Here is a 114,050-nt window from a genome sequence, read left to right as displayed (position 1 = left end):
TAATCAGCCCGAGAAGATCACCATTCTTTCTATTGCGATTGTGGTCGACGCCAAGTCAAGGGTCACCTCAATTCGTTCACGGAAACACGAATGCTCCCGGTATTCGGATCGTGCATGCGGCCGACAGCCCATGTTCGCTGGTGGGGCCTTGAACAGCGCGGTATCTGGCTGGTAGCCAACGATGCCGTCTGTTTGTAGCCATCATTGCCATGAGGCGATGGCGGGCTTTGTTTGGAACATGGTGTGGGTGGTTTGCCCACGCCTTTTGGGCTGATTAAACCTGTGATATGTGAGCAGCTCTTAACTCATCAATCCTTCTTTTCCTCAAAAGCGCCTTCCTCTTCGAGGACTTGATTGGCGACTTTGAATGCGTCCAGCCCAGCTGGTATGCCGCAGTACACACTGGCCTGAATCAGAATCTCTTTGATTTCCTCTACAGTCACCCCGTTGTTAAGTGCGCCTTTGACGTGCAGCTTGATCTCGGCAGGCCGATTCAGTGCCGTCAACATCGCCAGGTTAAGCATGCTGCGCGTTTTGCGCTCGAGGCCAGGCCTGTTCCACGCATAACCCCAGCACCACTCGGTCGTTATGTGCTGGAAACTCATCATGAAGTCGTTCGCCTTTGCCAGCGAGCCATCGACGTATTCTGTGCCGAGCACTTCGCGCCGGGTCTTCAAGCCTTGTTGAAACAGCGCGTCAAGGGGGTTGTCTTCTGGTTTGCTCATGGTGCTGCCTTTTTAAGGGGAAGGAATTTCCGATTGTATGGGGTGTTTCAACTCTGGCGGTAACGGGTGCAGCGTAACCGGTGCGGCAAGCGGGGTGTAAGCTGTCAGTAATGGCGCGGCTGAACCTATGGCATAGCAGGTACACACTATGGTTGAGGCCATCAGTGCATAGCCATCGTAAGATTGAGTTGTTTAAAAGGCGTCCCTATTAATGGTGCCTAGTAATAATATAGTGATGTAAGCAGCGGCTGCGTATCGCAGTTATATAGAGCCTTGCTAGGTCGGCGGGGTGGTGAAGCAAGCGCTTTCTGACGCCTTGGAGTCGGTGAAAGTGCACAGCAATAAGGAATACAGTCATGGCTGCTGAACTAAAAATTGATTTCGTCTCTGATGTTTCATGCCCATGGTGTGCCATCGGTTTGGCTTCGCTGGAACAGGCTATCGAGCGATTAGGTGATGAGGTGAGCGTTCAGATTCATTTTCAGCCTTTTGAATTGAACCCGCAGATGCCGGCAGAAGGGCGCGATACCGTGCAGTATCTGGTTGAGAAGTACGGGCGCACACCCGAGCAGGTACGGCACAGCAGCGAGGCAATACGCGCTCGTGGCAAAGAGGTTGGGTTTGTGTTTGGTGCCAGAGAGCGTGTCTACAACACCTTCGATGCGCATCGGCTGCTTCACTGGGCGGGCCTGGAAGGGCGGCAAAGAGCACTCAAGCACGCATTGCTTGCTGCGTATTTTACCGATGGCAAAGACGTGAGCGCGCACGATGTGCTGGTGGAATTGGCTTCACAGGTGGGGTTGGATGCGCAGCAGGCACGCGAGGTTTTGTCCTCCGGCACTTATACCGCTGAGGTGCGTGAACGAGAACAGTTCTATCAAAAGTTGGGTATTGACTCTGTGCCCGCCATTATCATTAATGAGGCGCATCTTCTTCAGGGCGGCCAGCCCGTTGAGGTTTTTGAGCAGGCGCTGCGCCAGATTGCGGGCACTGGAGAGTAATTTTCTCTTGGATTGTGCGACATAAAAAAAAGGAGTGGAGAGACTATATGAAACGTTATCAGCTACATATTGACGGCCAATATCGCGCACCGAAGTCTGGCGCGTGGTTCGAAACGCAAAACCCGTTTACGGGCGAAACCTGGGCAGAGATCCCGCGCGGCGATGAGCAAGACGTAGACCTGGCGGTACAGGCGGCGCATCGTGCCTTGACGACCGGCCCCTGGGCCGAGATGACGGCAACACAGCGCGGTGCGCTAATGCGCAAACTTGGTGATTTGATTGCTCAAGAAGCAACCAGCCTGGCTGAGACTGAAGTGCGCGATAACGGCAAGCTGTTTGCCGAAATGCATGGACAGTTGAATTATCTTCCTCAATGGTTTTATTACTATGGCGGCCTGGCCGATAAAATAGAAGGAAGCACGCTGCCACTGGACAAGAAGGGGTATTTTGCCTTCACGCGCCACGAGCCTGTGGGTGTTGTGGTTGCCATCACGCCCTGGAACTCGCCCTTGCTTCTTTTGGCCTGGAAGCTGGCACCTGCTCTGGCGGCAGGGTGCACGGTGGTTGTTAAACCGTCAGAGTTTACGTCTGCATCAACGCTTGAGTTTGCAGCGCTGTTTGAAAAGGCGGGTTTTCCTCCGGGCGTATTTAATGTGGTGACGGGCTTTGGTGCAGAAGTAGGCACTGCGCTGGTTGAGCACCCGCTTGTTGCGAAGATCAGCTTTACAGGCTCGGACGCCACCGGTCGCATCATCAATGAAAAAGCCGCGCGCCTGCTCAAGCACACGTCTATGGAGCTGGGTGGCAAGTCCCCCAATGTGGTGTTTGAGGATGCTGATCTTGAACAGGCTGTGTTTGGTGCCATATCTGGCATTTTCGCTGCTACGGGTCAAACATGTATAGCAGGGTCGCGGCTGCTGGTGCAACGCAGCATCCATGATGAATTCGTCAAACGATTGCTGGAAGTGGCCCGCTCCGCCCGTATGGGTGACCCTATGAGTGCCGATACGCAAGTGGGGCCTGTTACCACGCCGCCGCAGTTCAAGAAGGTGTTGGACTACATCGACGTGGCAAAGAAGGAAGGCGCTACAGTCGTGCTGGGCGGTAAAAAGGGTACTGCGCCCGAGTGTGGCAATGGGTGGTTTGTCGAACCCACTATTTTTACCGGCGTACGCAACGATATGCGGATCGCACAGGAAGAGGTGTTTGGGCCGGTGCTTTCCATTATTTCTTTCGAAGACGAAGCCGATGCGTTGCGCATCGCCAATGATGTTCGCTTTGGGCTTGCCGCTGCGGTCTGGACAACAGACATAGGCCGTGCGATTCGTATGTCTGAAAAGCTTCAGGCTGGCACTGTGTGGGTGAACACCTATCGTGCGGTGAGTTTTATGGCGCCGTTCGGTGGCTACAAAGATTCAGGCCTGGGGCGTGAAAACGGCATTGAGGCGGTAAAGGCGTTTTTGCAGACCAAGTCGGTGTGGATCAATACGGGTGCGGTGGCTAGTAACCCGTTTGTGATGCGATAGAAACGGGCCGGCTGTTTGATACGGCTGTTGCGCAAAGCGAAGCGGAGCCAGTTTAATTTAAGGGCATAATCTCTATGCTGGCTTCGCCGTCGTCGGTTGATACCCAGACGGTGGCGTCCTGCATATTGAAATGCAGGGTCATGCTGCGCTTGGCCAGCGCAGCCAGCATTAAGGTTGCTTCGGTGGGCAGGGCGTATACCTTCAAATTGCGTGCTCGTGCAACTTTGTTTTTAATGCCGTTCCACCAAATGTCTACATTCCGCCCGTAGGCATACACGATAACTTCGTCGGCACGGCCGCAGGCTTTGAGCAGGCGGCGATCATCTGGCAAACCGATTTCTATCCATTGCTGGATGGCACCCGTCAGGTCCAGACGCCACAAGTCGGCTTCGTCCACATCGCTTAACCCGCGTGTAAAGGCCAGGGTGTCATCGCCATCAGTATGTCGCGCAAAGGCCAGCAGGCGCACCATCAAACGTTCATCGGTTTCTGATGGGTGTCTGGCGACAGTGACAGCATGACTACCATAGTAGTTACGATCGCCGTCGGCAATATTGATTTCTGCTTTGTAAATGGTTGCGCGTAAAGCCATTGAAGGTTGTTCCGTTAGTGCAGCAAGTGTTTCAGCTCGGCTTGATCGTTGCCGCTGAACTGGATAAGACGGGGTGTATTGCCGGCCTCGAGTTTACCAAGCTATGTAAGCGCATGCGGTGCATGGCGTTTGATCGAAATGCGCGGCAAACTTGGTCCAAGTGATTTGATTGCGAAGCAACCTCTGAGCGAAGCTACCGAATTGATCAGGCCCAGTTTTCAACGATTAAACCCGGTACACGAACGGACTCACGTGTGTTGTTTGTGACGACTATGCAGTTGGTCGCCAAAGCATGCCCAGCGATAGCGGCATCGTTATGGCCAATTGGGATGCCTCGGGCAGATAGGTGGACGCGCAATCGTGCTGTTTCATCAACGGCTGCAGTGTCCCACGGTAAGATGGCATCGAGACGTTGAATAAAGTCGTTTAGCATGACGCTTATCTTGGGGGAGGCTTTCGGGCTGCTGGCGCCAAAGCGCATCTCTGAGTAGGTAATGGCGGATATGACGATTCGGTGCTGATTGACCACAGCCTTTTCGAGACGTATCAGCACTGATTCAGGCTGTTTACGCATGATGTACGAGCAGATATTTGTGTCGAGCATGTAGCTAGTTCGAATCACTTAAGGTCATCCAGCAAGCGGTTTTCGTCGATGACGTCTTCACGTTCGAGCAGGAAGTCGGCATCCGCTGGTGGAGTGTTGCGTAACGATCCCCAAGACGGACGGGCGGGACGCAAAATTAATGTGTCGCCTTCGCGGATGATTTCGAGTTCGGATACGCCTTGAAATTCCATATCTCGAGGAATGCGGATTGCTTGATTGCTATTGTTTTTGAATATTGACACGGTGCGCATGGCGAGTCTCCTGTCAGTTATGGCACTTGACGTTCTCTACTAAACACACTGTGACTCGTTAATTGGACGTGCAAGCGGAACGGCAGTATGTGTTTCTATTAAGTGATTGTATATTAGCATATGCTTGGCATATGTTAATGCGCAAAACCCTGAACTGCACGCAGCTCGTGCTGCGGCGTTCGGTTCGCTGATGCGCAACATTCAGTCAGAAGACTCAGCCAATACGCGTAGTGTCAAAGCAATGGGATGCTGGTCATTGGTGCATGGCGACAGAAACCTTAACAGTAGTGTTGCAGCCTGCACAATCGACCAAAGACGATGAAGATCTGACACGCATATTTAGCATTTACACAATACGTTCGACTGTATGGCTGGTATTTGCCACGGCGGTTGGTGTATTGGTTGCGCTGAAGCTTGTCTTTCCTGAAATGTTGGGCACTTCGTCGGCGCTAAGCTTCGGGCGATTGCGGCCCATCCATACCAACGATACCTTTTACGCGTGGGCCAGCCCGGCGTTAATTGGGCTGGCCCTTTATATTTCGGCCAAAAGTTCCGGCACACGCCTCTACAGTATAAAACTGGCATGGGTAACCTTGGCGTTGCTTAATCTGGCGGCCATTCTGGGCACTGTTGCGCTGGATCTTGGCTTTAACGACGGTGCGCAAGAATACCGTGAGTGGCTCTGGTGGATTCGCGTTATTTTGGCTGCAGGGCTGGTTTCGGCCGCGTGGAACATGATTGCGACGGTGGCGCGACGCGAAGGCAAAGACATTTACCTGTCCAACTGGTACACCATTGGGGGCACGCTCTGGACCATTATTATCGTTGTGGTGGCCCTGATACCTTGGTACCAGAAGGGTCTTGGCCAAGTTGGCGTGCAAGGCTACTACATGCACAACGCCGTAGGCATGTGGTTTACGCCGCTTTCGCTGGGCGTGTTCTATTACGCCTTACCCAAAGTCATGAACAGGCCGATTTATTCCTATTCGCTGGGTATTTTTGCGTTCTGGACCAACCTGCTTTCATTTTGGTAGGTGTGCTCAGCTATCTTCTGGGGTCTACACAAGGCACGGTTGAGGCGTTTCGCTCGCTGCAGGAAGTTTGGCACTTTACCAACTATACCGTTGGTCATTCCCATCTGACGATGTACGGTTTTATTACCTTTGCCATCTGGGGCGGTGTCTACGCCTTGTTGCCGCGCGCAACAGGAAAACAACCTAACAATCTGCTGCTGGGTATTCATTTCTGGCTGGCAACCGTCGGTGTGGTGCTCTACATCTTGGCGCTGTCCGTGGGGGGGCACGATACAGGGGCTTAGCTGGATACACGGTGAGCCCTTTATTCAATCTGTGGTCGATATGGCACCGTACTGGCTATGGCGCTCGATCGGCGGCTCACTCATGTTTCTGAGCCATCTGGTATTCGCGTGGGTTGGCCGGTAACCCCGTAGTAAATGCTGCAGACCCGACGGAACACATTACCGTCGTGCTTAATGGCATTCATGGGAAAGCGATTGATGGCACGACGTATGCTGCAGAAATGCCTACCTTTGCAGCACATTTGTCCGACGCTGAGATTGCCGACATTATTGGCCACGAGCGCACGTCATGGGGAAACCACGCCCCAACCATAACGGCCAAGGATGTAGCTGTACGGGCAAAAAAATAGGAGATTAAAACCATGCTGATGCATCACATGACCGGGCCGTTGCTCGGCAACATCATAATCATCGCGCTCTTCGGCTTGAGTACGGTTGCTTGCTTTGTTGTTTCGATCGCATTGCTCTTGTATCCCGGTGAAAAAGACACGGACCATCCGAAGTACCGCGTATTGCGTGATGATCGGTAAGGAGTTGACTTTATGACAGTAGGATCCCGCATCCGTATTTACCTCGATGATGGCGCTGAGCCAATTGCGGATTATGAACCGCCAGTGGCGGTTCGCCTTAATACTCACGGATTGACAGACGGAAAACATCTTTTTCGGATCGAGGCGCACGACCGTTCGGGCCACATCGGCATGCGCGAGCTGCCTTTTCAAGTGCGTAATGGCCCTGGCATTACCGTATCGGGTATTCGGGCCGACGCCATTGTTCATGATGATCTGAACTTTACGGTTAATGCTTTTGGTGCGGAAGAACCGTTTGAACCACGCCGAGCTGAATCGCCTTCACCCATACCGGTATGGGTTTGGGTACTTTCGCTGGCGATTGTTGCGTGGTCGGCCTGGTATGCGGCTGTATTATGGAAGCCTCCGCCCGCGTTTGCTAATACGCCAACCTATGTGCAGGGCACCATGTGGCAACACTGATTTTGAAGGAAAAAGCAATGACTGAAGCTATTACTCGCATCGCACTTGTTACTGGGGGTGGGCGAGGGTTGGGCCGCAGCGCCGCGTTAAAGCTTGCAGAAAAAGGCGTGGATATCATCCTTACTTACAAGGAAGGCAAAGACCATGCAAAGGCTGTCGTGCATGATATTGAGGCGCTGGGCTGCCGCGCCGTGGCACTTCAGCTTGATGTGGCAGACAGCAAAAGCTTTGCCGCGTTCGCTGAGCAGGTAAAGAATACATTGGCAAAAGTTTGGCAGCGTGAGCAGTTTGATTATCTGGTTAACAACGCGGGCATCGGTATTTTGGCCCCATTTGCTGAAACAACCGAAGATCAGTTTGACACGATGGTGAACATTCATCTTAAGGGCACCTTCTTTCTGACACAAAAGCTGCTGCCGCTGATTAAAGACGGCGGGCGCATCGTCAATACCTCGTCGGGTCTGGCGCGCTTTACGCTTCCAGGCCACGCGGCGTATGCCTCGATGAAAGGCGGCATCGAAGTGCTTACCCGTTATATGGCTAAAGAACTGGGGCCGCGAGGCATTGCTGTTAACACGATTGCGCCCGGCGCCATTGAAACGGATTTTGGCGGGGGAGTGGTGCGCGACAACCCGCAGGTTAATTCACAGATCGCCAGCGGTACGGCGCTTGGTCGCGTGGGGTTGCCGGACGATGTTGGCGGCGCAGTCGCTGCGCTGCTGTCTGATGGTAATAATTGGATTACCGGCCAGCGTATTGAGGTGTCTGGTGGGGTGATGCTCTGAGGCACGGGTGATGCATATTTAATACCAGATTCAGACCCCCATTTTGGCAGCCCTACGTGAAGCTTAACGATCGTGGTTACAAGGGCTGCTACTGGGAGTTTGGCACGAACGTCTGAACACCCGCCTTCACACCCGCCTTCACACACGCTTGTAACAGACGCTTGTCGCGAGTCCATAGGCTCGTGCCTTGGGTCAGGCGCGTTGATGAGAGCAAATGCAGATCTATATAGCCAATCCCCATGCCATATAACTGTGCCTGATGGAGAAGGTGTAGAGCCTCGTCCATAGCTACGAGTTTTGCCGATGGCAAGACCATAAGGCTTTCCAGGACCATTTCACGTTTTGAAAGGTTGCTCATTGCCAACTCGCCAATGATAAATGGATGGGTGAGGACTTGGCCCTCTTTCAGTAGCGCCTGGAGCGTCGTTTCGCCGGACCGGCCGAGATGATCCACCCATATAGATGTATCAACTAAGATCATGCCCGGGTTCCGATTGCCTGCGAGGAATTGGTTTAAGGTCGGGCGACGAGCCTCCCAATCGGGCCAGACGTTGGGCTGCCTCTCTCTCGACCATTAATCGTAATGCCAGTTGAAGCAGTGCGGACGTTTCTTGTATGCCGGTAAAGCATCGTGCCCTGGCAAGCAATTTATCGTTCAACGTTACTGTCGTACGCATGATTTCCTCCATTTCGACATATGAATCTGTTTTAGTATCAAACGATGTCGTAATTGATGCGGCGCTTGTGGAGTATGTTGTCGCGTGATGGTTCGTGATGACGAGCGCTTGGGTGCCATGCGATGGCAACTACCTTTCATCTCTTGGATGTTTTATTCTTACTAAGCTACCACTGACATGATTAAAGTAAGCATGAGCACAACCGCTACACTTTCCAGCAAATTCAAGATATGCATCCCGAAGGCGATACGCGAAGATCAGCACTGGCAGGCTGGTCAGAAATTCGTATTTATTCCGAAAGGGACAGGTGTGCTTGTTATACCTGTACCCAAGTTCGATGAGTTGGCAGGTATAGCCAAAGGCGCGAACAAGCAAAACTATCGTGATCGTAAGGATCGCTATTGATGGCTGGTTTGCTGTGCGTAGTCGATACCTCTGCATGAATAGAATGGCTTACGGGCAGTGCGGTTGGTGAAGCGCAGGGCAGACATCGTCGCGCAAACCTATTAACTCGTGGTGCGTATGTCAAGGGGCTGCCTGGCGTTTCGTTATTGCCAAAGTGCATCTGAAGTCTTACCACTCTTTTACCCACATAAGCAGCCATTCGTTGACATCCCCCCCTCCCTTAAGTGAGGGGATTCCTACCGTGTTCAGTCCGCAGGGACTGACTCACCTCGGCGGGTTCCTGCTGCTGGCGACCTTACTGCATCGCTCACTTCACAGGCAAACCGGGCGTGTCCCGCCCTTAGAATATTGATCGCGCCGACCAGATCAGCATTTTCCTCGAAACCGCATTCCCCACACGCAAACTGCGCTTGTGTTTGCCGGTTATCCTTGGACACATGCCCACAAGCCGGACAGGTGCGGCTGGTGTTCTGTGGCGGTACGGTAATGAGATAACCGCCGTTCCATGCCAGCTTGTAGTCCAGTTGGCGGCGAAACTCAAACCAGCCCTGATCCAGAATGGCCTTGTTCAGGCCGGATTTGGCCCGCACGTTTGTTCCCGGTTTTTCGGTACTGCCTGCCGCCGACTTGGACATGTTCCGTACCTGCAAGTCCTCGATACACACCATCGCGTGGTTTTGGCTGATCGTGCTCGTGGCTTTATGCAGGTAGTCGCGACGGGTGTTGCCGATGCGGGAATGGATGCGCTGGACGCGGGCTTTAGCCTTCTTCCAGTTGTTGCTGAACTTGGTCTTGCGGCTCATGGCCTGCTGCGCTTTACGCAGCGCCGTTTCGTGTCGCTTGAAACTGTTGAGGGGTTCGAGATGGGAGCCATCTGAGAGCGTGGCGAAGCGGGCAATGCCCATGTCGATACCCACTGCCGTGGTGGACTGCGGCAAAGGCTGCTCAACCTCACGCTCAGTCTGGATCGACACGAACCACTTGCCGCCCGACAAGCTGACTGTGACATTTTTCACCGTACCAAGCGCTTCCCGGCTGTTGCGGTAACGCAGCCAGCCCAACTTGGGCAGGAAGATTCGGGCATTGCCCTGATCGAGCTTGATCTGTTTGGGGTCGGGGTAGCGCAAGCTTTCGCACTGGCCTTTCTTTTTGAAGCGCGGGAAGTCTGCTCGCTTGGCGAAGAAGTTGGCATAGGCGCGCTCAAGGTCTTTGAGCGTCTGCTGTAGCGGATGCACTGGCGCATCCTTGAGCCACGGCGTTTCAGACCCATTGCGCCACGCAGTGAGTTCCTTGCACAACCCGGCATAGCCCAACTTCTTCTCGCCTTGCTCGTAACGCGTCTTTTGCAACGCCAGCGCTTTGTTGAATACGAACCGGCAGGAGCCAGCGAAGCGGCGCATCTGGCGCTGCTGCTGGCCGTCGGGCCGAAGTTCGTATTTAAAGGCTTGGAGGCGTTGCATGGCTGGAACTATATTCTTGGCCTATGAGTAACGAAAATGATATTCGACACGGTAGACACTGTGTATTTATGATCCACGTCCACTTGGTCTTTTTGACCAAGGGTGTGTCCAGCCGGATGATTCGTAAGAAGAGCTACCCGAGCATCCGCAAGAAACTGTGGGGTGGTGCCCTGTGGTCACCGTCCTACTTTGCGGGTAGCTGTGGGGGTGCCCCCATCGAGATCATCCGCCAGTACATCGAACAGCAGCAGACGCCACACTGACCGCCCAAAGGACGCCTGCGGCGTTCGCGCTATCCTTCCCCAGCCTAAAAGGCCGAGGCTTGCCGCGCACCGGGTCAAATTGTGGCTCAAATGGTAAAATGTTGCTCCTTCTCTGTAGTTCTCCTCGGCTTTCCCCATGATCATCCTCAAAAACGTGACCTTGCGTCGCGGCAGCAAAGTATTGCTGGACCAAGCATCTGTCACACTCAACCCCGGTGAAAAAGTCGGCCTAGTCGGGCGCAACGGCGCCGGTAAATCTTCTCTGTTTGCCGTGCTCAATGGCACGCTGCATGAAGACGGCGGCGAGTTTTCAATTCCGGCGCAATGGCGCATGTCGCAAGTTGCCCAAGACATGCCTGAAACCGAACAGAGTGCGACAGACTTCGTGGTTGAGGGCGACATCACGCTCAAGGCGGCCCAAGCCGAAGTTACTGCCGCCGAGAACAGCGATGATGGTATGCGCATGGCGCACGCCTACATGGCATTGCATGATGCCGGCGCGCACGATGCCCCGGCACGCGCTGAGGCGCTTATTCTTGGCCTGGGTTTTAGTGTTGCCGAGCTGGATCGTCCGGTAAACAGCTTTTCGGGTGGTTGGCGCATGCGGTTGCAGCTGGCACGCGCCCTTATGTGCCCGTCTGACTTGCTATTGCTTGACGAGCCTACCAACCACCTGGATCTGGACGCCCTCGTGTGGCTTGAAGCCTGGCTCAAGCAATATGCAGGCACTATTCTGGTCATTAGTCATGATCGCGAATTTCTGGACGCGATCACCAACGTTACCCTGCATATTGATCAGGCCAAGTTGGTGCGCTACGGCGGCAACTACAGCAAGTTTGAAGACATGCGCGCCGAGCAAATGCTGCTGCAACAAGCGGCACATGCCAAACAGCAAGAAAAAGTTGCGCATCTGCAAAAATTTATTGATCGCTTCAAAGCTAAAGCGAGCAAGGCCAAGCAGGCACAAAGCCGGGTCAAGGCTCTGGAGCGCATGGAGAAGATCGCGCCGATACTGGCCGATGCTGATTTCCAGTTTCAGTTTAAAGAGCCGCTCAGTCTGCCCAACCCCATGTTGACCATATCAGACGCCAGCTTTGGTTACCCGCCCGCGCAAGACGCGCCTGCTGGCACGCCGCCTACGGTGATTGTGCAAAACGTCAATCGTTCGGTATTGGCCGGGCAGCGTATTGGTATTTTGGGTGCTAACGGGCAGGGCAAGTCGACCTTGGTTAAAACCGTAGCTGGTGCGCTGCAGGCTACGTCAGGTGAGCTTATTACGGGCAAGGGGCTGAACATTGGTTACTTCTCGCAGCAAGAACTCGACGTGTTGCGGCCCGCTGACAACCCGCTGGAGCACATGATACGGCTGGTGCGCGATACCCCTGCCGCTGTGCGGCCCAGCGGCATGGACTGCCGTGAACAGGGCCTGCGCAATTTCTTGGGCACGTTCAATTTCAGTGGTGATATGGTCAAGCAAAGCGTGGGCAGCATGAGCGGGGGCGAAAAGGCCCGCCTGGTGCTGTGCATGATTGTGTGGCTGCGTCCTAACTTGCTGTTGCTTGATGAGCCCACCAACCACCTTGATCTCGCAACCCGCGAAGCACTCAGCGTTGCTCTTAATGAGTTTGAGGGGTCTGTGATGCTGGTTAGCCATGACCGGGCCTTGCTGCGCTCGGTGTGCGATGAGTTCTGGCTGGTGTCGCGTGGCGGCCTTAAAGACTTTGACGGCGATCTGGACGACTACCAGGTCTATCTGCTGGAAGAGGCAAAGCGCCAGCGCGATGTTGCGTCGTCGGCGCGCAAGGCGGCGTGACCAGTACGTAAACAAGAGCCCCTCGCGTTGATGAGTCACGCGAGGGGCTTGTTGTATCTGCAGCACCTGCCTTTAGCCAGACGTCATGCCGTATTCATTATCTACGCATACTGGTGCGTCAGGCTCGGCCCACCTTCATGTTCAGCAAAAACAATGCGCCGCATTGCTCTGGTGCTTCTGAGGATGATGGGCCTTGTCTTCATCGTGGCAGTGCAGGTAGCAGCTACCTCATTTGCTCAGCGACAGCCCCGTCTTTTTAACGAATTCGTCCCAGCGTTTGTATTGCTCTACCGCATAGCGATCAACGGTTGGGCCGTCGGTGGCCATCACTTCAAAGCCCAGGCCGGTCAGCCTTTCTTTGACTTTGGGATCATTCAGGGCTTTCTGGAAGGCATCGGTCAGATGGTCGGCGACATCTTGAGGTGTTTTGGCGGGCGCGAAGATGCCGATCCAGGAGTAGACCTCAAAATCGGGGTAGCCTGACTCTTGCACCGTGGCAACATTGGGTAGGTCTGGCAGGCGTTTGGCGCCGGTAACTGCCAAGGCCTTGATGTTGCCAGAGGCAATGTGTGAACTTAATGCGGCATAACTCAGGAAGGTGATATTGGCCACATCGCTCAATAAAGCCTGGATAGCCGGGCCGCCACCGCCGAAAGGAACATGCAGAAGCTCAATGCCCGCCTTGCGTTTCAAGTCTTCAGCGGCCAGATGGTTTAGCGACCCGGCACCTGTCGAGGCATAGCTGTACTTGTCCGGGGCTTTTTTCGCGGCGGCGATAAACTCTTTTAGGTTGTTGCCCGGCGTTTCTTTCGACGCGCCAATCACCAGTGGAAACCGTAGCGCAAAAGTAATGCCCTTGAAGTCTTTGAATGTATCGTAGGGCAGTGGCCGTATGATGGGGTTGATCGAATGGCTGTCAAAGCTGACCAGCAATGTATTGCCGTCGGGCTTGCTCGCGGCCACATATTGGCTGGCAATTTGCGTTGCGGCGCCAGGTTTGTTTTCGACGATTACATTGCGACCCAGTATTTCTGCCAGCTTGGGCTGGATAAGGCGGGAAGCGATATCTGTGCTGCCACCTGGCGGAAAGGGCACGACCAATTTGACGGGCGGTTGATCGGCGTGGGCTGTTGACAGCGCCGATAGCGCCAGCAAGCAGGTGCCCGCCACCTTGAGCACCCTGGCGCCTGAAAAACGTCGTTTACGCGTGTATTGCATTGTCTCTCTCCTGGCTTTTATTTTGATGTTTTGAAGTGAATCAGCCCATCCATTGGCTGACAGGTACAGCCGTATCCTGCAGTTGCTGTGAAATGATGTCAATTAGAACAGGCCCGTCGAACGCGATGGCTGCTTTAATGGTTTGGTCTAGTTGTGCTGGGTCTTCGACACGAAAGGCCTTGATGCCGAAGGCTTCAGCCACCCGCGCATGATTGGTCTGGTCAAAGTCGACGGAAAAATAACGTTCACCATACCCTGTTTTCTGGCTTGCCTTGATCCAGCCGAATACTGAATTAGAGAACACAATCATTTTCAGAGGGATGTTGTGTCGTCCAATGGTTTCCAGTTCGCCGCAGGTAAAGCCAAAGCTGCCGTCACCCATTACCGACACGATCATGGCGTTTGGCCGGCCAAATGAAGCTCCCATTCCGGCCGCCATTGCAAAGCCCAGGGCGCCGTGAGCGCGGTTGGTGATAAAGTGGCGACCCGCCTGAGGTGCGTTGAAATACGCCGAAAAATAAGGGCAAGGCGTGCCTGGGTCGGCCACCACAATGGCTTCGGCAGGCAGAAAACGGTTAAGCGCGTCGACCACGCGTTCAGGCTTGATAGGCGTATCGTTCGATTTGGCCAGTTCTGCAAAAAACCGGTTCTTTTCTGCGTGCGCTTTCTGAACAATGGCGTAGCCGTCCACAGCGCCGTCTACCCGCTGGTTCAGGCGAGGGGCGATGGCTTCGTTTAGCGCCGTCAGCGTGAGCAGAGCGTCCCCGACCAAACCGATTTCGGTGCGGTAATTGGCGCCGACAACCATAGGGTCTGCATCGATATGGATAACAAACGCCTTGCTGTCGGGGAATTTCCAGTGTTCAGTCGTGGTGGACCCAGCGCGGCAGCCAATAAATAATACGAGATCGGCTTGCTGGACCACTTCACGCGTGGCAAGCACCCCGCCGTTTGTGCCGACAACGCCAGCATTAAGAGGATGCTCATCGGCAAGGCTGCCCTTGCCGCTGACTGTGGTGCAGACTGGTGCTTTCAGCGATACGGCCAAGGCTTCGAGTTGTTGGCAAGCTGAAGATAACACCACGCCACCGCCGCAAATGATGACGGGCGCGCGCGATGCCACCAGCTTTTCAACGGCCTGCTCAATATCGGGTTGGGCGGCGCACGAACGCATAGACGGGAACGTTGCGTGTTGTGGCTGAGCCCAGATGTCTTGCGCGTCGACCTCGTGCTTTTGAATATCGTAAGGCAGGCAGATATGTGCCGAGCCAGGCTTGCCGGTTGTCATCGCCCGGAAAGCGCCACGGATGGCACCGGGAATCTGGCTGGCTAAGTCTATGGTGGTATTCCATTTTGTGAGCGGGCGATAGAGCGACTGCTGATCCAGTTCGGTCAACGGGTACTTGCCGCGTGATACGACAGAAACATCTGACGTAATGCCCAGTACTGCGACCGATGACTCATTGGCTTCAACCAGGGCGGGTAGTAAATATGTAGCGCCACCGCCGCTGGGGCCTTCGCAGACGCCGACTTTACCCGTGACGCGCGCATAGCCGTCTGCCATATAACCCGCACTGCGTTCGTCACGAGTAAGGATATGGTCTATGCCATGGTCCAGGCGCGCCAGCGCATCGTAGAAGGGCAGACTGGTGTCTCCGCAGAGACCAAAAATATGCTTTACGCCATTGAGTTGCAACATTTTGACGACTGCTTCGGCACCGTTCAGTTTGGACATGCGTCATTCCTCGTGTAATTTAAGTATGCAAAACAGTATACTTAATTGGATGCAAAATAAAAGTGCCCCGTAGAAAATGAGATAATCCGGGTGCCTTTCAACCAGATCATTCTTTCTATGCAAGCTCGAACTATTTCCTCCGAACGCGGAAAACGCGGTGAAGACGTGCTGGATCGTCTTCGCAACATGGCGATCTTTTATGAGTTCAAGCCAGGTGAAAAGCTGAACGAAGCGGAGCTGGCCGAGTCGCTGGGTGTCAGCAGAACACCGGTACGCGAAGCATTGATGGCGCTGTCTTACGAAGGCTTTCTGGAAGCGTCAGGTCGTGGCTATGTGCGACGCAGGCTTGATGTTAAAGAAATGAAAGACCTGTACGAGCTGCGCCTGGCTATCGAGAAAGAATGTTGCCGCTACGCGGCGCAGCGCGCCACAGACGAGCAAATTGCAGAGTTGGGCGAATACCTTACGCGTAGTCGATCGGTTGCACCGTCTACCTCTGTTAACGAGTTGGTTGAGCTGGACGAAGGCTTTCACGCCAGGCTCGCCAAAATGACGGGTAACGCCGAGCTCGAAAGAATGATGGTCATGATCAGCCGTCGTATCCGATTCATGCGATGGATATCCATGGATAACACCATGCGCGCCTCGACGCAGGATCAGCATAAGGCCTTGCTGGAGGCCTTGCGGGAGCGCGATGCAGAGAAAATGCAGTCACTGATGACAGCGCATATCTCATTGCGCCAGGATCAAATTGTTGAGGCTGTTACGAAAGGGTTGGCGAAGATATTTTTGTAGAGGTTATCGTTTGCGATACTCGTTCGCTCGTGTGTTTGTGTGTTCATGTGTTCATGCGGGCGCTCGCCTCGCGAGCTTCACAATAAACTAAACAGCCAGCCCGCTACAGCGCAACCCATAACCACCATCCAGGGTGGAAGCTTCCAGAATACGAGGGCGACGAGTGCAATAAGTGCCAGACCGAAGTCGTGCGCCTCAAGAATGGCACTGCTCCATACAGGCTGATAGAGTGCAGCCACTAATAATCCAACGACCGCCGCATTGACCCCAGCCAGCGCGCTTTGTGCGCCCGTATTTCGGCGTAGGCTTTCCCAAAATGGCAGCGCACCGAAAACCAGGAAGAATGAGGGTGCGAAGATGGCCAGCAGACATATCAGTCCAGTAGCCCAGCCGGGCATCGCCGTGTTTATGGAGGCGCCCAGGAAGGCTGCAAAGGTGAACAGCGGGCCTGGCACAGCCTGTGCCGCGCCGTATCCATCGAGAAACAATGCATTGCTAACCCAACCGGGCGGTACGACTTCGGTTTGCAGCAAAGGCAGTACTACGTGACCTCCTCCAAACACCAGAGAACCCACACGGTAGAACGCGTCTACGATGGCGAGGGTTTGATTCAGGAAAACGTGGGTAAGTAGCGGCAACCCAATCAACAAGAAGAAAAACAGCGCCAGCCAGGCCAGGCCAGTTTTGCGACTGATTCTGACGGAGAGGTGATCTTGATCTACGCGCTGTGGCCCCTTAAACATCAATCTGCCCGCAATGCCTGCGGCGGCGATGACCCCTATTTGAGTCCACGCAGAGGGTACCCATAAAACCAGGCAGGCCGCGATCACCATAAGCGTGACCCGACGACCGTCCGTACACAGTTTGACTGCCATACCCCATACCGCCTGAGCGACCACGGCAACGGCAACGATCTTCAGCCCGTGTAAGACCCCTGATGGGACGACATCGGGATGGGTGGCAATGCCCATGGCAAACAGGATCAGGGCGACGGCTGAAGGCAGCGTAAAGCCCGCCCACGCCGCCAGCGCACCACCGTAGCCAGCGCGCGACAGCCCCATAGCAATGCCTACCTGACTACTTGCAGGGCCAGGCAGAAATTGGCACAAGGCGACCAGATCTGCGTAGCTGTTTTCGGACAGCCAGCGTCGTCGCGTGACGAACTCGTGGTGAAAATAACCCAGATGTGCAATGGGCCCGCCAAAGGAGGTTAATCCAAGGCGAAGGAAAACAAGAAAGACAGACAATACGCTGCGGTCATCGCGTGCATCAGACATGGGTAGGGCACTGTCTTTGAAAAAAGGGCAAGTATATTCGCTACTCTTGTCGGCTGCTCGCAGCGCTGACATGCGGGTTGAATTCGCGTAGTTCATCATCGGCGTGGCGCAGAAAGGCCTGCGAGATTTTTGCGGCTGTTACCCCTACGGCTGGCCTGACAACAAGCTGCATGTTGCGTAAGGCGATGACGTAAGTGCCGTCATCCTGAGCCTTGGCTTCGGCATTGGCGACCTTGCCAAGCTGCGCTGCAACCGCCTGGGCGTCGGACGCCTCAATAACAATGTGATCCAGAGACTTTGCCCCATTGTCATGGCGTATAGCGTCTTCATTCCAGACAAATTCTGGGGTTAGGTGCTGACAAAAATACATGCGCAAACCAGCAACAGGCTGCGCCGAAAAACGCACCGTATCAAACTGCGCCAAATGTTGTTTGCCCTGGAAGATCAAAGGTCGCTCCAGGCGCAACACGGGGTTGACCTCGAAGCCTTCTTCGCGCAAGCGCTCAAATGTCGCCTGTGCGTTCTCGGTTTTGAACACCAGTGCATCCAGGCCCAGGGGCTGCTCGGCAATTTCTTTGCGCGCTGGGGGTTTTCCTGCGGGCCATCCAAGCAATTCTATATAGGTGGTGTCCAGCGGAATCAGGCGATTAATCGACCCAAGGTTATGGACGGAAAGCTCTGTCAGACGATACCCATCTTGCTCGAAATGTGGTGCGCGCTCCATGAGTTGGTCGCGCATCATCAGGACGAGGTGATCGAAGGGAGCGGGGGCGCTTTTGGGGTGCAATGTTTTCACTATATCAACCTATGGACGAGTTCAATCGGGTTAATGCCGAGCGGTATGCTGCCAGGTTTTCTCGCTTGTCGATCGCAAGTACCAGCACTATCAGTGTGCCATCTTCTACGTTGTAGACCAATCGATAGCCTTGTTTACGCAACTTGATTTTGTAGCAATTGCACAACTGGCCTCGTAGCTCAGCGCCCGGAACATGCGGTTGCTTTAGTCGTTTTTTGAGTAGCTTGCGAAATGTTTCTTTGATGCTTCCGTCGAGCGCCTTCCACTCGTCGAGTGCAGCAGGAATAAACTTGAGGCGATACATACTAGGTACTGTGCAAGCTCAGATTGATTCGACGTCTACCTCAATAGCGGTGTCTTTTAATGCCAGACGTTGTCTTGCGAGCTTTTCGAGGCCACGATCGGCGAGCTCGTCTACCAGTGCCTCAAAGAGGGCAGGCGTCACCATGTAGAACGCAGGTCGATTGTGATTTAACACGGCCACAGGTTTTTCGCCAGCAGTACGTAAAACTTGGGCAGGGTTTTTCTTGAATTCTGACATGCTTACTGAAAAATCTGCATATATCGTATCCATATACGACTCCTTTTTAGGCGCTAATTATAGAGCTTAATAAGATTCTTTATAAATAGCTGCATATGGCGCTTTTTACGTTTTTCATCGTGTTTCATTTCCGTTTAAAAGCCAGGCCAGAACATGCTCATTGCCCACCCCAATCAGGCGATTGCTGTCGAGCGAAAACGTGAGATCGGACAGCGTGACGTGGGGTACAAGCAGGTGCAGTGGGTTGGTGCCGGCACGTACATCCCAGAGCACCAGATTGCGGCCGTAGCTGTGAACCGCGAGCCAGCGGCCGTCAGGAGAGGCAGCCACCAACCGAACCTGATCGGCGTCTGGCAATACGGCAGAATAAAGCAATGTGGCCTTGTCAGTATCGAGTACATGCACGCCTGCGCCTTGACCCGAACTCTGGTCGTCCAACCTGAATGCCGTCGCCAGCCACTTGCCTTTGGCTGACGCTACGCCTGGTGCATATGTTCTGGCAGCACGTGGGTCCAGATACGGAAAGTGAGGTAACCCTGGAGGTGCCTGCACGCGTGGTGGCACTGCAATCGAGCGCAGAACCCGTCCGGTTTGTGGGTTTAGTTCAGCCACGCCCTGGTCGTCATCGACCCAGGGGTGTGTGCCGCCCGGAAGTAAACGCAAATCATTGAAAAACCACTGCACACGTGGAACCGGTTGTGGTGAAGATAAAGTTAAATTGCCCAGTCGCTGCAATGTGCCCACCGAGTATGAAGCCATGATGGGCCCTTGCTCATCTATCCACCATTGGGCAGTGTCCAGTCGCGGACGCTTTCCAGGTGGAAAGTTAATCCTTACCAACCCGTCTTCCTGTGTGTAGTGAAACAGGCTGTCGTGCTGGCCATCAAGCTCCTGGCCGGTAAACCACAGCTGTTTGCCGTTCAGGCTGGCTATCAGTTTGTCGGCGCCCGACATGCCTTGCCACAGCACTTGCGGCTCGGTTGCGTCTGGCACCAGTCGCCACAGCTCGGCAATCGATAGTGCCACCGTATCATTTGAAACCAGTCTCTCCACGCCTATGATTAAGCTGCCGTCAGCCTGGGGGCGTACCGCTCGCAATTCGATGCCGTCAGTGGTTCGAAACGTGCGAATAGTGGGTTTGATTTGTTGCCCATCTTTGGCAGGAATACGCCATTGCGGGGCTGGCAAGGTGTTGGGCATAGACACGGTCGGTATCCATACCTCTGGCGATTCGGCCAGACGAATTGCTGCATTGGGCAACGCCGGTGTGATCGCATTTAGGGCGGCCTGGAACTCAGCGGCTGGCACCAAGAGCTGGGTCTGAAATTGGGGCGTGTCGGCGAGCGCCCAGCTTGGCGGATTGCGAAGACTGTGTCGTCGTTGAATGGTGATGGCCGTGGCGGGGCGACCCAGCACAGGCTCGACGTTCAAAATGTCATAGTCATCAGTACGATGGTGTTTGCCGAATTGCTGTTCCCGCTGGTAGCGCATGCGCTGCGTTTTTTTTGAAATTCACTGGTTTTGCGCAAAATATCTGATGACGCCTGCGTACTGGCGTCCAGAAGCTGCAGGCGCCTCACGCGCTCGTTGTCAGTGAGTGCACCGTCCTTCACGGCTTGTGCAAGTTCGGGGCGGTAAACATTTGTGATGAGGGCTGCACGCAAGTTGGGTTGTGCGGCAAGCATCATTTGTCGCCATACCTCGGGTAAATCAGCCAGTGCCAAGGCGGCATCTTCTACCTGATGGCCTTGCTGCTTCCACGCTTGCGCAACAAGCGGGCTTACCGCGTTGTAAGGGGCATCCACCAAAATCACCACGGCGTCTGAAGCAACCTTGCGGTTCTGGCCCATGACTAAAACGGGCGTTCGCATACCGCGTGGCGTTCTCGATGCCAACGCGCTTGGGCTGTCTTCCAGGCGCCAGTCGCTTTCAGTTTGAGTAGGGAAGGGCATCTGCGCGTGGCTTATGCCACAGGCCAGCACGTACAGCAGTAGCCACGAGACAAGCGTTTTTATGCTGTGTGTTGGATGCGTTGCTTGTTTCATTGTTTGCTCTCACTGATAGGCTGGTTCTTGCGGAACTGCCTGCGGTGAATTAGCGCCTCTTGCGCGGCTTAGGCTCGACACCGATGCGCGGATCGTGCGCTAATACGAGGGTAGTGATTTTGTCTGCTGTCACTTCAAATGCTTCGTTGTTTTGGGAGACATACAACCACTTTCCCAACACAGCATGTGGCTGCAGGATTGGCATCTCTTCAATGAGCGCAGCGTGGGACACGTGTGAAGTGCAGACGAGCAAGCCATTCCATGGTTCGTTGCGATCGCCTATAACCAGGCATAGCCTGCCATCGACATAGGCCGCTTCGCAGCCGAACATTTTGGTGTGGATATAGCTTGGTTCGTGCTCTAGTTTCTCAAACACCCAGGCGAGTGAGTTGCTGTGGGGAGCCTTGTTGGCAATATCCAAAATAGCTTTTGTTCTGGTCATGGTTTCGTCTGCCGCCTCCCCCACCTCTGGCTGTTCTCGGGCCCCGTCTTCAGCGCATACGGGCGCGCAGTTGTTCAGGCATCGTCACAGCGCATGACTACATTACCAATGACTTTGCCGTTTTCGACAGCCTGGTGGGCGGCGATGATGTCCTGCAATGGGAACACCTCACCGATAAGATGTTTAAGCGAATCTTCTCTCAGAAAGTCTTGCAGCCCATTAAGTGCGCGGCTCCGTTGAGCAGGCGTAAGTTCGTACACCAGAAAAATGCTAAGTGTGATTGAGCGCATTAGCCAGGAGCCAAACGTTAATGGCCCTACCTCGCGGGCGTTCGAGCCATAACAAACAAATTGGCCATGCGTGGCCAATACGCCTTCATCTACCAGTTTGCTGCTTGTTGAGAAGTCCATATCGATAATCGCGTTGACGCCTGCGCCTGACGTGATGTCTTTGACGCGATCGGCGACGGATTCAGTTTTGTAGAAAACAATGTCGTCAAAGCCGGCATCCTGAAGCACTTTGGCTTTTTCTTGTGAACCCACAGTGCTGATTACGCGTGCACCGTGCAGTCTGGCCATTTGGGCGGCATAAAAGGCCACCCCAGAAGTGCCGCCAATGACCAGCACGGTTTGGCCTGGCTCCAGATGTGCGAGCTCAACAGCGCGATAGGCTGTCAGCGCAGGAATGCCCAGGCAGGCACCTGCTTCAAAAGAGATTGCGTCGGGCAATTGAACAGCTTGCTGCGAAGGCAGGGCGATGAACTCGGCGGCGGTACCCAGGGGGCGGTTGTACTGGCCGTTCCAGATCCACACACGCTCGCCTATACGAGAGGTTTCCACGCCTTTGCCTACGGCCGTAATCATGCCGGCACCATCGCTGTGTGGGATGACGATGCCCTCCCGAACCGGGCGGGTGCCCCCACGCGACTTGACGTCAGAGGGGTTAACGCCCGAGCACACAAGCTGGACCAGAACCTCGCCTTCAGCAGGCTGAGACTGAGGCTGTTCGCCGTATTGCAGAACATCTTGGGCGGAACCATTTTTTGCGTACCAGGCAGCAAGCATTCGTCTTCTCCAGAGTTAAAAAAAGCGATGCTTCAGTGTACCTATATAAGTCGCGACATCGCGCGATTGCATTGGTGACAAGCTTGCACTCAGCCGTTTCGTCGAACGATTTTCCCGGCGAGCACGGTAGCCCATTGGCATAGCGGCAATCGAAATGTATGCCATAAGGCTGACAGCCGCTTTAATTGTCCCTAAATTCCGGCGACCAATGCAGCAGACGCCGCTCAACCAAGGTAATGCCATAAACCAGCACGATCCCCACGATAGAAAGCAGCACGACGGCGGCAAACATGTCAGTGGCGTTTAGCGTCGCCAGCGCGGTAATCATCAAGTAACCCATGCCGGTGGTTGAGCCTACAAACTCGGCGAGAACCACGCCAATGAGTGCAAAGCTGATGGCGTTGGGCAAGGAAGCAAACGTCCAGGCGGCAGCAGTGGGAATGCGCACACGCCACAGAATCTGCCGTGGCGAACCGCCCAGTGTTTCGCAAAACTGCAGCAGTTCACGCTCAACGCTGCGTCCACCCTTGTAGGTATTGAAGAACACCAGAAAGAAGACCACAAACCACGAGGTCACCACTTTGGACGCAATGCCAAGACCAAAAAACATGGTGATGAGCGGCACAAAGGCGATGCGCGGCATAGAGTTGAAAGCCACGATGAAGGGGTTGAATACGTCTGCCAGGAAACGATTGCGACTGAGCGCTACGCCTACGATAAAGCCGCTGCCCACGCCCACGAACAGCCCAAGAAACGTCGCCCGAAGTGTTAGCCACAAATGCGGCCATACGGAATCGGGTCCAGGCTGCATCCACTCCCAGAGCCGGACGGCGATTCTGGAGGGCTGGCTAATGAAAAAAGGGTCAAAGACCGTGTTGTCGACAAACCAAGGTATGCGGGTAAGGATCTCCCATGCGCCCAGCACAACGGCGAGAATGCCTGCTTGCCACAATGTGATTTTGAATCGGCGGTAGGTCGCGGCTTTCCTTGCCTGGGCCAGATGGTCGGCCTGGCCTTGCGGTGTTCCCGAAAATGCTGTGTTCATGTTTCTACCTCGGCTCGCCCTGCCCGCAGGGCGAATGCATCGTGTGATTCAGGCCGCTGCGCGGAACTGTTGTCCCAGCACACTCCAGATACTCTGGAAATGGGCCACAAACTGTGGGCTCTCCCTGACGGTGAAGACATCTCGCGGGTGTGCAAGATCAATGCGCTCATCCAGCAGCACCTCGCTCGGCGGTGAAGACAACACCACAACGCGATCCGAAAGGGTTATGGCTTCGTCAAGATCGTGCGTCACCATGACGATGGTCTGGCCGAGCTTGCGCCAGATCTCCATCAGTTCGTGATGCAGGTGGGTTTTGGTGTGCGTGTCGAGTGCGCCGAACGGTTCGTCCAGCATTAACAGGCGCGGTTCAACGGCAAGGCTCATGAGTAGGGCCACACGCCGGCGCATGCCGCCGGAAAGCTGGTGTGGGAACGCGTGTTCAAACCCCGTAAGGTGACCTAGTTCAAGCAGCTGAGCAACTTTCTGTTTGACCTGCTTTTCAGGCACACCGTGAAAACGCAGGCCCAATGCCACATTCTTGTAGACGTTGTACCAGGGCAGTAATGTGTCTTTCTGAAAGATATAGCCCAGTGTTGGGTGCAGCTTGCCTTTGACGGGCACGCCGTCGATTTCTATTGTGCCTGCGGTTGGCTCCAGAAAGCCGGCAATCATATTCAGCAGGGTGCTTTTGCCGCAGCCCGAAGGCCCGACAATGGAAACGAATTCACCCTGTTCGATCTTGAGCGATACGTTACCCACTGCCCAGGTATAGCCACTGTCGGTCTGGAACGCCTTGGAGACGCCGCGCAGTTCAATCACGATGCCATGCCTCTGGCTTTGCGGACAAATGACATGTTCACGCATTTTTCATAGGGCACGGTTTTCATCTGCTCATTGGAAAACTGCCGCCCGTCGCCCATGATGGCAGCCATACGGTTGTACGCTTCTTCGGTAATGATGTTGTCCTTGAGCCAGACATTAGCCTTGTAGTCTGTCACGGCCTTGAGCACAGAAGGGCGGCTGAGTGCTTTCAGATAGTCTTTGTAGACGACGTCGGTAATTTCTTCGGGTGTGTGGTCGTTGATGTAATCCTGAGCCTTGACCATGCCATCAACGAAATGCTGGATGTCTTCCGGGCGCTTTTCAATGTCGTCCACCAACGCGTACGCGGCGATGCCAGGTACATCGCCCTTCATGTATTCATTCCAGACTTTACTATCGATGCCGTTAAAGATGGGCGTGCCCCAGCCTTCGGCAACCGCTTGTTCCATCATCGATGCTGTCGCCATTGTGGCTGCTACTGAACCCGTCTTCAGGGCAGCAAGCATGGTGGCCAGATCACCAAGAGGGCGAATATCCACCTTGTTGCCTATGCCCGCCTGTTGCATCAGATAAATGGCCATGAGTGCCGTCACCGAGCCCGGTTGCGTTGCACCGATTTTCTGGCCGTCCAGATCTTTGAGTGTGCGGAATTTGCCGCTGTCGTAGTCGGCTTTACGCACCAGCACATTGGCGTAGGTCATGCGGCGATCAAAGCCAAAAATCAGTGCTGCTGGTTTGCCTGCAATAGTGAGGGCCGGTGCCGCCGTGGCAGCGGTTGCACCCACCATAATCTGGCGCGCAGCCAATAGCTGGTTGGTGCGCGGGCCACTTTGCGTGTTCAGGTATTTAACATCCAGACCGGCATCGGCGAAATAGCCCTGCGCCAGCGCAACATAGCCTGCGGTGAAGATTGGGTCTATGCTGCCTTGCCCGTAGGAGATCTCTTTTAGATCGGCGGCTCGGGCAGCGCCGGCCCCGAACATGCCAATACACGACATTGCGCCGGATGCCAGCAGCAATTGCCGGCGCTTTAACTGCATAATTTTGGTTTGGTTGGCCATAATGGTTTATGACGCTGCCACGCTGCGTGCGACCTGCTGTTTGGTGCCGCCTCACCCGGCGCTGCGTCTTGTCTCCCGAGTTTGTTTGTTATGTCGATGCTGTATGCGCAATGGCGTGGACACCATCGGGTTGGGCTGCACGTTTGACCCGTGCTGCGTCAATTGAAAGTATAAACAGACGAAGGTGTAATGTCTTTAGAAGAGCATGGTCTATTATCTTCGAGCGGCTTCAGCTGCCATCCCATCGGTCGTCGTCCTGCTCATAATTCTCTTTGTGTCTTCTCTGGTGCTTTGGCTGCCTGATACGATGATGGGCACATAGCCCGCTGTTGCGGTATCCGGCGCTGTGGCTGAACCTATTTGGTCATGGCACAATAACAATGGCGCCGGTGGTTGCCCGGTTCTGGGCGGTGGTGTGTGCCTGTGCCACTTCGGCCAGCGGGAAGCGGGCTCCAATGTGCGCGCGCACGATACCTTGTCGATAGGCGTCGAACACCATGGCGGCATTGGCACGAAATGTTGCCAGATCGGCGTTGTGCGGGAAAACAGAGGGGCGTGTCAGATAAAGACAGCCTTTTTTGTTCAGCAGCTCGACATCAAACGGTGCAATAGGCCCCGAGGCGGCACCGAATACCACCACGTGTCCGAAAGGCCTCGCGCAATCGAGCGAGCCTGGAAAAGTATGCTGGCCAACCGAGTCGTACACCACTGACGCCTTTTTGTCGTCGGTTGCGGCGACCACTTGGGAGACCCAATCAGGTTGAGAATAATCGATGGCAACGTCGCATCCGGCATCGCGGGCAATGGCACATTTTTCCAGTGACCCGGCTGTGCCAATTACGGTGGCACCCAAGGCTTTGGCCCATCCGCTCAAAATCTGGCCTACGCCACCGGCGGCGGCATGCACTAATACGATATCGTCTGGTCCCACGACATAGGTTTTGGTAAGCAGGTACTGGGCCGTCATGGCCTTGAAAAATATTGCCACGGCCGTTTCATCGTCTATGCCGGCCGGCAATTTGACGACACGTTCGGCCACTACGTTCCGATGTGTGGCATAGGCACCTATACCTGCATTCATATAGATGACGCGATCGCCTACCTGCAAATCGGCAACGCCATCGCCCAGTGCTGTGATGACGCCCGCTGCTTCATGGCCCAATCCTGTTGGCGTGGGCAGCGGATACTTTCCGCTACGCTGGTACACATCAATGTAGTTGAAGCCTATTGCGGTTTGCTTGAGCTGCACGTGGCCTGCAGCGGGTCCAGGCAGGTCTGCGGATACCAGGTGCATTACATTTGGCTCACCAAATTCTGTTAGCTGTACAGCATGTGTCTTGGTCATGAATATTGATCTCCTCTCTATCTTTATTTGTGGACAATAGTAAAGCAATGCGGAAGCGCTACGTTTGTTATCGGCGCTTCGGCACGGGTTGGTGTTGATGCGCGCGGCTGGCTTCGAGGAACACTTGTGCGCGACCCCACGCAAATACGTCTGCTACCGGAGTGGAAGCCTTGGCGGGCGACCGTTTGGCGACGTATGAAGCAATCGGTTTTGCGGAACACCCCGACGAATCATCTCGTACACTAGAACAACTAAAACTAATTGAAAGAGAGACACATGATGAAAACTCCGATTCTGTCGGCCGTTTGTCTGAGCCTGCTCGCCTATTCTGTGGCAGGCGCCGCAGACACGCCAAAACGAGACGAGTTCTTTTGGCTGGGTGAGATGAACAAGGCAAGCCTGGTCATCAATTCCGACGAGGGCCTGATCGACAAAGCGGAGGCGCCGGGCTTTGCTGCGGGTATTCAAACTGTAATTGATGCTGGTAATGAAAAAGGTGGCAAGCGTCAATCGACCGTAATTACGTTTGAGCCGCTGATGATAGCCGCAGCCGGGCAAGAAATTACCCTGCTGCACGCGGGGCGCTCCAGCCAGGACATGCACGCTACCTTTCGCTCTGCCATATTGCGCGACGATCTTCTTTCGCTGGCACAGCGTCTGCAAAAGACATCCACGACGCTGGTAAATCTGGCAGAAAAGAATGCAGGCACCGTGGTGCCCAACTATACGAACGGCGTTGCAGCACAGCCCAACAGTTATGGTCACTATTTGCTTGGTCATGCGGCGGGTCTGCAGCGCGATGCGCAGCGTATTCGCGAAGCGTATGTGCGTGTGGACCGATCATCGATGGGTACAACCGTGCTCAATGGCACAAGCTGGCCATTGAACCGTGAACGCATGGCACAGTATTTGGGCTTTGCCCGCACGGTGGACAACGCCTATGACGCTGCCCAGATTTCGTCCATGGATGAGCCTGTCGAGGTTGCATCCATTGTGACAACCGTCGCGCTGCATACCGGCAATTTCATCGAAGATCTGATGACTCAGTATGCACAGCCGCGTCCGTGGATTTTGCTGCAAGAAGGCGGCGACAACACCTATGTGTCTAGTGCCATGCCGCAAAAGCGCAATCCTGGTTTGCTCAACCGTACACGCAGTAGCGCTTCTACCGCTTTGACGCTGGCATTCGGCCCCATCATACAGACGCACAACATCACACCGGGGATGGCCGATCCGAAAAGCGCCAAAACCAATAGCGAAATGGTTGCCAGTGCCATGAAGGCCCTGAAAAATTGGGACGACGTGATGAAGGCGCTGGTGGTAGACCCTGAACGCGCCCTGGAAGAGCTGAACAGCGACTGGACAGCGTCACAGGAGCTGGCAGACTCGTTAATGCGCAATCACAAACTGCCTTTCCGTATCGGACACCATTTTGCATCGGAAGTGGTGAGCTACGCGAAGAAAAACAATATCAAGCCGCTGGATTTTCCTTATGCGCAAGCGCAACGTATTTACGCAGAGGTCGTGCGTGATACGTCATACGCCAAGGAGCTTCCTATGAGCGAGGCTGATTTCAAGGCCACTCTGGACCCTGTTGCCATCGTAAACAATCGCGCGACGGCGGGTGGACCACAGCCTGCAGAAATGAAACGCATGATCGCGGCAGCTAAAAAAGATCTTGCCGATCAGCAGGCTTGGGTCGATGCGAAGCACAAGGCCATCGATACTTCGCTTAAACAGTTGGACGGTGACTTCAGCAAGCTTTTGGAAAAAACTGGCGATACCGAGCAAGCTAAAAAAGCGAGCTAAGGCTGACCACAGGGCCTGGCGGAACGTGTTGGCCGGACCCAGCCAGGCTGTCTGAATATGAAGCGGGACAGACGGCATATGATGGCCGGACCCGGCCAGACTGACTGAATATAGGGCGAGACAGGCGGCACATGTTGGCCGGGCCCAGTCAGATTTTCTGAATATAGGGCGGCACTGGCGGCGAATGTTTGCCGGGCCTGAGCCGACCACGGGGCTTGTAATACGGTTCTGGATTAGGGGACAGGGTTAGGCGTCAGGGTTAGGCGTCAGGGCTAGGCGTCAGGGCTAGGAGAGGCGCGAATCACCGGTTTATAAGGGTCGTTCAGCGGATCGTAAGACTAATGATTCGTATTTGCCATAAAATTATGACTCTGAACATCAGGAGTTACGATATGGCCGATATCACTCGACGCACCTTGCTGCGCCATGGGATCGTTATGGGGGCGGGCGCGCTAGTCAGCGCCCCAGCATTGCGCTTTGCCCAGGCGGCACAAGCCCAAACACTAACGCTCTATAACGGTCAACATGCCCGCACCACGGCGGCGCTGGTTGACGCGTTTACCAAAGCAACTGGCATCAAGGTAGCAATCCGCAAAGGCAGCAGCTCGCAGTTGGCCAATCAGATCATCGAAGAAGGCCAGCGTTCGCCGGCTGATGTGTTCTATGCGGAAGAAAGCCCGCCTGTAGCAACCCTGGGCGAGAAAGGCCTGCTGGTCAAGCTGGATGACAGCACGCTCAGTCAGGTGCTGCCAGGCTACACAGCCAAAGACGGCGTCTGGACAAGCGTTAGCGCTCGATGTCGTGTCATTGCCTATAACCGCGATATGGTCAAACCTGCCGAACTGCCTGCCTCGGTGCTAGATATGGCAACCGAAGCCTGGAAAGACAAAGTCGGCTTCGTGCCCACCAGTGGCGCGTTCCAGGAACAACTCATCGCCATCAAATTTCTCAAGGGCCGTCCGGCGGCACTGAACTGGCTCAAAGGGCTCAAGCAATACGGCCGTATTTATAACGGCAATATGGCCGCCATGAAGGCGGTCGAGGCTGGCGAGATTGCCACTGCATTGGTAAATAATTACTACTGGTTCGCCGTTGCCAAGGAAGTTGGTGAAGACAAAATGAAGTCCGCACTGCATTACTCCGCCAACAAGGACGACCCGGGCGGCCTTATCACGGTATCTGCGGCAGGCATACTCAAGACATCCACCAATCAGGCTGCGGCGCAGCAGTTTTTGGCCTTCATGGTAAGTCAAGCGGGGCAGCAGGCCATTGTGGACTCGGTCGCTGAGTATCCATTACGTCCGGGCGTTGTGTCGCCATTTAACCTTAAACCTTTCGACGAGCTTGATCCCCCGAAGGTCAGCCCCGCTGATCTAGGCGACGCGGCTGATGCCCTGGACTTGCGCCGCGAAGCCGGGCTGGCGTGAACTGGATCAAGGCGTCTGCGCGCCATGCGCGCGCGACGCCTTCGCCCTGGATTATCGCTGCGACGCTGGTGCCGGTCGCGCTGGTGATGATGCCGCTGATTTATGTGACATTGCGCGCAGCGCAAGCCGGCTTGGGGGGGATCGGGGAAGAGCTTTTCCGCGGCCGCACGTACACGCTGCTGGCCAACACGCTAATACTTGCTACCGGCGTAACAGTTGCGGCAAGCCTGATCGGCGTCGCTGTGGCGTGGTGCGTGGAACGCTCCGATCTTTCTGGACGGCACCTATGGCGCGTTGCCGCGAGCTTGCCGTTGGCCGTGCCGGCTTTTGTGTCCAGCTATGCCTGGTCGTCCATCGACATCAGCTTCCAGAGCATGCCTGGTGCGATACTGATTTTGTCGCTATCCAGTTACCCGCTGGTGTATCTGCCTGTCGCAGCGGCACTGCGCAGCACCGACCCGGGTTTTGAGGACGTATCCCGTTCACTGGGCAATGGGCCATGGCGTACTTTTTTTCGCGCCTTGTTGCCGCAATTACTGCCGGCGCTGGGCAGCGGCGCGCTGTTAGTGCTCACCCATATGTTTGCCGAGTTTGGCGCGCTTGCCCTGCTGCGCGTACAGACGTTTACCACCGCGATTTTCCAATCGTATGAGTTGCAGTTCGACAGTGCATCGGCAGCGCTGCAATCTCTGGTACTTATGGCGCTATGCCTACCGGCCGCTTACGCTGAAATGCGCATGCGCGGCGTCAAGCGGGTTACGCGCGTGGGGCGGGGTAGTGCACGGCGGGTAACCACGGTACCCCTGAGGCGTGCAGCACCAGTTGTTCTAGTCTTTTTTATCTTGCTAGGCGTGCTGGGCCTGGGCGTTCCGCTGGGCACGCTGGCTTATTGGCTGCTGCATGGTAGCTCTGGGGGCCTCGGTTATTCAGAGATTCTGCCAGCCCTGATGGATACGGTCGTGTATGGTCTGTCAGGTGCCGTGCTCACCAGCATTCTTGCCATTCCCCTGGTTTTGCTTGCTGTGCGCCATCGTGGCCGTTTGTCCGCGTTTGCAGAGCGATTACCTTATATTGTTCATGGGCTGCCTGGCGTTGTCGTGGCACTTGCGCTGGTGTTTTTGTCTATACGGTTGGTGCCTGCCATCTATCAAAGCAGTTTGCTGCTGCTTTGCGCATACGCCATTTTGTTCCTGCCGCTTGCGCAGTCCTCATTGCGTGCGTCGGTTGAACTGGTATCACCGCAAATCGAGCCTATTGCCCGCAGTCTCGGCCGCCGGCCACTACAGGCGTTTATTTCTGTCGTTTTGCCCAATATTGCACCCGGCATCGGTGCCGCACTGGCACTGATGATGCTCGAAATTATGCGCGAGCTTACGGCCACGCTCATGCTGGCGCCGACCGGCGTCTCGACGCTGGCCACCCAGGTATGGTCGTATACCTATGATGCCGAATACGCGGCGGCGGCACCCTTTGCGGCGCTGCTGGTTCTGATTTCAATTATTCCAGTATGGTTCTTCACCCGACGCATGCTGCACTATGGAGAAACGCTATGAGTACTATCTCGATCGAGGGCGTTTGCAAACAGTATGGCAATGTCGACGTTCTTAGTCATGCCAGCCTGAGTGTTCAGCACGGCACCGTGAGCACGTTGTTGGGGCCTTCGGGCTGCGGTAAAACGACGCTGTTGCGTCTGATCGCGGGGTTCGATCGTCTGGATCAGGGCCGTATAGCATTCGATGAACGAATCGTCGCTTCGCCGTCTGTATTCGTACCCCCCGAACGTCGCGGCATTGGCTATGTGCCGCAAGAAGGCTCATTGTTTCCGCATCTAACCGTCGAGGGCAATGTGCGCTATGGCTTGCACAAACATCGGGGCAGCCATCAACGCGTCAAGGAAGCGCTGGCGCTAACCGGTCTCTCAGGCTTGGGCAAACGTTTCCCGCACGAGTTGTCTGGTGGTCAGCAGCAGCGTGTTGCCCTGGCGCGTGCGCTGGCTCCCGATCCCGCCCTGATCCTGCTGGATGAACCCTTCAATGCGCTGGACTTGGATTTGCGCCGGCGCATGTGTGAAGACGTAATCGGCGTGCTGAGGCAAACCGGGACCACCACGATTCTGGTCACGCACGATCCGGGCGAGGCCTTTGCCGTGTCGGATCGCATGGCGGTAATGCAGGCTGGTCAAATCATGCAATGCGCCAGTCCTGAAACCGTTTACTGGCGCCCAGCCAACCCTGCTGTTGCGCGATTGACGGGCGGCACGATTTTTCTCACTGCGCAGGTCACCGCGCAAGGCGTAGAGTCGCCTCTGGGCCGGCTTGCCATGCATGGCCCAGTTTCAGCCACGTTTGGTGCTGTTTCGATCATGCTTCGGCCCGAACAGGTTAGGCTTGCGCCGCAAGGTTCGGGCGTTTCAGCCCGCGTCATGCATCGCTCGTTTCGGGGCGACCATACCATGCTGGATTTAATGGTGGGTAGTACTCGGATCAGTCTGCGCACGCCTTCGCTGTCCGCGCCCGATCTTGGCGCTGTGGTGTTTTTGAGCGTTCAGGGCCCATGCATGGTTTACAGTGAGCCGTCCAGCCTGCAGGCAGAGCAGGCCCTCATGGCACACACAGTTGCCAAAATGGATTGGTAGTTAATTGCGCTGATCACGGTAGTACACACATACACCTGCCGCAGATGCATCGCAGCGCAAGCCATGCTGCCCCTTGCCGTGCCCAAAGTTGGCGTCATCTGACGCGGTTGTCGATAACGACACCGACTACAATCCGGCCATCGCGCCACGCGCGCTTTTGCTGATAATGCTGATTGCCATGTCTCCGTCTCTTATTGCCTCTAAAGCCGTTTCCATGGCACTGCTTTTTCCGGGCAACTTGCTGCTTTTGATGGCATTGAGTTGTGTTTTTCTATGGCGCGGCTATCGCCGCACAGGAATCGGCATCATTCTTGTCAGCATGTTGTGCATTATTGTGTTGTCTATGCCGGTGGTGTCCCACAAGTTGTTGAGCGAGCTCGAGGATGTACCGGTGCTTACGCCGGCAGCGCTGGATCAGGGTGCAGCGCGTGATGCGCAAGCCATCGTGGTGCTGGCCGGCGGAGTGCTATACCGGCAACCCGAGTTTGGTGGCATCAACACGACGGCAGAGTCAAGCTTGCTTAGAATCCGTTACGGTTCCTATCTACACAAGCGCACGGGCCTGCCCATTTTGGTGTCGGGCGGGGTGCCGGTCGATGGCGAGCCGTCAGGTCAGACTATGGCCAACGATTTGCACACATTTTTTGCCACACCGGTGCAATGGGTGGAGGGCAGGTCGGAGAACACCGCCGAAAATGCGCAGTATTCCTGGGACATGCTCACACCGCAGGGCATACAGACGATATTGCTGGTTACAAGCGCTTCGCACATGCGCCGCGCTATCGCCAGCTACCAGCGTGTTGGCTTTACCGTCATTCCGGCACCCACGGCCTTCCAGCCTGCGCCGCTGGATAACCTGCTGCAATACTTGCCCAAGCTCGACGGCCTGAATCAATCGAACACCGTCCTGCATGAATGGATAGGCGCGCTTTGGTACCGCATTGCTGAGTGACCGTGTGGAAGGCGGGCGGCCCTAGTAAAATTTCAGCCATTTCCGGGAGTAATATGGCGATTCTTCCATAACTGCTTTTGCCCCCACCGCGAGAAAAAATATCATGAGCGCAGCAGGCCAGGTTTCCGCCGAGATCAATCTGCCAGGTATTTTGCTTTATGACACATCACAACAAGGGCTGGAGCAATCCCGGCAGCGTTTCATGGCAAGGTTGCAGGCGCTGCAACTTGACGAAGATGTGGACACGTATGCCTTCCGGCACGCCGAGGCCAGTTGGGTTCAGTTTCGGCTAAATGCTGGCAAAGCGAAGCAGTGGGCACCCGATTGCGATACCACGCAGCTATGCAAGACTCTGGCGCTGGACACCCACGCCACCGCACGCGATCTTGAGCGTGAAATATTGCTGGCCATGTTGCGTGGGCCGGTTTCCTTTGCCTACCCCAGCTACGAAGAGCTAAGCTCGGCGGTTCGTATACGACAGAACATCGTGCAGGCGGCGCGGCTTACGGCGCTGGCCTTTGATACCGAACATGCCGAACGGCCTGAAGAATTCTGGGCCTACGCCCAGGATCGCGGCTTTACCTTGTTGCCGGGCAAACCCTTGATTGAAGCCTTGCAAAAGACGACGCAGCCGGATCGCTCGGGTAAGTTGTATTCGTTCTCCTGTTATCGCGCCACAGAGTATGTCATCTTGCTTGCCATTGCTCAGGAGCTGGCGGCTAGCAACCCCGCGCTTTTTGCTCAGCTGGAGCAGCAGTGGCAAACCCGCGCCATTATGTCGGGCCAGTTTCACGATGTGTTTCTGCGTGAATACGGCTCCATGGAGCATCCGTTGCCGCCCAAGTTCTACATTCCGGGTGATCGGCTGTGGTTTCGAAACCCTGACGAGCATTCTTCAAATATTGAAGGTTATGAAGGTTCCTGGGTTTTTTATCTGGGTTCAGGTTTGTTTACCAACTTCTGGAAACGCGATCAGCCTTTTACCCTCACGTCTAAGTGCGTAGAACTTTTTCATTGGCGTCATGCCACGTACCGTGATCAGGCCGGCAAGCTTCAGATGGATGAGGATGTGGTCGATGAGTGCGTAGCCAAGTCGCTGCACGATCCCACCGAAGTGGGGCGCATCATGGAACGCATGTTGCGCTGGCGTGATCCTCGCGGCATCTATGGTGAGGGCGGTTGCATAGACACAAGCCGAGAGTGTGCGTGTTTTGTGCGCCCTGAATCTTTGCAACTGCAGCTTCCGGGTTAAACGCAAGCCCGTTTTGCTGGGCTATAGAAAATGATCAAGCAGGCGACGACTGCCCTTGTCCAGAGCACTTACATTGCGAATTAAAAACTGTACGCCGTAGCCGTCAGCGATCAGCAACGTTGTTGATGACAGCCTGCGTATATCTTCTTCTGCCTTCAGCAGCAGGGTTGTTTCACCCTTATCGGTGTCGACCTGCCAGCGGCTGGGTGTGGCAAAGCTGGAAACCTGCCTTATACGGCGGATCTCTGGTGTGAACTCCCGGCTCGCCAGCTCTTCTTGCACCAACGTGCGCTGGTCCAGCGGCAAGTCATCGAGTCGGTCTAGCCAGACCTGCTCGGTGCCGTCGTCATCAACCAGTGCGATCCCTTCACTAGGGGCTGATATTGGAAAGCTGCGCACGGGTGTCAAAGGGCCGATTATTTTTCCGCTCATGATCAGCTGCAAACGTCCGAAGGCGTCATGGCCAAGCGCAAAGGCGTGATTGTCGCGAGGGTCATAGTGTTTCAAGACGTTCCCCTTCCCGTTCCTGATCCCAGTCATATTCTTTTGATCCAGTCGGAGAGCCTTCCTCCTGCGCCTGATGAAGCCTAAAGTAAGCGCCGTTGCGGGCCATTAACTCATCATGTGGCCCCACTTCAACGATTTTCCCGTGATCCAGAACCACCAGCCTGTCGGCTTGTCGCAAGGTGCTTAGCCTGTGCGCAATGGAGATCGTGGTGCGCCCACGCACTAGATTGTCCAGCGCTTTCTGGATTTCTTTTTCGGTGCTGGTGTCCACCGATGACGTGGCTTCATCCAGAATGAGGATAGGTGGATCAATTAGCAACGCGCGTGCGATCGAGATTCGCTGACGTTCGCCGCCCGACAAGGCTTGCCCACGCTCGCCGGCCAGCGAGTCATAGCCGTGGGGCAGACGCAAAATAAACTCGTGGGCGTGTGCTGCACGCGCAGCGGCGATGATTTCCTGACGAGTAGCCTGTGGCTTGCCGTAGGCAATGTTTTCGGCGATTGTGCCAAAGAACAGAAACGGCTCTTGCAGAACCAAGCCTATGTTGCGCCGGTAATCTGAAATAGACAGCGAGCGGATGTCCACGCCATCGACGCGTATTTGGCCGCTTGTGACATCATAAAAGCGGCAAATGAGATTGACCAGTGTGCTCTTGCCCGAGCCACTGTGGCCCACCAGGCCTATCATTTCGCCCGGCATAATGCTCAGGTTGATGCCGCGCATCACCGAGCGGTTGCCGTAACGAAAGCCCACATTGCGTAATTCGATGTGGCCTTTCAGTTGTTCGATGCGTACCGGGTTGGACGGTTCGGGCACGTTGGAAACATGGTCCAGAATATCAAAGATGCGCTTGGCTCCCGCAGCTGCCTTTTGCGTGAACGACACAATGCGACTCATTGAATCAAGACGCAAGTAAAAGCGGCCGATATAGGCCAAAAATGCTGTCAGCACGCCTACAGTAATCTGTTCATGACCGACCAGCCAGATACCGAAGGCCCATACCACCAGCAAACCCATTTCAGTCAGCAGGGTCACGGTGGGGGCAAAAACAGACCACAAGGTGTTGACCCGGTCATTGACAGCCAGATTGCGATTATTGGCTTCTCTGAACCGCAGAACTTCACGCCTTTCTTGAGCAAAGGCCTTGACCACGCGTATGCCCGGTATGGTGTCGGCCAGCACATTGGTAATTTCCGACCAGATGCGATCCACTCTTTCAAAGCCGTGGCGCAGGCGGTCGCGCACCAGGTGGATGAGCCAGGCAATGAAGGGCAGCGGCAGCAGCGTAACGGCTGCCAGCGAGGGGTTGATGGAAAACAGGATGGCCGCCGTCATGATGATCATGAGGACGTCAGTGGCGAAGTCGAGCAGATGCAGCGAGAGAAAGACGCAGATTCGGTCTGATTCAGACCCTATGCGTGAGATCAGATCGCCCGTGCGTTTTCCGCCAAAGTATTGCAGTGGCAGGGTTTGCAAATGCTTATAGGTCGCAGTGCGTAGATCGGCGCCGATACGCTCGCTCACCAAGGCCAGTATGTATGTTCGTCCCCAGTCTAGAACCCATGCCAGCATCGCTGAACCCAGCAACCCACCCAGGTACAGTTGCACCAGGCCGTAGTCGATGGGGGTGCCATTTTGAAACGGAATCAACACCTTATCCATTAAGGGCATGGTCAGGTAGGGTGCTACCAGAGAGGCGGCCGTAGACGCCAAGGTCAGCATGAACCCCAACAGCAAACGTCCTCGGTAGGGTTTGGCAAAGCGCCATAAACGCAACAAAGCCCAGGTGGAAGGAGGTGATGGCGGCGGGGGCGTATCTAACAGGGATTCAGGCAGTGATGCGGCCGCGGTGACTGCACCTGATTTCAACCCGCGCAGGCGCTCGAAGTGCTCCATCAACAACAGGGCACCCGGATTATTGCTTAGGGTATATCGCCAAATAGCGAGCCTTGACTTTGTGTCGTGCAATTCGAGCGTGCCGACGCCGGCATAGTCTCGATGATGAAGGTGAAGCTCGGGTCGTATTGCCCAGCTTTGCCATTCTGCATCGTGCGGCCCCTTGGTCAGCAGCCGTTTGTCCGTTAGCCCGACCACACCTTGTATGAAGTGCAGCTGGGTGTCCAGGTCAGTCTGAAACCAGGTCAGCAGCACTTCTTCTTCGGTTAACTGAGATTGCAGCATTGCGCCCGAGGCATCAGGCAGCACACTGGCGGCCAGACCTTCAGGGTTAGTTTTTTTAATCATCAATGTCGAGTGAACCATCTGCCGCAAATGTGTTCTTAGGGGGTTGGTGCGCTGTTGTAACGTGAAATACACCGACCTTGTAAGAAAACTGAACAGAAGCTGTGGTTTTTTTACATCTCACTACTGATTTTGTTCTCTTTACTGAAAATTGGCAAACAGATTTAGGCGTATTTGCAGTTAAATATATTTAAGTGGCTCCGCCTGGTTCCGCTTATTTTCGATGGCCTCAGATGCAATTTAAAACGATTGAATTCACCAATATGGTGATGTTGCGTGGACCGAATATCTGGGCGTATAGGCCAGTAATCGAAGCATGGGTGGATATCGGCACATTGGAAGATTTTCCTTCCAACACGATTCCGGGGTTGTACGAACGGCTGGTAGCCTGGCTGCCCACGCTCGTTGAGCATCGCTGCAGCGTTGGCGAGCGCGGAGGCTTTCTTAAACGTTTGCACGACGGCACCTGGGCTGGCCACATTCTTGAGCACGTTACGCTCGAGCTGCAAAGCCTGGCGGGCATGCCTGGTGGGCTAGGAAGGGCGCGCGAGACCTCAACCCGAGGGGTTTACAAGGTTATCGTGCGAGCCTGGCACGAACCCTTAACCCGCGCCGCGCTGTTTGCGGCGCGCGATCTGGTTATGGCAGCCATCGAAGACCGACCTTTTGATGTCGACGCGGCTGTCGATGCACTGCGTGATCTGGTTGAAGAACTGCGGCTTGGGCCTAGCACAACCTGCATTGTCGAGGCGGCAGATGACCGGGATATCCCCACCATTCGGCTAAGTGATGCCAATTTGGTGCAACTCGGTTACGGAGCAAGCCAGCGACGTATCTGGACCGCCGAAACCGACAAGACAAGCGCCATTGCTGAAAGCGTGTCACGCGACAAAGACTTAACCAAAAGCCTTTTGCAGGCCTGCGGCGTTCCGGTGCCCGAAGGTGTTTTGGTGGAAAACGTGGACGAGGCCTGGGGTGCTGCGCTCGAAATAGGCTTGCCTGTAGTCATAAAACCTCGCGACGGCAATCACGGACGTGGCGTGTTTACCAACCTGATGTCGCGACAAGAAATTGAAACCGCTTATGCGGTTGCTGTCGATGAGGGAAGCGGGGTGGTCGTAGAGCGTTTTGTACGCGGTGACGAACACCGCATTCTCGTCGTCGGAGGGCGCATGATTGCTGCGGCGCGAGGTGATGCGGCGACCGTAGTGGGCGACGGCGTAAACACGGTGCACCAGCTCATCCAATTACAGCTCAATTCTGACCCGCGTCGCGGCAGTGATGAAGACCATCCCTTGAATTTTATAAGGCTAGACTCCGCTGCCACGCTAGAGCTGGCGCGTCAGGGGCTAGATGCCGATTCAATCCCGCCTGCAGAAATGCCTGTGCTAATACAGCGCAACGGCAATGTTTCCATTGATGTGACCGACAAGGTGCACCCCAGCGTGGCCGCTGCCGTAGAACTCGCAGCGCGCGTGGTCGGTCTGGATATCGCCGGTGTTGATCTGGTGGCTGAAGATATATCGGTGCCGCTTGAAGCACAGCGCGGTGCGATCGTTGAAGTGAATGCAGGGCCCGGTCTTCTCATGCACCTGAAGCCGGCGGCAGGGCAACCACGCCCGGTGGGGCAGGCCATTGTGAATCACTTGTTTCCAGCAGGCGAAAAAGGGTATATCCCTATCGTCGGTGTCACAGGCAGCAAGGGGAAAACAACCGTCGCCCGCATTGTGGCCAGTTTATTGCAATTAAGCGGCAAATACACCGGGCTGGCATGCAGCGACGGGCTGTTCTTCGGTCGCCGCCATGTTCAGAAAACAGATGCGGCTAACTGGTCGGCTGGCCGTCGCGTGCTCATGAACCGTGCCGTTCAGGCTGGCGTGATCGAAAACGGCTGCCGCAGCATTCTGAGCGAAGGCCTGGCCTACGAACGCTGTCAAATCGGCATTGTGACCAATATTGACGAGGCAGACCTGCATCCCGATCTTTATGTTGATGAACCCGATCAGTTGATCAAGGTGTTTCGCACTCAGGTCGACACGATTCTTCCCGATGGCGTTGCAGTCTTGAATGCCGACGATGCCACTGTGGTGGACCTGGCCGCATTGTGTGATGGCGAGGTTGTTTTCTTCGGCTTGAACTCCGACAGTTCAGTTTTGATGGAACACAGGGCAGCCGGTGGTCGCACCGTATTTTTGCGCGACGCACAAATCATTTTGTCTCAGGGTTCGAATGAGAGCTTGCTCACTGAATTGACTGCCGTCCCGCTCATTGCAGACGCCACGGCCCAGTATCAAATTTGCAATGTATTGGCGGCTGTAGCCTCTGCCTGGGCTTTGAATATATCTCTGGATCTAATACGTGCAGGCATTGAGGCATTCGACGCGGAGCCGGTAGTGGCCTCTGCAGACAATGTGTCACCTGCGTTGCAGGCATATATCTGAACCGGTTTCGTGCACTCATGTTGAAACCATGATTGCGCACTTTGTGTTGCTACATGGCAACAAGGAAGATCATCTGATGGAAGTTTCCAGAGTGCGGGCGCTGCGCGGCCCCAATTTGTGGGGGCGGCAAACCGTTTTCGAAGCCATTGTGTCGTGCACGGAAGTCGAGTGCGGCATCGATAATGTAGAAGCCTTTGAAACCCGGCTGCGCGCGCGTTTTCCAGATATTGATATTTTGCAGACTTTTTCCAGGCGGAACGCCGTAAGTTCGCTGGCCTATGCCCTAGCCTATGCCACCCTGAGACTGCAGACGCTCGCGGGTTGCCCCGTGGCATTTAGCCGGGTGACAGCCACGACGGAGCCGGGCGTATACCAGGTGGTGGTGGAATACACTGAAGAGGCTGTAGGTCGCATGGCATTTGAGTTGGCACAACAGCTTTGTGCTGCTGCCCTGCAGAACCTTCCCATTGATTTAACAGACCGCCTGACGCGCCTGCGCGAGTTAAATGACGATGTGCGGTTGGGCCCCAGTACCGGGGCCATTGTTGCCGCTGCCGTCAAACGCAATATTCCCTTTCGCCGTCTGACACAAGGCAGCCTGGTTCAGTTTGGCTGGGGTCGCAAACAGCGGCGGATTCAGGCTGCCGAAACAGACACCAGCAGCGCCATCGCAGAAGCGATTGCCCAGGACAAGGAGCTGACTAAAAGCCTGTTGTCTGCCGCCGGCGTCACCGTGCCAGATGGTGGTTGCGTAAGCAGCGCAGACCAAGCTTGGGAGGTGGCGCAGCATATTGCCGCGCCCGTGGTGCTGAAGCCCGTCGATGGCAGCCAGGGCAGGGGGGTAACGGTCAATATAGAAGGGCGTGCACAAATCAACGCCGCTTATGCGATCGCTTCTGAATTCGGGCCGGAAGTCATTGTGGAGCGTTATTTTCCGGGCCATGATTTTCGTCTGCTGGTGGTGGGCGACAAACTTGTCGCCGCAGCTCGCCGAGATCCCCCACAGGTGATCGGTGATGGTAAACAGACGATTGCTCAGTTGATAGATGTCGTCAATGCTGATCCGCTGCGCGGCGATGGTCACGCAAGCTCGCTGACGAAGATTCACCTTGATGAAATCGCCCTTGCCACCATGGCGACGCAAGGGTATACCGCTGAGTCTGTTCCCAAGAAGGGGGTACAAGTCACCCTGCGCAACAACGCAAATCTGAGCACAGGAGGCACGGCCACAGATGTTACCGATCACGTTCATCCTGAGCTGGCAGCGACCGCAGTCGCCGCAGCACAAATGGTGGGGCTGGATGTCTGCGGTATCGATCTGGTCAGCGAAAATGTCTTTGACTCGCTCGACAAGCAGCGGGGCTGCATCGTCGAAGTAAATGCAGCGCCTGGGCTGCGCATGCACATTTACCCCTCGTTTGGTAAAGGCCGCGCCGTGGGCGAAGCCATTATCGACTCCATGTTTGCCGAGGGTGATAACGGTCGTATTCCTTTGGTAGCTGTAACCGGCACCAATGGCAAGACGACGACCGTGCGCATGATCGCCCACCTGATTGCGTCATCGGGGCTGACTGTTGGCATGACCAATTCTGATGGTGTTTACATCGGTCAGCATCGTATCGACACAGGTGACTGTAGCGGCCCTCGCAGTGCTCGCAACGTGCTGCTTCATCCTGATGTGGACGCCGCCGTGCTTGAAACTGCCCGTGGCGGTGTGCTACGTGAAGGGCTTGGTTTTGACCGCTGTGACGTGGCTGTTGTGACCAACGTGGGCGCGGGTGATCATCTGGGCATGGGGTTTGTCAGCACCGTTGAGCAACTGGCGTTTGTGAAGCGCGTGGTCGTTGATAACGTCTCGCCCGAGGGTATGGCAGTTTTGAATGCGACCGATCCCATGGTCGCGGCCATGGCCGATAACTGTCAGGGTTCCGTCATATTTTTTGCCAGTGATCGCAATCATCCCTTACTGGCTACACATAGAGCCAAGGGGCATCGGTCTGTCTTTGTGGACGACGGGGCTATTGTTCTGGCTCAGGAAGGTGTTGAACAACGCATTGCGCTGAGTAAAATTCCGCTGACGTGCAATGGCGCTTTCGGGTTTCAGGTTGAAAACGCCATGGCGGCGTTGGCAGCAGGCTGGGCGCTGGGCCTGAGCTGGGAAACCCTGCGCGAAGGCGCGGCAAGCTTCATCAACGACACGCACGGTGCGCCTGGCCGCTTCAATATGTTTTCATATCATGGCGCCACGCTCATCGCCGATTATGGTCACAACCCCGATGCCATCATGGCACTGGTGCAAGCCGTAATCGCGTTGCCTGCCAACCGGCGCAGCGTGGTCATTAGTGGCGCGGGCGATCGGCGCGACATCGATATCAGTCGTCAAACCGAAATTCTTGGTCATGTTTTTGATGATGTCATTCTTTACGAAGACATGTGCCAGCGGGGACGCGACGATGGTGAGGTGCTGGCCCTTTTGCGGCAGGGGCTGCAAAACGCCAGCCGAACGAGCTATGTGCAAGAGGTTCACGGCGAGTTTCTGGCAATTGATACCGCGCTGGATCGCCTGCGTGAGGGGGATTTGTGCCTGGTGCTAATCGACCAGGTTGAGGAGGCGCTGGCGCATATTGAGCAGAGAATTTCTCAGAGCGTAGTGACGACCTAAATTGGCCCCTGGTGAGCCATATCAATGTGTTGCCTGTGCCATCTGCCAGGCAGCAGCAGCCTATGGACGCTACAGGCATTGGCTGTAAAACCCTGTTCCGCTTAGCTAACCACACCCCCCAAACCGGGGGCAATTCAAAGTCCGGAACGTAACGTATGGCAGCTCACAAAGATAAGGCTTCCTCCGACTGGTTGGAACAAAACTGGCCTCGAGTTCACCGGCATCTGCGCTTTAGCGTTTGTGCTTCGATTTTTATCGTGCTTGCCGTCGTGATGTCCGTGCTCGGGTTACCTGCTGAGCTTAGCCTGCTCCTGGCCTTTAATATAGCCGTGGTCATATTTCTCGGGGCCACTGTCATCATGTTCTCGCGTTCAAACACGCAATCTATCCTGCGACGTGCACGCAAGGAAGACGAAGGCTATTGGGGGTTTATTCTGAGCAGTGCTGGCGTAGCAATCGTGGTGCTGGTTGCGCTGGCTGCAGAATTGCATACCAGCAAGCACACAGGCAGTCTTCAGATAGCGCTGGCGGTGTGCAGTCTTATTTTGGCGTGGCTGTTCATGAACACCATCTTCGCACTGCATTACGCGCATGAGTTTTATGGTGACAGTGGCAGCAAAAATGCCGGACTGGATTTCCCCGGTAAAATCGACCCAGACTATTGGGACTTCGTGTATTTCGCGTTTGTCATCGGAATGACTTTTCAGGTCTCTGATGTGGAAATTAACTCACGTGCAATCAGGCGCGTAGTGCTTGCACACTCCATGATCGCGTTTTTCTTTAATGTGATCGTGATTGCGCTCAGCGTTAATATTCTTGCAGGCAGTACGTAAAGCCTGCAAGAATATTTTTTAGAACTTCGATGAGGTCGCAGACCGTAAACGATATTAGAACGGGTACTGCCTTGGTGTGCGCTGCACACTCACCCATTGCACAGTAGAGAACTCTTCAATCGCCCATTCGCCGCTGAACCGGCCCAACCCCGAGTTTTTCTCACCACCAAATGGTACATGCGCTTCATCATTGGTTGGCATGTCATTAACGTGAGTCATACCGGCTCTGACGTTGCGGGCAAACGTCAGGCCTCTGTTCAAGTCACCGCAATACACGGCACTGGAAAGACCAAATTCTGTGCCATTGGCCAGCTCCAGAGCGTGTTGTTCATCGCGCGCCTTCTGGATACCCGCCAGAGGACCAAAGATTTCATCACTGCTGATTTCCATATCGGGCGTTACGTCGCCGAATACGTGCGGCGGCATAAGTTGCCCTTGTACTTCACCCTCAAGCAATACGGTTGCCCCTTGCTCTTTGGCCCGGGCAATCTTGCGCTGCAAACCCTCCAGCTGTGACTTGTTGATGATGGGACCAATAACAGTCCCCATGGCCGAGGGGTCGCCAACCTTAAGTTTGCGTGCGTGTGCGACGAAGTCTTCAACAAAACGATCGTACAGGTGCTCATCAACAATGATTCGGTTGATCGCCATGCAAATTTGTCCCTGATGCAAAAACTTGCCGAATACGGCTGCCTTCACGGCTTGCTCGACATCTGCATCGTCAAGCACGACGAACGGGCTGTTGCCGCCCAGCTCCAGCGCCACTTTTTTGAGATATCGGCCACCTGTGGCGATCTTGCCAATGTTCTTGCCAACCGGCGTTGAGCCGGTAAATGAGATAAGCGCAGGAACTGGGTGCGCAACAAAATCATCGCCAATGGCTGACCCAGGCCCAATCACCACACTTAGCACGCCAGCTGGCAGGCCTGCCTCTGCAAAGATGCGACCAAGCAACAAGCCGCCAGTGATGGGTGTGTCGCTTGCTGGTTTGATGACCACGGCATTTCCTAACGCCAGGGCTGGCGCTACCGAACGCTGTGACAAGTGCAGCGGGAAGTTCCAGGGGCTGATCACGCCCACCACCCCTAGAGGACGGCGGTAAACCAAGTTTTCTTTACCCGGAATATCGCTGCTCAGCGTAGCCCCTCGAGATCTGCTGGGCATGCTCGCTGCTTCCAGCGTGATTGCGCGGGCACTACCCCACTCAATCGTGGCTTTCAGTTGTGTACTGCCAGCCTCGCGGATCAGCCAGTCAATGATTTCATCTTTACGTTGGTCGAAAATAGCCACTACACGGTGCATTAATGCTGCGCGTTCGCTGGGGGGCGTGTTCGCCCATTCAACTTGCGCCTCGGCGGCCTTGCAGTAAGCGGCATCCAGATCAGCGGAGGTGGCAGAGCGAATAGTGGCCAGTGTTTCACCGGAGTACGGGTTTGTGACAGAGCGGGATGCTTCGCCGCTGCCTTCACGCCATTCTCCTGCCAGTAGTTGCAGGTGAAAATCTTGGTAACGGTCGACCATGGGCTCTTCCTCGTTTAGAAATTACCCTGCGAATGCAACGTCAGCGCAGATACCGGTTACGCGGACGGCGCAGAGGTAATGGGACATGAAATCGTCGCCCGATTGGCGACGGATGTGGAACCTTTTATGACGTTAAAGATGTTCGCTTGGATACTTGAAGATACCATATGATGCGTGACAGTTCTTAGGTCTTGGTGCCCTGACCACGGTAGAAACCATCGCCCTACCGTGCAAGTGGAAGCCTAAAGCTGAGAGTACGCGCGACGTCAATGAAATGATGAATGGCCGTGCTTCTGTCACAGGTCAGCGCCAGACACTGTCTACGCGGTCGAACGCTCCCACGCGAAGGTCGGCCACCCCGTCGATCAGAGCTCGTTTGACGATTTTTCGGGTTGGCGTGCGAGGAAAATCTTCGGTCATGTAGGCTATATAGCGTGGCACCTTGAATGCCGCTAGGTGTGTCGCACAGTGGGCCAGCACATCCTCTGGTGGCACCTCCGTCTGGGTGAGGCCCTCGCGCAGCTTCAGATATGCCTTGACCTCCTCGCGTCTCAATGGGTCGGCAACGGCCACGACGGCGGCCTCCTCGATTTCGGGCATAGCGCGCAGTGCTGCTTCTACTTCGATCGCAGCGATGTTCTCGCCTGCTCGTTTTATCATGTCCTTGATGCGGCCGACGATATAGTGGTAACCGTTGGCGTCGCGGCGGAACAGGTCTCCGGTGCGAAACCATCGACCGCGAAAAGAGTCCGCATTGGCTTCAGGACGCTTGTAATAACCCCAGAAAATCGCCCGGCCAGCAATCCAGAGTTCGCCTTCTTCTCCTTCCTCGACATCGTTGCCAGCCGAATCGACAATGCGTAGTTCGCGAAATGGCATCGCCAACCCGCAGCTTCCCGTATGAGCCATATGCGTGGCGTCAGGCGGCACGTGGCTCGCGCCGCCGACCTCTGTCATTCCGTATCCTTCCCGCGCGACCACGTTGTAGCGGCGCTCCACCTCGCGCCTCGCCTCGGCGCCCCAGCCATAGATCGAGAGATATTTCAGGTGTAGTTGGGAATCAGTTTCCGGCGTTGCTGACTGCTTCAGAGCGACCTCGGGATAAATGCACATGTGGATGCGGTATTCACGCAGCCAGTCATGGAAGCGAGTAAGACTCATACGGCGTGCGACGAATGCAGTACCTGATAGCCATACTGTCATCAGGAACTGCCATTGTGCGTCCATGTAAAAAAACGGTGCCCAGACTAGAACATTGCGGACCTCGCCGTTCGAACCACGCGTCATCGCCGCCAACCGACTAATCAGCATCCAGTAGTCGTGTGAGAGCAGGCACCCTTTGGGAAAACCCGTCGTGCCTGATGTGTACTGCAAGTTCAGCAGATCAGAGGCTGTGACCGGTGAGGGTGCACAGAACGGCGCTTCGCCTTTGGTGACGAGTTTTTGCCAGTCTAGGTGAGCTGTTCCGGTATCGGCACCATGTACGATGATGCCATTGTCGGATAACAGTGACGGAAGTGGCGTCACGCTGTGCAGTACAGGTAGGAGCTCAGCATCAATCACCAGGAATTGTGCGTCGGAATCTTCGAGCACAAAACGCAGTTCATGGCTAGTGTAAGCCGTGTTGACCGGAACCATGACCGCACCGATGCGTCCGAGAGCGACCCATGTGATGGGAAAAGCGGCCACGTTCGGAAGCATGACCGCCACGTGTGTGCCTTTGCGGACACCATGAGCTAACAGGCTGCTCGCAAGACGGTCTGCGGCGACGTCAAATTCCCGATACGTGTATTGCACGCCGTCGTCGAACCAATGACCAGCGACCGCATCTCCCAGTGTCAGCGCACGTTCACGGATGAGTCCACCGAGTGTTGTGGGAACCCCCTCGGTAACGTCCATCGCCTCTCGTAGGCGCTTGATCTGCATCACACCAGGGTCGGTTGTTTCAGGCGAAAGTGGGTTCCCAAAGGCCGCAGTAGATGTCTCGTGCATTATTTGTGCGCTCCCGTGGTCTGTAGAGTAGGCTCTGCGATGTCGGTCGAGTCCATCTTGAATAAACGTGCTGCATTGCCACCGACCCACCCTGCGAGCACGCCTTCTTCAAGTGGCAGCGCCTCCAGCTCGTCGAAGTATTTACGTACAGGTTGCAGCGGCCAATTCGACCCACAAATTATGCGATCCTTTAGAATAGTGCGGCCGTACTGCAACAGCGGTTCGAAGCCCGAGCCGGCTGTCTGCAGGTACTTGGGTCGCATAGCGTTGAGCGCGATATGCACGTTGGGGTGGCGCCAGGCCACACCGATTAACTCGAGTATCCAGGGAAATGCGGGCACTGATGCGACGACTTTCAGCTCCGGGAAATGCACCATCACCTCGTCAAGGTAGCGCGGCAAGCCGTAGGTCATGGGAACGGCGGACGAGAATGACATGCCTACGTGGACGTTTACGGGAACATCCAGTTCGATGCACTTGGCATACAGTGGATACAGCTCCTTAGCGTTCACCGCGAGCTTGTGCTCGAAGCAAGGAAGATGCAGGCCTCGAAGCCCTAAATGAAGGATTGCATGTTCGAATTCGCGTAGCGCAGCGATGCCCTTGTGAGGATCAACACTGGCTAACCCGATAAATCTTGGCGCGTGGGCATGGCAAAATTCGGCGACCGTTTCGTTGGCGACTTTTATGCCAAACGTGGTCTCCACATCACGGGCACGTATTACTACCCGGTCGATACCCAACTCGTCGTAAGTTCGCAGATACTCAGCAAGGTCGTCCGCCTCGTTACCTACCTCGGTCGCGGCTTTATCTTCGGCGCGCGCGAGGCTGGCCGCAAAAACCTTTTCGTAGTTCGCCATATGGCGCGATGGGTTTCGGCCGAGAGTGGCCGTCGGAGGGATACTTGCGTAGTCGATTTTTATCATAATGGTGAATCCTAGTAATAACCTGATGTGCTCAATTTCATTGCGGAGATGGCTTTAGGCAATCTCTCACGCTCGTCGCGCTCTAACATGTCGGCCAATGCTGCGCCCATGGGGCTAATACCTCCATCGCTGCGGCAAGGTCGAGCAGGCGTTGGTCTTCGTGGTATTGCGACATCGCGTGCAGCCCCGCGGGAGTCGCGTCGGCGCAAAAGCCCATCGGAACGCTGATCGCCGGATGGCCAGTAAGGTTTGCGAGCCCGGTGTACGGCCACCACGCGTCGCGCAGCAAGCCGGCAACTTCGCCGTTGATGACGAGTGGCGCATTGGGGGCATGATCCAGATCGATGGCAGGTGCTGCAACCGTGGGCGTCACGATCAAATCGGTCGTTGAGAACAATTGCTGTACACGATGGAATAGTTGGGTACGCGCTAGCGGTAAGCCTTCAGTTTCGGATATTGATGTGCGCGAACCGGCTTCGAGCGTGGCCACGAGGTTTGGATCTAGCCTATCCCGATCAGTGGCGAGCAGGTGCCCGATGCGGGCATGCAGGCTGGCTCGCAGCCAAGCACCGCTTAGCTTGGCTCCCCAGTCGAACTCGCCGTCCATCCGCTGTACTTTGACGCCGTGCTCAACTAACAGATCAAGCATGGCTTCGAGCCTTGCGAGAATGCTTTCGTCGACGAGGCGGTTGCCCATCGTGGGGACATACAGAATGCGCAGGCCTCGTAGTGCAGATACCGGATCAGGCGGGACGGCGAAACGTATCGGCGTGCGCCCTAGCGTCCATGGATCGCCCACGTCCGGTCCGTTCATTACAGAAAGGGCCAACGCTAAGTCCGGCACGGTTCGAGTGTTCAGACCGATGTACTGGTGGTTCTCAAATAGCGCTGCTGCCATGTCGTTCGGGATGAGGCCAATTGTCGGTTTGAAGCCCAGCACGCCGCAACATGCAGCAGGAACGCGGGCTGATCCGGCACCGTCGGTATTGACTGCAATGGGGCCCATGCCGGCTGCGACCGCCGCTGCCGATCCACCGCTTGAGCCTCCTGACGTACGGGCAAGATTCCACGGATTGTGCGTGTGACCGTGCCGCGGGCTGTTCGTCAGGATCTTTGCACCGAACTCAGGCGTGGTTGTCTTGCCTATTAGGATTGCCCCTGCTGCTTTCAATCGTGCAACCGCACGAGCGTCAGCACCAGGGACATTACCTGTCATCGTATGCGAGCCATATGCAGTTTCCATTCCCTGCGTCGGAATGAGATCCTTCACGTGAAAGGGCACGCCCTCCAGCGGGCCTGCGGGCGCGCCGGCCGCACGTGCCATGTCTTGCGAGCGAGCCTGGTCAATCGCACTGTCGATGCCGAGCAGCGCGAACGCGTTGACCTGAGGGTTGGCCGCCGCAATCCGATCTGCGATCGCGTGCACCACTTGCTCAGCACCTAGCGACCCGCGGGTTACCGCTTTAGCGGTGCACGTGGCGCTCCAGCGCCAGATGTCATCTGATTTCATAATTGCGGGTTCTCCCGAGCTTAGTCGAGCTTGATGTTGGCCTCAGTCACTAGTTGTTGCCATTTAGTCGTTTCTTTTTTGATGAAGTCGGCTAGCTCTTGTGGCGATGTGGCCCAAGGCTCAACGCTGAGGCTGCGCGCCTGAGCCTGAAACTCAGGGGTCCGAATGACAGCTGTGATGGTTTCGTTCAACTTGCGCACGACCTCTGGCGGCGTTCCCTTAGGTGCCATTACTGCGGACCAGGTAAACACCGAGAAACCTGGAAAACCTTGTTCTGCCACCGTAGGAACATCTGGCAGAAAGCTCGAACGGGTTTCAGCGGTTACCCCTAGCGTTCTCACTCTATTGCTCTTCAGGAGCGGGATTATTGGTGTTATTACATCGCATGAAACGTCAATTCGACCGGCGACGACGTCCAGGGTCGGTGCTGTGCGATACGGAACATGAGTCATGCTGGTACCCGTGCGTCGCTCGAATTCCTCCATGCAGAAGTGCGTCGTTGTGGCAACGCCGTAAGAGGCATAATTCAGCTTGCCTGGATCGCGCTTGGCGGCAGCTACGAGATCGGCCATTGTCTTAATCGGCGAGTTTTCCGGCACGATGATGGCAAGATCAGAGCGATACAAGCCACTGATTGGCTCGAAATCGGCCACTGGGTCATAGGTTCGTCCCGGAAGTACAGATTGCGGGTATGAAAACAGATTGGTGGTGCCAACCGCCAGCGTATACCCATCGGGCTTTGCTCGGTGCACATAGTTGATGGCGATCGTGCCACTGGCGCCGGTCTTGCTTTCGACGATGACAGGCTGGCCCAGACGTTCCTGCATGCCGCGCGCAAGAAGTCGGGCGGTTGTATCAAGAGAGCCGCCGTTGCCGAAGGGGAGTACAAGTGTGATTGGTTGCGTAGGGAACCCGGCGGCATGCGCTGCCCCTGTGGTCAGAAGCAAAATAGCGCACGCGCTGCGCAGACGGGTATTCCAGTTGTTCGAACTCATTGCTATCTCCAATTGTGATTATGAGCGGCCTAGGTTCAGCTGTTTGAAGCCTGCACCAGTTCGTGGCCGACCGCCGTTAGGTTCGAACAATGTTATTGGTCCATGGGTCAAGACACAAGGCATAAACCTTTCCGACTTCATTGCTTAAGGCTATAATCTACTTAGTCGTGGTCGAAACTCTGCGGTCGAGCTTACGACCCGCGCATATATAGCCACCTTATTGACAATCTTATTCATTGTGGAGAGCGGGAATGAGTCAGCCTCGGCACTCAGTTGGAACCACTACAGTTAGTCTGGCACTGTGCGCCACTGTTCCAGACCTCGCTCTGCAAAGCGATGGTGCCAATACCAAACGCATGAGATCAACCGCTGACCTATGTGCGGGAATGTACGACGTGGTCGAGGCTTTCTGGCTATGAGCCTTCATATTGGCAGGAGGGCAGAATGATTTCCTCGCGCCAACTCGAAGCTTTCGTAATTCTCGTCGAGAAGGGAAGTCTGACTAAAGCTGCGGAAGCAATGGATGTTTCGCAACCCACGGTCAGCAAGTTAATTCGAAATCTCGAGCGGGAAGTTCGGATGAAGCTCTTCGTTTCCGAGCGACAGCGTCTTGTTCCCACTCCCGAAGCTCTACTCCTCGCCGAAAGGGCGAGAAGGACAGTGGATGATCTGCGAACGTTGCACGAGTTTGCGACTGAACTTCGTCACCTTGATGCCGGCCGGTTAGATCTGATTGCAATTGGAGCTCTGAGCAACCCTGTGCTCGTAGAAGTGCTTGCGCAAATGGCCCGGGATACTCCTGAAGTATCGTTCTCGCTGTCGGTCTCAGTGGAACGTGACATCGCCGAATGGCTTGTTAGTTCACAGGCTGATTGGGCTCTAAGCATGATGCCGGTAGACCGGCCTGAGATTGTGTGCGAGCCGCTTCTGCGAGTTGCTGCGTGTTGTGCTTTGCCGATCGGGCACCGCCTGGCGCACCAGGCGGTCGTGTATGCTGAGGAACTTGAGGGTGAGCGGTTTATCTCATTTCGACGCGACGGCCGATTGCGGCCGATCGTCGACCGCATATTTCTTGAGCGCAGTGTACGCCGACGACTGAACATCGAGGTGTACAGTTCTGAACAAGCCTGCGCTATGGTCGCGCACGAGATGGGGGTGGCTATCGTTGAGCCCTTTTCGGCACACAAGTACGTAACCATGGGTCAGCTTGTCGTGCGGCATTTTGAGCCGGTGATTCCGTACAGCGTTTATCTTCTGCGCAATCGGCAGCGGCCAGTTTCCGCCTTGGGCGGCCGCTTCATAGAGGTGCTGAGCCAGCGCTTGCCCCGAATTCTTTCCACGATGAAAGTTCGTACTCTTGATGGTTATTCAGTGCCAACCTTGCGGTAGCTTGTCCCATAGAACTGAGTACCGTCTGACTCTGATGCACTGTGCAAGGCTATCGATGCGATGAGGCTTACGTGCCCCAGTGCCGCACCCTACCTGTATCCACATGAATAAACTGGTCACGGGGGTAGAACCCTACGCCGCCAGCGTTCAATGAAAGTGCGGCATCGCGCAGTTCGGCAAGTGGAACACCGGGCAAGCGGATGTCGATTGCCTTGCCGTCCATGTGCAGACTGCGTTTGGCGACGCCACCGCCGCGTGTAGTGCGCAGCTTTTCATTGGTTTGGGCGCAACGGTAACCTGAAATAACCTGGAATGGTTGCCGTGCATTCAGCGTTAAGACGATACGGTGCAAAATATCGAACAGTTGCGGATCTATAGTGCCAACCGTACCGGAGTAATGATCGCGCAGAAAATGATTTAAACGATTAAGTGCCGTCGGCACATATTGACCGCCCATCGCGTAAATAAGCGATATTTTCTCATGCGTATGCGTGTGATCAAAAGACAGTTTGTAGGGTTGCGTGCTACCGGCAAACACCTGTGGCGCAAGTGAAATACCGGTTCCGGCTAGAGAGATACCGGCAGAATAGCGAAGAAACTGTCGACGGGAAGGCGTGAATAATTTTGTCATCGTCATTAGTGAAGTGCGGGACGAATGATTTCGACCGTTGGTTGCCTGGTTTCAAGCAAGGGCACGACACGAACGCGTTGTTGCAACGCCTTGTCGAGCATGGAATCCTGACCGTAGATGTCAGGGTGAAAATAAACTTTATCATCTTTTACAACAACAGTGCTGTAAGTGATCAATACAGGCACGGGGGGGAGCACCCGAATGGTCTGTGATTTACCTTCAGTCATGGCCTGCTGAATACGGGTTCGCGTCCACTCAGGCTCTTGATGCAGCACAAATTGGGCCAAACCTGTAGGGTCTTCCACGCGTACGCAGCCATGGCTCAAATCTCGTTGATCGCGGTTAAACAACCCCACTGCGGGCGTGTGATGAAGATAAATACTCTGGTTATTCGGAAATATAAATTTAATGTCACCCAAGGCATTATTGGGGCCAGGCCGTTGTCGAATGCGCAGTTCGCCGCGTTGCAGCGCTTCGATATTGGCTTGCGGCGCTGTCCTGAGTACGCTTCCGTCATGTGTGACAAACTCAAAACCCTGTCGCTGGAAATAGGCGGGGTCTCGGCGCAGGCGCGGTAAGGTTTCGGAGATGACGATGGAACGAGGCACGTTCCAGTAAGGGCTGAATTCGATAGTTTGTATTTCGCCGTCCATGATCGGCGTTTGCGTGAGTTGCGAACGACCGACAATAACCTTCATTTGCAACAGCACATCAGCCTTATTGTTTTTAACCTCGTAAGCGCGCAGCATGAACTCTGGGATATTAACCACAATCATGCGTGGGGTCTGAAACAGCGGTGTCCAGCGCATGCGCTCGAGGGATAGTTCGATCTGGCGTATGCGTTGAGCAGGGCGGATCCCAAGTTGCGTCAGGGTAGCGCTGCCAATGACGCCGTCGACCAACAGGCCATGACGCTGCTGAAATGACCGCACGCCTTCAACCAGCACACCTTCATAACGTTCTGGTATCAAGGTACCGGCAGGCAAGTCTCCTAATGCCATTAGCCGCTGCCCCAGCATATCGGCACCCGCATAGGGCTCATTGGCCAGCAATGTTTTTGCAGGCAAGGGGGGCAGTTGATCTTTCCACGTCGGAAGAAGCGAAATTTCGCGGTATCGGGCCAGGGCATGGAGCAGGCTGGCGTAGATTGCATTATCGGGCGAGGCCTGACGAACTGCTTCGGGCAGACGGTTTTCGGCAAGCGCGGTAGACAGGTACATGGCCGCATTGAAAGGCGCCGGTACAAGAAACTCGAAGTGCGGGCCGGTTTGTTGTGGTGTGATGCGTCCGCGGTGCAAATCATTAAGATAATGCTGCATGGAAGCCGTCAATGCCGTATCAAGTCGTTCAATGGCAGAGGCTGAAATTTCTGGCCCTTTCCACGCCTGGTCTAGGGCATATCGCAGAGGTTGCGCGTTGTAGTCTTGGGGTTCAAGGCCATCAGACGCCGCTTTACTTAGCAGATCAACTGCTTGCAAGGCTTGTATAGTAGGCCTGCCCTGACTGAACCACTGCAAGGTGTTTTGTGCCGACGAACAGCTTGGAAAGAGCCCGATAAACACACAGGCCAGTGTCCATAGCGTGTACTGTCTAAGCCATCTACCCGCCTGGGCCGCCGCTGTACATCTGGTGGCAAGAAAATGATAGGTGCTTTTGGCGCCACTGCCCAGGTTGGGCTCCGTACAGGGTGGTTGCCCCAGGTTGGGAGTGCTGTGACGTTTATTGCAACATGCGCGGAACATGATAAACCACCGATTAAAACGTGCTTTTAGAAACCTGCCACGACCTGAAGCCCATTCTTGCACATTCTTGCTTGGCCTTGCATTTAGGACATCACTGCTCACGACGATACGTTAACAATACATAACGATTGAGTATGGTAAGACGTAGAATGGGCCTGGTGGAAATGGGCGGCCTCGTCAAAAATAGCTGCGTACGCTTGATCTGAATCAGTCCTGACCGCCCGCTGCGTTCGTGCTAACGCCTATTGGGGGAGTAAACTGTTTCATCGACATGTTTTTTCGTTATATATATATAACTACGCGGTATGTATCCAGGGAAAGTGGTAGTGCCATTCAGGCGAATGCCTATCAGCGGGCATGTAAGATTAGGGCGCCATGTGCCACAACAATGAGACCTATTGTGTCAGCTGCATCATCTGTGCATCAGATTGACTCCTCCGACGTGCTGTCTGACCGCGACCAGAGGGGCAACATCGTCCGCCTCACTGTGGCGCAAGCGTTGGCGGGTGCCAATGCCGTCGTGGTTTATGCCACCGGGGCCATCATCGGAAACATGCTAGCCCCTGACAAGGCGCTGGCGACCTTGCCAATTTCCATCTTCGTGGTGGGTATGGCTGCCTGTATTCTGCCCAGCGGCGCGATTGCGCGCCGCTATGGACGGCGGGCAGCCTTTCTTGCCGGAACAGGGTGTGGGGTGCTGGTGGGCCTGATCGCCGCGCTGGCGGTAATGCTGGGTTCCTTCTGGCTGTTTTGTCTGGCTACGTTTTTTGGCGGCGCCTATGCGGCGGTGGTGCTTTCGTTTCGCTTTGCGGCGGCCGATGGGGTCGCCCCGGCAAAGCGCGCCCGCGCGCTATCGTTTGTGATGGGGGGCGGCGTTGTTGCCGGTGTCATAGGCCCGCAACTCGTCACCTACACCATGCACTTGTTACCTCCAAACATGTTTGTCGCAACATATCTTGCGCAGGCGGTTGTGGCGGCATTGTCGGCGTTGGTCTTGTGGGGCGTGCGTCTTCCCGTGCCCACTGCGGCGGAAAGCCACGGCGGAAGACCGCTTTCGGTTATCTTGCGCCAGCCGCGTTTCGTGACCGCAGTCGTTTGTGGTGTGGTCTCGTATCTGCTCATGAATTTTCTGATGACGGCTGCACCCCTGGCAATGCAAATGTGCGGCCTGTCACAAGAAAGCGCCAACCTGGGTCTTCAGTGGCATGTCATAGCCATGTATGCGCCCAGCTTTTTTACTGGGCGTCTGATCACGCGTTTCGGCGCCGGGCCCGTCGTGTCGCTTGGCTTGTTGCTTATAGCGATTGCGGCAGCGGTGGGTCTGACCGGCATTGATATTGCCCACTTCTGGGCTACCCTTGCCCTGCTTGGTGTGGGGTGGAATTTTGGCTTTATAGGCGCTTCTGCCATGGTGCTGGAAAGTCATCGCCCCAATGAGAAAACACGCGTGCAGTCGTTTAACGATTTCATCGTGTTCGGGACCATGGCCATAGGCTCATTCGCCTCGGGCGGGCTGTTATCGGCCTACGGCTGGAGCACGGTGCTGATGGTTTCATTCTTTCCGTTGGCCGTGGCGGTCGTCGTTTTGGGAAGATCCGCCTTGATGCGCCGGCGGGTTCCCGTCGACGCCTAAAGGCCTTGTCAATTAACTCGGAAAATCTGCAGACCGGATGGTTGCCTCCCAAGCCTCTATCTGAGCCAGACGGGTTTTCAGCTTGCGTGTGATGCGCTCGTAAGCGGAAGCGCCCAAAGGCAGGTGCCGCGGCGCATTGTCCATCAACGCGATTTGGTACATTACCGCCGCTGCCCTGACGGGATCGCCGGGCTGTTTGCCGCTCTTTTCGGCGAGCGACTTTATGCTGGCGCCCACAGACTCCTTGTATTCGTCGATTTTTGCGGGCGTGACACGCAAGGAGCGTCCAGCCCAGTCGGTACGGAAAGGGCCAGGTTCTATACAAGTTACGCGTATGCCCAGCGGTGCAACCTCCGTCTCCAGCGAGTCAGACCACCCTTCCACGGCGTGCTTGCTGGCGGCGTAATAACCGGTGCTCGGGTTACCCAACATGCCGGCAACCGAGGTTATGTTCATAACGTGACCGCTTCGTTGCGCACGCATACCGGGCAGTATTGCCCGGGTCAGGGCGAACAGGCCAAAAGTATTGGCCTCGAACTGGGCGCGGATCTCGTCGTCGCTTCCTTCCTCTACCGATGACTGATAGCCATAGCCCGCATTGTTCACCAGCACGTCTATGCGACCAAAGCGCGCCGTGGCTGCTGACACCGCTGTCTTGATCTGGGCCGCATCGGTGACATCCAACTGCTGCACCAGGGCGCGATTGCCTGCGTCCTTGACGAGTTCGCTCAGGCTGTCCACATTTCTCGCGGTGACGACCACGCGGTTGCCCTGGGCCAGCACATAGGCCGCCAGCGCATGGCCAAAGCCCGTGGAACAACCCGTAATAAACCATACTGCGGTAGTGTCTGTCGCCATTGCGTTTCCTTGTTTTGGGTAGAGGATTCATGCAAGCATACTGCAGCCCATGGCAACACGTTTTATTAAGCCTTATCTACGCGCGATGACGGTTTGAGAGTATGCCGTCTTGCGCGGTAGCCCGGCGAGCAGTACGGGCATTGACGGGCTTGATGTGCATTGGCGGTGCTCAGGACGGGCAGGCATGATTACAGAATATTCAGGGCCCCAAGCACCGCACCCGCTGCCAGAAGCAATAGCAAATGGATGCGGGTATGCCATACCAGCAAGGCGGTGATTGCAGTGGTACACCATAATGGCCAGTCGCTTTGCATATCGCTATAGGGGCGCATCAACAGCCAGCCTGTGGCAATCAGTAAGGCGGTGCTGATCGGCGACATGCCTGCCTTGAAGGCTCGTATGATGCGCTTTCGGCGATTTTTATGTGCCCATCTTGTTGCGGCCAGTGTCACGATACTGCTCGGTAGCAGCATACTTAACAATGACGTCATCATCGCGACAAATGCGCCAATCCATCCGCTCGCGTTAATGCCAACGTTCCAGCCCAGCAACGCGATGTACAGCATATTGGGCCCAGGCGCAGTCTGGGCGAGTGTAATGGACGAATTGAACTGCATCTCGGTGAGCCAATGCTTGTTGTTTACAAGAAAGGTGTGGATCTGAGGCGCAACAATGAGTACGCCGGAGCCCACCGTAAGCAGTGAAAGAGATAGGAAATGCCAGACAAGGTACCACCAGTCGCTCAGTGTTAGTTGCCAGCTCATGGTGTTTTGCGCCCCTCAGATATAAGCAGGCGTACCCATGCCCAGAGGGTTGCGGTGATGCCGACGCTGAGCAGTACCGTGAGCAGTGGCCAATGCAATATGGCGATAAGCACAAAGGTGGTGAAAACAAAAAATATCGCCACTGGCAGCCCGATTGGATTCGTTTTCAACATGCTCAACAGCTTCAGGCCGGTGCCCACTATCAGCCCTGCTGCGACGGCACCCATGCCTCGCAATGCGTTTTCGACAACGGGGTAGCTTGCATATTGGGTGTATGCGACGGCAATGCACAGAATGATGCACAAAGGAACCACCGTCATGCCTGCCAGTGCGGCCGCCGCGCCTCGAAGGCCAAAATGTCGATCCCCAAGGATTAACGACAGATTCACAACGTTAGGCCCAGGCATAATCTGGGCGACAGTCCAGTCGTCCAGGAACTCCTGTGCGGTAAGCCAACGCTTGCGCTCGACTAGCTCTCGCTGCGCGACGGGTGCGGCGCCTCCAACGCTTTGCACCGCCAGCCATGTAAAGCAGAGAAATAGTTCGCTCAGGGAGCGGGGCGAACAGGTGTCAGCTTCATTTGGACTGTGGGACTGCATGCCGGACTTCTCCTGACCCTTCCGATGGTTTGATGCGCATCTTGGAAGACCTCAAGGTTGCCGAGGAAACAGTCGATCTCACGAGGTTCGTGGTCTCGTCCCAAAGTCTGAGAGCCTGTATTGACGCAATGCCGACACGGAAAGCTAATACGGTGAAAATGCGATAAAAGATGAAGTTTACAACTTGCCGCGCCTTCTCTCAGATCACGTAAAACACGCAGTAGACCATTCTTTCCTCGATGATGCGGCGCTGACGTTTGGCGCCGGCGCGTGTTTCGGCTATGGTCGAGTCGGTATAAAAACGTTCATATTCCCGTACCGCGATGCGCAGCGGGGCGTTGCTGCCAGAGGGAATACTGACAGAGGCGGCCCAGAACGCGGGGTCGAGAAATTGACCAAGGTCCGGAATGTGTCTGCCCGGGTCAAAACGGCCCAGATCAATACCGCCCAGATTCAGGCTGCCAATATCCACATGCTGGAACACGGCGCCAGGCAGGTTGGTGTTCTGAGTTCCCGTGTTTATGGTCGACGTTGCGATCTGGCCGGTATTTACTGAGGCAGTTCCACCTGCCTGTTTGACTGCTTGGGCCGTGGCACTGGCAGTCGGCGTTGCAGTCTGTTTGCTTGTTGAAGCGACCGATATCGATGCGGCGGCTCCCGACCGCGTCTGTGTTACTGCAGCTTGCACAAGCCCAGGCTGGACAATGTTTTTCAACCCATTCAACGGCCCTATGGGATTTATAGGACTGCTGGGTACAATAGGTCCAATGGGTACAACCGGCCCTATAGGGCCTATAGGACCAACGGGTCCGATTGGCCCCACAGGACCAACAGGTCCTTGACGGTCGGGTTCGCCTGCCAGGCCGCTCGCCAGTATCGACACATCGCTCCAGGCAAGATCGCTGTCGATCTGGGCATCGCGCTGTTGCAGTACGACTTCTATCTTGTTTCGGCCGGCTTCCGGGGTTTGGCCGATGCCGGGAATGAACGAGATACCCACGTACTCGGAATCCCGCAGAAAGGCCATGGGCCCTTCAGAAGGTACATAACCATGCAGGCTGATATCCAGCTTGGCGCCGCTGCGGCTGAACGCCGCGCGCCGACGGGGCAGCAGTTGTGCAAACTGCGACTGCACCACTTGAGACACCTTGGCGCTGTCGATGGCATTGGGCTGATAGCGCACCAGTGCCAGGCGTACAAAAGGCATATAGCCTGCGCCGGGGTTTATCGTAATGTCGCAATACCAGAGCTGACGTTCCTGATTCCAATGTACGCGGTGGCCCACCACATGCAGCAACTGGTCGGGGTGCTCTTGCAGCGCAATCTTTTCATCCGTGACGCGATCCGGAAAGTCTGCGACACGGCTGCGATGGCTGGGCAAAGAGGAGTCCCATAAAGGGTCCATGCCCCATTGCGTAACATGATGGCTAACCGCGTCGTCCATGCCCGCGAAATTGTCGCCGTCGCCATGGATGATGACGCCCAGCAATTCGCCGTTGCCTGAAGAGAACCACGGGCGTCCCAGCCAGACTCTAAGCCCGTTGCCATACCGCGTGATGCTGCGGTTTTGGCCGGCTTGGCTGTCTTCCCACTGGAAGGTGGGAATGACGTAATGCACATCGGGTTTGTCGGGTGGCGCGCTGGCCGGCACGATGGTCTGCTGTGCTGTCCCGGCAATCTCCAGAAAAGGCGCGCCCGGGTCGTCCGCCGCACCTGTCTTCATATTCTGGCCGGGTGCGGCAGGCCCAAGGCGCGTCACCTGCTCTGCCTGGTCGTAGAGTGCCTCGGGGAAATACTCCCTGAATCGTGTGGTGGCCAACAGCGCGTAGCGTATCAGGCGAAACTTGGTGTCGCCGAACTCATGCCGATCGCCCCGAGCGCGCGGCGCGGCGTCGCCCAGCTGATTGACTGGGGGCGCGGGCATTTGGGCATCCACAGCCATGTTGAGCGAGATTTGATAGGGGCCGTTTTCGGGCAACATGATTTCACCCAGCGCGCCTTGCGAGGCGTGCAGACGCGGGGATGGCGCTTCGGGGTCGTCTATCCACTCTTCCCATTGCGCCTGGATTTCGATTTTGCCTGTGCTTGGCCCATGCAGGCGCAGTCGTGAGAAAAGGTCGGCGTATTGAGCGCCTGGCTCACGATTGACGGAGACCTCGCCCATCCAGCGAGGTTCGCAAACGGGGTGTTGGGTCGCGTGGGTCAGAACCAGGGGCCTGTAGGGCGTCATCATCCACAGACAGCCCATACTGGCCATGGCGCGTACGAATGCCGCTTCCGCCGCAGACGCCGTCCATGCCGGCAGCCCGAACACATCAACGAAAGAAGGGTGCACAAAGCTGGAATACCGCAGGCGCACGACATACCCCTTGGGTACGAACAAGGTCAGCTCCCGCTTGGCTTCGTCCCAGGCAGGCAGGCCATCGTCTTTGTAGGTGTCCGCGCATGGGTCGGCCACCATCATGGCGCGCTCGGCCAGCACGACCCGCAAACCCTGTGCATCGGGCCAGGGGCCCGTGTAAGACACCAGCAACACCAGCTCTTGTGATGGCGAAAGCACGATGACGGCATTCGGTCCCAGCACTTTGGGTTCTGTCACCCCCGGCAAGGCGTGGCCGGGCATGGCTCGCAAGGCAAAGCCACCCGCTGCGCAATCGGGCAGATAAGGTGTTTGCGCACTGGCACCACGAAAAATCACATACTCTCCCGGTGCCATGCGGTCGCCGGTCGGGTTGTCCTCGGAGGGCAGGCGTGGGGGTAGGGTGGTCGTGGTGGATACACTGGCGACACTGGATGGTGTCACCAGTTCGAGGGAGCCCGCCGGCAGGTCATACAAGCTGTTGGCTTCGCGCGCGGCGATGGCGTAGGCTTGTTTGAAGCCATCCGGGCCAGACCAATAGGCATCAAACATGCCGTGTGTCTCGCATTGCAGTTGCGACGACTTGGGCGGCACCACATGCCGTTCGTTCTGGCTGGTGTACTCAAAGTCTGCCGACGCGGGCAAAGCGATGGCGGCAGAAAATGCGGACGTTTGCAGATATTCGGCCGCGTCTGCGTTCCAGTCGCTGCGTATCACCATGTGCTGCAGCGACTCCCCCTCGCTGCAGCGCGCGCGCTGCAGCATGGCGGGTGGGTCTACCGGTTCAAAGCGCCCATAGACGACCGGATCGGTGGCGTTGTCGGTGTTTTCCAGGTTAGGATCGTCCACATCCAGACTATTGCCCGCCAGGTCAGCCAACCTGACCCGAAACCGATAGGCCGCGCCAAAGCGCAAGCGCGGCAGGCTGCCTTTAACTGGCCTGAACTGCACCGCCAGCCCATTGCCGCCATCAACAACACTATCCTTTACCAACTCGGGTGTTTCAGTCTGCACACCTGTATTGGGATCGTTACGCGAACGCAGTGTGCGGCCCGGTCGCGGCACGACCAGACTCCAGCCTGCCCAGCGAAAAAGCGTTTCGTGCAGATAATGGTCGCCCGGGTTTTGCGTGTTGTCCGCGCCGGGCAAGGCGCTGCTTGTGGACGCGCCTTTTACATAGCCCTCGTCGTCGGGCAGATCAAGGGCAAGGTCTGAAGCCATGAGACGGTAATCGCCCTGCCGCTGGCACAGGGAGTGCCAGCGGCTTTTGCCTTGTGCGTCGATCTGCTGAACATCCACTCTGTAGCCGCGCAAGAGATCTTCGGCAAACAGGGTGATCTTGCCGGCGCTGGTCGGTCCGGCCTCAATCGCTTGATTCTTCAACGCCGCCGCCGCTGCATTCTGCGCCACCGCACCGGCCCGGCCATGGCGCGAAACCCCCAGACCGCCGGATCGCAAAGCCGCCAGGGCCTGCTTATCACCGGTGGTATAGGTGACTGCCCCATGACTGCCAGGCACCAAGCTTTTACCGATCAGGTTTTGCGCCGACAGTACAAAATTCACCGTTTTCAGGGCCGATCCGTCAGGATCGACCTGATGCACATCGAAAAGACTGCGTGGTTTGTCCGACAACCAGCGGTCGCTGGCATATTGCAATTGCAGCATGCCGCGCGCGTGATCTGCCGTGCGGGCGCGCGCGGTAAAGCTAAATTTGTCTGCCTCCCAGGCGCTGGCAGGGCAGGCGTTGATAAGCCCTGCAGGCGGTTCATCCCAGCTGACCATTACCTGCAGCGTACCCTGAACATGTTCAGCGTGGGCAAGTGCCGCGTCCATGGGTGAGTCGGGGGGAAGATACGCATCAATGATCAGACCCAGCCGCCGCAGGACAGCGGGGTAGTCGCCGAAGCTGGCGACAATGCGATGGAAATCCATGTCCGGCAGGGCAGGTGCGGCTGAAATATTGGCCATGGAAGGATGTCGCATGGCGCGTTGCGCGTCTGTAGCGTTGGCCCGCTGGTAAAAACGGTTGGCCTGATAAAGCGTGTATTCGGCAGCCGTGTTCCACTGCCCCATGAGAGCGGCCATCTGCGGGTCCACCGCCTGATCTGGCCGTATCCAGTCCGGCGGCAGCGCACGTACCGGGAATTTGCCGCTAGTCACCGGATCGCCGCTTGCATTCACGCCTATGCCGGGTACGTCAGCACCGAAACGGCTTTGCGGATTGAACACGAGCTCGTCCAGATACTGCGATACCCCACGCTTATCGTTCTTGTTCAGTAAACGGCTAAATCCTGGATTCATCATCTCCAGGTGTACGCGATCGGTATCCACCTTTTGTGTCGTGGTGCCATAGTCGGTGAGCATATTCCGCAGATCCGGATGCGCATCGCGCCAGGGCAAAAGCGTAGGATGCGTGCTGGCCGCCTGAACAGCCATGCGTCCGTAATGTCGACGGGTGAAACCCAATACATTGCGCACGGAAAACGAGCGTAGGTTCATCTTGCTCATGTCCTTGAACGTAAAGCCGTTTACCGGCGTGTCGTCCGTGAAGAGCTGCCTCCAGAGGCCTTTGTCGGCAAACGTATTGCGCTCCAGTTCCACCGTGTGCCCATCCACGCGAACTGCGAGTTTTGCATGGGCTAGCGTGGACGGCCAATCACGCCAGGGTTCGAACGCCTTGAGCACCTGTTCGCCGCTCGATTCGGGTGTAAGGCGTGGGGACACAACAATGGAAATGCGCAACTGGCCCGCATAAGGCCCTTCGGTGGCGCGTCCGTTGGGCAGTGCCGTCCAGACTATTGTTTGCTTGGCCATAGGGTGTCCTTACGCAAAAGCCTCGGCGTATTCGCGCCAGGGGTAGTCGGAGTGGCTGTCTATCTGCGCCAGCTCGTCTTGCAAAGCCAGTGCTGGGTTCAGCCCCATCAAATCGCGGAAGGTAGGATCGCCGTTCGAGCCCGCAAACTTGCGTTCGCACTTTACGGTGACGCTGCCCGAGAAGATGAACACCTCGATTTCTATCGTCAGCTCCGCGCGGCCAACGGCCTTGCCGGTCTCGAACTCATAGTGCAGCTCAAGATAAAGCTCGATAGATGCGGTAATGAGGCCCAGCACATCCACACTGCCGCCCAGGCGGAAATAGCCGCTGAGCGAACACGCGTCTTGCTCCATCCGGAAGTACACACCAGCCATAACATGCACGCCACCCGAAGCCACGCCCAGATTGATGGAAATGCTTGCGCCAAACTCAAACGCCGCTTCAAGCAACTGTATGCCGCTGGGGTCCAGCGTAATGCCGAAAAAGCCGCCGCCGCCAAACATACACACTGACAGATTGAAGGGTTGTTCTCGTGTGCAGAAATTAAAGCGTACCGACAGCGGCTGACCGATAAAAGGCACGGTAAAGCCCGCGCCCAGGCTCAGATTAGAAAGATTAAAGATGCCCACGCCTATGCTGGGCAGCGCAATATCAAAGCCCGCATCGATGCCTTGCGGGGTGATGTCCAGATGGGGTGGGTCAGAGAACCCATCCAGCGGAATCAGGTCACGCAACGTTTCCACGAACGACAGCGGGCCGACGAACTTGATGTCGTTCAACAGCACATCCACATCCATCTTGGCGCCGGTGTCGATGCGGAACTCGATTTTCTCGAAGTTCAGTTCAATAAAGCTTGCCGGAGCGATCAAGACCAGATCAAAGTTCTTGAGCGAGCACACCACCGAAAGCTTGGGCGCGCTCTGGCCATTCTTCTTGACCTTGGCTTCGACTGCGACAAGAAAACCGTGGACGTCATTGACGCGGAACAGAGGTGCTGCGCCAGGCACGAGACTCCAGCTTTTAATCTGCGGGTTCCAGTCAAAACGTATGGTCAGTTCGTCGCCCGTGAGCATCTGCAGCAAATTAAGCAAGGCGTCCGCACCTTCCAGCACCTGCAGTGTGGAGTCTATGGCGTCCAGCAATACTTTGCGTGGTGCGCCATCGAGCAGATGCGATGCGGCAATGGTCGCCCGCATGGGCGCAAGTGCTGTCTGCAGTGCCTGCAGCTTGTCCGCCAGCGCATCTGGGTCTTCCAGCAAATCGCCGAACACCTGCGGATTGCCCACGATATCGTCCAGTGCCGCATAGACCACTTTGCCCTGTGTAAACAGCAAGGCCAGACCCAGCACATCGTCCAGCACGATGTCTGCGACATTGCACAGCTGCAGCAGATTCTGCCGCAAGCCTGCTGGCAGCGAGACGCCGTTTACCTTGGTATTGGCAGCCGTACGCAGCTTGCCGACCGCCGTACGGGCGGCGTTGGCGGTGTTGTTGATATTGGTCAGCGCGGGCGGGGAAGCCATATTCGCGCCTTCCAGCGCCTGAACCGCAACCGCAACACTATCAAGCGCAGTCTGCACCTGCTGCACCGCTGATTGAGCATGGGCGACCAGGGCAGCTGCATAGCCTTTACCCTGCGCGATAACATCTTCAACGGTATGTCCGATGGCCTGTATGGCGCTGCCTGCAATATTGCCCGCCTGATCGCCCAGCCCGGACGCTAGCCCATACAGACGGCCCAGGTCGTTGATGAAACTTTCTGCCTGGGTCGCGGCCTCGCTGACGAATTTGGGGACGCGATCGGGGGTGTCGGCAAGGTTGGTGACTGACTCGATGATGGCGCCCAGCGGAATGCAGCCAAATAGATAAGGTAGGGGTAGTTCAGATAACGATGACGGAAAGGCGTCCATGCCGTCCATCTTGCCGGCGATGAAATTCTGCACATTGCCAGAGACTGGCCCTGTCAGGCGAGAAATTGCACTGGGCTTGAGGTTAGGCTGCACAAAGCCGCCAGACCTGTCTCCTTGTACGGAAAAGTCCAGCGCCGCCATGCCTGCTTCGTCCTGAACATCCAGGAACACCTGGCCCTTATTCTCGGCTGAAAAATCATTCTTCAGATAATAGGCATTCCACAAGACAGTATTGGTCTTGGCGCTTCCGGTAAGCTGTGTAAGAGCTGGAATACGGACGATAGCGGACGCAATCCTGGGGTAGAAGAGGGGCTGCGTCAGATCGTTCGAATAATTGCGCAGCTGGGTGTTTTTGCTCTCAACCACTGCATCGAACTCAATCTCGTCCATTTGTAGCGTGGTATCGCCAGCCTTGGCGCTGCGCGCCAGTGTGACGCGTTGCTGGCGGGTATTGGCCCGACGCCGTGAATAGTTGGAAGCCTGGCGCCACGACTCGGCCACTTTCGTCGCATAGATTTCGGCCAGATCGAAATTCGGTGTCGAGACTGAACCCCTTGTCGAGTGCGGGCTGGCGGCGGAGTTTTTCATGAAAATCATGGGCAGGCTGAAGCGAAGCTGCCGCCCATCCAGATCCGTGGCCACGCACTCGAACTCAAACGGTTTGGTGTTCACCGCGGGCCAGTACGATTCTCCGGCGCCAGATATATACGCTGCCGGATCCAGATTCGGCGTGGTGTGTGTCAGCAGACGTACGCTGGTCAAAGGCATCTGAAGATGCAGTTTTACGGACTTGTCCTTGGTTGTCAGGGTCGGGTCTGCAAAGGTGCGCAAGGGTTCGCGAACAACAAGAAACTTACGTTGGCGCAAGGCTGCCACGTTACCCGGTTCTTGCTCGATGACTTGCTTGCCGTTTTTGAGGGCGCCGTTATGAAACTTGCGCTCGGTAACCGTTATCTCCACGACCGCATGGCCAAAGGGAAACAGCACCCCCTTGTTGACGATACGCACGTAGTGGTCCCGGCCCATGCTGGCGTTGTGTACCCATTCCTCCAGATCCAGTCCCGGTGCGTCCCAGTAACCGCGTGAATCCAGCCATGCACCCTGCGAGGACAGCATAAGCAGGTTAGTCGCAACGGGCGTAGGTTGGAAATTAGATAAAGAGAAATTCGACGTCTCATGAACAATCTGGTATCGGTCCCTGTCGGTCATCGCCATGCGAAACGGTGATGTGCTCGATGCCGGCAATTCGTCACTGCCAGGGAATGTCTTGGTGAGCGGTTTGGTTGTGGAAGAGCCTTCCCCACTGGTTGCCCAGATCACCCGCACGGTTCTTTGCGGGTCATGCGTGGGCGGCAGGACTGGGTTTCCGGCAGCGTCCATGGCATAAAGGCGCGAGTGCCATAGTTCTGTGCGCTGCGTCGCAGGTGAAGTTACAGGCGTGTCGGCGTGTTGCCAGCGTTCATTGGCATGAGGGCTAAGGATGAGCCGCCATGGAAACTCAATGGCAGTCTGCTTTGCCGTCGGTGCGGCAGGTTGTTTGTTAAGGCGATCCAGTGCTCTGCGCAGCGCATCGCTGATCTCCACCATGTCAGGCATGATTTCAATGCCCGACAAGCCCGCACGGCCAGCCTGCACCACGTTCGTATCTACGGAGATTTGGCGCATCCGCAGCGTTGCGATATCGTTCTGAACCGCGGCGATACGCAAGCTGCGAAATGCGAATCCGATGACTGCCGTGCGCTGCTGCGCGGTCAGGGTGTCAACTCGCGTGTCGAACAGATCGCGAATATTGAAGGATGCGCGTTGCGCCTGGGGTGGCAGCGCCGTGGAGACTACGGCCGGCTCCAGCGTGCTTATCGCCTGAAGCAAACCTTCAAGTGTATAAGGTACGTCAAAACCATCGGGCACCTTGAAGGCCAAGCGAGACTCGCCTGAAATACGCGCACGCGCAGCAGACGGTTTTTCTGCTTGTGGCGCCCCTGGGGTGGTCTCGAAAAAAGCCTGTTCGGCGATAGACTGCGGCGGAAAGTGCACGATCAGTGTCGCTGCACCCTTGTCTTGCTTTTTAATGCGGGGCGGGCTACCCGGGACGATAGCGAGGTTATTGGCCTCAAAGCGTAACGCCAGCAAATCGTCGGCGCGCACCACTGCCTGCCCGGGGCGCGTTTTTTCGAAGAAATTCCTGGTGTAGTCCGGTGCCAGCGGCAGGAATGGTGGAATCTTATTGAGTTGTTCCGGAGTCAGGACGGCGACCGGAACCTTCTTTATTCTTGTAACCATCCCGCAGCCTCCCGTTCGCCTGATTAATACAAGCTGAATACCGCTGGAACTGAAAGAAATACTACTGCCAGTCTTAGGGAGCGTCAACGCCGCAATCGTTGCTAATCGTTATTTTTAGCGAAGCGAACGCCGGCGTTCAGGTTTGCCCCATTGGGGCGTGTCGGAGTATGGGCCGTTTGGCCTAGGCCGTATGGCCCGTATTGGAGTGTCCTGCTTGTCGCGGTGGGGGGTTACGCTGGGGTGGTAAAGAAAACTGTTCCAGCCTTGAAGAATAGGAAGTTGCAGTAGAGGGCACGATGACTTCATTTGTAATGGCAGGCATTGGCTACTAAAAGCTGGTTGGCGAGTGTTATGGTTTCGGGGCGTGGAAGCGACATTTCGCAAGGAAGGCTAGCTACACCCGATTAAGCAAACCTATAAACCGCTGCACCGTCGCCGGTGTTCTGGCCTGTTTGAGCGTAATCAGGTTCAGATGCGTATGGATTTCCGGATCTCTTAGCGGCACGAGCTTGGGCATGCCGCTTAGCCCTAACTCACCGAAGCTGGCGGGGGCGAAGGCAATGCCCAGGCCACGCTGCACCATTAACAGCATGGGCAGGGTTTCTATGCCCCAGTAGGCTACCTTGGGTGAGTACCCTTCTGCATGACACGCAGCGATCAACGTATCTGAAATGCCCCGGCCTGACGGGGCGCTGTGCAGAAAGAATGTTTCGTGCTTCAGATCAGCAATACGTATGCTGGCATTGGAGGCGAGCGGGTGGCCGGGCGGAAGCGCCACGACCAATGATTCGGTTTTTACTGCACAGGATTCGATATCTGCGGCAATGTACTGGCTACGGCAAATGGCCAGGTCGAGATGACCGTCTCGCAGGCGCTGCACCAGATAGGCGGTTTCGCCTTCCTGAACATGAACGGTGATATTTAGCTTATTGTCTGCGATTTCTTGCATGGCAGCGGGGATGAGGAACAAGCTTGCAGCCGTTGAACAGCCAACCCTGACAGTACCGCGAGAACCATTATGCGATTCGTCCAGCTCTCGGTGTATGGCGTTCATGCTGGTGAGCAACTCTTTTGCACGCCGGTAAAAGAGCTCGCCGGTGGGCGTTGGCAACAGACGATTTGCTTCACGATTAAATAACGACACGCCCAAGTCGTCTTCAAGCTTGCGTATCATGACGCTTAGCGGGGGCTGCGTCATATGGAGCGCCTCGGCCGCTGCCGACACACTTCCTTTTTCAAAAACACTGACAAAGCATTGCAGCTTACGTTTGTCCATAGGTATACCGATATCGTATGGATAGGCTATTAATTATATATTAGACATTATGCTCCATCAATTCCATACTAACCCCTCATATCTTGATTCAGAACAGATAAATCGAACACAAAGGAGACAAAACATGAGACATATAGGTCGAAAAATGGCTGGATTGCTATTGGCTGCCACCACCATGGGCGCTGCCATGATTGCGCCGGTCGCGAGCGCTGCCGACGATGCATGGCCCAGCCGCACTATGCGGGTTGTAGTGCCTTACCCTGCGGGCGGTTCAGCTGACCTGCTGGGTCGTCTGGTTGCCAAGAAAGTGAACGAAGCATACCCGGACTCGCGTGTAATCGTTGAGAACCTTTCGGGCGGCGCAACCATTATTGGTGCCGCGTCTGTGTTAAACGACAAGTCTGATGGCCATACATTATTCATGGCTAGCGACAACACGTTAAATATCAATCATTGGTTGCTCAAAAACCCAGGCTATGACGGTGACAAAGATTTCACGCCCGTCACGGTGCTGAACAACTACCCGCATTGGTTGATCGTCAAAGACAACAGCAAATTCAAGAAATTTGAAGATTTTGTTGAGTACATCCGTGCCAACCCCGGCAAAGCGTCAATTAGCGTCAACACCATAGGTGGCTCGGCCTACTTGGCCCTGGATCATTGGCAGCGTGTCAATAACCTTGATTTCCTGATCATTCCTTACCGCGGCTCACCTCCTGCTGTTACTGATCTGATTGGTGGCCAGACTGACGCTCATATCGACGTAGTAGGCTCTTCGGCCATGCATGCGCGTAGCGGCAAAGTTCGCCCTCTGGCTGTTTTGCAGAGCACTCCGCTGGCTGAGTTCCCGCAGGCTGAAACACAAAGCTATGACGACCCCAAGGCATTGACGGTTCGTGCAAATCTGTCGGTAGTGGTTCGTACCGGAACGCCACAAGCAGTTATCGACAAGCTCTATGCAGTTTTGAAGGAAGGCGTAAAAGATAAAGATTTTGTCCAGGCATTGGACAGCTTCAATTATTCAGCTGTCATGCTGGAACCGGCCAAGGCGCGTGAGTTTGTGCATGAAGAAACAGCACGATATGGAAAGCTTGTAGCAGAATCCGGCTTGGAAAAGCAGTAACTCGAGATATCAAATCATGAAATTTGCCATTGCCCTTATTCGTCATGAGACCAACACGTTCTCGCCCGTTGCTACCAGCCTGAAAGATTTTCGCCGCGGTACGGGCGTTGACGGGCCGGTTTACGGAGAGCAGGCCATACAGGTTTGCCAGGGCACCAACAGCGCCGCAGCTGCTTTTCTGGATCTTGCCCGGGAAGTGGGTGCAGAGGTTGACTTTGCCCTGTGCGCCAACGCGGTTCCCAGCGGGATCGTTACACGCGAAACCTTCGAGACGCTGTGCGATGCAGTGCTGGAGACAGTAAGGGGCGGTTGCGATGCTGTGCTACTTGACCTGCACGGTGCCATGGTTGCCGAGGGTTTTGAAGATGCAGAAGGCGAGTTGCTGCGACGCTTGCGTGAGGTAGTACCAGCTCATGTACCTATCGGTGTTGCGCTTGATTTTCACGCCAATTTCAGCTCGGCGTTGATCGAGCATGCATCCGTGATTGCGGGCTACTGTACTTATCCGCACATTGACGTCTATGACACCGGTGCCAGGGTAGGGCGCAGCATCATGAAGATGCTTCAAGGGCAGAACTCACCTGTTATCTTGTGGCGCCGTCTGCCCATGCTCACCCATATGCTGCGGCAAACCCCGCAACACCAGCCTATGAAAGACATCATGGCGCGGGCAATGCAGGCAGAGGCAGATGCAGAGGTGATGAATGCGTCGGTGTTTGGCGGGTTTCCTTTGTCTGACATCCCTTATGCGGGTCTGTCGATTGTGATTGTGTCTGACAGCAAGAGCACCGCCAAGGCGCAAGCCTTGCTAGATGAGCTTGCCAACATGGCCTGGCAGCGTCGTGACGACTTTATCTTTCCTACTGAACCGGTTGAGAAATCTATTTCGTATGCCAAGTCTCTGGAAGAGGGGCCAGTACTGCTGATTGACCACGGTGATAACTGTGGCGCGGGTGGCGTTACTGATGTGATGGCGGTTCTTGAAGAAGTCATGCGCCAGGACTTGCAAGACGTCGTCGCCGGGCCATTTCGTGACCCTGCCACTGTAGACGCTATGTTTAAAGCAGGCGTTGGCGCAGAGGTGACGATTAACCTCGGGGGCAAGACAGACATGCCTGCCCTGAACCTTAAGGGCGAACCCCTGACCCTTACCGGGGTGGTTCAGACGCTGACTGATGGCAACTATGTAGTGACCGGCCCGATGTTTACCGGAACAAAACTAAGCCTGGGGCGCACAGCCGTGCTCAAGGTGGGTACTGTTCTGGTTTTTGTTTCGGAGCTACCGCAAGAACCGTATGACACCGGCGTCTTTACGCACGCTGGCGTGGACCCCGCCAAATGCAAATATGTTCTGATTAAATCACGGCAGCATTTCAGAGCCGGGTTTGAACCGTTTGCACGGCAAATTGTCTTGGTGAGCGGGCCTGGGGTTTGCAGTTCAGACTATGACCTGTTCCCGTTCCAGCGGTTGGCCCGGCCCATATACCCGCTTGATGCACACACAACAATGGATGACGGTGAGTACTTAGTGGCACCTGCCGTTTAACTACACTTCAGCGCGCCGTGGTTTTTGCGGCGCGCTTTTTCTTTTCTGTGGTGAAGCTTTCAGTGCCGTTGCAGTGATTGTAGTCAGCTTCTACGATATGTTGGCGCAGAGTAACCCTATTCTCGCGCGAGTTTTTCAAGGCTTCGAAGCCTTCTATCAGTTCAGCAAACAGATTGCGTTTGGCCATGGTGTGCTTACTTGGGTTTTACGTAGAAGCATTTGGGCAAGTGCTTGGCGCTTCTTTGTGCTAAAGCCATGGATTTTATCGTTGTCATCCAGGGCGATCCGACTAATAATAAAAACAGTATCTGCAATTGACGCCACCCCGTCCGCTCGCCACAATGAATACAGGCCCCGGCGCAGTTTGCCGCGCACATCCTTATTACAGCGCACATCCTTATTACAGCGCACAGGAGTTCCCCATCATGTCACAAGCACCACCTCTTCTTATTGTGCAAATGGGCAGCCCCTCAGACGTATTGCGCCGTCAGCTTGGTGAGCAATCAGACTGGTTCCGCGCTGCATTACGCCATCAGACACAGAACATCATTGTTGTTCGACCTGACTTGCAAGAAGAGCTGCCGGATGAATCCGACTTTTCGGTGGCAGTCATCACAGGCTCGTGGTCTATGGTGACGGATCATGATGACTGGAGCGATAGAACCGGCGCCTGGGCTAAGGGTTTAATTGAATCGGGCAAGCCCCTGCTGGGGGTCTGTTATGGGCACCAGCTAATGGCAGATGTCATGGGTGGCGTGGTTGATTACCATCCAGATGGTGGGGAGCTCGGCACCTTGCCGATCACCCTGAATGTGCAAGGCGAGGCAGACCCGTTTTTGGGCCAACTACCGCGCGTGTTCAATGCACACTTAACGCATATGCAATCGGTGCTCACGCCGCCACCCGGGGCGCAAGCCTTGGGCAGCTCTGCGCACGACGCTTATCAAATTTTGCGCTATGGGCCCAACGTACTCTCGGTGCAGTTTCATCCTGAATTCACTGTACAGATTCTCCAGGCAATTGTTGATGCGCGTGAAACAGTGCTTGGGGAGGAGGGCATCGACGTTTCTGAGCTACGGTCGGGTATCAAAGAGGCGCCGTTTGCCCGACAGATTCTTTTGATGTTTGCGCGCTTGTACGAGGATGGTCGTAGTTTGGTTTCACCCTAAGCCACAACTTGATAAGTTGTTGACGGCATACACGCTAGTTGTGTGCAGACCTTGCTTATAGACGCTTGCGATTCAGTTATTTTGCGCCCGCAGCGAGCAGTGCGGCCTCAATCTCCCGATAACCGTGTGAGCGCGCATGCTGAAGCGGAGTTACGCCATCTCGGTCTGCAATATTGGGGTTTGCGCCTGCCGCCAACAAAATACTCACAATCTGTTGGTGCTGCTCACCCCCGCGTCCTAGAATGATGGCCTCCAGCAAGGCCGTCCACCCCAGATTGTTCACATGGTCAATATTTACCCCTGCATTAATCAGTGTCTGTACAGTTTCTACATGGCCCCGCTCGGCAGCCGGGATTAACGCGGTGCCACCGTAGCGATTCGTACTTTGAAGATCTGCGCCATGCGTCAAGGTCATGTTCAGAATATCCAGATGCCCCCGTGCGCCGGCGTATAAGTAGGCGCTATCGTTAATATCGTCTTTTTTATTGACGTTTGCGCCCGCATCGATGAGCGCTTTGGCCGAGCGCACGTTATTGCCTCTGGTCGCAACAAGTAGCGCTGTCGAGCCCGAGGCATCGCGGGCGTCAATGTGTGCCCCTTCGGCAAGCAGTTTTTCTATGTCTGCGACGTTGTCGTTTGCAGCCGCAACATGTAAAGGATAGTCGCTCATAGGCCCTCCAGCGAGTGCGCTTGTGCAAGTAAGCGCCAAAAACATGGCACGGGCAATCGCTACAAGGAATCTAGCCATACGGCCTCCACCAAGAATTAAAAACGTAGCTGCTGTGGGCACGGCACGGGTGCGCAGACATCGGCCAAACATATTACTGCACGAGGTTTGTGTCTGGCTTAGTCTGCACCAATAGCCTTCAGGCCCTCGACGGCGCAGCCAGCGTCGATATCGCCAGAGGGCGCGCCACCGACACCGATACCTGCCACCAATACCTTGTCAAATTTGATCGGCAAGCCGCCCGCCTGAATGATTAGGCGTGAATCCATGTCGCGCAGCCCGTTATTTGCTGGCTTGGACGCGATGAATTCGGCCAGCCCTGCGGTGTCACGACCCAGTGCAGCGGACGTAAAGGCTTTGCCTTCCGCACTGCTTGCGGTGTGAGGCCCGGAATTGTCTGCTTTGAGTAGCACCTTGGTTGCTCCGTCGCGTGCCACGATGGCCACACTTACGTTGTGACCCTGTGCCGAGCAAGCTTTAAGTGCAGCTTGTGCTGCTTTGGTTGCCAGGTCGAGTGGCAGATAGGGCGAACTGGGCAGCTGGGTTGCCGCTGTTGCCAGGATGGGGGCGCACAGGAATGCAGCAAGTGAGAGCTTTAGAATCATTTTTATTCCTTTCAAGAGTAGGTAATAAAAGCTTATCTTGCGGCTCAGTGTTCGGATAGTCGTAGGGTTCGCGGTGGCCTACGTAGATCTACGGAGTCGCTTGGCCAGCCAGCCACAGGCGCGTGAGCTCGGCCTGCGATGTCGTGCCCAGTTTTGCACCAATGGATGCCCGGTGGGTTTCTACTGTACGCGGTGATAGGCCTAGCGCATCCGCAATTTGGCGCGTGCTAAAGCCCTGAGTTACCTGTTCAAGCACTTGGCACTCGCGGGGTGAGAGCAGTTTCAACAAGTTCAGTGTTTCAGCCTGCTCCGCGCGCTGGCGCAACATACGGTCGAGAGCGTCTTGTCCCCGTTGTATCGCGTCGATGAGATCCTGTTCTTCTATGGGTTTCGATAAGAAATCAATGGCACCGTTGCGGAATGCGCGCCGGCACGCGTCAATGTCCCCATGGCCCGAGATAATGATTGTGGGCCAATCAATGCCTTGCTCAGCTAACCGCTCATGCAACTTGAGCCCGGAAATTACGGGCATGCGAATATCCATAATCAGGCAGCCTGGCTGCAATCTAGCGGCGTGAGCCAGAAAAACCCCCGGGTCGGCGAAACCCTGAACCTTGACCCCAACAGTGGAAAGCAGCAGGCACAGCGCATTACGTACAGCTTCATCATCGTCAACAAGGTACACGGGGTGCGTCATCGTTCGTTCTCCTGCCGTGGTGCAATGCATGGGATCACAACCCTGAAGGTTGCGCCTGGGCCTTCGTCGACCAATACAAGCTCCCCATCGATACGCTCAACGAGTCGTTTACTGAGCGCCAGCCCAAGTCCTGTGCCACCTTCTCGCGTGGTAGCAAAAGGTGCAAACAGTTGGTCACGGATTTCGGGTGCAATGCCTGGGCCGTTGTCGGAAACATCGAGTACCGCCTGGTTAGCCTTCTGTTTTAAGACTACTACCACCCGTCCGTGGCTGTTTTGGCCCTCCAGGGCCTCTATCGCGTTGCGCGCAAGATTGAATACGACCTGCTCCATTTCAACCGGGTCTGCCATAACGAGTACGGGCTTATCTGGCGTGGAAAATGTAATGCGCACGCCGTAAGCGATTGCTTTAGAGCGCAGCAGTGCCTGTACATTGTGCAACGCCTCGCGCAGATCGAAGGCCAGAACAGGGGCGCGCTGCGGGCGCGACCAGTTGCGAAACCGGTCCAAAATGGATGATGCCCGCCTTGCCTGGGCCATAGTACTGTCCAGCACAGACTCCAGCGCGTCGAACTTTCCAAGTGTGATCAGCCGTTTGCTAGCCTGTGTTTGCGCCAAAATTGCGGTCAGCGGTTGGGTTAATTCATGGGTTAGGCCGCTAGCCATCTCCCCCAGTGCGTTGACGCGCGACGCATGAGCCAGCCGTGATTCCAACGCATTGACCCGTGCCTGCGCTGCTGCTGCGTGAGCACGAGCTTTAAGCCGCCATGCCGTCAACGCGGCCAGATAGATGAGGGTGACACCGACCAGCATCAATGCCATGGGCAGGAGTGGTAAAAGGTCGGCCCAGCCGATGTTAAGACCTGTTTCGAGTAGTAGCGGTTGGGACGTGCTGCCAATAGACTTACTAAATTGAATCAATTCAGGTGCATAGTGATAGCTAACAAGTGGCTGCCCATCCGGTAACGACAAACGAAGCACAACGTCTGGCCGCAACCAGAATGCGCCTGCTCCATCGAGCAGCTTCTCGGCATCAATGGCAAGCATCAGGCCATATCGGGCCAGGTTCGTGTTTGGGCTGCGCTTTATCAGTAGATAGTGGTGCGGTTGCCGAGGGTCTGGCATGAGCGCAACTTTTCCTGTGAGTGCGTTCGCTGTCGAATAGACCAGTTTTTCAAGTTCGGGAGCCAGCGGCGCGATGCCCGCGCTGGCAACATGTGTATCGAGCGCGACGAGTTGAACATCGTCGATTCGGGGGTAAAAATGTGTGATTGACGTTGCAACATCAAGAAACAGGCTGTGATCGCGTTCGCCGTGCGCCGAGGCAATCGCCGATAATGCCGTCAAATGAGCGTCATGTTGACTGACTCGTTGAGAAATCAGCCTGTATAGGGCATTGCTTTTTTCCGTAAGCCCATTGATTAGCGCTCGGTGTTCTGACATTGCCAGAATGCCGCAGGCAAGCAGCGCCAGAAGACACCACACCAGAATTGAAAGGTATGGGTTGTCATATAAAGGACGTTGGCGAGAGATCATTGGAGGATTATCCCAGCTCGATGCTGAGAAAAGTATATCGCGGCCTTGATTAGCTATTAGGCTAATGCGTGGATGACCGCCTGTGGATTGTGTTCGATAACATTGAGCAGCACCAGCGCGGGGCCACGTGGAGTGCGATCACCTCGTTCCCAGTGACGTAGGGTTGCTGTGGAAAAGCCGAAGCGCGCAGCAAACTGCTCCTGAGTCATTCCTATCTTGGCTCGTACTGCCTTCACGTCAACAACGCGGGAATGATGTACACGCACGCCACGCTCATCGCCCTTGGCGTGCGTATTAGCCTCTAAAAGGCCGTGCTAGATGCTGTGAAATGCGGTTCTCATGATTTTCGTCCTTTCCAGGTGCTGACCAGTATGTCGACCATGTCGGCCAACTCGTTACGCTCAGATTTGGTTAAATTGGACTTATCACCTTTGGCGAAGATCGTTAGTATATATAGCGGCATATGATCATCGTGGTAGTAATAAATGATGCGTGCACTTCCACTTTTGTCTGTTCAATTTCGGGACAAATAATGCAGCTCGTGGGTGCAATTAAACTCATACCGAGCTTGCTGCTATAAACGAGTCAAGAACCCCGTCTACACGTTGGTGCTGAAATGAACGACGCAACTGATTTTCAAACATCAAACGATGTTATCGATTTCTGGTTTCCTGAAGAGCGCATGACTGAAGTCGATGCGACTACCCATCGCGACCACTGGTTCTGGAGAATGCGGGGTGGGGCAGATGCCGAGATCACGGCTCGGTTCTCAGCGCTCACCACACTCGCCGCCGAAGGCCATCTCGCCGGCTGGGCGTCTGATCCCCACGGTAGGCTTGCCCTCATCATCCTGTTCGATCAGTTTTCGCGATCTGTTTGGCGCGGTACCACCCGAGCCTATGTACAAGATCCTGCCGCGCTATCGCTGACAATGGGCGGCATCGCCAATGGGCACTATGCGGCACTGAATAAGCCGTGGCTCAAGATTGTTTTTGGTCTGCCGCTAGGCCATTGCGAAGGGCCCGATCATCTTGATCGTCTCGATTTGCTGATCTCGCTTCGCGAAGACATACACACAGCGGCCCCGCCGCACCTGCAGCCCATATACCAGTCGCTGGTAAAGCAAGCGCGTGATGTGCGGCAGGTGATAGCAGCGTTTGGCCGCCATCCTCATCGAAATCAGCTCTTAGGTCGTTTATCGACGCCCGCTGAAAAGGAGTATTTGGCAGAAGGGCGGTTTCCGCATTTGAGGGCGTTTGAAGGTTGAAGTAATACAACGCGGTGCCGTCGCATAGGTATCGCGCATGGCGACACCCTCAGGTACGCGGTGTAGTTCCATCAGGCCCGCTAGCATGGCCGCCAAAGCCCACACGCAACCAACAGTAAGCAGGCCGGCAGACCAATGCCAGGCCGTTTCGCCCAGCCACACGCTGGCAAAGTCGGTGACGACGGCCAGCGACCAACAGGCGATCGGGAAATGAGCGAGGGCAGGATGCAGGAGATGGTGAGCAATCCTGCTCACCGGATACAAACATGAGATGTGTGCACGGGGTTGGGTGTTTCACCCTGTGCTGGCTATGCTGGCGTGATTATTCTATCTTTCCGCAGGCAATAGGCAAAGTAACCTGAGCGGGAATAGGGCCCAGGGATTTCACCGTTGCGGGCAGCTTGGTGTCATCTGCGACGCCGTGGATTAACAGGACGCGTTTGTTAAGATTAAGCGCCTGCCCATCAAAGGCCTTGGCAAATGCCGCTGACAATTCTTTTACGGATACGATCTTGTGATAATGATATGACCCGTCAGCAGACGCTTTTGGGTAATCGCCGTGTGCCACATCCATTTTCGCCGGCATGTCGTCAAACGGCACCATTGTTGTGCCTGATGCAGGCTCGGTTTCGATCAGGTCGACAAAGCCATCACCATTAGTATCGGCTGCAGGCGTTGCACATGTTGCCGCCATTTGCCCCTTAAGGCCATGAAAATGCTGCCAATGGGTGACGTTGGGTGGCGAGCCTTTGACCTTGATGTCGATGGTGAGGTCGTCCCCGTGAATCTTGAATGTAGCCTCGCCGGTCGTTGAAAAGCCGATTGCTTTCGCGTTCATCGGCTGCAAGGTTGCCGCGTAAGAATGATCGGTGGGGGCTGCTGTCGCAGCCTGGACCATCGCCGGGACGGCGAACGATCCAGCTACCAATATGGCAGCCATAAGTAGAGAAGGTTTGAGTTTCATCGCGTGAATCCTTATTGACATTCCCCAACCGTCGAGATGGCTGCTGGAGTGATTCTTGGGCCGGAGTAAGCACGGACTACTCAAATGTTAAGACTTAAAGCTTCTTTGGAAGGCTTTACATATGTTTGTGTTGTGGATATATCGAGTGAGAATATCCCTGGTTTTGTAGCTCTGAGGCCTCAACCCTATACGGCTTTTAAGAGTCGTGTGCGAACGTTGCCTCTGTTGCCGCAGTTTATCCATTTTTGTGTGGTGGCTAAACGTACCCATGTTCCAATGGTTTTATTCTGGCAAGCACATCGGCCAAGGCGTCTTTGGCACACGCCTGATCGTAACTTAGCTGCAGCCCAGTCCAGAACTCATCAGAAGTGCCAAAGTAGCGCGATAAACGCAGCCCTGTGTCCACAGTCACGGCACGCTTACCAGCCACAATCTCACTGATGCGTATTTGCGGCACACTGATTTCTTTCGCCAGCCGGTATTGGCTAATGCCCATGGGTTTAAGGAACTCTTCCAGCAAGATTTCGCCAGGGGTGGGGTAGGGTACAGTACGCATAATTACCTCTTTAGTGGTAGTCCACAATTTCGACGCGCTCGGCGTCTTGGCCGGTCCAGACGAAGCACACGCGCCACTGCCTATTGATGCGGATGCTGTATTGGCCTTCTCTATCGCCTTTCAACTGTTCAAGTCGGTTATTGGGCGGGATTCGCAAATCTGCGATTCGGGCGGCACGTTCCAGCATGGCCAACTTGCGCATGGCTACAGGTTCGATATTGACGAAGCGAGTAACACGGGTGCCTTTGAACATGGCTGCTGTGTCTTGACAAGCAAAGGACTTGATCATTCTGAATGGTAACGTATATCGTTAGTAATGCAAAGCGATAGTATGTTGAGTTTGAACAGGCTTACTGTGTGGGAAAACCCGACGATATCCTGTCGCATCATCGTTTACATCTCAGCGTTCAACAATACATTTACAAGGATAATATTTCGTCAGTTTTGCCAGCAACCGTGTAAATTTCAGTTGCCAGCGCGCGCTGTGCTCCGACGCTTTATGCTGTTACGATCAAACTCAACTCACTGTAGGGAGCCCGTTTGGTCAGTCATATGCACCCCAATCCATCCTTGTTCTTCGTTATCAACGGGGGCTCAGGCACCAGCGATTCAAGCGCCACTCGCCAAACGATTGAATCCGCAATGCGTTCGGCAGGGCGTCCATACCGTATGTTCGTCATTGACGGGCCCAGCGATGTAGATTCAACTGTAAAGCAAGCCGTAGAAGCCGCCAGCGCAGAGAGCGGCGTCGTGGTGGCGGTTGGCGGGGACGGAACCATCAACGCCGTAGCAAATACAGCACTGGGAAGCCGTTGCCTGTTTGGTGCACTCCCGCAGGGCACCTTTAATTATTTTGGGCGCACGCACGGCATCCCGGAGGATTTACAAGGGGCGCTAGATGACTTATTGCAGGGCGAGCCGTCGCCGGTACAGGTCGGGTTAGTAAATGATCGGGTTTTTCTTGTTAATGCCAGCGTAGGTTTGTACCCAGAGCTGCTTGAAGACCGCGAAGCGTTTAAACAGCGTTATGGTAGAAGCCGGCTCGTCGCGCTGTGGTCTGCCTTTGTTACGGCGCTGCACCATCATCGATCGCTGGACCTGGAGTTAGAACAGGAAGGCGAACGGGTTCATCTCCGGTCAACCACGCTGTTTATTGGCAATAACCGCCTTCAACTTGAACAGGTGGGCATGCGCGAGGCAGAGGCGGTCAAAGAAGGCCAGCTCGCCGCTATCGCGGTCAATCATGTAGGTACGTTGGCTATGTTGTGGCTGGCCGCGCGTGGTGCCTTGGGCAGGTTGGGCGACGCAGACAATGTCACCAGCTTTAGCTTTCGCAGCCTGACTGTCACTTCGTTTGGTAAGCGTGGCTCGCATCAAACCAGGCCTGCGACCAGTAGTCATAACCCACGCAAGCGCCGTATAAAAGTAGCTGCTGATGGCGAGATTATGTGGCTGCATACACCGCTGGAGTTTCGTGTGGCGCCCGAGCCGCTGCTGCTGATTAAGCGCCGCACGGACATCGACGCGGCATGAAACTAGCACTACACATATCGGACACACATTTTGGTACTGAAAGGCCTAAGGTCGTTAGTGCGCTAGAACGCCTGGCACACGCGCAAGCACCTGATGTAGTAATTCTGTCTGGCGACATCACACAACGCGCGCGGGCACGACAATTTACCGCAGCCAAGTCCTTTCTGGATCGCCTTGCAATTCCGTCCAGGTTAGTCATCGCGGGAAACCACGATATTCCATTATTTGATCTGCTTGCCCGTATATTTTGGCCGTACGGGCGCTACACGCGGGTCTTTGGGCCAGAGCTTGAGCCAGTTCTAGAAACCCCAGAGCTGTTGGCCATTGGGTTACGCACAACACGCCGGTATCGGCATATAGAAGGCGAGGTTTCTGCCAGGCAGATTAAACGCGTTGCACAACGCTTAAAGCAAGCAGAGCCCGATCAGTTGCGGATCGTTGTGACGCATCAACCCGTTTATGTAAAGCACGCTATCGATCAAGAACATCTGTTGCACGGCCACGAGCAAGCCATCCAAACATGGGCAGAGGCAGGCGTCGATTTGATATTAGGTGGCCACATCCATAGGCCATATATAAGTGCGCTGCACGATAGTGTTGCCAATTTGCCGCGTCCTGTATGGGCCCTACAGGCTGGTACAGCCGTATCATCGCGGATTCGCCATGATTCCAACAACTCTATTAACCTTATTCGCCATGGGGTCGATGGCAGATCGCGGCATTGTCTTGTGGAAAGATGGGATTATGATGAATCATGCGATGAATTTATGATGATCGAAAGTGAGGGGATGCAAGGCGTATAGGTGGCGCTACGACGGGCTATCGTCACCTTGCTGCAGGTGATGTTAACGCTCGTCGATATAGTCGCCGTCGATACTGGCGATTCCTATATTTTTGAGAGAAACTCAAATGACACAGCGGTTAAATTATTACAAACTAGCGCCCACCCTCGCCAAGAAGTTTCAAGAGTTCAGCCAGACGCTTGCTGCTAACGAAATAAATAAAGAAATGGGTAGCCTGATTGATATCCGTGCTTCGCAGTTAAATGGCTGCGCATTTTGCTTGGATATGCATGTAAAAGAGGCAAAAATCAACGGCGAACGCGAACTGCGCCTGCACCATATTGCTGTATGGCGTGAGTCTGCCCTTTTTTCGCCACGCGAGCGCGCTGTTCTTGAATGGACGGAAGTCGTCACCAATCTACCTCCTCACGGCGTTCCCGATGAAATATTCAATGCCGTCCGCAAGGAGCTGTCGGAGCAGGAATTAAGCGAAATTACGTTTCGTATCGTAGCCATCAATGGCTGGAACCGCCTGGCAATTTCCTTTACAAATGAACCGGGTTCTATGGATGCCGCGTTTGGGTTGGATAAGGCGGGGCTGAAGTGAGTTGGTTCAGGTGATATTAGGCCGGCCTGGCGAAGAAGGCTGACCATTTACTGGGCCGACTGTAAGATCACGCGGCGCAATGCGTTTTGATCAGTTTCGTCGCGGTCTTGTTGCACCCCGCTATCGTCAGAACGAACGCCATCCATATGCACCAACCGTCTACACCTGCTGATGGGCAGCATCTGTTACACAGCTTCACGTCTACAAGATGGCACCACGCGTTTTCTTAGCGCAAAAATCTGTTTATTGCACAGGCCGAAAATATAACGAGTAATATATTTTTGTATGCAGTTCGCCTTGTAGAAAAACAATGCAAAAACCAGATACCAACGCCGAATCGGAATTGCCCGACGCGGTTTTGCTCGGCAGGCCGAGCCTAAACCGTGTGAATGCCAGCATCTCGGTGCCGATGACGGGTTCCTGGCTGCGGCGTCTGCTCGCGTTTGCTGGGCCAGGCTATATGGTGTCGGTAGGGTATATGGACCCGGGCAACTGGGCCACGGACTTGGCCGGCGGCTCGCATTTTGGTTACCTGCTGCTTTCGGTCATTCTCATTTCGAATCTGATGGCAATCCTGCTGCAGGCTTTGGCCGTGCGTCTGGGAATTGGCGCCGGTCTCGACCTCGCCCAGGCCTGTCGGGAGCGCTATAGCCGCCCAGTAAGCTTTGTTCTCTGGATACTCAGTGAAATCGCCATCATTGCCTGTGACCTGGCGGAGGTGATTGGCACCGCCATTGCGTTAAACCTGCTGTTTTCCATTCCGCTGACAATAGGGGCAATACTGACGGCGCTGGATGTCATGCTCATACTGTTATTGATGGGGCGCGGGTTTCGCTGGCTTGAAGCCTTTGTCATGGCCATGCTATTGATTATTTTCGTCTGCTTTGGCGTACAGATAGCGTTGGCACAACCTGTGATAGGCGAGGTATTAGGTGGCTTCATCCCACGTGCCCAGATAGTGACTGACCCCTCGGCGCTATACCTGGCGATTGGCATTATCGGTGCCACTGTAATGCCCCATAACCTGTATTTGCACTCGGCCATCGTGCAAACGCGTGGCTATCCGCGTACACCGGATGGGCGCCGAACAGCATTGCGCTGGGCGCTGACCGACAGCGCTGTCGCGTTAACCCTGGCCCTCTTTGTCAATGCAGCGATTCTTATCATGGCAGCTGCGGTATTCCATAAGGCGGGGCGCACAGATGTGGAAGACATCGAACAGGCCTACAGCCTGCTCTCGCCATTGCTGGGCGCTAGCGTGGCCTCGTTGCTTTTCGCGATAGCGCTGCTGGCCTCAGGGTTAACGTCTTCTGTGACGGGGACTCTGGCGGGGCAGATTGTGATGGAAGGGTTTCTGAACCTGCGCATCCCTAGCTGGATGCGCCGGCTGTTGACGCGCAGCCTGGCTGTGATCCCAGTGGTGTTCGTCACAAGCTTGTATGGCGCAAACGGCACCGCAAAGCTGCTGGTGCTTAGCCAGGTTGTTCTATCTATGCAACTGCCGTTTGCAGTGATCCCACTGGTGCGGTTTGTGTCAGATCGCAAATTGATGGGGTCGTTTGTGCTGCGCCGCAGTGTGGCTGTTTTGGCGTGGGTTGTTACGGCGGTGATCGTTGTGCTGAATGCTAAGTTGTTGGTTGATTTTGTTTTAACGTGACTCGGCAACTGTGATGACATTCGGATATGAACAGGGGCGTGTCCTACGAAGATACAGCGAGACCGACTGTGTGGGATTAACCGTGCTCTAGATACTTAGACATCAACAGTACGTTCTCTCGATGAAACTCCAGATACTTGCGTTGCCCACTGGAAAACGAACCAACATTAGGCGGGTGCTGCGGATCCAGGCCCATGCGCATCAATGATTCTTGATGGGCAACAGGCGAGATAATGGTTCGACCATTGTCATCAAACCCAATAAACCCACGATCAAATAAATGATCCATGCTGGGCGTCAAAAGCAAGCCATTTTCACCATCCAGGCGTTCTTCGTTATTAGCATCGCGCCAAGGTTTGCAATGGCTGGCTCGCAGATGCTCTTGGCGATTTACTCCAGTAATTCGGCATGCGTGCTCCAGTCTCATCACGCGCTTTTTGAATAAGCCCTGCCCGCGTCGCGAGAGAACAATGGCTTGCCGCTCAGTGTCTTCTAATGACGTATCCGTCTGTACTTGATTCAGTTCATGTTCTTCCCACTCTACAAGCCCAACGCCTGATGCAGAGTACGCCGGTTGCTCGTCCGCAAGGTAGTACCCCTTCGCTAAACTATGTGCTTCAGCACCCAGTAAATCGATAAGTGCTGCTGCAAGGGTTTCAGGAAGGCGCGTCAGGTAAACGCTTTGTAGACCAGCGCCATTTGGGCGCAAAGGAGCGTATTTTGTAGGCAGTAGGGGTGCCAACACGGCCATATGATCGGCGGGCCTGGTCGTTAGCCGTAATTCATGGAACTTGACGTCGATACGCCAACCGATGTTATTCCAGTAGGCACCCGCCTGGCCAAACTCCAAGGGCTTAGGGGACTCATAGGCATGTGAAGCCGCAATCCCGATTGCACGGATATGAGTGTTGCTGAAGGAAAAAATGATATCCCCAGGCGTAACTTCACGCATGAAGTCATAGAATGGGTTTTGAGCTTGGTTTGCCTTGCGTTTTGGAGACCAGAGATACCCGCCCGGCACTTCATGGCGGTATGTTTGGTTTTGATTGACCCACCAATAACGCATGCTGACCTAATCTGCTTGTGGAAGATGGATGGCAAGGGCTTGATGCCTTAAATGTAGCATTTTTGTGTCTGCTCACCCACACATGCTTTTGCTGGGATGACTGAGGCTAGCTTGACTTGTGCGTCGAGCTAGCAGCATGCCGAGGGGAAGGCCTGGCTGAACAACTGCAAGCCATGCTGACCGCAGCTGTATCGCCTCAAGTGTTATTCCACTTTCCCAATATCCTGTACCGCTTTTCTTAATAGAGCATCGTCCGCGTCCCAGTAAGTCTGAAACTCATCAGCATCCAGGTAGTCGATGGGGCTGCCTGCTGCCAGGACTGTTGCCTGCACGGCTGGGTCGTTCGCCACGGCTTTGGCTGCGGCACGCAAACGCGCGATCACTTCAGCTGGCACATCTTTGGGTACAAAAATGCCTGACCATTGCACGAATTTCACGTCGTATCCCTTCTGGGACAAGCTGGGCGTATCGGGCAACGCGGCTACCGGCTTGTCGCCCCAATGCGCCAAGGGGCGTACCGTACCAGATTTGATATGTTGCAGAATGCTGGAAGGCCCTGTGGAGATCGCATCGACCTGACCGCTTAGCAAGGCCACAACCGCAGGCCCTGCTCCCGTGTAGGGGATATGTGTCATTTTAATATTCGCGTTTTTCTCGAGCATGGCCATGGGCACGTGCATGGAGCCGTAGATACCCGAACTGCCGTAGTCCAGTTTGCCGGGCGCCTCACGGGCGGCCGCGACAAACTCATCAATCGTTTTCCATGGTGAGTTGGCTGGGACGACCAAGACGGTCGGGTCTGCGGTGATACGCGCAATGGGCTTAAAATCCGTTGTGCTGTATGCAGGCTTGCGCCCGAGTATTTGGTCTGCCTCAGGCAAAATTGAGATCGACGAAAGCATCATCAGTATTGTGTAACCGTCCGGTTTGGCGCGCGCTGCCTCACCTGTACCAATGGCCCCACCCGCGCCACCCTTGTTCTCGACGACAACAGTCTGCCCCAACTCTCTGCCGAGTGCGTCTGCGATGGGCCGTGCTACCGTATCCGTCACACCTCCAGGGGGGAAGGGCACGATCATTTTGATGGGATGTTCTGGGTACTGGGCCCAAGCCATGCTGGAAGCCAGCATGGTCAGGCCGACCGTGAACATTTTTACTGTAATTGCTTTCATCCATGTCTCCTTCATTTAGTAATAAGCCGATAGTGGGCTTTTTCTTATATGTCGCTACGTGCAGCGCCTATCGAAAGGCGTTTTCAAGTGTGCCGATGCCGTCGATCTGGATACGAACGCGATCGCCAGATTTCAAGTAACGAGGCGGGGTAAAGCCCATTCCTACACCAGCAGGTGTCCCGGTCGCAATGATGTCACCGGGGTAAAGAGAGATGCCCCGCGAGCAGGTCTCGATAAGTGTGGGCAAGTCAAAAATCAGATCACGTGTCTGGCCTTCTTGTCGAAGTTCGTCGTTGACCCAGCAGCGCACACGTGTATCAGTCGCATTAAACGAGTCGGCCGTGATTAGCCAAGGCCCCATTGGACAAAAGGTGTCGAATGATTTGCCCAAGTCCCATTGCTGATGCCTCATTTGCACATCACGTGCGGTTACATCATTGACAATGGTGTACCCCCAAACGTGGCTCATTGCATCTGCTTTGCTGATGTTCTTGCCGCCTTTGCCAATCACGATGGCTAGTTCTGCCTCGTAATCAACTTGTTCGGTGACGCCAGTAGGAAGAATGACATCGTCACCATGGGCGATGACGGTTTCGGGCACTTTGGTGAAAACGATAGGCCAGGCAGCAGCATCTGTATTGTTGGCCTTGAATACCGACCCAGAAAGCTCTTTGGCATGCGCATGATAGTTACGCCCGACACAGAAAATGTTGCGTCGAGGCCGTGGGATGGGTGCAAGTAGCTTTACCGAACTTAGCGGTATTGCTGTAGCGTGAGCAAGTTTGGCTATACGGGCTTGATCACCATAGGCTTCGATCAGGCCGAGTACGCCTTGCTCGGCAGTTTCTGGTGCGACGTCCAAGGCTTGTACCGTTAAAGCGTCTTCACTGACAACGCCGACATAGCGTTGTTGATCTTTCATGTAAGTTGCAATACGCATAGACTTCCTTAAATGCTGTGGCAATAGCGACCTTGAGGCCAATTTGTACCACTTATGTACCATTGTCGCCAAGCTGGTATGAATGCGGAAGTATATGGTTCTAATAAATACAGTGCAATCTCTATTTTTATCAATGAGAAAGAGGGCGGTGCGTATGTTGGCGCTATTAACCAATTGGTACAAATATGATATTCTGGCACCCTTATTCATTTTGTACCGAATTTGCAGACCATGACATCTGATGTATTCGCACTTGGCTTGCGCAGTGCCGGGGCGCAAGCATTGGCCACTTACCTATACGAAGAAATTCGTTCTGGTCGGATACCCGTCGGCGTAAAGTTACCCGCTGAGCGAGAACTAAGTGAGCGGTTCAGTACATCCAGAGGCTCTGTGCGACGCGTCTTGGCGGCTTTACGGGATGAGGGCTGGATCACTCAAGCGGTCGGAAGCGGCACATTTTCCGCCCGTCCTGCCAATGAGGCATCTACAGGTTCGGATAGCAATGGTGGTTTGCTTGACCAAACCAGCCCGGCCGAACTCATGGAAGCACGCTTGTTAATTGAGCCGCTCATGCCGGCGTTGATTGTGCGCCATGCCACGCGCAGCGACTTTGCACGCATGCACGAATGCCTGGTAAAGGGGGAGCACGCCCAAACCGTTGAAGACTTTGAACATTGGGACGGCGAGTTACACAAGGCGCTTGCACACGCCACGCACAACCATTTCTTCCTGCAAGTGCTGGCGCTTAGCAATCGAGTTCGCCAGCAAGGTGATTGGGGCAGGCTAAAACGCAACTCGCTCACACCGCAACGTCGCGCCGAGTATGAGCGTCAGCACCGCGTTATCGTAACGGCGCTTGAAGACCGCGATGCAGAATCAGCGCGAGCAGCCCTAATCGCCCATTTAGTACAAATCCAGAAGAATTTGTTCGATCCGCCTGTGGTTGAGTGAGGCAGCCTCCTGACTGCGTCAGGCCACCTGCGCAGTTTTGAATTGCCTGCCACAGGGTGATCGACGTCGTTTTGGCTTGAGAGGGCCGTAGGCAATGAGCATTGAAGATAAACAGGCAGAAGCTTGGGCTCTCATACTTGTGGCGGTGCCTTTAAAAAGTACTGGCCACCGCCTCACTAGAGAACAAAATTATCGCGATTAAACGTCATTTCTATTCTGCCCATCAATCAGGATGAAGGCGATTCGTGCAGGTTGATCTGAGCGGTTACTCCATCCATGGCTCGTACCGCGCTGGATCAGAACATCCCCAGCCTGCATGGTTACCTCTTCCTCATCCATAATGGCCACGATTTCACCTGAGAGCAAAATTGCGTAGTCGACAGTCGTCGTTGTGTGCATACCGGGATGTTGGCCTGGTTCGGGGGCGTGCTGTGCATCTGCAAATAACTTACCAAAACTCGCCTTCATTGCCCGCTCACGCTCAGCTGGATCCTTTGGTTCTGGAGGCATGTCAATAATGCGGATTACCGACCCGTTTTTAGGGGGAAGCACGCCGCTAAGACTTGTGACGAGATCAGATCCGTTAATGTCAGCAGGCGCAGAGTCAGTTACCCATAAATTGGTAACGCGATAACCAGGTCGGTCTGCGAGGGTGAGTACAGCGGGGGATGTGCCATCTTCGATAATACGTGAGCGACCATTTTCATCGTGGCCCGTCACTATGCGCCGTATAGGTTTTGTTGTATCCATCTTAAGAATCCTCTAGGGGTGGATTGAGTAAATAACGTCGAGAAGCGATCTGCCCTGTACACAGGGCGGTTATCGCCGCTTTGCAGTTTGGGTTGTTTGCTGCATCCAGCCCCGCTTAGGTTGCACAGCCCATTTCTATTCCTTTTTGATATCCAAGTCACGCGTCAACTCTGCGTTTTCGTCGTAGGTTTTCTTAAGACGGCTTTTAAACTGTGAGGCGGGCAGATATGCCGGAACTTGGCTGAAGTTTGCAGCAGCTTCGCCGAACGCTTTTGATTCGACGATTGTTTGGCATAGACCTTCCAGCTTCTTGACAATGGGCTCCGGTGTACCAGTGGGTACGTAGATTCCATTGAGACCTGGCGTGGTAACAGGATAGCCAAGGTCGCCCATGGAGGGAGCATCAGGAAATGCTGGATGGCGTTTGTCAGCAAGGACCGCCAGGATTCGCAAATTTTTTCCGGCCAACGAAGAAATGGCGGGTACTCCCACGTCCACATGACCACCCAATAAGTCGGGAAGCATCTGGCCATCACCCCGGTAACCAATGCCGTTTAGTTTGATGCCAAGCGCTTTCTCAATGGCGACAATAGAAAGCTGCGGAACTGAACCGGGGCCGGCGTGCCCGTACGAGATAGACCCCGGGTTCGCTTTGGCTTTTTCAATTAGGTCTTGTATTGACTTGATAGGTGAGTCAGGGGTTACGGCTAAAGCGAATACGTTCTCAAAGACTTGGCAAATAGGTTGTATTGCGTCTGCGTCGAATGGCATTTTATTGACGAGAAAAGGCGCATTCGTCAGCGCAGAGGCGGGTGAGAATACGACGGTATAGCCGTTGGGGTGGGCATGGGCCAGCGCTGAAAACCCTACCGTTCCTCCCGCGCCCGGGCGGTTAACCACAACCCATGTTTGATGGGTAAGTTTTGATGCCTCTGCCGAGAAGGCCCGGGCCATCGAGTCCACACCGCCGCCTGCAGAATATGGAAGAATGACCTCTACGCGTGTGTTCGGATAGGTGTCGTTGGAATCTGCAGCGGACATGCCTGGAAGAAGCGCTGCTGCCAGAGCTATTGCCGTTAGTGCCTTTTTTTGGATGGATGAGAAAGTGCGTTGCATGTTGTCTCCTGCCACTTTAATTAAATTGGGAATGTTTCTATTTGTTGGGTGTGTTGAGAACGGGCGCCTGCAGTCCACCGACGAGAAAATGTCTCAACGCCTCAGCCATCTTTGAAATGTTGGTGGCATCAGCTTGGCCTCGGGAAAGCCTGTTGAGTCGATTGGTCTTGGAGTTGTCCGTAATCGTGAGCACGATCGAGCTCACCATGAATACATAGCGCCAGTAAAACTCTTCTCGGTTTACGGACGGGCAGGTTTGAGCGATAGCATCAATAAATTTTTCGGCCATCGGGTCAAAATGATCTTCGACAATACGATTTGTGGCAGACGTAGGTGCCATCCGGTGCCGTAGGATCATCTGCGCAAGCAAAGCGCCATTACGACGCGAAGCTACGTCGACATAGGGGCGTAAGAAGATGTCTACTATTTTTTTAAGCCGTACCTGCGTACGCTCTTCTCGGTTCAATAGCTCTTCAAGTGCTAACGTTCGTGCTGAGTTCACTTCGCGCGCAAGCGTCTCGAAGACAGCTTCTGCCAAGCCTTCTTTGCTTCTAAAGTGGTAGTTGACGGAGGCGACGTTTACGCATGCATGAGCAGTGAGCTCACGCAGCGAGACTCTTTCAACTCCTTTCTCTCCGAATAGCTCAATAGCGGAATCAAGGATCCTGGCTCGGCTGTCCATTTCTTCTTTCATCAGCCCCTCCTAGATTTCAGCATATGTTTCCCTGTGGCCTGACGCTGAGTGTTACCTAATTCTATTTTTAAACACGTGTTTAAAGCAAGTGTTTAAATCTGATGGTATTAAGTAATTTTGAGTTGTTCTGGGCGACGCGCAGCAAACTGCGATTTGCAAAATTCCCTGCAAGCACTTTGTCGAGAGTACGGACTAGATATTCACGTTTTCTGTGGTCAAGAATCAATGCAAGCAAGCAAGCAAGCAAGCAAGCAGGGCAGGGCAGGGAAAGGAGCTCGATGTCCGCCCAATCGAGCAAAAAAAACATCCTATCCCCTGCATCCAAATCATCATTCCATTCGTATATGTGTATGTAGGGAAATTTCACCTGCATACTTTCGAAAGGAATAATGATGAAGACAATAATTCGCTCGGTAATCATGGCATCCATCTTGGCAACAGGAGCTGCTAGCGCAACAACCGTTGACGTAGGCGGCGCTGCTATGTACTCGCAAAAGAACATCGTCGAAAATGCCATGAATTCCAAAGACCACACCACCTTGGTCGCGGCCGTAAAAGCAGCAGGCCTGGTCGATACGCTTGAGGGTAAAGGGCCGTTTACCGTGTTCGCCCCTACTAACGAGGCATTTGGCCGGTTGCCCGAAGGCACCGTTGATATGCTTCTGAAACCTGAAAGTAATAGCAAATTGACCAAGGTGCTGACGTATCACGTCGTGCCAGGCAAGTACACCAAGCACGACCTGGAAAAGCTGATTAAAGAGCACAAGGGCAAGGCCATGCTAAAAACCGCATCGGGCGGCATGCTGACCTTCATGATGAATGGCCCGCAAAATATTCAGATTATGGATGCGTCGGGTGGCGTGGCTAACATCTCTACATACGATGTAATGCAAAAAAATGGCGTCATTGATGTTATCGACAACGTGTTGTTGCCTAAGTAATCAGCTTACAGGCCGGTCTGTTGATAAAGCCTTGGCAGGATCGGTCTTCTTCACTTGAAGCAGGTCGCGTTGCCAAGGCGCAAGGAATATCATGTCCAAAGTCAAAGTACCTTATATAGCCCCGTCAGAAATCACCCCTGAATTTGTAGGGCAGTCGCGTCGTCGCTGGTTGCAACAGGCCGGCTTTGGGGTGGCCGCGGCCCTGGCGAGCGATGCCTTTGGGCTGCGCGACGCCATGTCGGCGACGCTGCCGCCCAGCCTGCCAAACTCAACGTATCAGCTAGACGAAAAGCTAACATCTGAAAAAGATATCACCACCTACAATAATTTTTACGAGTTCGGCACCGACAAGAGCGATCCATCCAGATACGCTGGGGCCATGCAAACGGAACCCTGGACGGTTTCCATTGAGGGTGAAGTCGAACACCCCGGCGTTTACGATATGGACAGCTTGCTTAAACTGGCCAGCATGGAAGAGCGCGTGTACAGGCTTCGTTGCGTTGAGGCGTGGTCTATGGTGATTCCATGGCAAGGCTATTCGTTGGCCATCTTGTTAAAAAAGGTTGGCCCTACTAGCAAGGCCAAGTATGTAGAGTTTGTGACCGTCGAACAACCAAAAAACATGCGAGGTATAAGTGCGCATATTCTTGACTGGCCTTATGTGGAAGCCTTGCGCATAGACGAAGCCATGCATCCGCTGACACTGCTGACGTTTGGTTTGTACGGAAAAAGTCTTCCTAACCAGAATGGGGCGCCAGTGCGAGTGGTAGTGCCGTGGAAGTATGGTTTCAAATCAGGAAAGTCGATTGTAAAAATACGCTTGACGGAGCAGCAGCCGGTCACCAGTTGGGTCAAGATTGCACCCAGCGAATACGGCTTTTACGGCAACGTCAATCCTCAAGTGCCTCACCCGCGCTGGAGTCAAGCCACGGAACGGCGCATCGGCGCGGGCGTATTCGCGCCGCGGGCCGAGACGCTAATGTTTAATGGCTATGCGGACCAAGTGGCGACGCTATACACGGGCATGGATCTGAAAAGAAATTTTTGATGTGAGGTTCGAACGTTAGCGGGGTATTAATATGTGCGCTCGTACTAACTTGAAATGGCTACTATCTTGGACGCTTTTGTTGTTTGTATCAGCACGAGCACCACGTTGAATGTGCAACAACCAGGCTGGGTCAAGCCATTTGTTTGATATCGTTGCGCCCAATTTTGTCATTGACCGGTGATAAGGTTATGGGCGAGTATGTTGAATCGAACCTTAATGTGGAACTGCGTGCAAAAGTACAAAACACATGGTTAGGCCCTCTGACCAAGAACATCGAGACCTATTGAGTGCCGTGTCACGAGGCGATCAGCAGGCTTTCGAGGCCCTTTATGCAAGCGTGTCACCACGACTGTATGCGGTTGCCTTGCGTCTGCTTAAGCGTCCCGTATGGGCTGAAGAGGTATTGCAAGATGCCTTTATTACCGTATGGAACAAGTCAGGCAGTTACAACAGCCAAATTAGTTCTCCGCTGACCTGGTTAACCAATATCGTACGCAATAGGGCTATTGATTGGATGCGCGTGGCAGACAACCGCTGGGTCGAGCTCGATGACACGACGTTAAACGAGCTTCCCAGCACCGAAGGCAACCCGCTGGAGCAATTGGAAAGGGCTGATTCGGACAGCCGTCTGGGCGACTGTCTGGGCATGTTGTCATCAGAGCAGCGCCAAAGCATTGTGTTGGCGTATTACCACGGCTTATCCCATGGTGAAATTTCCAAGCAGTTGGAGCATCCTCTCGGAACCGTAAAGAGCTGGGTGCGCCGCGGCTTGGCACAGTTGAAAGGATGTTTGGGGTTATGAGCGAACACACGCGAAACGACGCACTGGCTGCCGAATACGTGCTTGGCACGTTGCGCGGTGCTGCGCGCCGCCGTTTCGAAACCCTAATGGAAGGCGATCCCGCACTGGCGACTAAGGTAGGCCAATGGCAGGAGACGCTTGGGGTATTGGATGCAACCGATCAGCCCGTCCAGCCTCCGGCACGTGTGTGGCGTGCAATTCAATCGCGCTTACCTCACCCTCACGCCGCAGATCAAGGTATCAACGTATCGCCAGCTAGCCTATCTTCAATTGACGCCACACCTTCGGGGCAGCTCAGCCCCATCACAAAGCCAAAAAGCCGGGCGGCCAATCATGGATGGCAACTTGTCAGTTTTGCCTTGGCGGCCAGTTTGGCTGGCGTGCTGCTATGGCCGCGCTTTCAGGTCCTGAACGAAGCAGATACAGGCCCAAGGCCAGTGGCCGTGTTGGCAAGCGCGCAAGGAGAAGGCGGTCAGCAGATTGTGGCAAGCTTCGATGCCAACAATGGCATGCTTGTGCTTACTCCGCTTAATCTGGCGTCTATAGATACCGAGCACAGCCTGGAGTTGTGGTTGATTGCCAAAGATCAGAAACCGGCTCCGCTGGGCCTGATTCAAGCAGATTCCAATACTGTGCTTGTTCTGGATAAAACCCGTTTAACGTCCGACGTAACCCTGGCGGTAAGCCTGGAGCCCTCAGGTGGCTCACCAACTGGTCAGCCTACGGGCGCGGTACTTTATGCGGGCAAAATTAGCAGAATTTGATGACGGATTATGCATGACATAGAGCTGGTTTCGGGCGTCACTGCGCGAAGCCGTGCCTACGTCGGTCAGACGGCCAAGGGTAGACAATAATGCCTGCCGGCATGAGCCGACAGGCAGCTATGATCTCAGTGCTGGTTAATCGACAGACGCACCCGAACGTTTCACAGCCTTGCCCCATTTTTCGATTTCTTCGGCGACGAAGTGCTTGCCTTCTTCCGGCGAATAGACGAGTGGTTGGGCGCCGCGTGCGCTGAGCGCGTTGGCCATTGCGGGCGATTTAAGGATGGCGTTGATTTTCTGATTAAGATACTTAAGTACATCGTCAGGCGTGCCGGCAGGCGCGAAGATCATTGCCCAGCCGACTGCTTCAAAACCGGGATAGCCCGATTCAGCGACGGTAGGTACGTCTGGCAGCTGCGACACACGTTCGCGTGTGGTAACGGCTAACGGCACGGCCGCGTTCGATTGCACATTTGGCAGGGCTGCCGTAACAGAGTCGACCATTAGCGGCACATGGTTGCCCAGGAAATCAGCCTGGGCAGGGCCACTACCTTTGTAAGGTATATGGCGCAGCTCAATGTTGGCGTCAGACTTGAGCATCTCTGCCGACAAATGCTGCGTGCCACCTATGCCGGCGCTGGCATAGGCAAGCTCGTCTGGCTTGGCTTTGGCCTGCGCGATAAGGTCTGCCATAGAATTAATACCGCTTTTTGGATTGGCCAGGAAAATCAGCGGTACGGTAAAGATTCCACCTACAGGGATGAAGTCTTCTTTCAAAGAATAGCCAGGCTTGCTGTACAGCGTTTGGTTGACAGCACCGGCGCTACCGCCAACAGCAAGGGTATAGCCATCGGGTTTGGACCGGGCGACATACTGCATCCCAATATTGCTTCCTGCGCCTGCCTTGTTCTCGACAATGACAGCTTGCCCGAATTCTTTTGCCAGCTCTTCGGCAACCATACGGGCAAAAATATCTGTAGCTTGTCCGGGAGGAAACGGCACAATCAAACTGACGTGTCGTTCGGGGTAAGCGGCGTGGGCGAAGCCGGCTGCGCTGATAAGGGCGCTGGCTACAAGGCCGGTAATTATATTGACTCGCTTGAACATGAAGTACCTATGTTGAATTTTGTACTGAGACACATGAAATAGGTATCGGAACGACGCAACAGTACCGGGTGGGTCGGGTCGATTCCAGGCTTGCTGTCAGCACAGGGTTGGGCGCAGCGTACCAGCGGACGGCTGTCCAGGGGTGTTGGGCAGCTGCCGGATGTTTTCTTGGGCAACGCAGTTGTGCACGTTTGCCGAGACGGAATTGTACTGGCAGTGTACATAATGCAAATAAATGGGGAGGGCTGTTCGATAAAGTGTGTTGGCTTTCTAACAGACTTCAAAGAGGCATGATTTCGACGGATTCTTTTAAAATAGCGCTACATAAAATTTTATAACCATCAGCATCAAACCCCGCGCTGACTTTACCGTGCTTAGCGGCTTCGTCAGAAGTGCCTACGGTCGCCAGATAACACCAATTGCGCACTATATGAATTTGCGTCGTGCCTTGAAAACGTTCAACCAAACCGACCGCACCGGGATACGGCCAACATGTCACACGCAGTTTTTCGAGCGCTGCGTTAAATCTGCTGGTATGGTCGGCCAAACTTTCCATGCCGTAGCATGCACCCGCGCATCGAGTGATCGACGCGCGGAAACATTTGCGATCTGACGGCAACTTTTCTAACCCTATTATCCCGTGGCATAGACGGTGAGTATTCGCTAATTCATACAGCTTATCTAGTGCGGCGGTGCGACTGCGAAAAAGACCATACAGATCTGATTCGACCGAAAAGTCCATATCACGTGAATAAACAACCTCTGCCTTGCCGTCACGTAGCCGTAGTGAACATAACTGCCTATTGCTGCGCAACTTTTGATTGAACAGTGGTTGGCGTTCTTTAATCATGCGGGCTTCCAGCAGCAACGCACCAATCTCACCAGCTGTTGGTATAAACGTTACCTTCCGTGTTTGATGCAGCATGCGAAATTCTTCACGTGTTCTGAAGTGTGACATCACTCGCTGACGAATATTGACACTCTTGCCGATGTACAGCGGCATGCCTTGGAGATCATCGGTATGGAATATGTAGACGCCTGGCGAAGATGGTAAGCCTTCGAGGCACTGACGCAGGTGATCGGGGTAGGCATATTCTTGTGTGGCTCGCGTGACGCGTGAGGTTCTGGGCATGGGTAAATTCGAATATTTTTGATGGTGGCCGAGACAACATATAAATTGACGGCGCTTTTTCCTGAGTGAAATGGGTTGCTGCAGATATCGAATAAGCGGGCTTTAGTGCCACCGCACGCAAGGCTGAGCTGGGGCTAATCAGTTAACGGAGGCCGGCAAAGATTGAAACAGCCTTGTTGTAGGATATGTAGCGCTCTGATTTTGACTGTGTAAACGTACAGTGTAAATGCGCGCACCTCGTATTGGCAAGGAAGGCCCTATGATTGTTGCGCTTTCAGCTTCCGTAAAACCTCAGGTGGCGCGCGCGACAACGGATATTGGGTTGTCAGGCGGCGGCGACTAGAATAGCGTTCCTGCCTGAGCTTGTTCTTCCTGGAGCCATTCCATGCTTGCCACGTTGACGCCATATTTTCCTGCCTGGACCCACGAATGGCTGGGTACGCTTGTTTTAATCATCCAGTTGCTGGTTATCGTGCTTGGGGCCTGGCTGTTGCAGCGGGGATTGGGGCGTATTTTGCATCGTGCCAGTGTGCACTACGACTTGCCGGTGCATTTGATGAAGCCCACCGCAACGATTGTGCGCTGGATCATTATGACAACTGCCGCGTTGCTGGTGCTTGGCCTGCTGGGCGTTTCCGGAACGGTGCTGTGGACGGCTTTTACGGGTTTTGCGGCAGTGGGTGCCGTGGCTTTCTTCGCGGCCTGGAGCGTGCTCTCGAACATTTTCTGCGCCATCTTGATTTTTACTGCGCGCCCGTTTCGTTTGGGCGATTATGTAGAGATTCTGGATACGGCAGAAAAGCCGGGTGCCAAAGGTGAAGTCGTGGATATCAGCTTGTTATATGTCACCCTGCGGGACAGCTCAGAAGAACATCCGGGTGCGCTCTTGCAGATACCCAATGCGTTGATTTTTCAGCGGGTCGTACGCCGCTGGAAGGGCGGGCCACCACGCCAACCCCTTAGCAACCGGTCTTCGGTGTCGTCCGAGTAGCTTCCCGGTTATGGGTAGTGAGTGCCTCAAGCATGCGTTCCGACTTGCCCGGCTGCCCCGAGAGGCAGCCGGGGCAACAACGTATTAGTGCTCGATAAACTTCGAATGGTTAGACGTATAAGCATGTAACTCATTCACAACTTGGGTGCGGCTTTTGGCTGACCCGTGAGTGCGCATGGGGTACACAGATGCCTCATCTCCAAGAACGTGACCTGCTTCTTGTGCTGCTGCCAGTGTGGCTACAACTTGAGCGCGGCTCTTGTCGGGGCCGTCTGGGATCATGGGGTATACAGAAACCTCATCCCCGAGAATTTCACCAGATTGTTGTGCTGCTTGAAGCTCGGCGACAACCTGAGCGCGTGACAACGAGGAAGCATGAGTGTTGGCGGCATTAGCTATACCGACCGAAGCGGTCACCAGGATTGATGCCAGAGCTATTGAACGAAGTGCTGTTTTCATCATTATTCCTTTCTAGTACGTAGGTCAAAGTGCCTTACCTATACATATACGAAGGAAAGAACGATTTGGATGCAGCAAATTCAAATTATTTAATTTTTGCTTCCAAATAGCTGGCGCCGTGCGCTTGTCGTACTTGATGTATAGCTGTACCGCCCTCATGCGATCATCATGCAAATACATGAAACACTCCCCAAATAGTCCAAGATTTTGTCCGCACCTCCAAGTGGGTCAAAAATAATGGCCATTGACATCCACTACGCGCCAAGTAGCCCAAGATATTGTCTGCATTCCCCCTGCATCCGTTTAATTGACCATTAACGCGCGACGCGCCGATCGCTAACGTCTCGCTCGCTAACGTGCCGCCGAACAGTTTTTTTACAGCCTCGCGTTATCGACGGCGTGTTCTGGTGAAGATGACCGTTTGTCCCGGCCTATCGTGACCGGAATACCCAATCGGCTACTTCTTGATCCATTTGCCGTTCAGTTGAATGTACTGGCCTGCGGGCGTTTTTTCGAGCGCTTTTTTGCCTGCCATGGTTTCTACATCAGAGAGCTGGATTTTGTTGTCTTTGGCCAGTTTTTGATACTCGGCGCGACGAGCATCATTGATCAGGCGGGCAATTTCAGCAGCATCGCCTTGTGGCGCAACAACGCCTAAATAGCCATCGGGCTTTTCACCCAAAAGACCAGTGGATTTCGCCTGGCCAAGGTTGCTCATGGCACCGCTAAGGTCCATAGAGAAAGCTGTCGTGCTTACAAGGCTGGTCGCCAATAGTACAGGCATTAAAAATTTACGAAAATTCATGATGCGCTCCTTAGAATAAGCCGCTAGATTTGTCGAGAATGTTATCAAGCTCTTTATCAACCTTAATGTAAATTTCATGTTGAATTTTTACATTCAGGTTAATGGTGATCGGATCAGTGGGCATTGCCAGTTGCACCGTAGGGGTGCAGGCGCTAGTGAGCAAAGCAAGTAAAGAAATAATTGAAAATAGATGTGCACGCATAAATTCACCCTGTATTAGCGTTTTTCGAGGCGTTCCCGAATACGGTTTTGGATAACGTCACTGACCTTGCCGCTAAGTTGAATGCTGGCGAGTAACGCCGGGATGTCTTCTTCCAGGTTGATGTTTAGATGGATGGGCCGACCCTTTTCAATATCGGGGTTCTTCCCTTCCAAACGAATATTGAGTAACAGCTTACCCGATGGTTCATAACTGGCGGCGCTACTTAACACGTTGAAATGGAAATCTTCCAAAGCATCGGCAACAAGGCGCATTGCTGGGTTGCTTTTGCCTAAATCTTGGATTTTTTCGTTGCGAAATTGCAGTACGCCCGGCCTTCTCGCCTGCAGTTGGCCAGCTTCAACATATACCTCGCCTTGCTGAAAAAGTATTGGTATTTGGCCGTCAATGATACCTGTTCCTGCCAAGCCTTCTGCAGGGTAAACCTTAAATAGCTCTTGCAGCTCCAGGCCTTCTACATGCAGCAACACCTTGCTTGGCCGGTTCAGATCAAGCTTTTGGGCGTCTAACCACGCTCTGCCATTGAGTAGCCTGGCTGTTATGCTTTGCCAGTCGGCGGCGCCCTTTGAAAGGTTGTTAACGCTGGCCCGATAATGAGCGTTTGTTAGCTGAATTGACCCTAACGGGATGCCGGGGTTTAACTGTTCAATGGTCAGGTTGGGTATATCTAGCGCGAGTGTTTTTCCAGACAGTTGGCTATTGAACTTTATATCCAGATTTTTCAGTTCGCTACGATTGATAATGCCGCTTAAGCCAGTAGCATTGCCGTTAAACGATAGTTTCAATGGCCCTTTCGGTGGCACTGTGAAGCCTATCTGGCTGCTCAGCCGGCCACTGTCAAAGGAAACCAATTCGGGCCAGTTTTTAAAGCTTTTTTGCAGCGGGTTACCCGCCTTGAAAAACACGTCCTTTGCCGTAGCACTGCCTTGCAGTGTGCCATCTGACAGATGAATCTGGCTTGTAAGGCTGATGCCTTGGTCGCCAGTTAGGTTGCCAGTAAATTTAAGTTCTGGCAGTTGGCCGTCGAGATTGCCTTTAAGGTTCCAGCTTTGGGTATGTAGTTGCTCTGAATTAAGCTTATCAACACTCGCGTTGACGGCACTGTGTACGTTAATGTTATACGGCGCGCTGCTACTTCCTTGTAGGGTGAGATCAGGCAGTTGCATCGTGGCTTTGCCTGACTGGCCTATATCTGGCAATTGCAGATTCCCGGCCTCCAAATTAATTGTTTTGCCGAAGCTGACTGTAAATCGCTCAGCGTCGGCATGCCCAGTAAGGTTGGCAGTCGCTTGCAGTTTGGCAGTACGCACGGCTGGGTGCGACAGGCTATCGAGCTGCACTAAAAGCTTTGTGTCATTTAGGGTGGCTTGCCAGTTTGATGTTCGCTGCAGCGCCATTTGCCCATTGATTTCCAGTCCGAGGTTTTTTACCTCTGCATGGTCAATCAACCCGTTCAGCGCGCTGGCGCTACTGTTAAACCTGAGTGTAAGTGGGCCTGTATCCGGTTGTTTGAAGTCTACTTGAGCGCCCAGCAGGCCGCCCTTTAAAGAAACTGTTTCTGGCCAGCCTTTAAATGTTTCTGCCAGAGGGTTACCCGCGTCAAATGAAATTGCGTTTAACGTGACGCTGCCTTGCAGTGTGTTGTCGAGCACACTGATAACACCATCAACGCTGAGCCCTTGTTGGCTTGCAAGCGTGCCGGTTAGTTCAAGTTGCGGCAGTTGGCCGTTGACAGTGCCGTTAAAGTCCCAGTCTAGTGTGTGCAGTTGCTCCATCTCCAGGGCTTGCACGTGCACTTCGAGTGGCCCGCGCACTGCAATATCATGAGGTGCAGCATTGCGGCCACGCACGTCAAAGCCAGCCAGACGCATGGTGAATTTTTCTGCTTGACCTACGCCCAGAGCCTGAAGCTTTTGGGCTTGAAGGCTGGAGTGATCGCTGATGCTTACTGCAAATTTTTTAGCGTCAAGCTGTGCGGTAACAAAGGCATGCACTTGCAGTTTTTCAGCACGCAAGGTTTGGTACGCCAGCGCATCAAGCTGCACATTGAGTTCGGCATCTTTCAGCGTACCTTGCCAATCAGGTGCTCGCTGCAAGTCTAATAAGCCCTTAAGCTGCATTTGCATGGCTTTGTCGCTGCTCACATCAATGTTGAGCAGTTGCTGACCGCTGGTCTCGTCTTGATGCGTGCTGATCTTGGCACTTAACTGCGTGGGGCGAAATGTGGCGGGAATACTATCCAGCCACGCGCCTTGCATGTCTGTTAACGTTAACTGGCTGTCAATAGAGGCAGGCTGCCAGATTTCTTCTTGTGCACTCACATCCACATTCAGTGAACCTTGCACGTGGCCAAACCCAGGTAGCTTGGCGTCAATGTCTTTCAGCGCAATGTGCTGCGGCAGCCATTTCAATATCGCTGCAGGCAGCGCCAGGCTTGTCTGTTCGCTTGATGGCTGGTCGTCGACGACAGGCCAGTGTATTTGTACGTGTTCAGCCTGCAGGCGTTGTATGGATAAGGCTTTCCATGCCCAGTTAATGCTCAGGTTTTCAAATTGCAATTGTTTAAGCGGCTCGTCATCGCCAGACAGGGTCAATTGCAGCTGCGAAGCAGTAAAGCCGTCAAGATGCCATTGTGGGTTTTGCCACTGAAATTCAACGCCTTGTTGTCGAATTAGCCAGGGCAAGGCGTACGACAGCGAGAGCCCGGCAGCAATTAGTAGTAGGCCCAAGAATACCAAGCCTATACGCAGCAAGCGCCCTGGCCATGATGCTTTGGACGTCATGGTCGGTGGCTTATTGGCTGCGGTACTCCTAACCGCTGGCGCAGGTTTTAATGACACGTAATCACTCCAGGTTTTGGGGAGACTGACTAGTCATAGTAAACGGGTGGCTGACTCTATGCGGCGAGTCGTTAGTTTTAAGTATAGGGTGATTCGGCATGAGGCTGGGGAGCAGCGATAAACGGGTGCATATGGCGATACCTTCATTTTCAGCCGAAATTTTCAATGGAATTGGTTAAAAACTCTCTGGGATCCAAGCAACGATCTTTAACCTCGTCATTGCTACGCCGTCTCAGCGCCCATACTTCACCCGTGAAATTCACCCCTCTCGATTGCATGGGGTCAAGGCTAGCAGCCCTTACCGCCTCACCCTAGTATTAACACCAGTGCATGTTGGCCTCTCTGATCGGATATGCTTTCTATCAATCGCTTCAGTGAAGCGTCAAGGAACCCATGCCAAACAAGTTAGCTGAGTTTTATGAACACCATTTGCCGTTCAACAGCGATACGATCATGTTCCACGCACAATCTGAGGTCACAACAGTTGGCGAATTTCATGCACGTGTCGTTCAAACTGCTGGATGGTTACGTCGCGAAGGGATTGCTCCAGCAGATGTCGTAGCCGTCTGGATGACAAATCGCATTGAGTGGCTTGTCTTTTTGTTTGCTATCTCTCGGGTTGGCGCAACCCTAGCCGCTGTCAATACGCGATACAAATCAAATGACGTAGAGCACATACTTTCCAAGTCTGGCGCCCGAATGCTAATAATGGAGAAAGACTTCAAGGGTATAGATTTCTTGGATATTCTTGCAGATGTCGATTTTGCAAAGACCTCCAACCTTAAATCTATAAGTGTGTTCTCGGAAACCGCGACTTCATTCGCTGTGTCGGGTATTTCAGTGTCGCGTTTCGCGTTGCGTGAAGAAGATCACCAGAGAGGCGTGGAAGATGCGTATGACCCAAAAATGCCATCAATTCTTTTCGTTACGTCGGGCACAACAAAGGCGCCCAAGCTGGTCGCGCACTGTGCAGATTCGCTGTATTACAACGCTACAAAAGTAATCGAAAGCCAAGACTATAACGAGAGCACAAAACTACTGGCCGCATTGCCGCTGTGCGGTGTGTTTTGCCTGATGGGCGTGTTAACCAATATGCGTGCCGGCGGGCAGACGGTATTGATGAGCACGTTCGACGGTGAACTCGCAGCACAACTACTGCTCAAGCATAGAATCACGCATCTGTATGGGTCAGAGGAGCTCTACCAACGAATTGCTGACCACTTGCCGGTTGGGGCCAACTTGGATTTCGCGAAATTCTACGGCATAGCCAGCTTTAATGCGAGTCTGCGTATCGTCGGGCCAAGCTTGCTCGCTAAAGGCTTTCCATTGGGTAGTTTGTATGGTTCAAGCGAGATACTGGCGTATGTTGCGTCGTTCTACGACGATCCAGATATCGAAGTGCGCTTAACGCCTGGCGGCTATCCCATTGCAGGGCCGGAGTTTGAAATGCGCATTCGTGATGTGGGTTCTAAAAACCTTTTGCCCGCCATGGAATCTGGGGCGCTCGAGGTTCGCTCACCCGCCAATTTCATGGGCTACTTCAACGATCCAGAAGCGACACGTTCAGCATTTACGGAAGACGGTTTTTTCAAAACAGGCGATATGGCGCAGATTACGCCGGATGGCGCACTTATTTATGAAGGAAGAATTGGTGACTCATATCGACTTGCTGGATACCTTATCAACTCGGCCGAAATAGAGGATGTTATCAACTCCATAGAAGGGGTACGCGAGTCACATTTCGTTGTTGTGCGTCATAAGGAGCGAAATTACGCCGTTGCATACGTATGCTTGCAGCAAGCATCGCGGTTAACGGCTGAAGAAATACGGTTGAAGTTGCGTCACGGCTTGGCATCTTACAAAGTACCGCAGCAAATCTGGATAGTTGATGATTTTCCCATGGCCCACGGAACGAATGGATCCAAAGTCCAAAAAGAGCACCTGAGGGCAGAAACTCTGCGACGTTTGAACGACCATTAATTGGTGTTTGTTGACAGGAGAAGGCGATGAAATTTTTAATAAAACCAGTACTCATCTCAATATTGGCCTTGGCCGGAAGCGTGGCGTTTGCTCAGGAGGAAATAAAAATTGGCGTAATCGCGCCAATGACCGGAGCGGCGTCAGCTTGGGGAATGGCTGCGTCTGAGGGCGCAAAAATACTAGCTGAAAAATACAACAGCGAGGGAGGGCTGGAAATAAACGGCAAGAAGCATCCCGTCAAGGTCTATGCTTACGACGATAAGTATCAAGCTGCTCAATCTGTCGCCGCCTTCAACAGGCTGGTCAAATCTGATGGCGTCAAATACATCGTTGTGCTGTCATCTGCTGGCACCGTTGCGGTCCGTGATATGGCCAAAGAAGAGAAAGTATTGGTTCTGTCGGGCGCTTACGCAGAAGAGCCAATGGATAAAAATAATCCATATTTGTGGCGAATCTATTCAACGCCGGCAAACTACATCCCGTCCATGATCCGCTGGCTGCGCGACAACATCCCAGCTGATGCTCGCAATGTCGCCGTCATGAACCCTAATGATGAAACTGGTTGGGGGGTTACAGAGGTCGACGAGAGAGAGTTCAAAAAGAATGGGTTTAACATCGTAAACAAGACGCTTTTTGAACGATCCACCAACGATTTCCAAGCGATCATCACCAAGATGCTCAGGGATAAGCCCGACATTATCGAGTTAGGAGTCACTCCGCCCTCATCAGCCGCTTTATTCGTGCGACAAGCACGGGAGATGGGTTACCAGGGGCTATTTTTCATGTCTGGAGGCTCCGGTCCTGATCAAGTTATCAAATCTGCAGGCAACGAAGCCACAGAGGGATTGATAACTATGATGTTTGGAGACCCTGAGAATGAGGGTTATCAAAAATTGGCGCATGCTTACGAAGAACGCAATAAGCATAAGCCAAATATGATCATTGTTCCGTATTATGACGGGCCAAATGTCCTATTGCATGCCATACAAAAAGCCGGTGGCAGTGAAAACGTTGATAAAGTGCTTGAAGCTTTGCCAACCGTGTTTCCCGTCAAGTCACTTCAGGGAAATGACCTGACGCTGGGAGGCAAGGCCAATATCGGTGTGGCCCAGCAGATCGACACTGTGAACTATATCGCCGTGGTGAAAAACGGTATACCAGTTATTCAAGGCAAAACGTCTAACAATTGACCGTCTGAGTGCAAATAACAGCGTCTCATGGGACAGACCTCGCCATACGGGCGAGGCCTGCTTTGATCACAGTGCAAGCGAGAAGCGAATGAGCAACGATTCAAAACAGGCTAACAAAAAATATACGTGCATAGTCGTCGCTGTTGAAAAAAACGTAGCAGTCATTATGCTAAATCGTCCCGAACAGTTGAATGCTATTAATTTCACGATGGCTGACGAAATTCAGCACGCTGTATCTGACTTGGGTTGGAGACCCGATGTGAGGGTACTGGTGTTCAAAGGGGCAGGTCGCAGTTTCTGCGCGGGCTACGACGTAACTACGCAAAGGTCAGAGGGCACCCCTCGCGAGAAAATGTTTGATGCACAACGTGTAAGTTCCATGTTGGAGCTAATCGGCCGTGCTCCTGTGGTTCGTATTGCCCAGCTGCATGGTCATGTTGTAGGTGCTGGGCTAGCAATGGCTCTGCAGTGCCACCTACGTTACGCTGCCAGCAACACCACCTTTGCATTGCCTGAGCTTGACTTCGGAATCCCATTTCTACTTGGCGGCGCTTCTCTTTTGACACGGGAGGTGGGCCCTGTGCGCGCCGCCGACATGATTCTTAACTGTACGGTACTTCCTGTGGATCATCGCGATGCTGGCAGGTTAGTAACGGAGATAGTGAGTGACAACTCGCTGGAAGATCGTGTTCATGATGTTGCCATCAATCTGGGTAAACGCTCCGAAGCATTACTTCTCGCAACAATCAACACAATTGATCGTGCCAACAATGATTTGCTACCACCCGCGCCTAGCGATATGTTTCACGGCTTTTTCGTACGCAATGATCCGGAGACGCGACAAGTCGGCGCCGAGTACGTAAAAAAATTAAAGCAAAAGCGGCACTAATTTTTATCGTTCCACACTTTCAATTACTTACCTGCTGCTCGTGAGAACTCCATGCCGTTTCATTTGAACACAACCCTAATACCTGAGTCGGCATTGGTTCTCGACTTGAGCCAACCTGTTAGCCCTAAGTCGCCCCATATCCCAGGGGCTCAGCCAGCCTATCAAATGACGCTTTGGACCACGGCAGACCGCACTATATCGGCTCTTAAACGGAACGGAGTGGTAAACGAGCCAGGTGTTAACGTGGAACTGGTGAATATGACTTTCCATGTTGGTACACATGTCGACGCCTTGGGACACTTCTCGTGCGGGGCATGCATGCACGGAGGAAGGACCACTGATGATACGGTTGGTAGCCTTGCTCTGCGTGACCTTGATGCGGCCCAGATCCCTATGACGATCACACGTGCCATCTTGCTCGATCTGTCGGGGCTGGACGGTGGCAGCTATCTAGAGGGCGGTCGTCCTATTACAGCACAAGACATCGAAGAAACAATCGCAAAAAACGACGTGGCGTTAGCCCCTGGCGATATCGTTGTTATTCATACAGGATGGGGGCGTTTTTATGATGACAGGCGGTCATCTTACGCCAGCAGTTGCCCCGGTATCACGCTTGAAGCAGCGCGTTATCTGACTGATCACAAAGTATTTGCCATAGGCTCTGACACCATGGCTGTAGAGGTCGTGCCCGGTGTGGATCCCACAGTTGTAATGCCGGTACACATTCACACGCTTGTGGATTGTGGCGTTTACCTAATTGAAAATTTGCGGACGGAAGAACTTGCACAGCAAGGCGTGATGATATTTACGCTGGTGATGCTTCCATTAAACTTGAAGGGAGCAACCGCATCCCCAGTAAGACCGTTAGCGATCATTCAAAAATAATCTAGCAGTTAGCCGGCCGCTATGGTGCCGCGCAAGCAAAAAAAGCGGAAAGTATTGTAGATATGGATGAGATCAAGCCAGAACCAATATTAATTCAAGTTATCACATGATTTCTACAATATCGTAAGTGCTCTCATCGTGAAGGTGCGTTAATCGGCGAAAGTTCGTTTATGAATGACCTGTTTAGGTTTTTTTACGGCACGGGAAATACATGTCATTACAGCTCATTGGGCAAATATTAGTTAACGGACTTTTCAGTGGGGCTATATATGTATTGATAGCTACTGGTTTTACTTTAATTTTTGGGATAATGCGTCTGGTGAACTTCGCTCATGGCGAATTTTATATGATTGGCGCCTTTTGTACATATGTATTAATTGTTCTGTTGAAGCTTCCGTTTTTTATTGCTGTTTTTCTTGCTATTGTTTTTGCTGCCGCGATTGGTTTCATATTGGAGCGGGTGCTGTTCAGACCACTGCACGGGCTTGAGCTGCAAGGCATGATCATGGCGCTTGCAATCGGTATCGCTTTACAATCTGCCGCCTTATTAATATTTGGACCACAAGAGGTTACCGTACCGCGCGTTGTTACGGGTGCGTGGTCTGTGGCGGGCATTGTTATCGCAAAGGATCGTAGTCTGGTCGCTTTAATATCTGCAATCATACTTGTCATGTTTTACCTGTTCATGAAGAAAACACAGACGGGTTTGGCTATCGACGCTGTCTCGCAAGACCATCGGACGGCATCCTTAATGGGTATACCAACACGCAAGATGCAGTCACTGGCATTTGTACTGGGAACAGGTCTCGCGGCATTTGCGGGTGCACTTATGGCGCCGATCTATGACGTCGGACCTTATATGGGCGAAGTGCCTATGCTAAAAGCTTTTATTGTCGTAATCATAGGAGGGCTTGGGTCAATACCAGGGGCGGCGATCGGCGGGCTGTTACTCGGTCTTTTTGAGTCAATATTTGCAACGTTTTACACACAGAATATTGCGATGATTTTTTCTTTTTCCTTCGTCGTTATATTGCTTCTGTATAAGCCTCTCGGACTGCTCGGAAAAGCGTCATGAGGACAATAATTTTATTCTTGGGGTTGATCTGCTTGGGCTTAGTGCCTTTGTTTGTACAAGCCGATTACGTTTATCACATCGCGATAATGGTCTGCATCATGGGGATCGTTGCCATTTCGATCAACATAGTTTTATTGATGGGCCAATTATCATTTGCTCATGTCGCATTTATGGCGATTGGTGCTTACACATCAGCACTTTTGTCTTTAAGGCTAAATGTACCTACGGGCGTTACGATATTTGTTGGCGCTGTGTTCGCCTCGCTAATTGCTGCGATTATTGCTCCGTTGGTTCTAAAAATTCGGGGTGTTTATTTCGTATTGCTGACATTCTCGTTTGCTCAAATAGTCAATATGCTGCTCCAAGAATGGACCAGCTTAACCGGTGGCAACAGCGGGCTTTACGGTATCAAAAGACTGGCAGTCGGAGCGTTTGTCGTCGAGAACTCTTCATCGTATTACCTGATATCGTTCGCTGCATTGTGTGTAGTCTTGTTTTTCGCACTCTATTTCAAGAAGGGTTTGCTAGGTCGCATCGTATCGTGCTTGCGTACAAATGATGAGTTAGGGCAATCGCTCGGCGTGCGCACATTGTTATGGCGTGTCTGTATTTTTTCAGTAAGTGCATTTTTCGCCGGTATTGCTGGCGGGTTGTACGCTCATTACATTCGGTTTTTGTCGCCAGCACCATTTAGCTTCCATATAACCATGGATGCTATTGTAATGAATGTCGTAGGCGGCATGACCAGCCCCGTTGGTGCATTAATCGGTGCAGTCATCATCCAGCCGTTGCCGGAAGTATTGCGAGATATGCGAGAATACCAATTACTGTCCTATGCAATCATATTGATATTAATATTGCTATTTGCACCTACAGGTGTTCTTGGTATTGTTGATCGCTTCCGCAAAAGATCGAGAAGAAAAATATGATCAAGACAGATCGACTTACGAAACGCTTTGGCGGGCTGGCTGCCGTCAACGATGTTTCTTTTGAAGTGAAGCGTAGCGAAATATTTGGGCTGATTGGGCCAAATGGTGCAGGAAAGACGACAGTATTGAACTTGATCGCGGGCATGATTCCTCCTACTGAAGGAAAGGTATGGCTTGAAGAAAGCGATATCACCAACAAGTCGGTGTCCAAGATTGCGCGTATGGGTTTGGCGCGTACATTTCAATCGCCTGTCTTATTCGAAGATGAGACGGTTAAAGAAAACCTTCTGAACGCATGGTATCTACCAAAATGCTTTCAACCATCATCCTTCTTAAATACGCTTTTTCATGATAAATCTGTTGGTAAGATTGAAATCCATAATGCTCTCGAGTTTGTAGGCCTGACAGAAGACGAATACCAACAAGCTGGCGCACTGCCCTACGGAAAGCAAAAGGCTTTGAACCTTGCGATGGCCATAGTGACTTCCCCAAATATTCTGTTAATGGATGAACCTGCAGCAGGGCTTAATTCGTCCGAGAAGGTGCAACTAGCGGAGTTAATCCGCCGCCTGCGCTCTGAACTAAACATTACCATTCTGATTGTGGAGCACGACATGAAGCTGATCATGAACGTATGTGATCGCATCATGGCGTTGAGTGCCGGGCAAGTGATTGTTGTTGATGAGCCCGATGGTGTAAGAAACAATCCAGACGTGATAGAGGCCTATCTTGGAGCCACATATGAGTTTACTTAGTGTAGCTAACCTCGATGCAAGTTATGGCAAAGGTCTGGTATTGAATAACGTGTCCATCGAAGTTCCAAAAGGTAAAATCGTTACCGTTCTGGGCTCAAATGGTGCGGGTAAAACAACACTGCTTAACGTGATCTGTGGGCAATTGCGGGGCCTAAGTGGGTCAATAGTGTTTGACGGTGAAGATATTTCCAAGATCAAGCAACACGAAGCCGCAATCAAAGGGATGGCTGTGTCCCCGGAGGGAAGAAAGCTGTTCGCCGAGATGACCGTGTATGAAAATCTGAGGATGGGTGGGTTCGTATTGCCCAACTACTCGAAGGTTCGCAGTCAGGCTGCTGTCGTCATGGAGCTATTTCCACGAATTAAAGAACGATTAAATCAACGGGTATCGACGATGTCCGGCGGCGAACAGCAAATGGTAGCGATAGGAAGAGCATTAATGATGGAGCCAAAGCTGCTGATACTTGATGAGCCCACGTTGGGGTTGGCGCCTAAGCTCATCGTTGAAATCGGAAAGATCATAAAAAATATTTCTGATGCTGGGGTGTCGGTTCTTCTTGTAGAACAAAATGCCCAGTTGGCATTGAGGCTTGCTGATTATGGGTATGTTTTGGAAACCGGAGTTGTTCGCCTGGAGGGGCCAGCAAGTGACCTGCTAAGCAACGATGAAGTGCGAAAAGTGTACCTTGGCGCCTGAGTTTGTAAGAAACCCCAAGTTTTGTGTCGGCTTAGACGAAGACGGTAGTGATAGCGGCGTTGCGATCTCACTTTCTTCACGAGTAGTCTCCACCGTCGACAATTAGTTTGCATCAGGGGGGGTAATCAGTACAACGCCAGGCAGTCGCTTAACCTGACCCCTGCCGAGGTCGCCGATGTGGTGGGGTATTTAAAGTCACTGTAAGGCTCAAGCCAGCGCACGCGCCAATACACAGGCCACATGTTCGGCCTTCCGGCCCGACCCGTCGGCGATCTGGTGGCGACAGCTGGTGCCATCGGCGACCAGCAGGGTGTCGGCGTCGGCCTTGCGCACGGCAGGTAGCAGTGACAGTTCTGCCATCTGCATCGACACGTCGTAGTGGGTGGCTTCGTAGCCAAAGCTGCCCGCCATGCCACAACAGCTTGATTCAATCAGGTTCACGTCCAGTTCCGGAATCATTGCCAAGACGGTCAGCACCGGCTTGACGGCGTCGAAGGCTTTTTGATGACAATGGCCGTGCAGCAGTGCCTTTTTCTCAGGTAGGGGCTTGAGCGCCAGGTGCAAGGTACCTGCAGTGTGTTCACGCGCGAGAAATTCTTCGAATAAAAACGACAGGCGTGCGAGTTTGCTTGCGTCTTCGCCCATGCCCATGACCAGAAATTCATCGCGCAGTGATAGCAGACACGAGGGTTCTAGGCCGACAACAGGAATGCCGCGAGCTATGAAGGGACTCAGTGCTTGTACGACACGACGGGCTTCGGCCTTGGCCTCATCGACCAGGCCGGCGGAAAGATAGGTGCGCCCACAGCACAGGGGCCGGTCTTTTTCAGAATCTTTGGGATGGGCGCGGGCGATATGGACTTTGTAGCCGGCAGCCTGCAACACGCTCAGGGCGGCGCGGGCGTTTTCCGACTCCAGGTAGTTGTTAAAGGTATCGGCAAACAGGACGACGTCTGCGTCGTCGTTATGGTCGGAGTGCGCAGTGGCCAGGAACGTGTCGCGGCGCCATCGGGGTAACGAACGACGCGCGGACAAGCCCAACAGGCGTTCTGAAAGCCATGCGGCACCGGGCACCGTGTCACGCAAGTTGAATAACCACGGCAGGCGTGCCGCCCATGGCGCCCAACGGGGCATGGTGGCGATGAGTTTGTCCTTGAGGCGCAGGCCGTGTTGTTTCTGCCACTGGTACAGAAACTCGATTTTCATTTTGGCCATGTCCACCCCTGTGGGGCACTCGCGCTTGCAGCCTTTGCAGCTGACACAGAGATCCAGCGTCTGGCGTACTTCTTCGGAGGTAAAGGCGTCTGGCCCCATTTGGCCTGAAAGCGCCAGTCGCAGAGTGTTGGCGCGACCTCGCGTCAGGTGGCGTTCATCATGCGTGACGCGATAGCTGGGGCACATGGTGCCGGCATCGAATTTGCGGCAGTGGCCGTTGTTGTTGCACATCTCGATGGCTTTGGCAAAGCCATGAGAAGGGTCACCACCGGTCCCTGGCGCGCTTGTGGTTTGTGCGGCGGCGTTGCCGGTGACGTTCCAGCTGGACCAGTCTAACGCAGCCGCCAGCGGCAAAACCTGATAGGTGGGGTTAAATCGAAACAGCGAGACGTCGTCAAACTTGGGGCTGCGCACGATCTTGCCGGGGTTCATGAGGCCCTGTGGGTCGAACAGGTCTTTAATCTCTTCAAACGCCTGGGTCATGCGTGGGCCGAACTGCCACGAGACCCATTCACTACGTGCCAGGCCGTCGCCGTGCTCGCCCGAGAACGCGCCCTTGTATTCGCGCACGATGGCGCTGGCCTCTTCGGCGATGGCGCGCATCTTGCCTGCGCCATCGGTGCGCATGTCCAGAATGGGGCGCACGTGCAAGGTTCCTACCGAGGCGTGGGCATACCAGGTGCCGCTGGTGCCGTGCTTGTGAAAGACCTCGGTCAGGCGACTGGTGTATTCAGCCAGGTGTTCCAGCGGTACGGCGCAGTCTTCGATGAAAGAAACCGGCTTGCCGTCCCCGCGCATACTCATCATGATGTTCAGGCCTGCCTTGCGCACTGACCATAAGGCCTGCTGCGCTGCAGCCTCGGGCATTTCGACCACGCTGTTGGGCAGCCCTAAATCACCCATAAGCTCCACCAACTGCCGTAACCGTGCGACCTGTTCGTCTTGCTCGATACCTGCAAACTCGACCAGCAGTATGGCCTGGGGTTCGCCGAGCAGCGCGCGTTCTATGGTGGGGCCAAAGGCCGGGTTGTTGCGTGCTAGGTCGATCATGGTGCGATCAACCAGTTCAACCGCCACCGGGCCCAGCTTCACAATGTGCTGCGCCATGTCCATGGCCTGGTAAAACGTCGGAAAGTTCACCACCCCCAGCGTTTTGTGCACAGGCAGCGGCGCGAGTTGCAGCGTGATCTGGCGCGTGAGCGCCAGCGTGCCCTCACTACCCACCAGCAGGTGGGCGAGGTTGGGGCTGTTGTCTGCGGTATAGGGGCGTTCGCTTTGTGGGTTAAATATATCGAGGTTATAGCCGCCCACCCGGCGTAAAACCTTGGGTACGGTGCGGGCGATTTCGTCATGCTCGCGCACAGCGATTTCCTGAAGGCGGCGCACGATAGAGGCAATGCGCCCGCTGTCTGTTGGCATGGCCGCCAGAGGCCCGAACTGGCCCTCGGTGCCATCGGCCAGCAGGGCATCGATGGAGAGCACGTTGTGCACCATGTTGCCGTACTGAATGGAACGTGAGCCACAGGAATTATTGCCAGCCATACCGCCCAGCGTGCATTGGGCCGAGGTGCTTACGTCCACAGGAAACCAGACGCCGTGCGGCTTAAGCCACGCGTTAAGGTGATCGAGCACAATGCCTGGCTCTACCGTTACCGTCATGCCCTCATGGTCGAAACTGAGAACGCGGTTAAGGTATTTGCTGTTGTCCAGTATCAGGGCTGGCCCTACCGTCTGGCCGCATTGAGATGTTCCGCCGCCACGCGCGACAAAGGGCGCACGCAATTCGGCACAGATGGATGCCGCAATACGAACGTCGTCAAAGGTTTTTGGAACCAGCACCCCGATTGGGTCGGCTTGATAGATTGAGGCGTCGGTCGCGTAGCGGCCGCGATCGCCCCGGCCAAACAGAATTTCACCCTGAACCTCACGCGTGAGCCGCTCAGAGAGCTCGTTGCGCTGTTGGTCGGCGTGTATGACTTTTTGGGGCAGGGGCGCGTTCATGGTTGATTCAGCCGTCTTGGATGGGGGTAGATGGAACCACGGGAGGGTCTTGGGTGTGGTTATGTTCTTTGCCAAGGCCTTCAATAACGGCCTCGCATTTGCGCTGCAGATGCTCCCGCATCAGGCGGCCCAGCTCAACCCCGTCGCGCCGTGAGAGCGCATCGACCATGGCGATGTGCTCTTCCATGGCTTTCTTCCATTTGTCGGGGTTCAGGTTAGAGCGAAATCGCAAGTTCTGAACGCGCTGGTTCAGCGTGGAGTAAACCTGCTCGAGCAGGCGGTTGCGGGCCGCCCGGTTAATGCAGTTATGGATTTCACGATTGACCCGGTAGTAGGTGGGCAGGTTTTGCCTCGCATGGCAAGCTTGCATTTCAAAAGTAAGCGCACGGATCTCGGCGATTTCATCTTCTGTGGCATGTTGGCAGGCCAGCTCGCCCGAGAGGGCCTCTAGCCCTCCCAGCACGGCAAAGCTTTCCCGGATGTCGATTTCCGACAAGACGGCGACTCTTGCGCCGCGATTGGGCTGGATTTCGACCAGGCTCTCGGAGGCCAGCAGGCGAAACGCTTCGCGCAGAGGTGTACGCGAGACACCCAGGCGTTCGCTCAAGGCCCGCTCGTTCAGTCGCGTGCCGGGCGGCAACTCACCTTCGATGATGAGTTCGCGCAGTCGTTCTGCGGCAGCAGCTGGAAGCGTGCGTCGATCGAGGGTGTCGTCGATCAGCGTGGGGGTCGGGGTAGTGAACATAGATCAAATTTTGTATACCAACAAGGGATATATTATAGCGATCCGACACAGCTAAGCACATAAAAGCGCACTCGATTCCTCTTCGCCATAAAGCATGCTCGTCTTTGAATATAAGTGCCATAGGGAGTAATTCCCCTTGTCGAGGTTAGAAAGGCGGCGTACCATGCCCTGATTGTGTTTTGTATACCAATCACAGAAGAGGCTTAAATATGCTTCGGCTTAGCTCGCATCCTTCCGGTCGCCACTTTCTCCAGATTCCTGGCCCAACCAACGTACCCGACCGCGTGTTACGCGCCATCGATAACGTCACCATCGACCATCGCGGCCCCGAATTTGGGGAGCTCGGCAAGTCCGTGCTCGCAGGTATGAAAAAGGTGTTCAAGACCAAAAGCCACGTTGTCATCTATCCGGCGTCAGGTACGGGTGCGTGGGAAGCGGCTCTGGTCAATACGCTGTCGGCCGGCGATTTGGTTCTTATGGCCGAGACCGGGCATTTCGCTGCCATGTGGAAGAAAATGGCAACGGAACTAGGTCTGCGGGTCGAGTTCCTTCCTGGCGACTGGCG

General features: G+C 54.4%; 107 protein-coding genes and 1 pseudogene (1 of these 108 cut by a window edge). 47 read left to right on the top strand and 61 right to left on the bottom strand.

Translation table 11 applies throughout. The features are described 5' to 3' along the window. Positions 1–308: 308 nt before the first annotated feature. Positions 309–725: a carboxymuconolactone decarboxylase family protein gene (locus FQ179_RS10535; protein WP_149397260.1), complete on the bottom strand. Its 417-nt coding sequence runs from the start codon at positions 723–725 to the stop codon at positions 309–311. A 356-nt stretch (positions 726–1,081) separates the two neighbouring features. Between FQ179_RS10535 and FQ179_RS10530 the strand changes: the two genes are divergently transcribed. Next, a complete protein-coding gene (locus FQ179_RS10530; protein WP_149397259.1) occupies positions 1,082–1,726 on the top strand; it encodes a DsbA family oxidoreductase in 645 nt (214 codons plus the stop codon). A 47-nt stretch (positions 1,727–1,773) separates the two neighbouring features. Continuing rightward, complete coding sequence (locus FQ179_RS10525) at positions 1,774–3,252, top strand: aldehyde dehydrogenase (RefSeq protein ID WP_149397258.1); 1,479 nt, start codon at positions 1,774–1,776, stop codon at positions 3,250–3,252. Positions 3,253–3,304: 52 nt separating this feature from the next. Here the strand turns inward: FQ179_RS10525 and FQ179_RS10520 are convergent, their stop codons facing one another. The 3 genes from FQ179_RS10520 to vapB form a co-directional block, all read right to left on the bottom strand. Then, positions 3,305–3,844, bottom strand: coding sequence for a YaeQ family protein (locus tag FQ179_RS10520; protein WP_149397257.1), 540 nt, complete (start codon positions 3,842–3,844; stop codon positions 3,305–3,307). A gap of 205 nt (positions 3,845–4,049) precedes the next feature. Further along, positions 4,050–4,463 (bottom strand): type II toxin-antitoxin system VapC family toxin, encoded by a 414-nt coding sequence (locus FQ179_RS10515; RefSeq protein WP_149397672.1) that lies wholly within the window; start codon positions 4,461–4,463, stop codon positions 4,050–4,052. After that, positions 4,463–4,699 carry a type II toxin-antitoxin system VapB family antitoxin gene (vapB, locus tag FQ179_RS10510; protein WP_149397256.1) on the bottom strand — a complete coding sequence of 79 codons (237 nt, stop codon included), beginning with the start codon at positions 4,697–4,699 and terminating at the stop codon, positions 4,463–4,465. The genes FQ179_RS10515 and vapB overlap by 1 nt, the downstream gene beginning before the upstream one ends. 263 nt (positions 4,700–4,962) lie before the next feature. Between vapB and FQ179_RS10505 the strand changes: the two genes are divergently transcribed. The 6 genes from FQ179_RS10505 (at position 4,963) to FQ179_RS10490 (ending at position 7,794) form a co-directional block, all read left to right on the top strand. Beyond that, complete coding sequence (locus FQ179_RS10505; protein ID WP_223146235.1) at positions 4,963–5,733, top strand: cbb3-type cytochrome c oxidase subunit I; 771 nt, start codon at positions 4,963–4,965, stop codon at positions 5,731–5,733. A gap of 2 nt (positions 5,734–5,735) precedes the next feature. After that, a complete protein-coding gene (locus FQ179_RS22450) occupies positions 5,736–6,017 on the top strand; it encodes a cbb3-type cytochrome c oxidase subunit I (protein ID WP_223146234.1) in 282 nt (93 codons plus the stop codon). A 113-nt stretch (positions 6,018–6,130) separates the two neighbouring features. Then, the gene (locus FQ179_RS10500; RefSeq protein ID WP_149397255.1) at positions 6,131–6,367 is read left to right on the top strand and encodes a cytochrome c; all 237 of its coding nucleotides are present in this window, start codon (positions 6,131–6,133) and stop codon (positions 6,365–6,367) included. A 12-nt stretch (positions 6,368–6,379) separates the two neighbouring features. Continuing rightward, the gene (locus tag FQ179_RS22290) at positions 6,380–6,547 is read left to right on the top strand and encodes a hypothetical protein (RefSeq protein ID WP_188074580.1); all 168 of its coding nucleotides are present in this window, start codon (positions 6,380–6,382) and stop codon (positions 6,545–6,547) included. A 12-nt stretch (positions 6,548–6,559) separates the two neighbouring features. Then, positions 6,560–7,009 (top strand): cytochrome C, encoded by a 450-nt coding sequence (locus FQ179_RS10495; protein WP_149397254.1) that lies wholly within the window; start codon positions 6,560–6,562, stop codon positions 7,007–7,009. A 17-nt stretch (positions 7,010–7,026) separates the two neighbouring features. Beyond that, positions 7,027–7,794: an SDR family NAD(P)-dependent oxidoreductase gene (locus FQ179_RS10490; protein WP_149397253.1), complete on the top strand. Its 768-nt coding sequence runs from the start codon at positions 7,027–7,029 to the stop codon at positions 7,792–7,794. Positions 7,795–7,882: 88 nt separating this feature from the next. On the opposite strand, the gene FQ179_RS10485 is transcribed toward FQ179_RS10490, so the two are convergent. Both FQ179_RS10485 and FQ179_RS10480 read right to left on the bottom strand, forming a co-directional pair. Then, positions 7,883–8,275 (bottom strand): type II toxin-antitoxin system VapC family toxin, encoded by a 393-nt coding sequence (locus FQ179_RS10485; RefSeq protein ID WP_149397252.1) that lies wholly within the window; start codon positions 8,273–8,275, stop codon positions 7,883–7,885. Beyond that, a complete protein-coding gene (locus FQ179_RS10480; RefSeq protein WP_149397251.1) occupies positions 8,262–8,471 on the bottom strand; it encodes a type II toxin-antitoxin system VapB family antitoxin in 210 nt (69 codons plus the stop codon). Before FQ179_RS10480 ends, FQ179_RS10485 begins: the two co-directional genes overlap by 14 nt. Before the next feature lie 192 nt (positions 8,472–8,663). Between FQ179_RS10480 and FQ179_RS10475 the strand changes: the two genes are divergently transcribed. Beyond that, entirely contained in the window at positions 8,664–8,876 is a 213-nt protein-coding gene (locus tag FQ179_RS10475) for an AbrB/MazE/SpoVT family DNA-binding domain-containing protein (RefSeq protein WP_149397250.1), read from the top strand. A 245-nt stretch (positions 8,877–9,121) separates the two neighbouring features. Here the strand turns inward: FQ179_RS10475 and FQ179_RS10470 are convergent, their stop codons facing one another. Then, a complete protein-coding gene (locus FQ179_RS10470) occupies positions 9,122–10,336 on the bottom strand; it encodes an RNA-guided endonuclease TnpB family protein (protein WP_149397249.1) in 1,215 nt (404 codons plus the stop codon). A gap of 23 nt (positions 10,337–10,359) precedes the next feature. Here FQ179_RS10470 and FQ179_RS10465 point away from each other — a divergent pair, with 23 nt between their 5' ends. Continuing rightward, positions 10,360–10,599, top strand: coding sequence for a transposase (locus FQ179_RS10465; protein ID WP_149397248.1), 240 nt, complete (start codon positions 10,360–10,362; stop codon positions 10,597–10,599). Between the two features lie 136 nt (positions 10,600–10,735). After that, positions 10,736–12,412, top strand: coding sequence for an ABC-F family ATP-binding cassette domain-containing protein (locus FQ179_RS10460; RefSeq protein WP_149397247.1), 1,677 nt, complete (start codon positions 10,736–10,738; stop codon positions 12,410–12,412). 228 nt (positions 12,413–12,640) lie between these two features. On the opposite strand, the gene FQ179_RS10455 is transcribed toward FQ179_RS10460, so the two are convergent. After that, positions 12,641–13,630 (bottom strand): tripartite tricarboxylate transporter substrate binding protein, encoded by a 990-nt coding sequence (locus FQ179_RS10455; RefSeq protein ID WP_149397246.1) that lies wholly within the window; start codon positions 13,628–13,630, stop codon positions 12,641–12,643. A 40-nt stretch (positions 13,631–13,670) separates the two neighbouring features. Next, on the bottom strand, positions 13,671–15,365 hold the full coding sequence (locus FQ179_RS10450; protein ID WP_149397245.1) for a thiamine pyrophosphate-binding protein: 1,695 nt from the start codon (positions 15,363–15,365) through the stop codon (positions 13,671–13,673). Between the two features lie 117 nt (positions 15,366–15,482). Here FQ179_RS10450 and FQ179_RS10445 point away from each other — a divergent pair, with 117 nt between their 5' ends. Continuing rightward, a complete protein-coding gene (locus FQ179_RS10445) occupies positions 15,483–16,160 on the top strand; it encodes a GntR family transcriptional regulator (protein WP_149397244.1) in 678 nt (225 codons plus the stop codon). Between the two features lie 77 nt (positions 16,161–16,237). On the opposite strand, the gene chrA is transcribed toward FQ179_RS10445, so the two are convergent. The 12 genes from chrA to FQ179_RS10385 form a co-directional block, all read right to left on the bottom strand. After that, positions 16,238–17,437 carry a chromate efflux transporter gene (chrA, locus tag FQ179_RS10440; RefSeq protein WP_149397243.1) on the bottom strand — a complete coding sequence of 400 codons (1,200 nt, stop codon included), beginning with the start codon at positions 17,435–17,437 and terminating at the stop codon, positions 16,238–16,240. A gap of 40 nt (positions 17,438–17,477) precedes the next feature. Further along, positions 17,478–18,233 (bottom strand): VOC family protein, encoded by a 756-nt coding sequence (locus FQ179_RS10435; RefSeq protein WP_255474943.1) that lies wholly within the window; start codon positions 18,231–18,233, stop codon positions 17,478–17,480. A 4-nt stretch (positions 18,234–18,237) separates the two neighbouring features. Then, the gene (locus FQ179_RS10430; RefSeq protein WP_149397242.1) at positions 18,238–18,537 is read right to left on the bottom strand and encodes a type II toxin-antitoxin system RelE/ParE family toxin; all 300 of its coding nucleotides are present in this window, start codon (positions 18,535–18,537) and stop codon (positions 18,238–18,240) included. 18 nt (positions 18,538–18,555) lie between these two features. Then, the gene (locus FQ179_RS10425) at positions 18,556–18,807 is read right to left on the bottom strand and encodes a type II toxin-antitoxin system prevent-host-death family antitoxin (RefSeq protein ID WP_149397241.1); all 252 of its coding nucleotides are present in this window, start codon (positions 18,805–18,807) and stop codon (positions 18,556–18,558) included. An 81-nt stretch (positions 18,808–18,888) separates the two neighbouring features. Then, a complete protein-coding gene (locus FQ179_RS10420; protein WP_149397240.1) occupies positions 18,889–20,265 on the bottom strand; it encodes a WD40 repeat domain-containing protein in 1,377 nt (458 codons plus the stop codon). Further along, positions 20,202–20,819, bottom strand: coding sequence for a hypothetical protein (locus FQ179_RS10415; RefSeq protein ID WP_149397239.1), 618 nt, complete (start codon positions 20,817–20,819; stop codon positions 20,202–20,204). The genes FQ179_RS10420 and FQ179_RS10415 overlap by 64 nt, the downstream gene beginning before the upstream one ends. Before the next feature lie 49 nt (positions 20,820–20,868). Then, on the bottom strand, positions 20,869–21,261 hold the full coding sequence (locus FQ179_RS10410; RefSeq protein WP_149397238.1) for a hypothetical protein: 393 nt from the start codon (positions 21,259–21,261) through the stop codon (positions 20,869–20,871). A gap of 74 nt (positions 21,262–21,335) precedes the next feature. Then, complete coding sequence (locus FQ179_RS10405) at positions 21,336–22,325, bottom strand: NADPH:quinone reductase (protein ID WP_149397237.1); 990 nt, start codon at positions 22,323–22,325, stop codon at positions 21,336–21,338. A gap of 181 nt (positions 22,326–22,506) precedes the next feature. Beyond that, a complete protein-coding gene (locus FQ179_RS10400; RefSeq protein WP_149397236.1) occupies positions 22,507–23,370 on the bottom strand; it encodes an ABC transporter permease in 864 nt (287 codons plus the stop codon). A gap of 48 nt (positions 23,371–23,418) precedes the next feature. Continuing rightward, the gene (locus FQ179_RS10395; RefSeq protein WP_255474942.1) at positions 23,419–24,189 is read right to left on the bottom strand and encodes an ABC transporter ATP-binding protein; all 771 of its coding nucleotides are present in this window, start codon (positions 24,187–24,189) and stop codon (positions 23,419–23,421) included. Next, positions 24,186–25,253 carry an ABC transporter substrate-binding protein gene (locus FQ179_RS10390; RefSeq protein WP_149397234.1) on the bottom strand — a complete coding sequence of 356 codons (1,068 nt, stop codon included), beginning with the start codon at positions 25,251–25,253 and terminating at the stop codon, positions 24,186–24,188. The genes FQ179_RS10395 and FQ179_RS10390 overlap by 4 nt, the downstream gene beginning before the upstream one ends. A gap of 364 nt (positions 25,254–25,617) precedes the next feature. Further along, positions 25,618–26,598, bottom strand: a complete 981-nt coding sequence (locus FQ179_RS10385; protein WP_149397233.1) for a quinone oxidoreductase — start codon at positions 26,596–26,598, stop codon at positions 25,618–25,620. A gap of 276 nt (positions 26,599–26,874) precedes the next feature. Between FQ179_RS10385 and FQ179_RS10380 the strand changes: the two genes are divergently transcribed. The 6 genes from FQ179_RS10380 to FQ179_RS10355 all read left to right on the top strand — a co-directional run bounded on the left by FQ179_RS10380 (position 26,875) and on the right by FQ179_RS10355 (position 34,673). Beyond that, positions 26,875–28,407, top strand: a complete 1,533-nt coding sequence (locus tag FQ179_RS10380; protein WP_223146233.1) for an argininosuccinate lyase — start codon at positions 26,875–26,877, stop codon at positions 28,405–28,407. Positions 28,408–28,799: 392 nt separating this feature from the next. Further along, entirely contained in the window at positions 28,800–29,834 is a 1,035-nt protein-coding gene (locus FQ179_RS10375; RefSeq protein WP_149397232.1) for an iron ABC transporter substrate-binding protein, read from the top strand. Then, positions 29,831–31,387, top strand: a complete 1,557-nt coding sequence (locus FQ179_RS10370) for an iron ABC transporter permease (RefSeq protein ID WP_223146232.1) — start codon at positions 29,831–29,833, stop codon at positions 31,385–31,387. Before FQ179_RS10375 ends, FQ179_RS10370 begins: the two co-directional genes overlap by 4 nt. Next, positions 31,384–32,469, top strand: a complete 1,086-nt coding sequence (locus FQ179_RS10365; protein ID WP_149397231.1) for an ABC transporter ATP-binding protein — start codon at positions 31,384–31,386, stop codon at positions 32,467–32,469. Before FQ179_RS10370 ends, FQ179_RS10365 begins: the two co-directional genes overlap by 4 nt. 88 nt (positions 32,470–32,557) lie before the next feature. After that, on the top strand, positions 32,558–33,421 hold the full coding sequence (locus tag FQ179_RS10360; protein ID WP_149397230.1) for a YdcF family protein: 864 nt from the start codon (positions 32,558–32,560) through the stop codon (positions 33,419–33,421). 103 nt (positions 33,422–33,524) lie between these two features. Then, positions 33,525–34,673: a hypothetical protein gene (locus FQ179_RS10355; RefSeq protein WP_149397229.1), complete on the top strand. Its 1,149-nt coding sequence runs from the start codon at positions 33,525–33,527 to the stop codon at positions 34,671–34,673. Between the two features lie 21 nt (positions 34,674–34,694). Here the strand turns inward: FQ179_RS10355 and FQ179_RS10350 are convergent, their stop codons facing one another. Both FQ179_RS10350 and FQ179_RS10345 read right to left on the bottom strand, forming a co-directional pair. Continuing rightward, positions 34,695–35,180, bottom strand: a complete 486-nt coding sequence (locus FQ179_RS10350; protein ID WP_370459861.1) for a DUF1854 domain-containing protein — start codon at positions 35,178–35,180, stop codon at positions 34,695–34,697. Beyond that, entirely contained in the window at positions 35,167–37,425 is a 2,259-nt protein-coding gene (locus FQ179_RS10345; protein WP_149397228.1) for an ABC transporter ATP-binding protein, read from the bottom strand. The genes FQ179_RS10350 and FQ179_RS10345 overlap by 14 nt, the downstream gene beginning before the upstream one ends. Positions 37,426–37,655: 230 nt before the next feature. Here FQ179_RS10345 and cphA (FQ179_RS10340) point away from each other — a divergent pair, with 230 nt between their 5' ends. From cphA (FQ179_RS10340) to FQ179_RS10330, 3 genes are all read left to right on the top strand, one after another. Continuing rightward, complete coding sequence (gene cphA, locus FQ179_RS10340; RefSeq protein ID WP_149397227.1) at positions 37,656–39,863, top strand: cyanophycin synthetase; 2,208 nt, start codon at positions 37,656–37,658, stop codon at positions 39,861–39,863. A gap of 76 nt (positions 39,864–39,939) precedes the next feature. Then, positions 39,940–42,525 (top strand): cyanophycin synthetase, encoded by a 2,586-nt coding sequence (gene cphA, locus FQ179_RS10335; RefSeq protein ID WP_149397226.1) that lies wholly within the window; start codon positions 39,940–39,942, stop codon positions 42,523–42,525. 155 nt (positions 42,526–42,680) lie between these two features. Beyond that, positions 42,681–43,358 (top strand): DUF1345 domain-containing protein, encoded by a 678-nt coding sequence (locus tag FQ179_RS10330; RefSeq protein WP_149397225.1) that lies wholly within the window; start codon positions 42,681–42,683, stop codon positions 43,356–43,358. Positions 43,359–43,412: 54 nt separating this feature from the next. On the opposite strand, the gene FQ179_RS10325 is transcribed toward FQ179_RS10330, so the two are convergent. From FQ179_RS10325 to FQ179_RS10305, 5 genes are all read right to left on the bottom strand, one after another. After that, on the bottom strand, positions 43,413–44,879 hold the full coding sequence (locus FQ179_RS10325; RefSeq protein WP_149397224.1) for an aldehyde dehydrogenase family protein: 1,467 nt from the start codon (positions 44,877–44,879) through the stop codon (positions 43,413–43,415). 303 nt (positions 44,880–45,182) lie between these two features. Further along, a complete protein-coding gene (locus tag FQ179_RS10320; protein WP_255474941.1) occupies positions 45,183–46,871 on the bottom strand; it encodes a class I adenylate-forming enzyme family protein in 1,689 nt (562 codons plus the stop codon). Continuing rightward, the gene (locus FQ179_RS10315) at positions 46,871–47,797 is read right to left on the bottom strand and encodes an amidohydrolase family protein (protein ID WP_149397223.1); all 927 of its coding nucleotides are present in this window, start codon (positions 47,795–47,797) and stop codon (positions 46,871–46,873) included. The genes FQ179_RS10320 and FQ179_RS10315 overlap by 1 nt, the downstream gene beginning before the upstream one ends. An 82-nt stretch (positions 47,798–47,879) precedes the next feature. Next, complete coding sequence (locus tag FQ179_RS10310; protein ID WP_149397222.1) at positions 47,880–49,307, bottom strand: amidase; 1,428 nt, start codon at positions 49,305–49,307, stop codon at positions 47,880–47,882. A gap of 20 nt (positions 49,308–49,327) precedes the next feature. Further along, a complete protein-coding gene (locus FQ179_RS10305; RefSeq protein ID WP_149397221.1) occupies positions 49,328–50,302 on the bottom strand; it encodes a tripartite tricarboxylate transporter substrate binding protein in 975 nt (324 codons plus the stop codon). Between the two features lie 251 nt (positions 50,303–50,553). On the opposite strand from FQ179_RS10305, the gene FQ179_RS22285 reads away from it, so the two are divergent. Continuing rightward, complete coding sequence (locus FQ179_RS22285) at positions 50,554–50,721, top strand: hypothetical protein (RefSeq protein ID WP_188074578.1); 168 nt, start codon at positions 50,554–50,556, stop codon at positions 50,719–50,721. Positions 50,722–50,746: 25 nt separating this feature from the next. Continuing rightward, positions 50,747–51,691, top strand: a complete 945-nt coding sequence (locus FQ179_RS10300) for a LysR substrate-binding domain-containing protein (protein ID WP_149397220.1) — start codon at positions 50,747–50,749, stop codon at positions 51,689–51,691. 67 nt (positions 51,692–51,758) lie between these two features. Here FQ179_RS10300 and FQ179_RS10295 read toward each other — a convergent pair whose 3' ends face one another. Continuing rightward, positions 51,759–52,322 carry a DUF882 domain-containing protein gene (locus FQ179_RS10295; RefSeq protein WP_149397219.1) on the bottom strand — a complete coding sequence of 188 codons (564 nt, stop codon included), beginning with the start codon at positions 52,320–52,322 and terminating at the stop codon, positions 51,759–51,761. 5 nt (positions 52,323–52,327) lie between these two features. After that, on the bottom strand, positions 52,328–54,064 hold the full coding sequence (locus tag FQ179_RS10290; RefSeq protein WP_149397218.1) for a murein L,D-transpeptidase: 1,737 nt from the start codon (positions 54,062–54,064) through the stop codon (positions 52,328–52,330). A 388-nt stretch (positions 54,065–54,452) separates the two neighbouring features. Here FQ179_RS10290 and FQ179_RS10285 point away from each other — a divergent pair, with 388 nt between their 5' ends. Next, positions 54,453–55,697, top strand: coding sequence for an MFS transporter (locus FQ179_RS10285; RefSeq protein WP_149397217.1), 1,245 nt, complete (start codon positions 54,453–54,455; stop codon positions 55,695–55,697). 12 nt (positions 55,698–55,709) lie between these two features. Here the strand turns inward: FQ179_RS10285 and FQ179_RS10280 are convergent, their stop codons facing one another. From FQ179_RS10280 to FQ179_RS10255, 6 genes are all read right to left on the bottom strand, one after another. Further along, positions 55,710–56,555 carry an oxidoreductase gene (locus FQ179_RS10280; protein ID WP_149397216.1) on the bottom strand — a complete coding sequence of 282 codons (846 nt, stop codon included), beginning with the start codon at positions 56,553–56,555 and terminating at the stop codon, positions 55,710–55,712. Between the two features lie 188 nt (positions 56,556–56,743). Then, entirely contained in the window at positions 56,744–57,319 is a 576-nt protein-coding gene (locus FQ179_RS10275; RefSeq protein ID WP_149397215.1) for a chromate transporter, read from the bottom strand. Then, positions 57,316–57,918, bottom strand: a complete 603-nt coding sequence (locus FQ179_RS10270; protein ID WP_149397214.1) for a chromate transporter — start codon at positions 57,916–57,918, stop codon at positions 57,316–57,318. Before FQ179_RS10270 ends, FQ179_RS10275 begins: the two co-directional genes overlap by 4 nt. Before the next feature lie 199 nt (positions 57,919–58,117). Beyond that, positions 58,118–63,091 (bottom strand): hypothetical protein, encoded by a 4,974-nt coding sequence (locus tag FQ179_RS10265; protein ID WP_149397213.1) that lies wholly within the window; start codon positions 63,089–63,091, stop codon positions 58,118–58,120. Between the two features lie 9 nt (positions 63,092–63,100). Then, complete coding sequence (locus FQ179_RS10260; protein ID WP_255474940.1) at positions 63,101–67,282, bottom strand: hypothetical protein; 4,182 nt, start codon at positions 67,280–67,282, stop codon at positions 63,101–63,103. Between the two features lie 394 nt (positions 67,283–67,676). After that, entirely contained in the window at positions 67,677–68,558 is an 882-nt protein-coding gene (locus FQ179_RS10255; protein WP_149397212.1) for a LysR family transcriptional regulator, read from the bottom strand. A 124-nt stretch (positions 68,559–68,682) separates the two neighbouring features. Here FQ179_RS10255 and FQ179_RS10250 point away from each other — a divergent pair, with 124 nt between their 5' ends. Both FQ179_RS10250 and FQ179_RS10245 read left to right on the top strand, forming a co-directional pair. Continuing rightward, complete coding sequence (locus tag FQ179_RS10250; protein ID WP_149397211.1) at positions 68,683–69,681, top strand: tripartite tricarboxylate transporter substrate binding protein; 999 nt, start codon at positions 68,683–68,685, stop codon at positions 69,679–69,681. A 16-nt stretch (positions 69,682–69,697) separates the two neighbouring features. Beyond that, positions 69,698–71,227, top strand: coding sequence for a M81 family metallopeptidase (locus FQ179_RS10245; RefSeq protein WP_149397210.1), 1,530 nt, complete (start codon positions 69,698–69,700; stop codon positions 71,225–71,227). A gap of 7 nt (positions 71,228–71,234) precedes the next feature. Here FQ179_RS10245 and FQ179_RS22280 read toward each other — a convergent pair whose 3' ends face one another. Then, positions 71,235–71,414: a hypothetical protein gene (locus tag FQ179_RS22280; protein ID WP_188074577.1), complete on the bottom strand. Its 180-nt coding sequence runs from the start codon at positions 71,412–71,414 to the stop codon at positions 71,235–71,237. A gap of 238 nt (positions 71,415–71,652) precedes the next feature. Here FQ179_RS22280 and FQ179_RS10235 point away from each other — a divergent pair, with 238 nt between their 5' ends. After that, positions 71,653–72,396, top strand: coding sequence for a glutamine amidotransferase (locus FQ179_RS10235; RefSeq protein WP_149397209.1), 744 nt, complete (start codon positions 71,653–71,655; stop codon positions 72,394–72,396). A gap of 76 nt (positions 72,397–72,472) precedes the next feature. Here the strand turns inward: FQ179_RS10235 and FQ179_RS10230 are convergent, their stop codons facing one another. The 5 genes and pseudogenes from FQ179_RS10230 to FQ179_RS10210 all read right to left on the bottom strand — a co-directional run bounded on the left by FQ179_RS10230 (position 72,473) and on the right by FQ179_RS10210 (position 76,301). Beyond that, complete coding sequence (locus FQ179_RS10230; protein WP_149397208.1) at positions 72,473–73,144, bottom strand: ankyrin repeat domain-containing protein; 672 nt, start codon at positions 73,142–73,144, stop codon at positions 72,473–72,475. A gap of 98 nt (positions 73,145–73,242) precedes the next feature. Further along, positions 73,243–73,728 carry a heme-binding protein gene (locus FQ179_RS10225; protein WP_149397207.1) on the bottom strand — a complete coding sequence of 162 codons (486 nt, stop codon included), beginning with the start codon at positions 73,726–73,728 and terminating at the stop codon, positions 73,243–73,245. Between the two features lie 88 nt (positions 73,729–73,816). Next, positions 73,817–74,425 carry a response regulator transcription factor gene (locus FQ179_RS10220; protein WP_149397206.1) on the bottom strand — a complete coding sequence of 203 codons (609 nt, stop codon included), beginning with the start codon at positions 74,423–74,425 and terminating at the stop codon, positions 73,817–73,819. After that, a complete protein-coding gene (locus FQ179_RS10215) occupies positions 74,422–75,960 on the bottom strand; it encodes a sensor histidine kinase (protein WP_149397205.1) in 1,539 nt (512 codons plus the stop codon). Before FQ179_RS10215 ends, FQ179_RS10220 begins: the two co-directional genes overlap by 4 nt. Before the next feature lie 56 nt (positions 75,961–76,016). Continuing rightward, positions 76,017–76,301, bottom strand: a pseudogene (locus tag FQ179_RS10210) (helix-turn-helix domain-containing protein). 275 nt (positions 76,302–76,576) lie between these two features. Between FQ179_RS10210 and FQ179_RS10200 the strand changes: the two are divergent. After that, positions 76,577–77,227 (top strand): DUF924 family protein, encoded by a 651-nt coding sequence (locus FQ179_RS10200; RefSeq protein WP_149397204.1) that lies wholly within the window; start codon positions 76,577–76,579, stop codon positions 77,225–77,227. Here the strand turns inward: FQ179_RS10200 and FQ179_RS22915 are convergent. From FQ179_RS22915 to FQ179_RS10185, 4 genes are all read right to left on the bottom strand, one after another. Further along, positions 77,156–77,482, bottom strand: a complete 327-nt coding sequence (locus FQ179_RS22915) for a DUF2231 domain-containing protein (protein ID WP_370459860.1) — start codon at positions 77,480–77,482, stop codon at positions 77,156–77,158. The genes FQ179_RS10200 and FQ179_RS22915 overlap by 72 nt on opposite strands. Positions 77,483–77,549: 67 nt before the next feature. Then, positions 77,550–78,191 carry a hypothetical protein gene (locus FQ179_RS10195; protein ID WP_223146231.1) on the bottom strand — a complete coding sequence of 214 codons (642 nt, stop codon included), beginning with the start codon at positions 78,189–78,191 and terminating at the stop codon, positions 77,550–77,552. Between the two features lie 256 nt (positions 78,192–78,447). Then, the gene (locus tag FQ179_RS10190; RefSeq protein WP_149397203.1) at positions 78,448–78,747 is read right to left on the bottom strand and encodes a HigA family addiction module antitoxin; all 300 of its coding nucleotides are present in this window, start codon (positions 78,745–78,747) and stop codon (positions 78,448–78,450) included. Positions 78,748–78,757: 10 nt separating this feature from the next. Next, positions 78,758–79,036 carry a type II toxin-antitoxin system RelE/ParE family toxin gene (locus FQ179_RS10185; protein WP_149397202.1) on the bottom strand — a complete coding sequence of 93 codons (279 nt, stop codon included), beginning with the start codon at positions 79,034–79,036 and terminating at the stop codon, positions 78,758–78,760. A gap of 263 nt (positions 79,037–79,299) precedes the next feature. Here FQ179_RS10185 and FQ179_RS10180 point away from each other — a divergent pair, with 263 nt between their 5' ends. From FQ179_RS10180 to FQ179_RS10165, 4 genes are all read left to right on the top strand, one after another. After that, a complete protein-coding gene (locus FQ179_RS10180; RefSeq protein ID WP_149397201.1) occupies positions 79,300–80,280 on the top strand; it encodes a diacylglycerol kinase family protein in 981 nt (326 codons plus the stop codon). Next, complete coding sequence (locus FQ179_RS10175; RefSeq protein WP_149397200.1) at positions 80,277–81,083, top strand: metallophosphoesterase; 807 nt, start codon at positions 80,277–80,279, stop codon at positions 81,081–81,083. Before FQ179_RS10180 ends, FQ179_RS10175 begins: the two co-directional genes overlap by 4 nt. A gap of 106 nt (positions 81,084–81,189) precedes the next feature. Beyond that, positions 81,190–81,669, top strand: a complete 480-nt coding sequence (locus tag FQ179_RS10170) for a carboxymuconolactone decarboxylase family protein (protein WP_149397664.1) — start codon at positions 81,190–81,192, stop codon at positions 81,667–81,669. Positions 81,670–81,979: 310 nt separating this feature from the next. Beyond that, on the top strand, positions 81,980–83,326 hold the full coding sequence (locus FQ179_RS10165) for an Nramp family divalent metal transporter (protein WP_149397199.1): 1,347 nt from the start codon (positions 81,980–81,982) through the stop codon (positions 83,324–83,326). A gap of 76 nt (positions 83,327–83,402) precedes the next feature. Here FQ179_RS10165 and FQ179_RS10160 read toward each other — a convergent pair whose 3' ends face one another. The 3 genes from FQ179_RS10160 to FQ179_RS10150 form a co-directional block, all read right to left on the bottom strand. After that, positions 83,403–84,392, bottom strand: coding sequence for an HNH endonuclease (locus FQ179_RS10160; RefSeq protein WP_149397198.1), 990 nt, complete (start codon positions 84,390–84,392; stop codon positions 83,403–83,405). 203 nt (positions 84,393–84,595) lie between these two features. Then, the gene (locus tag FQ179_RS10155; protein ID WP_149397197.1) at positions 84,596–85,564 is read right to left on the bottom strand and encodes a tripartite tricarboxylate transporter substrate binding protein; all 969 of its coding nucleotides are present in this window, start codon (positions 85,562–85,564) and stop codon (positions 84,596–84,598) included. Between the two features lie 67 nt (positions 85,565–85,631). After that, positions 85,632–86,504: a fumarylacetoacetate hydrolase family protein gene (locus FQ179_RS10150; RefSeq protein WP_149397196.1), complete on the bottom strand. Its 873-nt coding sequence runs from the start codon at positions 86,502–86,504 to the stop codon at positions 85,632–85,634. A gap of 231 nt (positions 86,505–86,735) precedes the next feature. On the opposite strand from FQ179_RS10150, the gene FQ179_RS10145 reads away from it, so the two are divergent. Further along, positions 86,736–87,455: a FadR/GntR family transcriptional regulator gene (locus FQ179_RS10145; protein ID WP_149397195.1), complete on the top strand. Its 720-nt coding sequence runs from the start codon at positions 86,736–86,738 to the stop codon at positions 87,453–87,455. Between the two features lie 198 nt (positions 87,456–87,653). Here the strand turns inward: FQ179_RS10145 and FQ179_RS10140 are convergent, their stop codons facing one another. The 4 genes from FQ179_RS10140 to FQ179_RS10125 form a co-directional block, all read right to left on the bottom strand. Continuing rightward, positions 87,654–88,205 (bottom strand): cupin domain-containing protein, encoded by a 552-nt coding sequence (locus FQ179_RS10140; protein WP_149397194.1) that lies wholly within the window; start codon positions 88,203–88,205, stop codon positions 87,654–87,656. Between the two features lie 135 nt (positions 88,206–88,340). Then, entirely contained in the window at positions 88,341–89,321 is a 981-nt protein-coding gene (locus tag FQ179_RS10135; protein ID WP_149397193.1) for a tripartite tricarboxylate transporter substrate binding protein, read from the bottom strand. Positions 89,322–89,358: 37 nt separating this feature from the next. Beyond that, positions 89,359–90,015, bottom strand: coding sequence for a TetR/AcrR family transcriptional regulator (locus tag FQ179_RS10130; RefSeq protein WP_149397192.1), 657 nt, complete (start codon positions 90,013–90,015; stop codon positions 89,359–89,361). Between the two features lie 79 nt (positions 90,016–90,094). After that, complete coding sequence (locus FQ179_RS10125; RefSeq protein WP_255474984.1) at positions 90,095–90,532, bottom strand: hypothetical protein; 438 nt, start codon at positions 90,530–90,532, stop codon at positions 90,095–90,097. Here FQ179_RS10125 and FQ179_RS10120 point away from each other — a divergent pair. From FQ179_RS10120 to FQ179_RS10105, 4 genes are all read left to right on the top strand, one after another. Continuing rightward, a complete protein-coding gene (locus FQ179_RS10120) occupies positions 90,435–90,956 on the top strand; it encodes a fasciclin domain-containing protein (RefSeq protein ID WP_255474938.1) in 522 nt (173 codons plus the stop codon). The two genes, FQ179_RS10125 and FQ179_RS10120, sit on opposite strands and share 98 nt — an antisense overlap. Positions 90,957–91,047: 91 nt before the next feature. Next, positions 91,048–92,004 carry a protein-methionine-sulfoxide reductase catalytic subunit MsrP gene (msrP, locus tag FQ179_RS10115; protein WP_149397189.1) on the top strand — a complete coding sequence of 319 codons (957 nt, stop codon included), beginning with the start codon at positions 91,048–91,050 and terminating at the stop codon, positions 92,002–92,004. A 247-nt stretch (positions 92,005–92,251) separates the two neighbouring features. Next, on the top strand, positions 92,252–92,806 hold the full coding sequence (locus FQ179_RS10110) for a sigma-70 family RNA polymerase sigma factor (protein WP_149397188.1): 555 nt from the start codon (positions 92,252–92,254) through the stop codon (positions 92,804–92,806). Next, positions 92,803–93,570: an anti-sigma factor domain-containing protein gene (locus FQ179_RS10105; RefSeq protein WP_149397187.1), complete on the top strand. Its 768-nt coding sequence runs from the start codon at positions 92,803–92,805 to the stop codon at positions 93,568–93,570. Before FQ179_RS10110 ends, FQ179_RS10105 begins: the two co-directional genes overlap by 4 nt. A 135-nt stretch (positions 93,571–93,705) precedes the next feature. Here FQ179_RS10105 and FQ179_RS10100 read toward each other — a convergent pair whose 3' ends face one another. Then, on the bottom strand, positions 93,706–94,677 hold the full coding sequence (locus tag FQ179_RS10100; RefSeq protein ID WP_149397186.1) for a tripartite tricarboxylate transporter substrate binding protein: 972 nt from the start codon (positions 94,675–94,677) through the stop codon (positions 93,706–93,708). 280 nt (positions 94,678–94,957) lie between these two features. After that, complete coding sequence (gene cho, locus FQ179_RS10095; protein WP_149397185.1) at positions 94,958–95,809, bottom strand: excinuclease Cho; 852 nt, start codon at positions 95,807–95,809, stop codon at positions 94,958–94,960. Positions 95,810–96,194: 385 nt separating this feature from the next. On the opposite strand from cho, the gene FQ179_RS10090 reads away from it, so the two are divergent. Then, positions 96,195–96,800 carry a mechanosensitive ion channel domain-containing protein gene (locus FQ179_RS10090; RefSeq protein ID WP_149397184.1) on the top strand — a complete coding sequence of 202 codons (606 nt, stop codon included), beginning with the start codon at positions 96,195–96,197 and terminating at the stop codon, positions 96,798–96,800. Positions 96,801–96,884: 84 nt separating this feature from the next. Here the strand turns inward: FQ179_RS10090 and FQ179_RS10085 are convergent, their stop codons facing one another. The 4 genes from FQ179_RS10085 to FQ179_RS10070 form a co-directional block, all read right to left on the bottom strand. After that, positions 96,885–97,259: a DUF4148 domain-containing protein gene (locus tag FQ179_RS10085; protein ID WP_188074576.1), complete on the bottom strand. Its 375-nt coding sequence runs from the start codon at positions 97,257–97,259 to the stop codon at positions 96,885–96,887. Positions 97,260–97,716: 457 nt separating this feature from the next. Further along, positions 97,717–98,064 carry a YdbL family protein gene (locus FQ179_RS10080; RefSeq protein ID WP_149397182.1) on the bottom strand — a complete coding sequence of 116 codons (348 nt, stop codon included), beginning with the start codon at positions 98,062–98,064 and terminating at the stop codon, positions 97,717–97,719. A gap of 10 nt (positions 98,065–98,074) precedes the next feature. Next, the gene (locus tag FQ179_RS10075) at positions 98,075–98,266 is read right to left on the bottom strand and encodes a YnbE family lipoprotein (protein ID WP_149397181.1); all 192 of its coding nucleotides are present in this window, start codon (positions 98,264–98,266) and stop codon (positions 98,075–98,077) included. Positions 98,267–98,280: 14 nt separating this feature from the next. Then, the gene (locus tag FQ179_RS10070) at positions 98,281–101,067 is read right to left on the bottom strand and encodes a YdbH domain-containing protein (RefSeq protein ID WP_149397180.1); all 2,787 of its coding nucleotides are present in this window, start codon (positions 101,065–101,067) and stop codon (positions 98,281–98,283) included. A 486-nt stretch (positions 101,068–101,553) separates the two neighbouring features. On the opposite strand from FQ179_RS10070, the gene FQ179_RS10065 reads away from it, so the two are divergent. The 8 genes from FQ179_RS10065 to FQ179_RS10030 all read left to right on the top strand — a co-directional run bounded on the left by FQ179_RS10065 (position 101,554) and on the right by FQ179_RS10030 (position 109,524). After that, positions 101,554–103,104 (top strand): AMP-binding protein, encoded by a 1,551-nt coding sequence (locus FQ179_RS10065; protein ID WP_188074575.1) that lies wholly within the window; start codon positions 101,554–101,556, stop codon positions 103,102–103,104. 26 nt (positions 103,105–103,130) lie between these two features. Further along, the gene (locus FQ179_RS10060) at positions 103,131–104,294 is read left to right on the top strand and encodes an ABC transporter substrate-binding protein (RefSeq protein ID WP_149397178.1); all 1,164 of its coding nucleotides are present in this window, start codon (positions 103,131–103,133) and stop codon (positions 104,292–104,294) included. 88 nt (positions 104,295–104,382) lie between these two features. Then, positions 104,383–105,183: an enoyl-CoA hydratase/isomerase family protein gene (locus FQ179_RS10055; protein ID WP_149397177.1), complete on the top strand. Its 801-nt coding sequence runs from the start codon at positions 104,383–104,385 to the stop codon at positions 105,181–105,183. 51 nt (positions 105,184–105,234) lie between these two features. Further along, the gene (locus FQ179_RS10050) at positions 105,235–106,068 is read left to right on the top strand and encodes a cyclase family protein (protein ID WP_149397176.1); all 834 of its coding nucleotides are present in this window, start codon (positions 105,235–105,237) and stop codon (positions 106,066–106,068) included. Positions 106,069–106,279: 211 nt separating this feature from the next. Continuing rightward, entirely contained in the window at positions 106,280–107,143 is an 864-nt protein-coding gene (locus tag FQ179_RS10045) for a branched-chain amino acid ABC transporter permease (RefSeq protein WP_149397175.1), read from the top strand. Continuing rightward, a complete protein-coding gene (locus FQ179_RS10040) occupies positions 107,140–108,072 on the top strand; it encodes a branched-chain amino acid ABC transporter permease (RefSeq protein WP_149397174.1) in 933 nt (310 codons plus the stop codon). The genes FQ179_RS10045 and FQ179_RS10040 overlap by 4 nt, the downstream gene beginning before the upstream one ends. Next, positions 108,069–108,827 carry an ABC transporter ATP-binding protein gene (locus FQ179_RS10035; protein ID WP_149397663.1) on the top strand — a complete coding sequence of 253 codons (759 nt, stop codon included), beginning with the start codon at positions 108,069–108,071 and terminating at the stop codon, positions 108,825–108,827. Before FQ179_RS10040 ends, FQ179_RS10035 begins: the two co-directional genes overlap by 4 nt. Then, entirely contained in the window at positions 108,814–109,524 is a 711-nt protein-coding gene (locus tag FQ179_RS10030) for an ABC transporter ATP-binding protein (RefSeq protein ID WP_149397173.1), read from the top strand. Before FQ179_RS10035 ends, FQ179_RS10030 begins: the two co-directional genes overlap by 14 nt. Positions 109,525–109,731: 207 nt before the next feature. On the opposite strand, the gene FQ179_RS10025 is transcribed toward FQ179_RS10030, so the two are convergent. Further along, complete coding sequence (locus tag FQ179_RS10025) at positions 109,732–112,740, bottom strand: FAD-binding and (Fe-S)-binding domain-containing protein (RefSeq protein WP_149397172.1); 3,009 nt, start codon at positions 112,738–112,740, stop codon at positions 109,732–109,734. 7 nt (positions 112,741–112,747) lie between these two features. Beyond that, complete coding sequence (locus tag FQ179_RS10020; RefSeq protein WP_149397171.1) at positions 112,748–113,485, bottom strand: GntR family transcriptional regulator; 738 nt, start codon at positions 113,483–113,485, stop codon at positions 112,748–112,750. Positions 113,486–113,694: 209 nt separating this feature from the next. On the opposite strand from FQ179_RS10020, the gene FQ179_RS10015 reads away from it, so the two are divergent. Beyond that, a protein-coding gene (locus tag FQ179_RS10015; protein ID WP_149397170.1) for an alanine--glyoxylate aminotransferase family protein crosses the window boundary here: on the top strand, positions 113,695–114,050 show its start. The gene runs 850 nt beyond the window's last position; the window shows 356 of its 1,206 coding nt (coding positions 1–356); its start codon is at positions 113,695–113,697; the stop codon falls past the right edge of the window.

This window comes from Pusillimonas sp. ANT_WB101, assembly GCF_008369125.1.
Taxonomy (GTDB): Bacteria; Pseudomonadota; Gammaproteobacteria; order Burkholderiales; family Burkholderiaceae_B; genus Allopusillimonas.
Note: the sequence above shows the minus strand (reverse complement) of the source record. Positions and strands in the feature narration are given on the sequence as shown.

Excerpts from the sequence above, each read along its gene's own strand:
- FQ179_RS10535 (WP_149397260.1), bottom strand. The coding sequence starts at position 725 with ATGAGCAAACCAGAAGACAACCCCCTTGACGCGCTGTTTCAACAAGGC.
- FQ179_RS10040 (WP_149397174.1), top strand. The coding sequence starts at position 107,140 with ATGAGGACAATAATTTTATTCTTGGGGTTGATCTGCTTGGGCTTAGTG.
- FQ179_RS10080 (WP_149397182.1), bottom strand. The coding sequence starts at position 98,064 with ATGAATTTTCGTAAATTTTTAATGCCTGTACTATTGGCGACCAGCCTT.
- cphA (WP_149397227.1), top strand. The coding sequence starts at position 37,656 with ATGCAATTTAAAACGATTGAATTCACCAATATGGTGATGTTGCGTGGA.
- FQ179_RS10060 (WP_149397178.1), top strand. The coding sequence starts at position 103,131 with ATGAAATTTTTAATAAAACCAGTACTCATCTCAATATTGGCCTTGGCC.
- FQ179_RS10270 (WP_149397214.1), bottom strand. The coding sequence starts at position 57,918 with ATGCAGTCCCACAGTCCAAATGAAGCTGACACCTGTTCGCCCCGCTCC.
- FQ179_RS10140 (WP_149397194.1), bottom strand. The coding sequence starts at position 88,205 with ATGGATACAACAAAACCTATACGGCGCATAGTGACGGGCCACGATGAA.
- FQ179_RS10235 (WP_149397209.1), top strand. The coding sequence starts at position 71,653 with ATGTCACAAGCACCACCTCTTCTTATTGTGCAAATGGGCAGCCCCTCA.
- FQ179_RS10230 (WP_149397208.1), bottom strand. The coding sequence starts at position 73,144 with ATGGCTAGATTCCTTGTAGCGATTGCCCGTGCCATGTTTTTGGCGCTT.
- FQ179_RS10085 (WP_188074576.1), bottom strand. The coding sequence starts at position 97,259 with ATGAAAACAGCACTTCGTTCAATAGCTCTGGCATCAATCCTGGTGACC.
- FQ179_RS10155 (WP_149397197.1), bottom strand. The coding sequence starts at position 85,564 with ATGAAAGCAATTACAGTAAAAATGTTCACGGTCGGCCTGACCATGCTG.
- FQ179_RS10200 (WP_149397204.1), top strand. The coding sequence starts at position 76,577 with ATGAACGACGCAACTGATTTTCAAACATCAAACGATGTTATCGATTTC.
- FQ179_RS10145 (WP_149397195.1), top strand. The coding sequence starts at position 86,736 with ATGACATCTGATGTATTCGCACTTGGCTTGCGCAGTGCCGGGGCGCAA.
- FQ179_RS10320 (WP_255474941.1), bottom strand. The coding sequence starts at position 46,871 with ATGCACGAGACATCTACTGCGGCCTTTGGGAACCCACTTTCGCCTGAA.
- FQ179_RS10430 (WP_149397242.1), bottom strand. The coding sequence starts at position 18,537 with ATGTATCGCCTCAAGTTTATTCCTGCTGCACTCGACGAGTGGAAGGCG.
- cphA (WP_149397226.1), top strand. The coding sequence starts at position 39,940 with ATGGAAGTTTCCAGAGTGCGGGCGCTGCGCGGCCCCAATTTGTGGGGG.
- FQ179_RS10245 (WP_149397210.1), top strand. The coding sequence starts at position 69,698 with ATGAAATTTGCCATTGCCCTTATTCGTCATGAGACCAACACGTTCTCG.
- FQ179_RS10180 (WP_149397201.1), top strand. The coding sequence starts at position 79,300 with ATGCACCCCAATCCATCCTTGTTCTTCGTTATCAACGGGGGCTCAGGC.
- FQ179_RS10285 (WP_149397217.1), top strand. The coding sequence starts at position 54,453 with ATGAGACCTATTGTGTCAGCTGCATCATCTGTGCATCAGATTGACTCC.
- FQ179_RS10045 (WP_149397175.1), top strand. The coding sequence starts at position 106,280 with ATGTCATTACAGCTCATTGGGCAAATATTAGTTAACGGACTTTTCAGT.
- FQ179_RS10175 (WP_149397200.1), top strand. The coding sequence starts at position 80,277 with ATGAAACTAGCACTACACATATCGGACACACATTTTGGTACTGAAAGG.
- FQ179_RS10355 (WP_149397229.1), top strand. The coding sequence starts at position 33,525 with ATGAGCGCAGCAGGCCAGGTTTCCGCCGAGATCAATCTGCCAGGTATT.
- FQ179_RS10035 (WP_149397663.1), top strand. The coding sequence starts at position 108,069 with ATGATCAAGACAGATCGACTTACGAAACGCTTTGGCGGGCTGGCTGCC.
- FQ179_RS10020 (WP_149397171.1), bottom strand. The coding sequence starts at position 113,485 with ATGTTCACTACCCCGACCCCCACGCTGATCGACGACACCCTCGATCGA.
- FQ179_RS10425 (WP_149397241.1), bottom strand. The coding sequence starts at position 18,807 with ATGGATACGATATATGCAGATTTTTCAGTAAGCATGTCAGAATTCAAG.
- FQ179_RS10450 (WP_149397245.1), bottom strand. The coding sequence starts at position 15,365 with ATGTCCAAACTGAACGGTGCCGAAGCAGTCGTCAAAATGTTGCAACTC.
- FQ179_RS10130 (WP_149397192.1), bottom strand. The coding sequence starts at position 90,015 with ATGAAAGAAGAAATGGACAGCCGAGCCAGGATCCTTGATTCCGCTATT.
- FQ179_RS10070 (WP_149397180.1), bottom strand. The coding sequence starts at position 101,067 with ATGACGTCCAAAGCATCATGGCCAGGGCGCTTGCTGCGTATAGGCTTG.
- FQ179_RS10375 (WP_149397232.1), top strand. The coding sequence starts at position 28,800 with ATGGCCGATATCACTCGACGCACCTTGCTGCGCCATGGGATCGTTATG.
- FQ179_RS22290 (WP_188074580.1), top strand. The coding sequence starts at position 6,380 with ATGCTGATGCATCACATGACCGGGCCGTTGCTCGGCAACATCATAATC.
- FQ179_RS10330 (WP_149397225.1), top strand. The coding sequence starts at position 42,681 with ATGGCAGCTCACAAAGATAAGGCTTCCTCCGACTGGTTGGAACAAAAC.
- FQ179_RS10170 (WP_149397664.1), top strand. The coding sequence starts at position 81,190 with ATGACACAGCGGTTAAATTATTACAAACTAGCGCCCACCCTCGCCAAG.
- chrA (WP_149397243.1), bottom strand. The coding sequence starts at position 17,437 with ATGTCTGATGCACGCGATGACCGCAGCGTATTGTCTGTCTTTCTTGTT.
- FQ179_RS22280 (WP_188074577.1), bottom strand. The coding sequence starts at position 71,414 with ATGGCCAAACGCAATCTGTTTGCTGAACTGATAGAAGGCTTCGAAGCC.
- FQ179_RS10345 (WP_149397228.1), bottom strand. The coding sequence starts at position 37,425 with ATGATTAAAAAAACTAACCCTGAAGGTCTGGCCGCCAGTGTGCTGCCT.
- FQ179_RS10075 (WP_149397181.1), bottom strand. The coding sequence starts at position 98,266 with ATGCGTGCACATCTATTTTCAATTATTTCTTTACTTGCTTTGCTCACT.
- FQ179_RS10190 (WP_149397203.1), bottom strand. The coding sequence starts at position 78,747 with ATGCGTACTGTACCCTACCCCACCCCTGGCGAAATCTTGCTGGAAGAG.
- FQ179_RS10460 (WP_149397247.1), top strand. The coding sequence starts at position 10,736 with ATGATCATCCTCAAAAACGTGACCTTGCGTCGCGGCAGCAAAGTATTG.
- FQ179_RS10310 (WP_149397222.1), bottom strand. The coding sequence starts at position 49,307 with ATGAAATCAGATGACATCTGGCGCTGGAGCGCCACGTGCACCGCTAAA.
- FQ179_RS10300 (WP_149397220.1), top strand. The coding sequence starts at position 50,747 with ATGATTTCCTCGCGCCAACTCGAAGCTTTCGTAATTCTCGTCGAGAAG.
- FQ179_RS10445 (WP_149397244.1), top strand. The coding sequence starts at position 15,483 with ATGCAAGCTCGAACTATTTCCTCCGAACGCGGAAAACGCGGTGAAGAC.
- vapB (WP_149397256.1), bottom strand. The coding sequence starts at position 4,699 with ATGCGCACCGTGTCAATATTCAAAAACAATAGCAATCAAGCAATCCGC.
- FQ179_RS10520 (WP_149397257.1), bottom strand. The coding sequence starts at position 3,844 with ATGGCTTTACGCGCAACCATTTACAAAGCAGAAATCAATATTGCCGAC.
- FQ179_RS10390 (WP_149397234.1), bottom strand. The coding sequence starts at position 25,253 with ATGGCCAACCAAACCAAAATTATGCAGTTAAAGCGCCGGCAATTGCTG.
- FQ179_RS10485 (WP_149397252.1), bottom strand. The coding sequence starts at position 8,275 with ATGATCTTAGTTGATACATCTATATGGGTGGATCATCTCGGCCGGTCC.
- FQ179_RS10290 (WP_149397218.1), bottom strand. The coding sequence starts at position 54,064 with ATGTTCCGCGCATGTTGCAATAAACGTCACAGCACTCCCAACCTGGGG.
- FQ179_RS10260 (WP_255474940.1), bottom strand. The coding sequence starts at position 67,282 with ATGGTTACAAGAATAAAGAAGGTTCCGGTCGCCGTCCTGACTCCGGAA.
- cho (WP_149397185.1), bottom strand. The coding sequence starts at position 95,809 with ATGCCCAGAACCTCACGCGTCACGCGAGCCACACAAGAATATGCCTAC.
- FQ179_RS10030 (WP_149397173.1), top strand. The coding sequence starts at position 108,814 with ATGAGTTTACTTAGTGTAGCTAACCTCGATGCAAGTTATGGCAAAGGT.
- FQ179_RS10090 (WP_149397184.1), top strand. The coding sequence starts at position 96,195 with ATGCTTGCCACGTTGACGCCATATTTTCCTGCCTGGACCCACGAATGG.
- FQ179_RS10475 (WP_149397250.1), top strand. The coding sequence starts at position 8,664 with ATGAGCACAACCGCTACACTTTCCAGCAAATTCAAGATATGCATCCCG.
- FQ179_RS10165 (WP_149397199.1), top strand. The coding sequence starts at position 81,980 with ATGCAAAAACCAGATACCAACGCCGAATCGGAATTGCCCGACGCGGTT.
- FQ179_RS10135 (WP_149397193.1), bottom strand. The coding sequence starts at position 89,321 with ATGCAACGCACTTTCTCATCCATCCAAAAAAAGGCACTAACGGCAATA.
- FQ179_RS10250 (WP_149397211.1), top strand. The coding sequence starts at position 68,683 with ATGAGACATATAGGTCGAAAAATGGCTGGATTGCTATTGGCTGCCACC.
- FQ179_RS10220 (WP_149397206.1), bottom strand. The coding sequence starts at position 74,425 with ATGACGCACCCCGTGTACCTTGTTGACGATGATGAAGCTGTACGTAAT.
- FQ179_RS10295 (WP_149397219.1), bottom strand. The coding sequence starts at position 52,322 with ATGACAAAATTATTCACGCCTTCCCGTCGACAGTTTCTTCGCTATTCT.
- FQ179_RS10305 (WP_149397221.1), bottom strand. The coding sequence starts at position 50,302 with ATGAGTTCGAACAACTGGAATACCCGTCTGCGCAGCGCGTGCGCTATT.
- FQ179_RS10400 (WP_149397236.1), bottom strand. The coding sequence starts at position 23,370 with ATGAACACAGCATTTTCGGGAACACCGCAAGGCCAGGCCGACCATCTG.
- FQ179_RS10315 (WP_149397223.1), bottom strand. The coding sequence starts at position 47,797 with ATGATAAAAATCGACTACGCAAGTATCCCTCCGACGGCCACTCTCGGC.
- FQ179_RS10120 (WP_255474938.1), top strand. The coding sequence starts at position 90,435 with ATGGCATCCATCTTGGCAACAGGAGCTGCTAGCGCAACAACCGTTGAC.
- FQ179_RS10110 (WP_149397188.1), top strand. The coding sequence starts at position 92,252 with ATGGTTAGGCCCTCTGACCAAGAACATCGAGACCTATTGAGTGCCGTG.
- FQ179_RS10125 (WP_255474984.1), bottom strand. The coding sequence starts at position 90,532 with ATGGCATTTTCGACGATGTTCTTTTGCGAGTACATAGCAGCGCCGCCT.
- FQ179_RS10325 (WP_149397224.1), bottom strand. The coding sequence starts at position 44,879 with ATGGTCGACCGTTACCAAGATTTTCACCTGCAACTACTGGCAGGAGAA.
- FQ179_RS10505 (WP_223146235.1), top strand. The coding sequence starts at position 4,963 with ATGGCGACAGAAACCTTAACAGTAGTGTTGCAGCCTGCACAATCGACC.
- FQ179_RS10055 (WP_149397177.1), top strand. The coding sequence starts at position 104,383 with ATGAGCAACGATTCAAAACAGGCTAACAAAAAATATACGTGCATAGTC.
- FQ179_RS10525 (WP_149397258.1), top strand. The coding sequence starts at position 1,774 with ATGAAACGTTATCAGCTACATATTGACGGCCAATATCGCGCACCGAAG.
- FQ179_RS22285 (WP_188074578.1), top strand. The coding sequence starts at position 50,554 with ATGAGTCAGCCTCGGCACTCAGTTGGAACCACTACAGTTAGTCTGGCA.
- FQ179_RS10105 (WP_149397187.1), top strand. The coding sequence starts at position 92,803 with ATGAGCGAACACACGCGAAACGACGCACTGGCTGCCGAATACGTGCTT.
- FQ179_RS10150 (WP_149397196.1), bottom strand. The coding sequence starts at position 86,504 with ATGCGTATTGCAACTTACATGAAAGATCAACAACGCTATGTCGGCGTT.
- FQ179_RS10495 (WP_149397254.1), top strand. The coding sequence starts at position 6,560 with ATGACAGTAGGATCCCGCATCCGTATTTACCTCGATGATGGCGCTGAG.
- FQ179_RS10465 (WP_149397248.1), top strand. The coding sequence starts at position 10,360 with ATGAGTAACGAAAATGATATTCGACACGGTAGACACTGTGTATTTATG.
- FQ179_RS10160 (WP_149397198.1), bottom strand. The coding sequence starts at position 84,392 with ATGCGTTATTGGTGGGTCAATCAAAACCAAACATACCGCCATGAAGTG.
- FQ179_RS10025 (WP_149397172.1), bottom strand. The coding sequence starts at position 112,740 with ATGAACGCGCCCCTGCCCCAAAAAGTCATACACGCCGACCAACAGCGC.
- FQ179_RS10410 (WP_149397238.1), bottom strand. The coding sequence starts at position 21,261 with ATGACCAGAACAAAAGCTATTTTGGATATTGCCAACAAGGCTCCCCAC.
- FQ179_RS10215 (WP_149397205.1), bottom strand. The coding sequence starts at position 75,960 with ATGATCTCTCGCCAACGTCCTTTATATGACAACCCATACCTTTCAATT.
- FQ179_RS10405 (WP_149397237.1), bottom strand. The coding sequence starts at position 22,325 with ATGCTTGCTGCCTGGTACGCAAAAAATGGTTCCGCCCAAGATGTTCTG.
- FQ179_RS10470 (WP_149397249.1), bottom strand. The coding sequence starts at position 10,336 with ATGCAACGCCTCCAAGCCTTTAAATACGAACTTCGGCCCGACGGCCAG.
- FQ179_RS10280 (WP_149397216.1), bottom strand. The coding sequence starts at position 56,555 with ATGGCGACAGACACTACCGCAGTATGGTTTATTACGGGTTGTTCCACG.
- FQ179_RS10050 (WP_149397176.1), top strand. The coding sequence starts at position 105,235 with ATGCCGTTTCATTTGAACACAACCCTAATACCTGAGTCGGCATTGGTT.
- FQ179_RS10530 (WP_149397259.1), top strand. The coding sequence starts at position 1,082 with ATGGCTGCTGAACTAAAAATTGATTTCGTCTCTGATGTTTCATGCCCA.
- FQ179_RS10100 (WP_149397186.1), bottom strand. The coding sequence starts at position 94,677 with ATGTTCAAGCGAGTCAATATAATTACCGGCCTTGTAGCCAGCGCCCTT.
- FQ179_RS10380 (WP_223146233.1), top strand. The coding sequence starts at position 26,875 with ATGATGAAAACTCCGATTCTGTCGGCCGTTTGTCTGAGCCTGCTCGCC.
- FQ179_RS10415 (WP_149397239.1), bottom strand. The coding sequence starts at position 20,819 with ATGAAACAAGCAACGCATCCAACACACAGCATAAAAACGCTTGTCTCG.
- FQ179_RS10185 (WP_149397202.1), bottom strand. The coding sequence starts at position 79,036 with ATGATCAAGTCCTTTGCTTGTCAAGACACAGCAGCCATGTTCAAAGGC.
- FQ179_RS10455 (WP_149397246.1), bottom strand. The coding sequence starts at position 13,630 with ATGCAATACACGCGTAAACGACGTTTTTCAGGCGCCAGGGTGCTCAAG.
- FQ179_RS10265 (WP_149397213.1), bottom strand. The coding sequence starts at position 63,091 with ATGGCCAAGCAAACAATAGTCTGGACGGCACTGCCCAACGGACGCGCC.
- msrP (WP_149397189.1), top strand. The coding sequence starts at position 91,048 with ATGTCCAAAGTCAAAGTACCTTATATAGCCCCGTCAGAAATCACCCCT.
- FQ179_RS10385 (WP_149397233.1), bottom strand. The coding sequence starts at position 26,598 with ATGACCAAGACACATGCTGTACAGCTAACAGAATTTGGTGAGCCAAAT.
- FQ179_RS10480 (WP_149397251.1), bottom strand. The coding sequence starts at position 8,471 with ATGCGTACGACAGTAACGTTGAACGATAAATTGCTTGCCAGGGCACGA.
- FQ179_RS10275 (WP_149397215.1), bottom strand. The coding sequence starts at position 57,319 with ATGAGCTGGCAACTAACACTGAGCGACTGGTGGTACCTTGTCTGGCAT.
- FQ179_RS10490 (WP_149397253.1), top strand. The coding sequence starts at position 7,027 with ATGACTGAAGCTATTACTCGCATCGCACTTGTTACTGGGGGTGGGCGA.
- FQ179_RS10195 (WP_223146231.1), bottom strand. The coding sequence starts at position 78,191 with ATGAAACTCAAACCTTCTCTACTTATGGCTGCCATATTGGTAGCTGGA.
- FQ179_RS10255 (WP_149397212.1), bottom strand. The coding sequence starts at position 68,558 with ATGGACAAACGTAAGCTGCAATGCTTTGTCAGTGTTTTTGAAAAAGGA.
- FQ179_RS10420 (WP_149397240.1), bottom strand. The coding sequence starts at position 20,265 with ATGCGCTACCAGCGGGAACAGCAATTCGGCAAACACCATCGTACTGAT.
- FQ179_RS10225 (WP_149397207.1), bottom strand. The coding sequence starts at position 73,728 with ATGATTCTAAAGCTCTCACTTGCTGCATTCCTGTGCGCCCCCATCCTG.
- FQ179_RS10365 (WP_149397231.1), top strand. The coding sequence starts at position 31,384 with ATGAGTACTATCTCGATCGAGGGCGTTTGCAAACAGTATGGCAATGTC.